General features: G+C 64.3%; 103 protein-coding genes and 2 pseudogenes. 64 read left to right on the top strand and 41 right to left on the bottom strand.

Translation table 11 applies throughout. The annotated features are described in order from the left end of the window. Positions 1-242: 242 nt before the first annotated feature. The 5 genes from TV39_RS16585 to TV39_RS16565 all read left to right on the top strand — a co-directional run bounded on the left by TV39_RS16585 (position 243) and on the right by TV39_RS16565 (position 7,104). A complete protein-coding gene (locus TV39_RS16585; protein ID WP_043483601.1) occupies positions 243-1,964 on the top strand; it encodes an ABC-F family ATP-binding cassette domain-containing protein in 1,722 nt (573 codons plus the stop codon). A 193-nt stretch (positions 1,965-2,157) separates the two neighbouring features. Beyond that, the gene (locus TV39_RS16580; RefSeq protein WP_043483598.1) at positions 2,158-2,505 is read left to right on the top strand and encodes a hypothetical protein; all 348 of its coding nucleotides are present in this window, start codon (positions 2,158-2,160) and stop codon (positions 2,503-2,505) included. Beyond that, the gene (gene nirB / locus TV39_RS16575; RefSeq protein ID WP_268747796.1) at positions 2,505-5,123 is read left to right on the top strand and encodes a nitrite reductase large subunit NirB; all 2,619 of its coding nucleotides are present in this window, start codon (positions 2,505-2,507) and stop codon (positions 5,121-5,123) included. The genes TV39_RS16580 and nirB overlap by 1 nt, the downstream gene beginning before the upstream one ends. After that, positions 5,120-5,437, top strand: a complete 318-nt coding sequence (locus TV39_RS16570) for a Rieske (2Fe-2S) protein (RefSeq protein ID WP_043483596.1) — start codon at positions 5,120-5,122, stop codon at positions 5,435-5,437. Before nirB ends, TV39_RS16570 begins: the two co-directional genes overlap by 4 nt. Positions 5,438-5,643: 206 nt before the next feature. Next, the gene (locus TV39_RS16565) at positions 5,644-7,104 is read left to right on the top strand and encodes an amino acid permease (protein ID WP_043483594.1); all 1,461 of its coding nucleotides are present in this window, start codon (positions 5,644-5,646) and stop codon (positions 7,102-7,104) included. 143 nt (positions 7,105-7,247) lie between these two features. Here TV39_RS16565 and TV39_RS16560 read toward each other — a convergent pair whose 3' ends face one another. Continuing rightward, positions 7,248-7,997: a dienelactone hydrolase family protein gene (locus tag TV39_RS16560; protein ID WP_052500601.1), complete on the bottom strand. Its 750-nt coding sequence runs from the start codon at positions 7,995-7,997 to the stop codon at positions 7,248-7,250. 123 nt (positions 7,998-8,120) lie between these two features. Continuing rightward, a complete protein-coding gene (locus TV39_RS16555) occupies positions 8,121-8,297 on the bottom strand; it encodes a CsbD family protein (protein WP_011693098.1) in 177 nt (58 codons plus the stop codon). A gap of 168 nt (positions 8,298-8,465) precedes the next feature. Here TV39_RS16555 and TV39_RS16550 point away from each other — a divergent pair, with 168 nt between their 5' ends. The 5 genes from TV39_RS16550 (at position 8,466) to TV39_RS16530 (ending at position 12,717) form a co-directional block, all read left to right on the top strand. After that, the gene (locus tag TV39_RS16550; protein WP_043483592.1) at positions 8,466-8,939 is read left to right on the top strand and encodes an SRPBCC family protein; all 474 of its coding nucleotides are present in this window, start codon (positions 8,466-8,468) and stop codon (positions 8,937-8,939) included. After that, a complete protein-coding gene (locus tag TV39_RS16545; RefSeq protein ID WP_043483590.1) occupies positions 8,939-9,625 on the top strand; it encodes a pentapeptide repeat-containing protein in 687 nt (228 codons plus the stop codon). Before TV39_RS16550 ends, TV39_RS16545 begins: the two co-directional genes overlap by 1 nt. A 139-nt stretch (positions 9,626-9,764) precedes the next feature. After that, positions 9,765-10,994: a thiolase family protein gene (locus tag TV39_RS16540; RefSeq protein ID WP_043483588.1), complete on the top strand. Its 1,230-nt coding sequence runs from the start codon at positions 9,765-9,767 to the stop codon at positions 10,992-10,994. After that, complete coding sequence (locus TV39_RS16535) at positions 10,994-11,842, top strand: enoyl-CoA hydratase/isomerase family protein (protein WP_043483586.1); 849 nt, start codon at positions 10,994-10,996, stop codon at positions 11,840-11,842. The genes TV39_RS16540 and TV39_RS16535 overlap by 1 nt, the downstream gene beginning before the upstream one ends. Positions 11,843-11,844: 2 nt before the next feature. Continuing rightward, complete coding sequence (locus TV39_RS16530; protein WP_043483584.1) at positions 11,845-12,717, top strand: 3-hydroxyacyl-CoA dehydrogenase family protein; 873 nt, start codon at positions 11,845-11,847, stop codon at positions 12,715-12,717. A 53-nt stretch (positions 12,718-12,770) separates the two neighbouring features. Here the strand turns inward: TV39_RS16530 and TV39_RS16525 are convergent, their stop codons facing one another. Further along, on the bottom strand, positions 12,771-13,211 hold the full coding sequence (locus TV39_RS16525) for an SRPBCC family protein (protein ID WP_043483909.1): 441 nt from the start codon (positions 13,209-13,211) through the stop codon (positions 12,771-12,773). 35 nt (positions 13,212-13,246) lie between these two features. Between TV39_RS16525 and TV39_RS16520 the strand changes: the two genes are divergently transcribed. Next, entirely contained in the window at positions 13,247-13,855 is a 609-nt protein-coding gene (locus tag TV39_RS16520) for a GNAT family N-acetyltransferase (protein ID WP_043483582.1), read from the top strand. Position 13,856: 1 nt separating this feature from the next. Here the strand turns inward: TV39_RS16520 and TV39_RS16515 are convergent, their stop codons facing one another. Then, positions 13,857-14,753, bottom strand: coding sequence for an SGNH/GDSL hydrolase family protein (locus TV39_RS16515; RefSeq protein WP_043483581.1), 897 nt, complete (start codon positions 14,751-14,753; stop codon positions 13,857-13,859). Positions 14,754-14,949: 196 nt separating this feature from the next. Between TV39_RS16515 and TV39_RS16510 the strand changes: the two genes are divergently transcribed. Next, entirely contained in the window at positions 14,950-15,663 is a 714-nt protein-coding gene (locus TV39_RS16510; protein ID WP_043483580.1) for a tyrosine-protein phosphatase, read from the top strand. 19 nt (positions 15,664-15,682) lie between these two features. Then, entirely contained in the window at positions 15,683-18,193 is a 2,511-nt protein-coding gene (locus TV39_RS16505; protein ID WP_043483907.1) for a trypsin-like serine protease, read from the top strand. 70 nt (positions 18,194-18,263) lie between these two features. On the opposite strand, the gene TV39_RS16500 is transcribed toward TV39_RS16505, so the two are convergent. From TV39_RS16500 to TV39_RS16480, 5 genes are all read right to left on the bottom strand, one after another. Beyond that, positions 18,264-19,466: a globin domain-containing protein gene (locus tag TV39_RS16500; protein WP_043483577.1), complete on the bottom strand. Its 1,203-nt coding sequence runs from the start codon at positions 19,464-19,466 to the stop codon at positions 18,264-18,266. Positions 19,467-19,612: 146 nt separating this feature from the next. After that, positions 19,613-20,632: an anti-sigma factor domain-containing protein gene (locus TV39_RS16495; RefSeq protein WP_043483574.1), complete on the bottom strand. Its 1,020-nt coding sequence runs from the start codon at positions 20,630-20,632 to the stop codon at positions 19,613-19,615. Further along, on the bottom strand, positions 20,629-21,198 hold the full coding sequence (locus TV39_RS16490; protein ID WP_043483571.1) for an RNA polymerase sigma factor: 570 nt from the start codon (positions 21,196-21,198) through the stop codon (positions 20,629-20,631). The genes TV39_RS16495 and TV39_RS16490 overlap by 4 nt, the downstream gene beginning before the upstream one ends. A gap of 248 nt (positions 21,199-21,446) precedes the next feature. Then, positions 21,447-22,154: a DUF4397 domain-containing protein gene (locus TV39_RS16485; RefSeq protein ID WP_043483568.1), complete on the bottom strand. Its 708-nt coding sequence runs from the start codon at positions 22,152-22,154 to the stop codon at positions 21,447-21,449. A gap of 109 nt (positions 22,155-22,263) precedes the next feature. Continuing rightward, a complete protein-coding gene (locus TV39_RS16480) occupies positions 22,264-22,680 on the bottom strand; it encodes a PaaI family thioesterase (protein ID WP_043483905.1) in 417 nt (138 codons plus the stop codon). Between the two features lie 135 nt (positions 22,681-22,815). On the opposite strand from TV39_RS16480, the gene paaZ reads away from it, so the two are divergent. The 3 genes from paaZ (at position 22,816) to TV39_RS16465 (ending at position 25,983) form a co-directional block, all read left to right on the top strand. Continuing rightward, positions 22,816-24,927: a phenylacetic acid degradation bifunctional protein PaaZ gene (paaZ, locus tag TV39_RS16475; protein WP_043483565.1), complete on the top strand. Its 2,112-nt coding sequence runs from the start codon at positions 22,816-22,818 to the stop codon at positions 24,925-24,927. A gap of 141 nt (positions 24,928-25,068) precedes the next feature. Then, on the top strand, positions 25,069-25,476 hold the full coding sequence (locus TV39_RS16470; RefSeq protein WP_043483562.1) for a VOC family protein: 408 nt from the start codon (positions 25,069-25,071) through the stop codon (positions 25,474-25,476). A gap of 114 nt (positions 25,477-25,590) precedes the next feature. Continuing rightward, positions 25,591-25,983, top strand: coding sequence for a hypothetical protein (locus TV39_RS16465; RefSeq protein ID WP_043483559.1), 393 nt, complete (start codon positions 25,591-25,593; stop codon positions 25,981-25,983). A gap of 29 nt (positions 25,984-26,012) precedes the next feature. On the opposite strand, the gene TV39_RS16460 is transcribed toward TV39_RS16465, so the two are convergent. From TV39_RS16460 to TV39_RS16440, 5 genes are all read right to left on the bottom strand, one after another. After that, positions 26,013-26,864 (bottom strand): DUF427 domain-containing protein, encoded by an 852-nt coding sequence (locus tag TV39_RS16460; RefSeq protein WP_043483556.1) that lies wholly within the window; start codon positions 26,862-26,864, stop codon positions 26,013-26,015. A 90-nt stretch (positions 26,865-26,954) separates the two neighbouring features. Further along, complete coding sequence (locus tag TV39_RS16455; protein WP_043483553.1) at positions 26,955-27,560, bottom strand: TetR/AcrR family transcriptional regulator; 606 nt, start codon at positions 27,558-27,560, stop codon at positions 26,955-26,957. Positions 27,561-27,897: 337 nt separating this feature from the next. After that, positions 27,898-29,250: an MFS transporter gene (locus TV39_RS16450; protein WP_082049823.1), complete on the bottom strand. Its 1,353-nt coding sequence runs from the start codon at positions 29,248-29,250 to the stop codon at positions 27,898-27,900. Positions 29,251-29,485: 235 nt separating this feature from the next. Then, positions 29,486-30,820: a phenylacetate--CoA ligase PaaK gene (paaK, locus tag TV39_RS16445; protein ID WP_043483550.1), complete on the bottom strand. Its 1,335-nt coding sequence runs from the start codon at positions 30,818-30,820 to the stop codon at positions 29,486-29,488. Between the two features lie 16 nt (positions 30,821-30,836). Further along, positions 30,837-31,355 carry a hotdog fold thioesterase gene (locus TV39_RS16440; protein ID WP_043483547.1) on the bottom strand — a complete coding sequence of 173 codons (519 nt, stop codon included), beginning with the start codon at positions 31,353-31,355 and terminating at the stop codon, positions 30,837-30,839. Between the two features lie 242 nt (positions 31,356-31,597). On the opposite strand from TV39_RS16440, the gene TV39_RS16435 reads away from it, so the two are divergent. After that, entirely contained in the window at positions 31,598-32,158 is a 561-nt protein-coding gene (locus tag TV39_RS16435) for a flavodoxin domain-containing protein (RefSeq protein WP_235347424.1), read from the top strand. Continuing rightward, positions 32,155-32,847 (top strand): PAS and ANTAR domain-containing protein, encoded by a 693-nt coding sequence (locus TV39_RS16430; protein WP_043483542.1) that lies wholly within the window; start codon positions 32,155-32,157, stop codon positions 32,845-32,847. The genes TV39_RS16435 and TV39_RS16430 overlap by 4 nt, the downstream gene beginning before the upstream one ends. A gap of 33 nt (positions 32,848-32,880) precedes the next feature. On the opposite strand, the gene TV39_RS16425 is transcribed toward TV39_RS16430, so the two are convergent. Continuing rightward, complete coding sequence (locus tag TV39_RS16425) at positions 32,881-34,140, bottom strand: multidrug effflux MFS transporter (protein WP_043483901.1); 1,260 nt, start codon at positions 34,138-34,140, stop codon at positions 32,881-32,883. Between the two features lie 135 nt (positions 34,141-34,275). Between TV39_RS16425 and TV39_RS16420 the strand changes: the two genes are divergently transcribed. Beyond that, positions 34,276-35,187 carry a helix-turn-helix transcriptional regulator gene (locus TV39_RS16420; protein ID WP_043483539.1) on the top strand — a complete coding sequence of 304 codons (912 nt, stop codon included), beginning with the start codon at positions 34,276-34,278 and terminating at the stop codon, positions 35,185-35,187. A gap of 48 nt (positions 35,188-35,235) precedes the next feature. Continuing rightward, complete coding sequence (pta, locus tag TV39_RS16415; RefSeq protein ID WP_043483536.1) at positions 35,236-37,347, top strand: phosphate acetyltransferase; 2,112 nt, start codon at positions 35,236-35,238, stop codon at positions 37,345-37,347. Positions 37,348-37,377: 30 nt separating this feature from the next. Here the strand turns inward: pta and TV39_RS16410 are convergent, their stop codons facing one another. Continuing rightward, positions 37,378-37,656: a hypothetical protein gene (locus TV39_RS16410; protein WP_043483534.1), complete on the bottom strand. Its 279-nt coding sequence runs from the start codon at positions 37,654-37,656 to the stop codon at positions 37,378-37,380. 123 nt (positions 37,657-37,779) lie between these two features. On the opposite strand from TV39_RS16410, the gene TV39_RS16405 reads away from it, so the two are divergent. After that, on the top strand, positions 37,780-38,940 hold the full coding sequence (locus tag TV39_RS16405) for an acetate kinase (RefSeq protein WP_043483532.1): 1,161 nt from the start codon (positions 37,780-37,782) through the stop codon (positions 38,938-38,940). Positions 38,941-39,020: 80 nt separating this feature from the next. Here TV39_RS16405 and TV39_RS16400 read toward each other — a convergent pair whose 3' ends face one another. Both TV39_RS16400 and TV39_RS16395 read right to left on the bottom strand, forming a co-directional pair. Continuing rightward, on the bottom strand, positions 39,021-40,223 hold the full coding sequence (locus TV39_RS16400; RefSeq protein WP_043483529.1) for an NAD(P)/FAD-dependent oxidoreductase: 1,203 nt from the start codon (positions 40,221-40,223) through the stop codon (positions 39,021-39,023). Between the two features lie 4 nt (positions 40,224-40,227). After that, the gene (locus TV39_RS16395; protein WP_043483527.1) at positions 40,228-40,434 is read right to left on the bottom strand and encodes a DUF2945 domain-containing protein; all 207 of its coding nucleotides are present in this window, start codon (positions 40,432-40,434) and stop codon (positions 40,228-40,230) included. A 193-nt stretch (positions 40,435-40,627) separates the two neighbouring features. Here TV39_RS16395 and TV39_RS16390 point away from each other — a divergent pair, with 193 nt between their 5' ends. The 6 genes and pseudogenes from TV39_RS16390 to TV39_RS16370 all read left to right on the top strand — a co-directional run bounded on the left by TV39_RS16390 (position 40,628) and on the right by TV39_RS16370 (position 43,458). Continuing rightward, entirely contained in the window at positions 40,628-40,978 is a 351-nt protein-coding gene (locus TV39_RS16390; protein WP_043483522.1) for a hypothetical protein, read from the top strand. A 72-nt stretch (positions 40,979-41,050) separates the two neighbouring features. Next, positions 41,051-41,602, top strand: coding sequence for a GNAT family N-acetyltransferase (locus tag TV39_RS16385; RefSeq protein ID WP_043483520.1), 552 nt, complete (start codon positions 41,051-41,053; stop codon positions 41,600-41,602). A gap of 118 nt (positions 41,603-41,720) precedes the next feature. Then, on the top strand, positions 41,721-42,071 hold the full coding sequence (locus TV39_RS16380) for an ArsR/SmtB family transcription factor (protein WP_200891045.1): 351 nt from the start codon (positions 41,721-41,723) through the stop codon (positions 42,069-42,071). Further along, positions 42,068-42,532: pseudogene (locus TV39_RS22630) on the top strand (SRPBCC family protein); the annotation flags it as partial. The gene TV39_RS16380 and the pseudogene TV39_RS22630, both read left to right, overlap by 4 nt. Before the next feature lie 24 nt (positions 42,533-42,556). Beyond that, a complete protein-coding gene (locus TV39_RS22625; protein WP_043483898.1) occupies positions 42,557-42,982 on the top strand; it encodes a VOC family protein in 426 nt (141 codons plus the stop codon). Beyond that, complete coding sequence (locus TV39_RS16370) at positions 42,979-43,458, top strand: mycothiol transferase (protein WP_043483514.1); 480 nt, start codon at positions 42,979-42,981, stop codon at positions 43,456-43,458. Before TV39_RS22625 ends, TV39_RS16370 begins: the two co-directional genes overlap by 4 nt. Positions 43,459-43,694: 236 nt before the next feature. Here the strand turns inward: TV39_RS16370 and TV39_RS16365 are convergent, their stop codons facing one another. Both TV39_RS16365 and TV39_RS16360 read right to left on the bottom strand, forming a co-directional pair. Continuing rightward, positions 43,695-46,145, bottom strand: coding sequence for a hypothetical protein (locus TV39_RS16365; RefSeq protein ID WP_052500599.1), 2,451 nt, complete (start codon positions 46,143-46,145; stop codon positions 43,695-43,697). Positions 46,146-46,180: 35 nt separating this feature from the next. Continuing rightward, positions 46,181-46,873 carry a peptidoglycan-binding protein gene (locus tag TV39_RS16360; protein ID WP_235347423.1) on the bottom strand — a complete coding sequence of 231 codons (693 nt, stop codon included), beginning with the start codon at positions 46,871-46,873 and terminating at the stop codon, positions 46,181-46,183. A 213-nt stretch (positions 46,874-47,086) separates the two neighbouring features. Between TV39_RS16360 and TV39_RS16355 the strand changes: the two genes are divergently transcribed. Further along, entirely contained in the window at positions 47,087-48,271 is a 1,185-nt protein-coding gene (locus TV39_RS16355; RefSeq protein WP_043483511.1) for a metallophosphoesterase family protein, read from the top strand. Positions 48,272-48,409: 138 nt separating this feature from the next. Here the strand turns inward: TV39_RS16355 and TV39_RS16350 are convergent, their stop codons facing one another. Continuing rightward, on the bottom strand, positions 48,410-50,629 hold the full coding sequence (locus tag TV39_RS16350) for a S9 family peptidase (RefSeq protein ID WP_043483508.1): 2,220 nt from the start codon (positions 50,627-50,629) through the stop codon (positions 48,410-48,412). A gap of 329 nt (positions 50,630-50,958) precedes the next feature. Continuing rightward, positions 50,959-51,342, bottom strand: coding sequence for a MerR family transcriptional regulator (locus TV39_RS16345; RefSeq protein ID WP_043483505.1), 384 nt, complete (start codon positions 51,340-51,342; stop codon positions 50,959-50,961). Between the two features lie 189 nt (positions 51,343-51,531). On the opposite strand from TV39_RS16345, the gene TV39_RS16340 reads away from it, so the two are divergent. Genes TV39_RS16340 through TV39_RS16330 form a run of 3 tightly spaced genes read left to right on the top strand, consistent with a single transcriptional unit; the run spans position 51,532 to position 54,594 of the window. Next, a complete protein-coding gene (locus TV39_RS16340) occupies positions 51,532-53,052 on the top strand; it encodes a SulP family inorganic anion transporter (protein WP_043483502.1) in 1,521 nt (506 codons plus the stop codon). Between the two features lie 37 nt (positions 53,053-53,089). After that, positions 53,090-53,467 (top strand): ArsR/SmtB family transcription factor, encoded by a 378-nt coding sequence (locus tag TV39_RS16335; protein ID WP_043483500.1) that lies wholly within the window; start codon positions 53,090-53,092, stop codon positions 53,465-53,467. Further along, complete coding sequence (locus tag TV39_RS16330) at positions 53,464-54,594, top strand: cation diffusion facilitator family transporter (RefSeq protein WP_082049817.1); 1,131 nt, start codon at positions 53,464-53,466, stop codon at positions 54,592-54,594. Before TV39_RS16335 ends, TV39_RS16330 begins: the two co-directional genes overlap by 4 nt. Here the strand turns inward: TV39_RS16330 and TV39_RS16325 are convergent. Then, on the bottom strand, positions 54,575-55,612 hold the full coding sequence (locus TV39_RS16325; protein WP_082049813.1) for an arsenic resistance protein: 1,038 nt from the start codon (positions 55,610-55,612) through the stop codon (positions 54,575-54,577). The two genes, TV39_RS16330 and TV39_RS16325, sit on opposite strands and share 20 nt — an antisense overlap. A gap of 198 nt (positions 55,613-55,810) precedes the next feature. Here TV39_RS16325 and TV39_RS16320 point away from each other — a divergent pair, with 198 nt between their 5' ends. Next, positions 55,811-56,170, top strand: a complete 360-nt coding sequence (locus tag TV39_RS16320; protein WP_043483495.1) for a hypothetical protein — start codon at positions 55,811-55,813, stop codon at positions 56,168-56,170. 234 nt (positions 56,171-56,404) lie between these two features. Beyond that, positions 56,405-59,131: a cation-translocating P-type ATPase gene (locus TV39_RS16315; protein ID WP_052500598.1), complete on the top strand. Its 2,727-nt coding sequence runs from the start codon at positions 56,405-56,407 to the stop codon at positions 59,129-59,131. Between the two features lie 38 nt (positions 59,132-59,169). On the opposite strand, the gene TV39_RS16310 is transcribed toward TV39_RS16315, so the two are convergent. From TV39_RS16310 to TV39_RS16295, 4 genes are all read right to left on the bottom strand, one after another. Further along, positions 59,170-60,297 carry an LCP family protein gene (locus TV39_RS16310; RefSeq protein WP_043483492.1) on the bottom strand — a complete coding sequence of 376 codons (1,128 nt, stop codon included), beginning with the start codon at positions 60,295-60,297 and terminating at the stop codon, positions 59,170-59,172. Positions 60,298-60,349: 52 nt separating this feature from the next. Continuing rightward, a complete protein-coding gene (locus tag TV39_RS16305) occupies positions 60,350-60,988 on the bottom strand; it encodes an arsenate reductase/protein-tyrosine-phosphatase family protein (protein ID WP_043483489.1) in 639 nt (212 codons plus the stop codon). Between the two features lie 201 nt (positions 60,989-61,189). Continuing rightward, positions 61,190-62,050: an alpha/beta fold hydrolase gene (locus TV39_RS16300; protein WP_043483486.1), complete on the bottom strand. Its 861-nt coding sequence runs from the start codon at positions 62,048-62,050 to the stop codon at positions 61,190-61,192. A 57-nt stretch (positions 62,051-62,107) separates the two neighbouring features. Next, positions 62,108-63,505: an amino acid permease gene (locus TV39_RS16295; RefSeq protein ID WP_082049811.1), complete on the bottom strand. Its 1,398-nt coding sequence runs from the start codon at positions 63,503-63,505 to the stop codon at positions 62,108-62,110. Between the two features lie 458 nt (positions 63,506-63,963). On the opposite strand from TV39_RS16295, the gene TV39_RS22165 reads away from it, so the two are divergent. Further along, complete coding sequence (locus TV39_RS22165) at positions 63,964-64,521, top strand: hypothetical protein (RefSeq protein ID WP_144406447.1); 558 nt, start codon at positions 63,964-63,966, stop codon at positions 64,519-64,521. A 7-nt stretch (positions 64,522-64,528) separates the two neighbouring features. Here TV39_RS22165 and TV39_RS16285 read toward each other — a convergent pair whose 3' ends face one another. Beyond that, positions 64,529-66,316, bottom strand: coding sequence for an HNH endonuclease signature motif containing protein (locus TV39_RS16285; protein ID WP_043483479.1), 1,788 nt, complete (start codon positions 66,314-66,316; stop codon positions 64,529-64,531). A 251-nt stretch (positions 66,317-66,567) separates the two neighbouring features. Between TV39_RS16285 and TV39_RS21820 the strand changes: the two genes are divergently transcribed. The 5 genes from TV39_RS21820 (at position 66,568) to TV39_RS16260 (ending at position 71,431) form a co-directional block, all read left to right on the top strand. After that, complete coding sequence (locus tag TV39_RS21820; RefSeq protein WP_082049810.1) at positions 66,568-67,140, top strand: hypothetical protein; 573 nt, start codon at positions 66,568-66,570, stop codon at positions 67,138-67,140. Beyond that, positions 67,137-67,442: a PqqD family protein gene (locus TV39_RS16275; protein WP_043483472.1), complete on the top strand. Its 306-nt coding sequence runs from the start codon at positions 67,137-67,139 to the stop codon at positions 67,440-67,442. The genes TV39_RS21820 and TV39_RS16275 overlap by 4 nt, the downstream gene beginning before the upstream one ends. A 51-nt stretch (positions 67,443-67,493) precedes the next feature. After that, positions 67,494-68,777, top strand: coding sequence for an ATP-binding protein (locus TV39_RS16270; protein WP_043483471.1), 1,284 nt, complete (start codon positions 67,494-67,496; stop codon positions 68,775-68,777). A gap of 138 nt (positions 68,778-68,915) precedes the next feature. Beyond that, positions 68,916-70,505, top strand: coding sequence for a polysaccharide biosynthesis tyrosine autokinase (locus TV39_RS16265; protein WP_043483469.1), 1,590 nt, complete (start codon positions 68,916-68,918; stop codon positions 70,503-70,505). 8 nt (positions 70,506-70,513) lie between these two features. Continuing rightward, the gene (locus TV39_RS16260) at positions 70,514-71,431 is read left to right on the top strand and encodes a nucleotidyltransferase family protein (protein WP_043483468.1); all 918 of its coding nucleotides are present in this window, start codon (positions 70,514-70,516) and stop codon (positions 71,429-71,431) included. Here the strand turns inward: TV39_RS16260 and TV39_RS16255 are convergent. After that, positions 71,400-71,807 (bottom strand): VOC family protein, encoded by a 408-nt coding sequence (locus TV39_RS16255; RefSeq protein ID WP_043483467.1) that lies wholly within the window; start codon positions 71,805-71,807, stop codon positions 71,400-71,402. The two genes, TV39_RS16260 and TV39_RS16255, sit on opposite strands and share 32 nt — an antisense overlap. Before the next feature lie 214 nt (positions 71,808-72,021). Between TV39_RS16255 and paaA the strand changes: the two genes are divergently transcribed. From paaA to TV39_RS16225, 6 genes are read left to right on the top strand one after another with little or no spacing between them, the layout of a single operon-like run. Beyond that, positions 72,022-73,041, top strand: a complete 1,020-nt coding sequence (gene paaA / locus TV39_RS16250) for a 1,2-phenylacetyl-CoA epoxidase subunit PaaA (RefSeq protein WP_043483465.1) — start codon at positions 72,022-72,024, stop codon at positions 73,039-73,041. Beyond that, complete coding sequence (paaB, locus tag TV39_RS16245) at positions 73,038-73,340, top strand: 1,2-phenylacetyl-CoA epoxidase subunit PaaB (protein ID WP_144406446.1); 303 nt, start codon at positions 73,038-73,040, stop codon at positions 73,338-73,340. The genes paaA and paaB overlap by 4 nt, the downstream gene beginning before the upstream one ends. Beyond that, entirely contained in the window at positions 73,337-74,272 is a 936-nt protein-coding gene (paaC, locus tag TV39_RS16240) for a 1,2-phenylacetyl-CoA epoxidase subunit PaaC (protein WP_043483459.1), read from the top strand. Before paaB ends, paaC begins: the two co-directional genes overlap by 4 nt. Before the next feature lie 11 nt (positions 74,273-74,283). Further along, the gene (gene paaD / locus TV39_RS16235; RefSeq protein WP_043483886.1) at positions 74,284-74,844 is read left to right on the top strand and encodes a 1,2-phenylacetyl-CoA epoxidase subunit PaaD; all 561 of its coding nucleotides are present in this window, start codon (positions 74,284-74,286) and stop codon (positions 74,842-74,844) included. Between the two features lie 15 nt (positions 74,845-74,859). After that, entirely contained in the window at positions 74,860-76,086 is a 1,227-nt protein-coding gene (gene paaE, locus TV39_RS16230; RefSeq protein WP_043483457.1) for a 1,2-phenylacetyl-CoA epoxidase subunit PaaE, read from the top strand. 41 nt (positions 76,087-76,127) lie between these two features. Then, positions 76,128-76,910: an enoyl-CoA hydratase/isomerase family protein gene (locus TV39_RS16225; RefSeq protein ID WP_043483454.1), complete on the top strand. Its 783-nt coding sequence runs from the start codon at positions 76,128-76,130 to the stop codon at positions 76,908-76,910. A 15-nt stretch (positions 76,911-76,925) separates the two neighbouring features. On the opposite strand, the gene TV39_RS16220 is transcribed toward TV39_RS16225, so the two are convergent. Further along, positions 76,926-77,810 carry a hypothetical protein gene (locus TV39_RS16220; RefSeq protein WP_043483451.1) on the bottom strand — a complete coding sequence of 295 codons (885 nt, stop codon included), beginning with the start codon at positions 77,808-77,810 and terminating at the stop codon, positions 76,926-76,928. A gap of 165 nt (positions 77,811-77,975) precedes the next feature. Between TV39_RS16220 and galU the strand changes: the two genes are divergently transcribed. Further along, positions 77,976-78,869, top strand: a complete 894-nt coding sequence (gene galU / locus TV39_RS16215; protein ID WP_043483449.1) for a UTP--glucose-1-phosphate uridylyltransferase GalU — start codon at positions 77,976-77,978, stop codon at positions 78,867-78,869. A 6-nt stretch (positions 78,870-78,875) separates the two neighbouring features. Here galU and TV39_RS16210 read toward each other — a convergent pair whose 3' ends face one another. From TV39_RS16210 to TV39_RS16195, 4 genes are all read right to left on the bottom strand, one after another. Beyond that, positions 78,876-79,298: a VanZ family protein gene (locus TV39_RS16210; RefSeq protein ID WP_043483883.1), complete on the bottom strand. Its 423-nt coding sequence runs from the start codon at positions 79,296-79,298 to the stop codon at positions 78,876-78,878. Positions 79,299-79,618: 320 nt separating this feature from the next. After that, on the bottom strand, positions 79,619-80,224 hold the full coding sequence (locus tag TV39_RS16205; RefSeq protein WP_043483448.1) for an LPXTG cell wall anchor domain-containing protein: 606 nt from the start codon (positions 80,222-80,224) through the stop codon (positions 79,619-79,621). Between the two features lie 172 nt (positions 80,225-80,396). Continuing rightward, entirely contained in the window at positions 80,397-82,280 is a 1,884-nt protein-coding gene (locus tag TV39_RS16200; protein WP_043483446.1) for a DUF4012 domain-containing protein, read from the bottom strand. 42 nt (positions 82,281-82,322) lie between these two features. After that, on the bottom strand, positions 82,323-83,705 hold the full coding sequence (locus TV39_RS16195) for a sugar transferase (protein WP_442853506.1): 1,383 nt from the start codon (positions 83,703-83,705) through the stop codon (positions 82,323-82,325). Positions 83,706-84,181: 476 nt separating this feature from the next. Here TV39_RS16195 and TV39_RS22750 point away from each other — a divergent pair, with 476 nt between their 5' ends. The 9 genes and pseudogenes from TV39_RS22750 to TV39_RS16170 all read left to right on the top strand — a co-directional run bounded on the left by TV39_RS22750 (position 84,182) and on the right by TV39_RS16170 (position 94,494). Continuing rightward, positions 84,182-85,357, top strand: a complete 1,176-nt coding sequence (locus TV39_RS22750; protein ID WP_200891044.1) for a glycosyltransferase — start codon at positions 84,182-84,184, stop codon at positions 85,355-85,357. Beyond that, positions 85,354-86,457, top strand: a complete 1,104-nt coding sequence (locus TV39_RS21815; RefSeq protein ID WP_082049806.1) for a glycosyltransferase — start codon at positions 85,354-85,356, stop codon at positions 86,455-86,457. Before TV39_RS22750 ends, TV39_RS21815 begins: the two co-directional genes overlap by 4 nt. Further along, positions 86,454-87,527 (top strand): glycosyltransferase, encoded by a 1,074-nt coding sequence (locus TV39_RS22285; RefSeq protein WP_082049804.1) that lies wholly within the window; start codon positions 86,454-86,456, stop codon positions 87,525-87,527. The genes TV39_RS21815 and TV39_RS22285 overlap by 4 nt, the downstream gene beginning before the upstream one ends. Next, positions 87,524-88,678: a glycosyltransferase family 4 protein gene (locus TV39_RS21805; protein ID WP_082049802.1), complete on the top strand. Its 1,155-nt coding sequence runs from the start codon at positions 87,524-87,526 to the stop codon at positions 88,676-88,678. The genes TV39_RS22285 and TV39_RS21805 overlap by 4 nt, the downstream gene beginning before the upstream one ends. 392 nt (positions 88,679-89,070) lie before the next feature. Continuing rightward, a complete protein-coding gene (locus TV39_RS22160; protein WP_144406445.1) occupies positions 89,071-89,838 on the top strand; it encodes a glycosyltransferase family 1 protein in 768 nt (255 codons plus the stop codon). Between the two features lie 72 nt (positions 89,839-89,910). Then, positions 89,911-91,224, top strand: coding sequence for an O-antigen ligase family protein (locus tag TV39_RS21800; protein ID WP_082049800.1), 1,314 nt, complete (start codon positions 89,911-89,913; stop codon positions 91,222-91,224). Further along, a complete protein-coding gene (locus TV39_RS16180; RefSeq protein WP_043483440.1) occupies positions 91,214-92,482 on the top strand; it encodes an oligosaccharide flippase family protein in 1,269 nt (422 codons plus the stop codon). Before TV39_RS21800 ends, TV39_RS16180 begins: the two co-directional genes overlap by 11 nt. Positions 92,483-92,631: 149 nt before the next feature. Further along, positions 92,632-93,054: a transposase family protein gene (locus TV39_RS16175; RefSeq protein WP_052500597.1), complete on the top strand. Its 423-nt coding sequence runs from the start codon at positions 92,632-92,634 to the stop codon at positions 93,052-93,054. Between the two features lie 116 nt (positions 93,055-93,170). After that, positions 93,171-94,494 (top strand): annotated as a pseudogene (locus TV39_RS16170) (ISL3 family transposase). A 585-nt stretch (positions 94,495-95,079) separates the two neighbouring features. Here TV39_RS16170 and TV39_RS22280 read toward each other — a convergent pair. From TV39_RS22280 to TV39_RS16160, 3 genes are all read right to left on the bottom strand, one after another. Beyond that, on the bottom strand, positions 95,080-95,229 hold the full coding sequence (locus TV39_RS22280; RefSeq protein ID WP_160292508.1) for a hypothetical protein: 150 nt from the start codon (positions 95,227-95,229) through the stop codon (positions 95,080-95,082). Between the two features lie 153 nt (positions 95,230-95,382). Beyond that, positions 95,383-96,885, bottom strand: a complete 1,503-nt coding sequence (locus TV39_RS21795; RefSeq protein ID WP_082049798.1) for a polysaccharide biosynthesis tyrosine autokinase — start codon at positions 96,883-96,885, stop codon at positions 95,383-95,385. A gap of 252 nt (positions 96,886-97,137) precedes the next feature. Continuing rightward, positions 97,138-97,497, bottom strand: a complete 360-nt coding sequence (locus tag TV39_RS16160; protein WP_052500596.1) for a hypothetical protein — start codon at positions 97,495-97,497, stop codon at positions 97,138-97,140. Positions 97,498-97,718: 221 nt separating this feature from the next. Here TV39_RS16160 and TV39_RS16155 point away from each other — a divergent pair, with 221 nt between their 5' ends. Next, on the top strand, positions 97,719-98,831 hold the full coding sequence (locus TV39_RS16155; protein ID WP_052500595.1) for an acyltransferase family protein: 1,113 nt from the start codon (positions 97,719-97,721) through the stop codon (positions 98,829-98,831). Between the two features lie 10 nt (positions 98,832-98,841). On the opposite strand, the gene TV39_RS16150 is transcribed toward TV39_RS16155, so the two are convergent. Then, a complete protein-coding gene (locus TV39_RS16150) occupies positions 98,842-100,446 on the bottom strand; it encodes an SGNH/GDSL hydrolase family protein (protein ID WP_160292507.1) in 1,605 nt (534 codons plus the stop codon). A gap of 165 nt (positions 100,447-100,611) precedes the next feature. On the opposite strand from TV39_RS16150, the gene TV39_RS16145 reads away from it, so the two are divergent. Continuing rightward, a complete protein-coding gene (locus tag TV39_RS16145) occupies positions 100,612-101,733 on the top strand; it encodes an acyltransferase family protein (protein WP_043483432.1) in 1,122 nt (373 codons plus the stop codon). A gap of 725 nt (positions 101,734-102,458) precedes the next feature. On the opposite strand, the gene TV39_RS22155 is transcribed toward TV39_RS16145, so the two are convergent. Together TV39_RS22155 and TV39_RS16135 are read right to left on the bottom strand one after the other, a co-directional pair. Beyond that, positions 102,459-104,006 carry a hypothetical protein gene (locus TV39_RS22155; protein WP_144406443.1) on the bottom strand — a complete coding sequence of 516 codons (1,548 nt, stop codon included), beginning with the start codon at positions 104,004-104,006 and terminating at the stop codon, positions 102,459-102,461. 831 nt (positions 104,007-104,837) lie between these two features. After that, positions 104,838-105,302: an Lrp/AsnC family transcriptional regulator gene (locus TV39_RS16135; RefSeq protein ID WP_043483427.1), complete on the bottom strand. Its 465-nt coding sequence runs from the start codon at positions 105,300-105,302 to the stop codon at positions 104,838-104,840. Positions 105,303-105,461: 159 nt separating this feature from the next. On the opposite strand from TV39_RS16135, the gene pdhA reads away from it, so the two are divergent. From pdhA to glmS, 4 genes are all read left to right on the top strand, one after another. Then, positions 105,462-106,685 carry a pyruvate dehydrogenase (acetyl-transferring) E1 component subunit alpha gene (gene pdhA, locus TV39_RS16130; protein WP_043483425.1) on the top strand — a complete coding sequence of 408 codons (1,224 nt, stop codon included), beginning with the start codon at positions 105,462-105,464 and terminating at the stop codon, positions 106,683-106,685. Continuing rightward, positions 106,682-107,794: an alpha-ketoacid dehydrogenase subunit beta gene (locus TV39_RS16125; protein WP_043483422.1), complete on the top strand. Its 1,113-nt coding sequence runs from the start codon at positions 106,682-106,684 to the stop codon at positions 107,792-107,794. Before pdhA ends, TV39_RS16125 begins: the two co-directional genes overlap by 4 nt. A 4-nt stretch (positions 107,795-107,798) precedes the next feature. Then, positions 107,799-109,289 carry a dihydrolipoamide acetyltransferase family protein gene (locus TV39_RS16120; protein WP_043483419.1) on the top strand — a complete coding sequence of 497 codons (1,491 nt, stop codon included), beginning with the start codon at positions 107,799-107,801 and terminating at the stop codon, positions 109,287-109,289. 540 nt (positions 109,290-109,829) lie between these two features. Next, on the top strand, positions 109,830-111,722 hold the full coding sequence (gene glmS, locus TV39_RS16115) for a glutamine--fructose-6-phosphate transaminase (isomerizing) (protein ID WP_043483416.1): 1,893 nt from the start codon (positions 109,830-109,832) through the stop codon (positions 111,720-111,722). A 929-nt stretch (positions 111,723-112,651) separates the two neighbouring features. On the opposite strand, the gene TV39_RS22610 is transcribed toward glmS, so the two are convergent. Next, positions 112,652-112,810 carry a hypothetical protein gene (locus TV39_RS22610; protein ID WP_235347421.1) on the bottom strand — a complete coding sequence of 53 codons (159 nt, stop codon included), beginning with the start codon at positions 112,808-112,810 and terminating at the stop codon, positions 112,652-112,654. 212 nt (positions 112,811-113,022) lie between these two features. Between TV39_RS22610 and TV39_RS16110 the strand changes: the two genes are divergently transcribed. From TV39_RS16110 to TV39_RS16100, 3 genes are all read left to right on the top strand, one after another. Beyond that, positions 113,023-113,838, top strand: coding sequence for an MBL fold metallo-hydrolase (locus tag TV39_RS16110; RefSeq protein ID WP_200891043.1), 816 nt, complete (start codon positions 113,023-113,025; stop codon positions 113,836-113,838). 456 nt (positions 113,839-114,294) lie between these two features. After that, the gene (locus tag TV39_RS16105; RefSeq protein WP_043483871.1) at positions 114,295-114,522 is read left to right on the top strand and encodes a hypothetical protein; all 228 of its coding nucleotides are present in this window, start codon (positions 114,295-114,297) and stop codon (positions 114,520-114,522) included. 252 nt (positions 114,523-114,774) lie between these two features. Then, the coding region (locus TV39_RS16100) for a hypothetical protein (RefSeq protein WP_043483411.1) at positions 114,775-115,343 on the top strand (569 nt) is incomplete at its 3' end.

Genomic DNA, 115,343 nt, shown 5'->3' with positions numbered 1-115,343 from the left:
GCGCTACTACCTTCCGCGCGCATTTGGGGTGGACCCCCGCCGGACACCGGCCGTCCGACGGCGGTGCTTGACGTTGGGGGCCCGGCCGGGCAGGCTGGACGGATGAAGTCCTAAGAAGCAGCGCCGGCACGCTGTGCAGCAGCACGGCCGGGCTGTGCACCGGTACCAAGGCCCCGCAGAGACCACCGACCCCCGTTCGGCACAGTCTCCGGCGCCACACTTCGGACCCGCGAGGACTTCCCTTGACTGAACACCTTTCCCTGGCCGGCGTCACCCATGGCTACGGTGACCGCCAACTCTTTGCCGCCGTCCACCTCGCCATCGGCGCCGGCGAGCACGTGGCCGTGGTCGGCGAGAACGGCGCCGGAAAATCAACCCTGCTGCGGATCCTGGCCGGGCTCGAGGCGCCAGACGAGGGCGCCGCCGTCAGCCACGGCCGCGTCGGCTACCTTGCCCAGACCACCGGGCTGCCGGCAACGTTCACCGTGGGCAACGCCGTCGACGACGCGCTGGCATCACTCCGCGCCCTCGAAGCCGAGCTGGACCGGCTGGAAGCCGGACTTGCGGATGCCGATGAGGAGCAGCTGGACCGCTACGGCAACCTGCAGACCGAATACCAGCTCCGGGAAGGCTACGCCGCGGAGTCGCGGGTGGAGGCGGCGCTGGACCGTCTGGGCCTGGGCGGGCTGGACCGGCAGCGGACGCTGGGTTCGCTCTCCGGCGGTGAGCAGCACCGGGTGGCGCTGGCCTGCGTGCTGGCCGATCCTGCGGACATCCTCCTCCTGGACGAGCCCACCAACCATCTGGACGCCAGCGGCACGGCGTGGCTCGAGGCGCGGCTGGCCGCCCACCGGGGGACCGTCGTCGTGGTCTCCCACGACCGGGCGCTGCTGCGCACGGTAGCCTCCTCCATCATCGAAGTGGACGCCGAACGCTGCGCCGTCCACCGCTACGGGGACGGCTACGAGGGGTACCTGCGGGAGAAGGCGGCCGAGCGTGAACGCTGGGTGCAGCAATACCGCGGCTGGCTGGACGCGATGGCCGCCGAACGCCTTCAGGCGGACACCGTGGCCGGCAAGATGGGCTACGCCCGCCGGCGCGACGGCGACAAAATGGGCTTCGACTTCAAGGCCGGCACCTGGCAGCAGGCGGCCAGCAGCAAGGTCCGCAACGCCCAGGAGCGGCTGCGCCGGCTCGAAGCCAACCCGGTGGACCGTCCGCCCGTTCCCTTGAAACTGGCAGCGGACCTCCAGCCAGCCGGGGCGTCCGGCATCGGTGAAGGAGCTGACCCCGGTGCGCGCGGCGCCGACGGCGCCGGCCCCGGTGAGAGCCAAGACCCTGCCCTGGAAGCCTGCGGCGTCGTGGTTCGCGGCCGCCTGGAACGGACGGATTTCCGGGTGGAAGCCGGCCGCAAGATCCTGATCACGGGGCCCAACGGCGCCGGGAAATCCACGCTGCTGTCCGTCCTTGCGGGGACACTGGAACCGGACGCCGGCACGGTGGTGCGGCACGGCAGGGTCGGTTATCTGCAACAGGAACTGGAGCCGCCGCTCCGCCCCGGGCAGCGGCTTCTTCCGGCCTTCGTGTCCGGCCTGGGCGGCAACATCGACGAACATGCCGAGGCCCTGCTGCGGCTGGGCCTCTTCCGGACCACCGAATTCCATGTGCCCGTCGGCAGCCTGTCCGCCGGTCAACAGCGCCGGCTTGCCCTGGCCCGGCTCCTGCTGGGCGGCTTCGGCACGATGCTTGTTGATGAACCCACCAACCACCTGGCGCCCGTACTGGTGGAACAGCTGGAGGCGGCACTGGCGGACTTCGGCGGAACCCTGGTCATGGTGAGCCACGACCGCGCACTGGGGGAGTGGTTCAGCAAATGCGCCGCACGTGAGGGCACGGGATCGGGTGCCGGCGCAGGGGCAGGGAACTGGCTGCGGTACACCATGCGGGACGGTGCGCTGGTGTAGCTCCGGGGCACCTGCGGGGTCCGCAGGACGGCCGGAAAAACGGTGAGGTTTGCGTTAAAGGATCGTTACTCCCCGCGCGCCGGGCCGAAACATCAGCGGAGCAGGATGGAAGGGAGTCAGTGATTCCCACGCTCAAGTAGCACCCGCGCGCTCCGCCGCCGGGCCTACCCAGCCGGCCGAAAGGATCCGTCCCGTGATCACCAAGAACCTTTTCCTGCAGGGCGTCTTCCCCTTTCAGGGAGCCGGACTTGAGAAGCCCGTTCCCATCCACCGGGAGCTCGCGCACTTCGTTCCGGACGGAATCATCAACCAGACCCTCTACTTCCGGGGCGGCAACTCCAGTTCCGAGCTGATCACCGCCGTCCTGATGCGCGACGGCGTCCCCATGCGGTATTTCCCCATCGGCGCCAAGAGCGACGTCCACGTGCCGCTGCGCGTGGTGGAGGACATCGAGGGCGGCTCGGTGATCGAGGTGTTCCTCCTGGCGGCCGACGGCGTCACAGGCTACCTGGTGGTTGACCTGGGCATGGTGGAACACTGATGACCACTGTCGCAGACAAGACTCAGGACAAGGCCCAGCACAAGACCCGGCCCACCCTGCCGGGGCCCCTCGGAAAGGGCAGGCTCCAGCCCAAGCACCAGGCACGGCAGGGCAGGCAGGACGCCCGCCGCCGTCTGGTGGTGATCGGCAACGGCATGGCCGGCGCCCGGGCAGTGGAGGAGATCCTGGCCCGCGGCGGCGCCGAGCAGTTCACCATCACCATGTTCGGCGACGAACCGTACGGAAACTACAACCGGATCATGCTCAGCCACGTCCTCTCCGGCGAGGAAAGCGACGCGGACATCTTCCTGAACGCCCTGCACTGGTACCAGGACAACAACATCACACTGCACGCCGGGGTCCGGGTGGAACGGATCGACCGCTTCACCAAGTACGTCTTCGCGAACAACGGCCACGTGGTGCCGTACGACGTGCTGATCATCGCCACCGGCAGCCAGTCGTTCATGCCGCCGATGGACGGACTGTACACGCCCAGCGGCTCCATCAAACCCGGCGTCTTTACGTTCCGCACCATCGACGACACCCGCAACATGGTCCAGCACGCACGGTACGGGGATGACCCAAACAGCCACCCCTCGGACAGGCAACGCAGGGCGGTGGTCATCGGCGGCGGCCTGCTGGGGCTGGAAGCGGCGCGCGGGCTCCAAAGCCACGGTATCGACGTCGACGTGGTCCACTCCGGCGGGCACCTCATGAACGCCCAGATGGGGCCCGACGGCGGAGCCATCCTCCGCCGGAGCGTGGAAGCGCTGGGAATCCGGGTTCACACCGAAAGCCGCACCACCGCGGTCCTGGGAACGGACAAGGTCACCGGCCTCCGGCTGCGGGACCAGCCGGACATCGCCTGCGACATGGTGGTGGTGGCCGCGGGAATCCGGCCCAACGTGGACCTCGCCGTGCTCAGCGGACTGCACGTGGAACGCGCCATCGTGGTGGATGACCAGCTGCGCGTGGTGGACGAGGACGACATCTACGCGGTGGGCGAATGCGTCCAGCACCGCGGCGAGGTCTACGGGCTGGTGGCCCCGCTGTGGGAGCAGGCCGTGGTGCTCGCCGATCACGTCACCGGCACGGACACGTCCTCGGCCTACCTCGGCTCCCGGATCGCCACGAAACTCAAGGTTGCCGGCGTCGAGGTCGCATCCATGGGCCTGCACGGACCGGAGCGGGACACGGATGAACATATCGTCTTCTCCGAGCCCAGCCGCGGCGTGTTCAAATCCATCGTCATCCGGGACAACAAGATGGTGGGCGCCACCCTGCTCGGCGACAGCCGCAAGGTGGCCTACCTGACCCAGGCCTTCGACAAGGGGCTGCCACTGCCCGAGGAGCGGATCTCGCTGATGTTCGATCTGGGCGGCCCTGCGGAGGAACAGGGCGTGGCCGAACTCGACGACGACGCCCAGGTCTGCAACTGCAACGGCGTCAGCAAGAAGTCACTCGTGGATGTGGTCAAGGGCGGGTGCAACACCCTGGCCGGAGCCATGGACGCCACCCGGGCAGGCAAGGGCTGCGGTTCCTGCAAGCTGCTGGTGAAGCAGGTGGTGGAGTGGGCGGCCGACGGCGCCGTGGCCGAGGACCCGGCCGCCAGCTACTACGTGCCGGGAATTCCGCTGGACAAGGCCTCGCTGATGGCGGCCATCCGCAAACAAGGACTCCGCTCGGTCTCTTCGGTGTTCGCCGCGCTGGCGCCGGGCAGCGCCGAGGACGCGAAATCGAAGATGGGCCTCGCCTCGCTGATGAAGATGATGCTCGCTGACCAGTACATCGACGAGCGGGACGCCCGGTTCATCAACGACCGTGTGCATGCCAACATCCAGCGCGACGGCACATTCTCCGTGGTTCCCCAGATGAAGGGCGGCGTGACGTCGGTGCAGCAGCTGCGCCGGATTGCCGACGTCGCCGAGAAGCACAACATTCCGCTGATCAAGCTGACCGGCGGCCAGCGCATCGACCTGCTGGGCGTGCCCAAAGAGGACCTGCCGCAGGTCTGGGCGGACCTGGACATGCCCTCCGGCTACGCGTACGGAAAGAGCTTCCGCACCGTCAAAACCTGCGTGGGCAAGGACTTCTGCCGCTACGGCACGGGCGACTCCACCAAGCTGGGCATCGAGATCGAAACCCGGTTCCAGGGCATCGAGGCGCCGGCCAAGCTGAAGCTGGCGGTCTCGGGCTGCCCGCGGAACTGCGCCGAGTCGCTGGTCAAGGACGTGGGCGTGGTGGCGGTGGAAGGCGGCCGCTGGGAAATCTACGTCGGGGGAGCGGCCGGCGCCCACATCCGCAAGGGTGACCTGCTGGCCACCGTCGACAATCCTGAAGAGGTCAAGGTGCTCTCAGGCCGGTTCATGCAGTACTACCGCGAAAACGCCAACTGGCTGGAACGCACCTACTCCTTCGTGCCGCGGGTGGGCATTGACCGCGTCCGTGCCGTGGTGGTGGAGGATGCGGAGGGCCTCGCGGCCGGGCTGGACGCCGCCATGCAGGCTTCCGTGGACAGCTATGTGGATCCCTGGACCGAGCGCGATGATCCGCTCACGCCCGGGCAGTTCCGCACCTCGCTGCCGCTCACGGTGCTTCCCCGGGTGCCGGTCCGATGAATGCCGGCCGCAACCTCGGGCCCGTCGGCCAGATTCCCTTCGGGGAGGGGCGGGCGTTCGGCGTCGACGGCGAGCAGGTGGCGGTGTTCCGGCTCCGCGACGGCACCCTGCGGGCGCTGTCCGCCGTCTGCCCGCACAAGGGCGGTCCGATCGCGGACGGCACCATCGACCAGGACGTGGTCCTGTGCCCGCTGCACCAGAACGCCTTCAGGCTGGATACCGGATGCTCCACCACCGGCGCCGAACCTTTGACCAGCTATGACGTCCAAATCGACAACCATCAGAATATTATTCTGCGAACCTCCGCGAGGTAGCCGAATTTATTCGGCATAACTCCTTGCTGCTGTTGTCTGCGTCACTGACGGTTCCGCGGGCCTTGTAAACTGGGGAGGCCGCGCGAACTTCGACGCCTTGCGAGTTTTCCTCCGGATAATTGCCCAGACGAGGGATAAGCCCGAATTATCCGGAGAATTGCTCTGCGTTCCTGAGCCGGCCATACCCCGACCCACAAGGAACAGTTGTGCCACAAAGTACCCCAACAGAACTTAAGAGCCCGACGGTGCAATCCGCCGTCGTCGACTCCACCCTCAGTGCCGAGGGCTACAAGAAGTCCCTGAGCGGCCGCCAGGTCACCATGATCGCCATGGGCGGCGCCATCGGCGTCGGCCTCTTCATGGGTGCCGGCGGACGCCTGGCCTCCACCGGCCCTGCGCTGATTTTCTCCTACGCCCTTGCCGGCGTCATCGCCTACCTGCTGATGCGCGCCCTGGGCGAGCTCATCATGTACCGCCAGACGTCCGGCTCGTTCGTCAGCTACGCCGGCGAAATGTTCGGCAAAAAGGGCGCCTACGTGTCCGGCTGGATGTACTTCATCAACTGGGCCATGACGGGCATCGCCGAGCTCATCGCGATCGGACTGTACTTCCAGTTCTTCTTCCCCAACGTGCCGGTTGAACTGACCGCCATCGCTGCCCTGCTGCTGCTCGTGGGCGTCAACCTCATGAGCGTCAAGGCGTTCGGCGAATTCGAATTCTGGGCGTCCTGCCTCAAGGTCGGCGCCATCCTCATCTTCCTGGCCGTGGGCACCTTCATGGTGGTCACCAACGCCCAGGTGGGCGACGGCCATGCCTCGGTCAACAACCTCTTCGCAGCCGAAGGCGGAATGTTCCCCAAGGGTGCCCTGGTCATGATCCTGGTCCTGAACGCCGTGATCTTCGCCTACAACGGGATTGAGCTCGTCGGCATCACGGCCGGCGAAATGCAGGACCCTGCCAAGGAAGTACCCAAGGCGATCCGGGCCGTGGTCTTCCGCATCGTGGTGTTCTACGTCGGTTCGGTGACACTGCTGGCCATGTTGCTGCCCTCGGACCAGTACGTGGCAGGCACCTCGCCGTTCGTCACCGTCTTTGGCCAGATGGGCCTGGGCTGGATGGGCGACGTCATGAACATGATCGTCATCACCGCCGCGCTGTCCTCCTGCAACTCGGGCCTGTACTCGATCGGCCGGATCTTCCGCACCATGGCCAACAACGGGCACGCCCCGGAGTGGCTGACCCGGATGTCCAAGAGCCACGTGCCGTACGCGGCCATCCTGGCCATCGGCGCCGTCTACCTCGTCGGCATCCTGCTGAACATCTGGCTGGGCGGCTCGCACGCCTTCGACCTCGCGCTCAACTCCGCGTCCATCGGCGTGATCTTCACGTGGGGTGCCATCTTCGCCAGCCAGATCGCGCTGCGCAAGACGAAGGGCAAGGTCTCCTCCCTGCCCGCGCCCGGCGGAACCTGGAGCAGCTGGGCCGGCCTGGTTGCCCTGCTGGCCATCACCGTGCTGATCGGCTTCGACACCATGACCAGCAAGACCGGTGAGGTCTTCCACCTCGGCCTCTGGACCCTCGCCACCATTCCGTTCTTTGTCCTGGTGCTGTGGCTCGGCTGGAAGAAGGTCAGGAACAACGAACCGAAGAGCGAGCTCTTCAGCTAACGCTGTTCACCCAAGCAGTACGACGACGGCGGCGGTCACCTCACGAGGTGGCCGCCGCCGTCGTCCGCCATTTCCCTCATCGGTTGCTCCGTAAACGCCGTTACGGGGCCGCAAAAAGGCCGTTGCGGAGCAATCGATGGGGACTAGTCCTTCAGGTGGCGGGCGAAGTGGTCCTCGATCCGCTGCCATGCTTCCGCCGCCGCCTCCGGGTCCGGCTTGATGCCCATCACCCGGAAGAGCGGGCGCAGGATCCGCGGTCCCTCTTCGGCGTCATTCATGAAGGCATGGCCGGCGCCGTTGAACTCCTTGATGTCGTGCTCGACGCCCAGCGTGTCCAGCACAGCTTCGAGTTCCGCTGCAGCGCCGGCCAGCGTGCGGTCCGCCTTGCCGAAGTTGCCCACGATGGGGCACGCGCCCGCCAGGGCCTCCTCCGGGTCTTTCGGCAGCCTGCCGTAGTTGACGGCGGCTGCGTCGAAGCCTTTGTTGGCGAGCAGCAGTGCGAAGCCGCCGCCCATGCAAAAGCCGATCACGCCGATCTTGCCGTTGGTCCGGCCGGAGTTCTCCAGCCAGGCCTGCGCGATGGCCAGGTCCGTGAAGGCCCGGCCGGATCCGGACGCCATCGCCCTCATGGTGGAGACTATGCAGCGCCGCATGCCGCCGTCACTGAACAGGTCCACCGCCAGGGTCAGGTAGCCGGCGGCCGCCAGCCGGTCCGCCTGGCGGCGTGAAATGTCGTTGAGGCCGAACGCTTCGTGGATCATCAGGACGGCGGGAAACGGGCCCTGTCCCGCGGGTTCAGCCAGGTACCCGCGCAGGTTGGGGGAGCCGGTCCCGGCAGTGTCTGCGGGCGTGGCCGCGTTACTTCCGGCACCGCCCAGGTCGATGATCGTCATGGTGCGGACCTTCCGTTGGCGGTTGCTGTCCACCCGAGAATCTCACAAAAACGGCGGGCATCCCCCAAAGGAATGCCCGCCGTTTTTTCCTAGGCAGTGGCCGTGGCCCCCGCCCGGGATGCTTTAGTCTCTTTTGAACTCGTCCTTCACGTTTTCGCCAACTTTCTTGGCGTCAGCAACAACCTGGTCCTTCTGACCCTCTGCGCGCAGACGGTCATTGTCCGTGGCGTTGCCGGCCGCTTCCTTGGCCTTGCCGCCAAGGTGCTCTGCTTCGTTCTGAATTTTGTCGCCGATACCCATGGTGTATTCCACCTCTCGTTGCCGGTTAAAAACTAAGCACTTTTACCCTAACACAAAGCATGCTTACTAAATCAAGGACGCCGATTCAGGCGTGCTTTCGCCACTTTGGGCCGCCCTGCCGGGCGTCTCCTGTGACGCCTGCCCGCGCTCGCGGATAGGCTCGAGGTCATGGACCACAAGACCACGCTCACGCATCACGTCAATGCCAGTCCGGACAAGGTATGGGTCGTGATTTCGGACATCCCGGGCTCCGCCGCCACCCTCTCCGGAGTCGAGTCCGTCCAGATGCTCAGCGAGGGCGCATACGGTGAAGGTACCCGGTGGAAGGAAACCCGGGCCATGATGGGCCAGGCGGAAACCGTCGAGATGTGGGTGTCCCAGGCTGAGCCGCCGTCGCCAACGCGGGCCGGAACCACCACGGTCAAGGCGCTCCAGGGCGGTGCCCACTACACCACGCGGTTCATCCTTGCCGGACGGGACGGCGGGACTGACCTCACGCTGACCTTCGGCGCCCAAGTCGTCAGGCCCACCCTCCTCAGCAAGGTCATGCTGGCACTTTTCGGCAGGATCGGCATGGGCATTACCCGGAAGGCGCTGGCCAAGGACGTCGCCGACATCGCAGCGAAGGCCGAGTCCCTCTGATGGCGGACGGTCGCGCGGCAGGCAAGGCACCCAAAGCGCCCAAGGTGACGGCCCCCAGGCTTTCCCCGGTCAGGCTGGAAGAGATACGCGATGAGCCCGCACCGGATTTCCAGCGGGGCGAACGGTATGACGGCCTCAGGTTCAGCCGCGCCGATGCGGACGGCCTCGAGCTCAGCGGCACGGACTTCGCCGAGTGTGCCTTCGAAGGGGTCTCCTTCAACGAGACGCAGCTGCGCGGCGCGACGTTCCGGGATTGCATACTGGCCGAAATGTACGCCCCGGTACTGACCGCGGCGCGGGCCACGTTGCGGGATGTGGAGATCGCCAATCCCCGGTGGGGTTCGGCGGAGCTGTACGAGAGCGGCTGGACGTCGGTGCGGATTGACGGCGGGAAGCTGGACTATGTGAACTTGCGCGGCTCCAGGTTGACGGATGTGCAGATCAGCGACTGCATCATCAATGAGCTGGACCTGGGGTCGGTGACGGGAACCCGGGTGGCGTTGAAGAACTGCACCATCGGCACGCTCGACCTCGCCGGCGCCAAACTCAAGGATTTCGACCTCCGCGGCACGGACTTCCGCACCATCAGCGGACTCGGAAGCCTGTCCGGCGTGGTGATCGACGACTATCAGCTGACCCTGCTGGCCCCGCTGCTGGCAGCCCACCTCGGCGTCACGGTTCTGTAAGTACCGGGAAGTTGGTTGACCCCTTGCGGCCGCAGTGTAATCTTTATAGAACGAACGGTCGGTAAATTAGCGGTTGTTGATTCAAACGCTGTTTGGCGCCGCAGATGACATTGCCGTTAATCGCGTGAAGGGTGTTTCCATGGCCTCAGCAGTAGCAGGACCGCAGGCATTTTTGGTGGGCGGTGCCCGCACACCAGTGGGCCGCTACGGAGGCGCGCTCTCCGCTGTCCGTCCCGACGACCTTGCCGCCCTCGTGGTCGGCGAGGCCGTCTCCCGCGCAGGCCTTGACCCCGATTCCATCGACGAAGTGATCCTCGGCAACGCCAACGGCGCCGGCGAGGAAAACCGCAACGTGGCCCGCATGGCCACCCTGCTGGCCGGGCTTCCGCTCCATATTTCCGGCATTACGGTCAACCGCCTGTGCGCCTCCGGCCTGAGCGCCATCATCATGGCCAGCCACATGATCAAGTCGGGAGCCGCGGACATCGTGATTGCCGGCGGCGTTGAATCCATGAGCCGGGCGCCCTGGGTGCAGGAAAAGCCACAGACGGCCTTCGCGAAGCCCGGCGCCATCTTCGACACCTCCATCGGCTGGCGGTTCGCCAACCCGCTGTTCCAGCAGGGGGAGCTCTCCCGGGACGGCAAAATGACCTACTCCATGCCGGAAACCGCCGAGGAAGTGGGCCGCGTGGACGGTATCTCCCGCGAAGACGCGGACGCCTTTGCGGTCCGTTCCCACGAACGCTCACTCGAGGCCATCGCCGCCGGCCGGTTCAAGGACGAAATCGTCCCGGTGACGGTCAAGACCCGCAAGGGCGAAACAGTGGTGGACACCGACGAAGGCCCCCGCGCCGGGACCACCATGGACGTGCTCGCCGGGCTCCGCCCCGTGGTCAAGGGCGGCTCGATCGTCACGGCCGGCAACTCCTCCACGCTGAACGACGGCGCCTCCGCCATCATCGTGGCGTCCGAAGCGGCCATCCAGAAGCTGGGCCTCACCCCGCGGGCCCGCATCGTTGACGGCGCCTCAGCCGGCTGCGAACCCGAAATTATGGGCATCGGCCCCGTCCCCGCCACCCAGAAAGTGCTGGGCCGGAGCGGCTACAGCGTGGGTGACCTTGGCGCCGTCGAACTTAACGAAGCCTTTGCCACGCAGTCGCTGGCCAGCATGCGCCGGCTCGGGCTGGACCCGGAGATTGTGAACCGCGACGGCGGCGCCATCAGTTTGGGGCATCCGCTCGGTTCCAGCGGCTCCCGGATCGCCATCACCCTGCTGGGCCGGATGGAACGCGAAGACGCCAAAATGGGCCTCGCCACCATGTGCATCGGCGTCGGCCAGGGCACCGCGATGCTGCTGGAGCGCGTCTAATGGCGGCCCCGGAAAGCGCGAACGGACACTTGGGCACCCCGGACCTGACCGACAGGGACTTCCGCACCCTCCTGGTCGAGGAGCGTGAGGACCGGGTGGTGGTGCAACTGAACCGCCCCGAGGTCCGGAACGCCATCGACCAGCAGATGGTGGACGAGCTCCACGTCGTGTGCGCCGCGCTGGAGCAGAACCCCAAGGTGCTCATCATCGCGGGCGTGGACGGCGTCTTCGCCTCAGGTGCGGACATTGCCCAGCTGCGTGAACGGCGCCGGGACGACGCCCTGCAGGGCATCAACTCGACGATCTTCGTCCGGATCGCGAAGCTGCCGATGCCCGTGATTGCGGCCCTGGACGGCTACTGCCTGGGCGGCGGCGCGGAACTCGCGTACGCAGCGGACTTCCGGATCGGAACACCCAGCGTCCGCATCGGCAACCCCGAGACCGGCCTGGGCATCCTGGCCGCGGCCGGCGCCAGCTGGCGGCTAAAGGAGCTGGTGGGCGAACCCGTTGCCAAGCAGATCCTGCTGGCCGGACTGGTGCTGCGCGCCGAACAGGCCCTCGCCGTCAACCTCATCACAGAAATCCACGAGGCCCCCGTGTTGATGGACGGCGCCCACAGCCTCGCGGACCGCATTGCACGGCAGGACCCGCTGGCCGTGCGGATCACCAAGTCCGTATTCCACGCCCCCGCAGAGGCGCACCCGCTGATCGACCAGCTGGCGCAGGGGATCCTTTTCGAATCCCAGGCGAAGTTCGACCGGATGCAGACCTTCTTGGATAAAAAAGCGGCCAAGAAATCGGCCAACACCACAGACAAGAATTCCAACCAGCAAGACGGGACGAAGTAACCATGGGCAATTCCGTACTTCCGGCGGGCCTTCCCGCCACTGTAGGCGTCCTCGGCGGCGGCCGGATGGGGGCGGGCATCGCCCACGCCTTCCTGATCAACGGTGCCAACGTCCTGGTGGTGGAGCGGGACGAGGCTTCGGCCGAAGCGGCCCGGGAACGCGTGGAGTCCGCAGCCGCCAAGAGCATCGAACGCGGCGCCACGGACGGCAACCTGGACGAAATGGTCTCCCGGCTTTCCGTGACGGTGGACTACGACGACTTCAAGGACCGCCAGCTGGTGGTGGAGGCCGTTCCCGAAGACTGGGACCTGAAGGTCTCCTCACTCCGCGGAATCGAGGAGCGCCTCTCCCGCGACGCCTACCTTGCCTCCAACACGTCCTCGCTGTCCGTCAACGGCCTGGCCCGCGAACTCAAGCGCCCGGGACACTTCCTGGGCCTGCACTTCTTCAACCCGGTCCCCGCGTCCACGCTCATCGAGGTGGTGCTCGGCGAGCAGACGTCACCGGACCTGGCCGCCGCAGCGAAAAGGTGGGTGGAGGCGCTCGGCAAGACCGCCGTCGTCGTCAATGACGCCCCCGGCTTTGCCTCCTCGCGCCTGGGCGTGGCCATTGCCCTGGAGGCGATGCGCATGGTGGAGGAAGGCGTCGCGTCCGCCGAGGACATCGACAACGCCATGGTACTGGGCTACAAGCACCCCACCGGTCCGCTGCGGACCACTGACATTGTGGGCCTGGATGTCCGTCTGGGCATCGCGGAGTACCTGCAGTCGACCCTGGGGGAGCGCTTCGCGCCGCCGCAGATCCTGCGCGACAAGGTGGCCCGCGGCGAACTGGGGCGCAAGACCGGCAAGGGGTTCTTCGATTGGCCGGCGTAGGGCCCGCTGCCTAGCGCCCGGGCTTAGCGCCCGGCCCTAAGCGCCCGGAGAGCTTAGCGCCCGGCCCGCGTGTCGAGGGCGGACTTTAGTCCGTTCATTGCGGGGTCCCGGAGCGACGTGAACGCCGGCTTCATAATGGGTTCAATGAGTTTGAGTGCACCCTTGAGTTGGAACTCGGCCGTGTACTTCACCGTGCAGCCGGTGCCGTCCGGGGAGACGTCGATGGAGTCCTCGGATATGACGGTTTTGTTTTCGCCCCGGAGCTTGATGTGGTTTCTGGTCAGCTCCACCACCTCGTAGATGAGGGTCTGCCGTTTGCCCCGGAACTCCGCTTCGGCGTGGTACCGGTGGCCCACGGCAACGGGACCTTCGGAGAGCTTCTTCACCACGGGGGTGCCGGGGTCCCATTCCGCGGTGTGCTCGAAGGCTGACAGGTAGGTGAAGGCTTCCTCTGCCCCGAGGGGAGAGCTGACGGTTCCCGCTACTGTGATCATCCCCACAGCCTAGCCGCTGCCCCTAGGATGGTCCGGTGACTTCCATCGAAACCATCACGCTGACCGGTCAATACGTTGTGCTGGAGCCCCTGAGCCATGCGCACCACGACGGCCTGGTGGAGGCTGTCCGCGACGGTGAACTCTGGAAGCTTTGGTACACCAGCGTGCCTACGCCTGAAGGCATGGCGGCCGAGATCGACCGCCGGCTCCGGCTGCAGGAAGCCGGCTCCATGCTCCCGTTCACCACACGCCTGGTTGACGCCGCCACTGGCGGTCCCGGCCGGGTGATCGGGATGACCACGTACATGAACATCGACGCCGCCACTCCCCGCCTGGAGATAGGCTCCACGTGGAATGCGGCTTCTTCGCACGGCAGCGGCAGCAACCCGGATTCGAAGCTGCTGCTGCTGCGGCACGCCTTTGAAACGCTGGGGTGCCCGGCCGTGGAGTTCCGGACGCACTGGTTCAACCACCAGTCCCGGGAGGCGATTGCGAGGCTGGGCGCCAAGCAGGACGGCGTGCTGCGCAGCCACACCCGGACGGCGGACGGGCAGCTCCGGGACACTGTGGTGTTCTCGATCCTTGAGCACGAGTGGCCCCAGGTCCGTGCCGGCCTGGAGTTCAGGCTGGCGAAGCAGCGCTGAGCTACCTCGCCAACGTGCCCGGCTTGACCTCGCTCATCACGGCCGTTGCATAGGCCCGGTGCCCGGTGGGCGTCGGGTGGAAGTTGGAATCCGCCAGAGGATTCCCGCCGTCGTAGGCGATCCACGGATCGGCGGAGTTCACGGCATGCCCGGCAAACCTCGCTGTGACGTCGACAAACTGCGCGTTCGCCCCGAAAGCATTGGCGTTGGAGACTGCCGTGGCGATGGCGGCATTGAGTTTGTCCGTGGCCTGGTTGATCAGCCTTTGCTCGTCCGCGGAGAAGTACGGATTCCCGTCCGCCGGCTCGAACAGCCTCGGATAGCCCAGGACGGCGACCTTCGCGGACGGAGCCGCCGCGTGAATCTGCCCGTAGATGTAGGCGAGCGCCTCACCTACCTGACTCATCCCGCCTTCGGAGGACGCCACAGCACCGGCGCACACTTCAACGCCGTAGGCGGCGCAGGCGCCCAGCACCTGGCTCACTCCGGCGTCGTTGGCTCCGGCGGTGATGGTGACGATGCCGGTGGACGGATTCAGTTTCTGCGCGGCGACGAGACCCGTGAGCTGGGTTTCGACGCTAATTTGTTTTTGGAGCGGGTCGTCGCCCGAAAAAAGGAGTGCCCCATGGCAGGCGGCATTGACCACCAGGGACACTCGGCCTGTTTTGTCGACGTCGCCGACATACCCCGGGCTGCTTTGCCAGCATGTTGTCCCGGCGGGTTTGGTGGCTGCTCCCGCGCCGGTTCCCGCGGTGTAGGAGTCACCTACTGCTATGTAATCAAGTTCCCCCGCAGGTGCCGCTCCCGCCGGCCCCGCCGAGGTTCCCATAGCGAGGGCCAGCGTTGCCAGGCCGGCAGCGAACGCCGCCTGCCGCCGTCGTAATGTCCGGTCACTCATCAGTTTCCCCTTTGTTCTGAACTGTGGGCCGGGCTGTTCGGCCGCGGGCCGGCGGCCAAGCCGCAAGTATGCCCAACGGTACCCGGCCGCCCGGCCGCCGGATACGGGCCGGAATACCCGTTTATTTGCCGGCCGCCACCCTATTTATCGGCCGGTACCCGTGCCGGATGTCAGGGGTCTGTGATTAGCTGTCTGGATGGAACAGCCTGGACAGCCCGTGAACTGGGACGGAGCCGTGAATGCGTGGCGCATTTCCGGCCGCGTGTTCCGGATGGGACGCCGGGAATGGGTCACCGAGACGGGCTGGAAACAGGCGTACGACGACGGCGTCCGCACCGTGATCGACCTCCGGAACCCCTCGGAACGCGGGCTGAGGGACACCGACCCCGCCGTGGACGCGGAGGTGCTGGCGGCGTTCGACGTCGTGCATGCCCCCACCGAGGATCCGGACCACCCGGAGTTCAGGGAGCTGTGTTCCCCGTACCTGAACGACCCCGCCTGCTACGCGGCCAATGCCCGGCTGTTTCCGGAAAAGCTCGTGGCTGTCTTCAAGGCGGTGGCTGCGGCCCCCGCCGGTGTGGTGATCCATTGCTCGGCGGGCCGGGACCGCAGCGGAATGGTGGCTGCCATGCTCCAGGACCTCTCCGGCGCCGGCGACCATGAGATTGTCTCCGGTTACCAGGCGGCCATGCGGGGCATCAACGAGCGCCACCGGCTCGTCGGGCCGCCGCATAAACATGAGCGCTATCTGGAGGAGGGCGCGCTGGTGCCCCTCCTGGAGAAACGCGGCGGCGGAACCCTGGAATTTGTCCGCGGCCTGGATACCCGGGACTATCTCTTGCGGCACGGGGTCACCGTGGCCGAACTGGCTGCCATCCGTTCCCGGCTGGCAACCAGGGTGACGACGTAAACACACTATGGGGGACACCTTGACGCATCACTCCGGCCGGAACCCGTTCCACCGCGCCCTGGGGCTCGCCGCCTGTGCCGCCCTCACGTTCGGCGGCACCTTCCTGGCGGTCCCCGCCGTCGCAGAGTCCGGTGCGCCAATTCCCGATCCTTCCGTGTCGGCGCCCGCCGGATCCACCCCGGCGCCCGCGACGACGTCATCCCCGGCACCCGCCGGATCCACCCCGGCATCCCCGGCGGGCGATTCCGCGCCTGGCATCAGCGACGCCGGCCTGGCGGAGGCCGTCCTCCGCGACCTCGGAATGACGCTGGAGCAGTTCAACGCCGCCGGTGAGCAGGGCAAACGCGCGGCCGACGCCGTTGCCTCCTTGCGCGGGTTGCCCGGCTATGTGGGAATCAGCTTGAAAGACGGCCGGATTGTGGTGGAGGGCACCGGACCGGAGCTCGAAGACCGGGTAGCTGAACTCAACGCCGCGGGGCCCGGTGACTTTGTGCTGGTAGCGTCCAGTGCCACGCTGGAGCCACCATCACAGCCGGCGCCTTCAACGTCCACGCCGGCTACGACGCCGGCAGCATCCGCGCAGGCCGAACCTTCCGCGCCGGAACGGGTGGCAGCCAGCACGGACCAGCTGTTCAAGGATTACGTCCGCGAGGTGGGCGCCGAAGGCCTTCAGGCTGTGGCGTATGCCAACGGCAGCTTCGTGATCCGCACCGGCGGCACCAACCAGCCGGAGGCCGAAGGTGCCCCGGCCAACCCTGCATCCCCCGGAGTGTCAGCGGCGTCGCCCTCGCCGTCCGAATTCGTGGCGCGGTATTCCAACGTCCGCCTGGAAGAAGGCGCCCCGATTGCGCCGGAGGAGGACTTCTTCGGCGGGCAGGGCTACGTCTTCAATACCGGCATCATCTGTTCCGCCGGTTACGGCGCGTACAGCCCCGACGGAAAACCGCTGGTGCTCACTGCCGGCCATTGCACCGAAGACGGCACGGCCACAACGGCCAACGTGGAGCGCCCCGAATCACCCGCGAACAGGCTGCTCGGCACCCTGGGCTTCAGCCAGTTCGGCGGCCCGGGCAACTCCCGGATCACCGGCGACGAAGCCAATCCCGGAAACGTCGGCACGGACATCGCGGTGATCAGGGATATTCGGCCGGGCCTCGAAGTCCAGCCCGCAACCACGCGCTGGGATGCGCCCACGGACCCGGGATCCACGGCAGTGAAGATTATCGGAACCGCATTGCCGTCGCCCGGGCAGGCCGTCTGCCGGTCCGGCCGGACTGCCGGCTGGTCCTGCGGCACGGTGGATGAGGTGGGCATCTACGTCGTGGGCGGCTTCACCGCGGACCCGGCCGACCTCCGGGCCTTCCGCGGCTTCCTGTCCACCTCCGTCCAGTCCAGCGGCGGCGACTCCGGCGGCCCCTGGATCAGCGGGAACTTCGCCGTGGGCACCCATTCCGCGGGAGACCAGGTGGTTCCCGGGCAGCCGGTCAACAACTTCGCCGTGGCCACCACGCTGGAGGACGCCATGACCCGGCTTCCCGGCGTCCAGCTTCAGCTGTTCCTCAACAAGCCCCTGCTCACCGAACCGGCCGACGGTGGCGGCGTGGCACTCGGCCAGACCATCACCGGACAGGTCCCGGCGGCCCCGGCCTCCGCCGTCGCCGCGGGTTCGAAAGTCCGCATCACGGTCACCGGGCAGGAGCCCGTGGAAGTACCCGTGGACTCCGCCGGGCAATGGCAGTTCACTGCACCGTCCCCGGCCGGCCGGCTGCGGTTTACCGCCGAGACCATCAACGGCTTCAGCCATTCGGGGGCCGGCAGCTTCGACGTCACCGTGCTGCCGTCCGAGCTCCCGGCACCTGTCATTGGCAGCCCGGCGGAGGGCGCCTCCCTCACGACGCTTGAGGGAATCGAGGGGACCGGAACGCCCGGTGCCACGGTGGAACTCTCCGGCGACGCCACCGGGCAGGCCGTGGTGGGGCTCGACGGCACGTGGAAAGTGCCGGTGACCGGCGATGTGAAGTTCGGAACCTTCACCGTCACGGCGGTGCAGACCGCCCGGGGCGCCGCTGACGGCCCGGCGGCGAGCCGGACCTTCACAGTGGTGCCGCCGTCGCCCGTTGTTGCCAACATCCAGGACGGCCAGCATTTCGCCCACGACGCCGTTCCGCAGCGGATCACCGGATCAGCGCTGAAAGGCGCGGCCGTGACCGTCACGGTTGACGGCACCGCGGTGCGGGCCGGCTCGGACGGGACCTGGAGCGTGCCGGTTCCGGCCGGGCTCGCCGCCGGAACCCATACGGTGACAGCCAACCAGGGGGTCGACGGCGTGGCCTCGGCGCCGGTGCACCTCACCTTCGTGGTTGACCCCGCACCGGTGATTGTTCCCGCCGGTATCACTCCGGCCGGCGTCTCAGGCCAGTTGCCGGCCACCGGCGCCGACGGCCTGCTGACCGCGGCCGGGGTCGGAGCCGGTGTGCTGCTGCTCGGCGGTGCCGCGCTGCTCATTGCCAGGCGGCGCTCCCGCCCGTGACGAGAGTTTTTGTCCACTTATCGCGCCCAAGAGGGGCTGTAGCTCGCGATAAGTGGACAAAAACTCCACGCTACTGGAAGTCGGCCAGCCAGAGGTCCGGGCCGAACACTTCGTACTGGATGTCCCTGGCGAGCACGCCCCGTGCGACCAGCGCGCTCCGGACGGACTTCAGGAAGGGCAGCGGGCCGCAGAGGTAGTATTCGGCGTCGTCCGGCAGCTCCATCGCGTTGACGTCCATGAACCCCTTGAATGAGGACGCACTGTCCGAGCCATTCGGCTCCAGGAACCACGTATTCAACGAGCCGTCTGCCAGTGACGCGAGGTCCTCGGTGACCTGGGCCCGGAGCGGGAACGACGCCGGTGTGTCATCCGCGTGGAGCAGCATGACCTTGCGCTGGGAACCGGACTTCACCAGGTGTGAAAGCATGCCGGCCATCGGGGTGATGCCGATGCCCGCACTGGCCAGCACCACCGGCCGGTCCGTGTACTCCAGCACCACATCACCGAAAGGTGCCGAGAGCACCACTTCGTCGCCCTCCTGGACCTCATTGTGGAGCAGGTTGGACATCTCGCCGTCGGGCGTCGGGAGCCCATGGACCCGCTTCACCGCGAACTGCCGGTGGTGGCCGTCGTCGGCCTTGGTGAGGCTGTACTGCCTGGGCTGGTGCACGCCGTCGTGCATCTTCATCTTGATGGTGACGTACTGTCCGGGCAGGGAGGGCTTGACGTCGCGTTCGTCGGTGCGTTCAACGATGAACGTGACCACGTCGTCGGTCTCCTGGATGCGCCGGGCCACACGCCAGGTCCGCCAGATCGTCTCGGGTGAGAGGTGCACGGCGTTGTAGAGCCCGCGTTCCTTGTTGATGAGCATGTTGGCCATGAGCCAGTAGACCTCGTCCCAGGCAGCGGCCACTTCGGGGGTGACGGCATCGCCGAGCACGTCCACGATGGACCACATCAGGTGGTCGTGGACCACCTGGTACTGGTCCGGCGCCAGGCCCAGCGAGACGTGCTTGTGGGCTATCCGGGACAGCAGATGGTCCGGAAGCTGATCGGGTTTGTCCACCAGGAACCCGGCGAACGCGGCGATGGACCCTGCCAACGCCTGCTGCTGGCGCCCGTCCGCCTGGTTGCCCCGGTTGAAGAGCCCGTCCTGGAGGTCCGGACGCGCTTCGAACATGTGCTTGTAAAACCGTTTTGCAATCTCCTCGATGTGTTCGCCAACTACAGGCAGCGTTGCCTTGATGACAGGAGAAGAGGTGTCTGAGAGCATGATTGATCCCTTCCGGTCTTGCCGGTTAGTGCAGGCGGTGGTTCGTCGCTCGGCACAGCAAACCTAACAGCCGGGGCCGGTCCACTTCCGGGCCGATCGGCACTTCACCGGACCGGAAAATGGGTGTAGGGCCGGCGGATAGCGGCTCAGCCTTCCGCGGCCAGCTCACCGCGCGCGATGCTGTCCGAGGAATGCGCCGGGTTGCCGTCAAAGGGCTCGTTGGACACGTCCACGATGGGATACTGGGCCAGGTCGAGCCCCTCGGGGATGGCGAAGACGCCCGGCTCGCCATCGAGCATGCCAAGGCTGACGAGCTTGGAGAGGTCCGGCGAGATCACCCAGACCTCCCGGAACCCGCTGATCGGGGCGTCGGAGAGCTGCACCACCAGCTGGCGGGTGCCGTCGGGAAGCTTCTCCACGAGGGCCTTGCCGCTGGCCGTATAGGACGCCAGGGGCTGCAGCGGAGCCTCGGCAACCACCACGGCCTGGGGAGCGGTCTGCGTGGGTGAGGGCCCCGCTTCCGGGCCCTGCCCGAGGACGTTGTAGCCGGCCCACACTGCGGCCGCGCCCACCATGATCCCCGCCGCTGCGGCCATGGCCACCCAGCGCCGGGCACCCGAACCCGTCCCGGAGGACCCGTTCCTCCGTGCCGAACCTGGCCTCACGCCACCGGCGCGCGGCCGCAGCAGCGTCGGCGCGGTAGCCTGCGCCGGAGATGCGCCCGGCGGCGGCGCGCTTGGCTGCTCGGTAGCGGGAGGCGCGCTTGGCTCCTCAGCAGCGGGCGGCGCGTTTGGCTCCTCAGTAGCGGGCGGCGCGGCGGCGAGCGAAGTGGCGGGGGGCGCGGTGGCGACAGGCGACGCGGAGCCGGCGCCCGCCGTCGTGCTTTCCGCCGTCGTGCTTTCCCAAGGGGCCAGCCGGCTCAACGGGTCCTGCGCCTGTTCGGGGGAGAGGCCCAGCGCCTGGTGGATGGCTGCCCAGTTGTGCGGTCCGGGCGTGGCAAGCTCCACCTCGGCGGGATCGACTGTCGCGGCGCGGACGGTGCGTTCGAGGGCTTTCAGAGTGCCTGAACATTCCCGGCAGAACGCCAGATGGTCCGCTTCGGCCGGCGTCAGGGCGGGTTCACCAAGGGCCATCAGGCTCAGCAGCTCGTCGTCAAGATGCTTCATGGCCCGCCCACCTCCAACCGGGTCCGCATCCGGGTGAGGCTGCGCCGGATGTGGCTCTTGACGGTGCCGAGGGGCAATTGCAGGCGCGACGAAATCTGATCGTGCGTGAGGTCCTCGTAGAACGCCAGCTTCATGATCGCCTTCTGTGGATCGCCCAACCGCTCCAGCTCTTCCTCCAAGGTTATGCGGTCCGCCACGGCTTCCACGTCAGCTGCCAGCGGTCCGGCGGTGCGCTCATCGCCGACAAACTGACCCGCAGCATGTTCCAGCTCCTGCCGGCGCATCCGGGCGGACAGCGCGTCGGAGATGGCGTTACGGGTGATCCCCACCAGCCACGCAGGCAGCCGGGCAGCCTCCGGCCGGTAGCTGAGGCGTGACTTCCAGGCGCGGATGAACACTTCCTGGGTGACGTCGTCGGCCGCTGCCCGTTCCCCGAGCGACCTGAGCGCCAGTGTGTACACGAGCGGGCTCAGCCGCCGGTAGGCCTCGGCGAGCGCAGCTTCCTCGCCGGCCGCGAACGCATGATCGAGAGCGGCGTCCCAATCATGCGGGCCGGGAGGCGTCATCAATGGCTCCTTCGAGCGGCAGTGAGACCTGTGGAACCACATTATGCCGTGCCCGCCGGTGCACCGCCAGAGAGCGGGGTCTTTGGACAGCCGCGGATGGTCGCCGGAGACGACGGCGGGACGGGCGCCGGACACGGCGGGACCGGCGCCTGACAAGACGGCGGGGCCGCCCGTCAGGCGGCCCCGCCGGCAATGGCGGTCAGTGATGGCGCACGTCGTTTCTGCGTCCCTCGTTCCCGCGAGCCGCGTCAGTGACGGCCGTGCCACCGGGGCTCGGAGTCAACAACCTGGACGGCCACGGCAAGGTTGCCGTCGGCCAGGCTTCCCCAGGCGTAGACGATTGTGTTCTTGCCGGCCTCGACGGTGATGTCAGCCGGCCCGATCACCGGATCGGTGGTCCCGGCCGCGGCTACCGACGCCGAAATGGTTCCGGCCTTGAGCTTCAGGGTCGCCTCGTCCGGATTGCTGAGTCCCTCGATCACTGCCGACCCGCCGGCCAGGACGTCGACGGCGGGAGCTGCGGCTACGTGCCTGACCGTCAGTTTGCCCTTGTTGTCGTTGCGGGGAGCCTTGGTGTTGTTAGTGAAGAGCGTGGCCGTGGGGGCGCCGTCGGCGTCAAGGTGTGCCACGGCGGTGTAGTCCCCGCCCTCGTCGAGTTCAACGGTCACCGGCCCGATCACCGGGTTGTCGGCGCTGGTGGCGTCCGAGGCGGTGATGGCGATGTCGTAGTCGCCGGCATCCAGCTCCAGCGGGCCGGCCAGGGTCCCGGGCGTGAAGTCATCCAGGGTGAGCTTGCCGTCCACCCACACGTCCACGGTCAGGCCGGGCACTCCGTGCAGGACCGAGAGCTTGGCGGGGTCGTCGTCGTGGTGCCAGCCGCCGGCCTGGGCCGGGGTCGCGAAGGCCAGTGCGGCCGCGAGCGACAGTGCTCCGGCGGCATACGTTGTTTTGCGCATTTTCAAACTCCTCAGAGGGATGCCCGGTGACGGGCTGTGTTTGTGCTTACGCCCTTACTACCTGCGGGACGTCCTCTGTGGATGCAATGTCATGGATCTTTTTTTGGCGTCAGTTTTTCCGGTCCATCAGGAGGTTGGTGATCCGGAGCGTGCAGAGACGCTGGCCCGCCTCGTTGGTGAGCAGGACCTCATGGGTGGTCAGTGTTCCGCCCAGGTGGATGGGGGTGGCCGTGATGGTGATCCGGCCCTCGCGCGCCGACCTGTGGTGGGTGGCGGACACGTCCACGCCCACGGCGGTCTTGCCCATGGTGCTGGCGTGGATCACCGCCGCCCAGGAACCCACGGCCTCGCCCACGGCCAGCGAGGCTCCGCCGTGCAGCAGCCCGAACGACTGCCGGTTGCCCTCCACTGGCATCGTGGCAACAACGCGTTCCACCGATTCCTCGACGATCTTCACGCCCATCTTCTCGTCGAGTTCCCCGAGGGTGATCTTCCACAGTTCGGCGCTGCCGGTTTCTGGCTGCATGGCCACTTCTCTTTCGTTGGGGTTCCTCTAGTGTGCAGCAAGGCACATTCATGTACTGTAGACATATTACCGAACGGACGGTCAGTAATGCACTGGCCGTGATGATCTTGCCCCCGCTGGAAGGACCCGTCAACGATGACCACCACTGCAACTGCTCCGAAATCCTCGCTGGACACTGTGGAGACCGTTCCCAGTTTTGTCCGGGACGCCTGGTGGACGCCCGACGCCGATGCCGCGGCTTCCGCTGTCCCCGTCCTGGATGCCAGCACCGGCGAGCTCCTCGCCAAGGTGAGCACGGAGGGACTGGACCTTGCCGACGTCGTGGAGTACGGACGCACCACCGGCCAGAAGGAACTCGGCACGCTGACCTTCCACCAGCGCGCCCTGAAGCTCAAGGAGCTGGCGCAGTACCTCAACGCCCGCCGCGATCACTTCTATGAGCTGTCCGCCCAGACCGGCGCCACCAAGATCGACTCCATGGTGGACATCGACGGCGGCATCGGCGTGCTCTTCACGTTCGGCTCCAAGGGCCGCCGCGAACTGCCCAACTCGCAGGTTGTGGTGGACGGCCCCATGGAGGTCCTGTCCCGCGACGGTTCCTTCGCCGGCGAGCACATCTACACCCGCATCCCTGGCGTCGCCGTGCAGATCAACGCCTTCAACTTCCCGGTGTGGGGCATGCTGGAGAAGTTCGCGCCCGCGTTCATCGCCGGCGTTCCCACCATCGTCAAGCCCGCCACTCCCACCGGGTATGTGGCGGCGGCCGTGGTCAAGGCCATCGTGGAGTCCAACATCCTGCCCAAGGGCTCGCTGCAGCTCATCTCCGGCTCGGCCCGCACCATCCTCGACAACCTCGACTACCGCGACCTCGTGTCCTTCACCGGCTCCGCCTCCACGGCCAACTCGCTGAAGTCGCACCCGAACGTGGTGCAGGGCGGCGTCCGGTTCACGTCGGAGACTGACTCGCTCAACGCGGCCATCCTGGGCCCGGACGCGGTCAAAGGCACGCCGGAGTTCGATGCCTTCATCAAGTCCGTGGTCACGGAGATGACCGTCAAGGCCGGGCAGAAGTGCACCTCCATCCGGCGCACCATCGTGCCCCGGGAGATGGTGTCCGACGTCGTTGCCGCCGTGGGTGCCCGCATCGAGGAACGCGTGGTGCTGGGTGATCCCCGTGCCGAGGGCGTCACCATGGGTGCGCTCGCGTCCCTTGAGCAGCTGGCCGACGTCCGCGCCGCCGTTCAGTCAATGCTCGATGCCGGCGGCGAGCTTGCGTACGGCACGCTCGATTCGCCCAAGGTGACCAAAGCTGACGGGGGAGTGGCCGTCGTCGAAGACGGTGCCTTTATGTCCCCGGTGCTGCTCAGCTGGGCGGACGCCGAAGCCGAGGAAGTCCACTCCCTGGAAGCCTTCGGTCCGGTGTCCTCGGTGATCGGCTACACCGACCTTGCAGACGCCGTGCGCCTCGCCGCCCGCGGTGGCGGCTCACTGGTGGCTTCGGTGTGTACCAATGATCCCGAGGTTGCCCGCGAACTGGTCACCGGGATTGCCGCGCACCACGGCCGCGTCCTGATGCTCAACCGCGAGGACGCCCGCAGCTCCACCGGGCACGGTTCGCCGGTCCCGCACCTGGTCCACGGAGGGCCGGGACGTGCCGGCGGCGGCGAAGAACTGGGCGGCATCCGTTCGGTGATGCACCACATGCAGCGCACCGCCATCCAGGGTTCGCCCAACATGCTCACCGCCGTCACGGGGATCTGGCACACCGGCGCCGACCGGAACTTCACGCTCGAGACCGAAGGCCAGCACCCGTTCCGGAAGCACCTGAGCACGCTGCACATCGGCGACGCGATCCGCTCCGAGCTGCGTGAAGTGAGCCTGGAGGAGATCAGCAAGTTCGCCGACTCCACGGGCGACACGTTCTACGCCCACACCAACCAGGAGGCTGCGGAGGCCAACCCGTTCTTCCCCGGCATCGTGGCGCACGGCTACCTGCTGCTTGCATGGGGCGCCGGGCTGTTCGTGGAGCCCGCTCCGGGCCCCGTGCTGGCCAACTACGGCCTGGAGAGCCTGCGCTTCATCACTCCGGTGGCCGCGGGCGATTCCATCCGTGTGACGCTGACCGCCAAGAAGATCACACCGCGTGAAACCGACGAGTACGGCGAAGTGGCCTGGGACGCCGTCCTGACCAACCAGAACGACGAAATCGTAGCCACGTACGACGTCCTCACCCTCGTCGAAAAGTAACCCTCCCCCCTGCCCTATCACTTGTGGCTGCTAAAACGCCGAAATGGCCGCCACAAGTGGTAGCGCAACCAGTCAGCGAGGGTTTCGTAAGATCTTTCCGGGCCGCCCCGGCGTAAGATTTTCAGCGTAGGAGGTGGCGAAATGTCCCTAGTACTCAACAAAGCCACAACAGTCCTGCCAGTCGATGATGTAGAGCGTGCCCGGCATTTCTACGCGGACACTTTGGGGCTCCCGCACCGGGGCGTGGCAGATGACGGAAGCGAATTGTTTGGCTCAGAAGGCGGCCCCATGCTGCAGCTGATGCCGGTCAAGGACGGTATGCATTCAGAGCACACCACCCTGAGTTTCGAAGTCAGCGAGATCGAACGCACGGTCCGGGAAATGGAAGCCAAGGGCGTCGCATTCCAGGACTACGATCTCCCGGACATCAAGACCGAGAACCACATTTGTACAACTGACTCCGAGAAGTGCGCCTGGTTTATGGACTCCGAGCACAACATCCTCTGCTTGCACGAGAACATCGGCTCAGTAGCGGATTACCAGCTTTGACCCGCAACCCCTGGCACCCTGCCTGAGGAACAGCGCCCCGGTCCGTCGGGGCGCTGTTCTCCGTTAACTCTCCCTTTCAGCCGCCCCGATTGAGCCGATGCGAGGAGCCACACCATGACCCACCCGCAGCCGGGGCAAGCGCACCCGGTCCGGATCCGCCGCAGGTTCGGGTGGCTGCCGCGCACCAGGATCGGCAAGGCGGCGGGGATCCTGGACCTGGCCATGCTGGCTTTCCCGGTCTGGGTCCTGCCGTCCTGGTATCTCATCACGTTCCTCATCGGTGCCGGCGGCATGTTCGAGTCGCCTCGGGCCATTGCAGCGAACAGCGTCTTCCAGGCACTGGTGGTTGTGGGCGTCCTGGTGGTCAACCTGGTAGCTCTGCTCCTCAAGAAGGACCATGCGATCCTGCTCGGCCTGGCCGTTCTGCTGCTGTCCGCGGTGTTGGCCTACATGGGCTGGTACACCAATGTGCACGGTTTTCCCGGCCTTGACTACGCGGGCCGGTAACCGCGGACCGGTCACCCGCCGGGAACCCCTCAGGGTGAGCCGGCCGGCGTCGTGGACCACGGCGTGACCGGCCGCTCCTGCCTGACGCCGTCCACGGTGATGTCCACGCGTTCATTGAAGAAGCACACCAGCCCGTGGATCTGCGCGGCGTCCCGGAAGCGCTGGTCGTACATCCACGCGACGTTCCGGCCGTTCTCGGCCGGCGGGTAGCTCAGGTAGCTCGCAGTGCCCTTGTAGGGGCAGACCGTCTTCTTGTCGCCGGCGTCCATGAGGTCCAGCCGGACGTCCGCCGGAGGAATGTAGTAGCGCACCGGCAGCATGGTCTCGTACAGCAGCTGCGCGCCGTTGGTCGCGGCCAGCGTGACGTCGTCGAGCCTCACCTCAACGGTGACCGACGACGCCCGGATGTCCACGCGGTGGAACGGATCGCGGGGGTGGCCGATGATCTCCTCGTCGTCCTCCAGCCAGTCGAAGGCGTTGAAATCCAGGACAACGTGCCCGGCGAGGTCGGGGTCAGCCGGCCGGAAGGCCGCGCGGGGCAGCCTCGCGTCGGAGGTCACGACGTCGAACTCCTCACCGGCCGCCGTGTGCCGGCCGAAACCGGTGCGGGGATCCAGCGACGGCGGCGCGTCCAGCATGATTTTCACCCCGTATTCGGGGACCTCGCCCGCCTGTTGCCCGGGCGGCGCCAGCTCGGCCCGGAGATCCACTTCGGGGACGGCGAAGACGGGGGTGACGCGTCTGGGCTCCCACACCAGGATCGCGTAGGAGGTGTCGACGACGGTGTTCCCGCCCGTCATCGCCCGGACCCTTTTGGGGGTGGGCTGGTACCGCAAATCGGGGAACGTGCCGAAGATGACTTCGGATAACTTCGTGGCCATGACTACAGGGTGATCGCCACTTTTCCCGCCGTCAATGACTGTCCCGGCAGCTCTCCGGTCCCGGTGTGGAACAGGTGGTGAGGGAGGGTGTCAGCGTGCCGCGTGGAGGCCGTTGAACGCCATTGTGATGACGTCGTCGGCCAGCTTTTCGGGGGACAGCGAGCCGCCCGGCTTGTACCATTCGACGATCGAGTTGATGGTGCCGAACAGGAGGCGCGTGACCGTGCGGGGATCGATGTCCGCGCGGAGGGAGCCCTCGTCGCGGGCGGCGGAGATCAGGGCCGCAACCTTGTGGTCGAAGGTGCGGCGGCGTTCCATGGCGTCGCGCTCAATGTCCGTGTTGCCGCGCAGGCGCAGCAGCAGGGTGACGAACGGCAGCCGTTCCACCAGTACGGAGATCGTCTCGCGCAGCACGAACTCCAGCCGGGCTTCGGCACTTCCGGACTGGGCCTGCGGCTGCTCCAGGATGGCCTCCAGGCCGCCCAGCGCTTCTTCCAGTGCGAGCTTGAGGAGGTCGCCCTTGGACGGCACGTGGTGGTAGATGGCCGACTTGGAAATACCCAGGTTTTCGGCAACGATGCCCATGGACGTGGCGTCGTAGCCGTGACGGTTGAAGACCTCGACGGCGATCTGCAGCACCGACTGCTGGTCGTATCCCGGGCGGCCGCGCTTGGTGGGTGCATCAGTAGTGGACATACCGGCCATTTTCTCATGAACGTTCGGTCGATAGGCGCATCGGGTGTCATGGTTCAGAAATGCCTTGCCTGCGCGGTGCCCCGGTGCTAGAAAACTTATAGGAGTAACCACCGGCCTGGCGGCCGGTACGCGCTCCAACAGTTTCATAGACCGGGACGGGATCAGGCACATTGGGCTGCCCGGCTGGCGGTTAGCCATCGGCACGTCACAGCGCTGTCGCGCATTGGCAGCAGTGCACTGAAAGCCTCCCGTAAAAGGATGGTCCCCGGCTGCAGCAGCCGGGGACCATCCCCATGTCGGTGACTTTCCGACGTCGTGCGTTGCCAGGAAGGCCCGCTTAGCTGGCGTTCTCTTCCAGCGTGAGGTCGCGGTCCCTGGTTTCCGGGGCTTTGATCGCCTGGACCAGCGAGATGCCCACGATGACCATCATGTACACGGCGATGGGCCAGTAGGAGCCGGTGGCCCAGGCGAGCAGCCCGGAGCAGATGATGGGGGCGATGCCGCCGCCGAAGATGGCTGAGAACTCGCGGGCAATTGCCACCCCGGCGTACCGGAACTTGGAACCGAACAGCTCCGCGTACATGGCTGATTGCGCCGCGATGCCGCCCTCCACGGCGAAGGTGAAGCCCACGGCGTAGACCAGGGCGATCAGCCAGACGTTGCCCGTGCTGCTGAGCCAGAATGCCGGGAAGGAGAACAGGAAGAGGAACGCGAGGATGAAGACGTTCACGGGCTTGCGGCCCCAGCGGTCCGTGGCGCGTCCGGCGATCAGCGCGGCGGGGATGGCGAAGAGGCCGCCCATGGCCAGCATCTGGGGGATGAGTGCCTTGTCGATGTTGACCACGGAGATCAGGAACGTGCCCAGGAACGCCTGGTAGATGTAGGAGTGGGCGTGCGTGCCCATGTTGATGAGGAACACCTGGCGGAGCGGACGGCGGCCCTTCTTGAGAACTTCGGAGACCGGGGAGGCTGCCTCGACGTGTTCCTTCTTGAGCTCGGCGAAGACCGGCGATTCCTTCATGTTGCGGCGGATCAGGTACGCGGCCACGGTCACGAGGGCGCTGGAAAGGAACACCAGGCGCCAGCCCCAGGATTCGAGGTCTTCGCGCGGCAGCAGCTGCACCAGGATCCAGGCGCCGGATCCGAAGACGGAGCCGACGGCGGCGCCGGCCCACACCAGCGACGTCATGGCGCCGCGCTTGCCCTTGGGTGCGAATTCCGCCAGCAGCACCACGGCGCTGGCCATTTCCGCGCCGGCGCCGAAGCCCTGGATGAACCGGAGGACGGTCAGCAGAATGGGGGCCAGGATGCCCACGGATTCGTAGGTGGGCAGCAGGCCCATGGCGAAGGTGGCCGTGCCCATCAGGGCCAGGGTGGCCACGAGCACGAACTTCCGGCCGATCTTGTCGCCGTAGCGGGAGAAGAACAGTCCGCCCATGGGCCGGGCAACGAAGCCGACGGCGTAGGCGCCGAAGCTGGCGATGAAACCTACCGCGGGGGAGACGTTGGGGAAGAACAGCGTGTTGAAGATGATGGCCGTGCCTACGCCGTAGACAACCATGTCGTAATTTTCCAGAACGGTTCCGATGAACCCTGCCCAGCCGGCGCGGCGGAGCTCGGACTTGTTGACGGCGGCCGGATGTAGTGCGCCGTGGTGCTGGGTTCCCGTAGGCAAGGGAGTATGCGTCATTGCTGTTCCTATTCTGGAGAAAGCGCCCACCACTGCGTGGGTGCTGTTACAGACTAGGGGTAAAAAGCGCAGTTTGGCAACCGATTGCCTAAATTGTGGCAACAAAAGGCAATACGGGTGCGGGCGGAGCGCTCCGGGAAAGCTTTCCCGGCACGCCGGAAGGGCCCGGGAGTAATCCCGGACCCTTCCAGTGGCGGCCCGTGCGGGGCCGCCGGGTGCTGTTTTTGTAGGCCTGCTACGCCTTGGGGCGCATGTCGTAGATCCGGCGGAGCTTGCCATTTGAACGCTCCAGCGAGCCGGGCTCGACGACGCTGACGGTGCAGGAGGACCCGACGTGGATCTTGATCTGCTGCTGCAGGACCTTTGCGGCCGACGCCACACCTTCAACCGTGACGGATTCGCGGCGTTCAATCTTCACCGTGAGCTGGTCCATCCGCTGGCCCTCGGGGCGGGTGAGTTCCAGCTGGAAGTGCGGGCTCAGCTCGGGGATCCGCAGCGCGATTTCCTCGATCTGAGAGGGGAAGAGGTTCACGCCGCGCAGGATGATCATGTCATCGCTGCGGCCGGTGATGCGGCCCATGCGGCGGTGCGCGGGGCGGGCGGTGCCGGGCAGCAGGCGGGTGAGGTCCTTGGTGCGGTAGCGGATGATGGGCAGCGCTTCCTTGGTGAGCGAGGTGAACACCAGTTCGCCGTGTTCGCCGTCGCCCAGGACCTTCGTGGGGTCGAACGCGTCAATGATCTCGGGGCGGAAGTGGTCCTCCCAGATGTGGCTGCCGTCCTGGGTTTCCACGGCTTCGCCGGCCACGCCGGGGCCCATGACCTCGGAGAGCCCGTAGATGTCGCAGGCCTTGATGTTCATGGTCACTTCGAGCTCGTGGCGCATTTCCTCGGTCCACGGCTCGGCGCCCAGCACGGCGTACTTGAGCGAGGTGGAGGCCGGGTCGATGCCCTGCTTCATCATGGCGTCGGCGATGGTCAGCAGGTAGGTCGGGGTGGCCAGGATGGCGTCGGGCTTGAAGTCCTGGATCAGGGTGATCTGGCGTTCGGTCTGGCCGCCTGAGATCGGGATGACCGTGCAGCCCAGGGCCTCGGCGCCGGCATGGGCGCCCATGCCGCCGGTGAACAGGCCGTAGCCGTAGGCGTTGTGGACCTTCATGCCGGGGCGGACGCCGGACGCGCGGAGGGAGCGCGCCACCAGCTTGGCCCAGTCGGCGAGGTCCTTCTTGGTGTAGCCCACCACCGTGGCGCGTCCGGTGGTGCCGGAGCTCGCATGGATGCGGGCCACCTCGTGCTGCGGCACGGCGAACATGCCGAAGGGGTACTCCAGCCGGAGGTCCTCCTTGGTGGTGAAGGGGAACTTGCCCAGGTCGGCGAGCTCGCGGAGGTCCGTGGGGTGGACGCCGTGCTCGTCGAACTTGCGCTTGTACAGGGGAACGCGGTCGTAGGCGTATGCGACCGTGTGCTGGAGGCGGCTCAGCTGCAGTGCCTCCAGTTCGTCGCGGGATATGGTTTCTTCGCGGTCCAGCACGGCGTCGGTGGCAGCTGCTGGTTCAGTGGCGTGGAGGGTCATCTGGGGGTCCCTGTTTCTATTTCTTGGAGATGGTGCGGCTGCGGCCGCGGAACTCGGCGATGAGCTCGCCCGGGGTTTCATCTGAGCCGGCACCGGCGGATGGTCCCGCGGGGGAGCCGGCGGGGTGGGGATCTGCGGCGTAGATCTGGACGTCGTAGAGACCGCTGCGGCCGGCATGGGCGCGTCGGTTGGCGACGGCGGTGATCACCTGGCCGGTGAAGGCCGGCTTGAGGAAATTGATGTCGACGCCGGAGGCTACGGTGATCGTGTCGCTGCCGGCGCTGGCTGCGCCGGCTCCCGCTGAGCCGGGAGGCGGGCCTGCCGGGTTGCAGGCCAGGGCGAACGCGGTATCGCCGAAGGCGAAGATCATTCCGCCGTGGGCCATGCCGAAGCCGTTGAGCATTTCCTGCCGGAGGGTCATGCGGATGGTGGCGTAGCCCTCGCTGACGGCAAGGACTTCAATGCCCATCCATTCGGAGGCATAGTCGTTTTCGAGGATGGGGTGGGTGGCCCCGGAGAGTGTTACTTCAGCCATGCGTCATTGCCTCCAGCTTTATTTACCGAATGTTCATTAGGTAATCCCATTTTGGGGCATGCTGTCAAGAGGTGGGGCTGATTTCGGTCTCCGGGCCAGCTTCCTGACACCTGCCCAGACCGGAGTCCTGGCCGGCGCCGAGGCCCCGGCCCCTGCCCGGGTCCGGGCCGGAAGCCCCTACCTGCCTGCAGCCGTCTCCGGAGATCATGGGACAACACCAGTTGCTGAAAGGACGCTGCCGCGTGGAGGTTGAGAGGGGAACTCCGATGAAGGTGCTTGTGGCCTATGCGAGCCGGCACGGAGCAACAGCCGGGATTGCCGAACGGATTGCTGCCGGCCTCGGGGCTGCCGGACTGGCGGCCGAGGCCCGTTCAATCAGCGAGTACTTCGACCCCGCCCCGTACGACGCCTTTGTGATTGGCGGGGCAACCTACATGGCCCATGTCATGAAGGATGTCACGGCCTTTATCAAGAGCCACGAGGTCCTCTTGTCCGAACGGCCGGTCTGGCTGTTCAGCAGCGGGCCGCTGGGCACGGACCGCGTGGATGCCGAGGGCCATGATGTTCTTGAGTCCGCCAGGCCCAAGGAATTCGAGAAGCTGTCCGGCCTTGTGCACACCCGCGGGGAACAGGTGTTTTTTGGTGCCTGGGATCCGGATGCGCCGCCCGGCGGGTTGGCCGAACGGCTGATGAAGCTCGTGCCCGCCGCAAAGGATGCGCTGCCGGCCGGCGATTTCCGGGACTGGGATGCGGTGGATGCCTGGGCGGCGGAAATCGCGGCGGCCCTAGGCGGGGTCCGATGAACGGAATTTTTGGGCGGGCGGAGACATACTCCAGCGCCTTGGGCCCGTCAGCCCTGCTGGCCGGCACGTTTGTCCTGGACGCCAAGACCCGGGCCATGGACTGGTCGGATGAGGTCTACGCCATCCACGGCTACAGCCGGGGGGACGTGGTTCCAACGCTGGAGCTGACGATGGCGCACAAGCACCCTGACGACCTGGCGCGCATTCAGGAGATCACCCGCGGGGTGTATGCCCACGGCGGGCATGTGGCCATCTACCATCGCCTGGTTGATGCCCGGCGCCGCGAGCGCAAGGTGCTGACGGCGGGGGAAGCGGTGCTGGACGAGGCCGGGAACCTGGTCACGGTTTCGGGGATCATGCTGGACCTGACTTCCACGATCCAGCGGGAAACAGAGCTTGCCGCGCGCGAAGCCGTCCGGGGCGCGGTGGGTACGCGGAGCACCATCGCGAAGGCCGAAGGCATCCTCATCGGGCGGCTCGGCATTGGATCGGATGACGCCTTCAAATTGCTGATCAACTACAGCAACAACAGGAACATCAAACTCGCGTCCGTGGCGTGCGGCCTCGTGGCCCTGGCCGACAACCCGGCGGACGCGGGCGCGCTGGGGTGTGTCATTCAGGAACTGGTGCATGCCCGCCACCGCCGGCCGGCCCGCCAGCGCACCCGCCAGGATGAAGCGTCGGCCTAAGCCTCCCCAGCGCCTCACCGCGGACGCTGCCCGTCAGCCCCGCTGACCCTCGCCACCAGGGTTTCGACGCCGGCGGACCAGTCCCAGGCAGAGCGCGGCTGCCGCTGCAGCGGCGGCCGCCACGATGCCGAACGGGACCGGATCGTTGGCACCGCCGATGCCCACCAGGGGAGCGGCCAGGCCGCCGAAGGCGAACCGGGCCAGACCCAGGAGCGACGAGGCTGTGCCGGCGATGTCCGGATACTCCTTGAGCGCCAGCGAGGTGGCCGGCGGACTGGTGGCGGCCACGCCGCTGACCATGGTGAACAGGGACAGGATGATGGCGATCAGGGGCAGGTGCAGGAGTGCGGTGGCCAGCAGGCCCAGGGCGCCGGCGAGGGCCATGGCCAGGCCCGCGGCAAGGGTTCCGCGTTCGGACCAGCGCTCGGCCAGGCGGCCGGCGATGAACCCGAAGATTACAAAGCCCACGGAGTTCAGCCCGAATGCGAACGAGTACTCCTGCGGGGAGAGCCCGTACATGCCCTGGAGGATATAGGTCGCCCCGCTCAGGTAGGCGAAGATGGCGGAGTAGGTGAAGCCGGTGATCAGGACTGCTCCCACGAACATCCTGTCGGCGACGAGCCGGCGGAAGTCGTTGAGCGTGTGGGGGAGGCCTCCGGTGACTCTCCGGTCTGCCGGCAGCGTCTCGCGGAAGACCACCAGGCACGCCACGAGGATGGCCACACCCACTGCTGCGAGGAACAGGAAGACTCCGCGCCAGTCGGTGACCGCCGCGAGCTGCCCGCCGATCACCGGGCCGATGATGGCGGCCAACCCGCCGAGCACGGTGAGGCGGCCGTAGTAGCGGATCAGCTTCCCGCCCGAGTACACGTCCCGGCCCGCAGCCTGCGCGATCACGATGCCCACTGCGCCCGCGAGGCCCTGGACGAACCGGGCGAGGATGAGGGTTTCCACCGTGGGGCTGAGGGCGCACAGGACCGACGTGACGGTGTAGGCGACCACGCCGATGAGCAGCGGCGTGCGGCGGCCGAAACGGTCCGAGAGGGGGCCGGCAACCACCTGGCCGATGGCCAGGCCGAGCAGGCAGGCGGTGATAGTCAGCTGCGCCACGGACGTGGTGCTCTGGAGCTCGGCGGTGAGGGCCGGGAGGACCGGCAGGTAGAGGTCCATCGAGATCGGACCGAAGATGGTCAGCAGGCCGAGGACAACCGCCAGCGGCCGCCCGACGGACGGTGCAGATGCGGGCGCGGGGCCGGGTGCGGTGGCGTGCGCAGGGGCGCCGGTGGCGGTCATGCTGGCTCCGTTCCAGTTGATGATGCGGGGTGGTTTCCCATTCAACCGGGCCGCGCCGTTCCTACCGACGGTTCTCCTTATCCGGGTTCTGGCAGTACCTCCCTCAGCGGGTGCGCCCCGGTGTAGCGTGAACGGGTGGATAACAGGATGGCGGTGCGCGAATTCCTCGCCTCAAGACGCGCCAAGATCACCCCCGAAATGGCCGGACTGACGCTTTACGGCGGACGACGCCGGGTCCCCGGCTTGCGCCGCGAAGAGGTCGCCATGCTCGCGGGGGTCAGCGTGGACTACTACACCAAGCTTGAGCGCGGAAACCTGGCCGGCACCTCCGAAAGCGTCCTAGACGCCATCGCCGGGGCCCTCAAACTGGACGAGGCCGAGCGGGACCACCTCTACAACCTGGCACGGGCGGCCAGCCCTTCCGGCAGGACCAGGCAGCGGCCCCTGCAGAGCGGGACCGTCCGGCCCGCCCTCCAGTTCATGCTGGACTCCATCACGGCAGCGCCGGCGTTCATCGGCAACCAGCACATGGACATCGTGGCGGCCAACCAGCTCGCGTACGCCCTGTATTCGGAGATGTACCGCGGGCCCGCCCGGCCGGCCAACCACTCCCGGTTCATCTTCCTCGACCCCCGGGCCCGGGACTTCTACCCCAACTGGGACCTGGCGGCCAACACCAACGTGGCAATCCTCCGAACCTACAGCGGCCAGAACCCGTTCGACAAACGCCTGGCGGACCTCGTCGGGGAACTGTCCACGCGCAGCGAGGAATTCCGGACCCGCTGGGCAGCCCACAACGTGCGGCGCCACTACGCCGGAACCAAGGTGTTCCACCACCCGGTAGTGGGGGAGCTCGAGCTCGCTTACGAAGCCATGGATCTTGCCGAGGACCCCGGTTTCCGGCTCACGGTCTATCCGGCAGTGCCGGGATCACCGTCGGATGAACGCCTCCGGCTGCTCGCCAGCTGGGCCGCCACCGAACGGATCAACGACCTGGCGGCGGGGCCGGCCCCGCAAGCCTCGTGGAGAAACCCGGCCAACAAGTGAAAGTATGGAGGGACGGAGCACCACCACGTCACTACCTAAGGGCGGATCATGGCCAAGGGGATTTACGTCAGCGCGACCACACCGGGATCCGGTAAGTCGCTCATAGCACTGGGGCTGGCGGACACGCTGCACCGGCATGCGGACCGCATCGGCTTCTTCAAGCCTGTGGTCCACGGACCCGACGCCGCGTCGGACCCCATGGTGGCCCTGATGAAGTCCCGCTTCGATCTCGACGACGACCGCTGCCGCGGCGGCCTGACGTATGCCGAGGTCCGCGCCCTGCTGGCCGACGGAAACCGGGCGGAGATAGACGCCCGCTGCGTGGAGATCTTCGCCGAAATGTCGCGCCACTGCGATGTGGTGATCGTGGAGGGCACCGACCTCACCGGCCAGGACGCCGCCGTCGAATTCGACCTCAACGCACGCCTCGCGAACAACCTGGCCGCGTCCATCGTTGCCGTGGTGGGCGCGAAGGGGCGCACCGTCGAGGAGGCGGCTGACGCCGTCGAGGTTGCCCGCAAGGAACTGGCGGCGGAACGCTGCAGCCTGCTGGCCATCATGGTGAACCGTGCGGACCCGGAGGACGTGGACGGGATCGTGGCCGCCGTGAAGCCCGGCGCGTCCGGCCGGCCCGTGTATGTCTTCCCGGAGCTGGAGGACATCGCCCGGCCCACCACCGGCGAGGTGGCCACTGCGCTGGGGGTCGGCCAGGTGGCCGGCCGGCAGGACATGGAACGCGACGTCCACTCCATCAAGGTGGCGGCCATGAGCGTGGCCAACTTCCTGCACGTGCTCGACGACGGCGCGCTGGTGATCGTCCCGGGTGACCGTGCGGACGTGATGGTCGCGTGTTTGGCGTCGTCATTCTCGCCGGAGTTCCCGGTGCCGTCAGCGCTGATCCTCACCGGCGGCCTGGCCCCGGAACCGAACATCTACTCGATGCTGGCGCAGGCGCCGTTCCCCGTGTTCGCCAGCCCGGACGACACCTACACCACGGCCAAGCGGGTGTCCGAGGTCCGCAGTGAAATCTGGTCCGGGCACCGCCGCAAGGTGGCCTCGGCCCTGGGGCTGTGGGCCAAACGCGTGGACGACGCGGAGCTGGTGGAGCGCCTGCACCTGCCGCGGCTCGATCGGATGACGCCGCTGCGGTTCCTGCACGACCTGATTGAACGGGCCAGGCTGCAGCGCCGGCACATCGTGCTGCCTGAGGGCAACGACGTGCGGATCCTGCGGGCCGCGGAGATCCTGCACCGGCGGGACGTCTGCGACCTCACCATCCTCGGCAACGAGTCGGACGTGCGTGAGCTGGCGTCCACCCAGGGCATCGACCTCTCCGGCATGACCATCGTGGATCCCGCCACGTCCGAGCTGCGCCAGCAGTTTGCCGAGAAGTACGCGGAGCTCCGCGCGCACAAGGGCGTGGACCTGGCCCGGGCCCTGGAAGTCATGCTGGACGGCAGCTACTTCGGCACCATGATGGTGCAGCTGGGCGTGGTGGACGGCATGGTGTCCGGCGCCGCGCACACCACCGCCCACACCATCCGCCCGGCGCTGGAGTTCGTGAAGACTCGCGACGGCGTGAAGATCGTCTCCTCGGTGTTCCTGATGCTGATGCCGGACCGGGTGCTGGTGTACGGCGACTGCGCGGTCAACCCGGACCCCAACGCGGAGCAGCTGGCGGACATTGCGCTGGCCTCGGCCGAGACCGCCTTGCAGTTCGGCGTGGAGCCGCGCGTGGCCATGCTGTCCTACTCCACCGGCGGGTCCGGAACCGGCGAGGCCGTGGACAAAGTCCGGCAGGCCACCGAACTCGTGAAGGGGCGCCGGCCGGACCTCGCCGTCGAAGGTCCCATCCAGTACGACGCCGCCGTCGACGCCGCGATCGCGCAGTCCAAGATGCCCGGCTCGTCCGTGGCCGGGCAGGCCACCGTGTTCATCTTCCCGGACCTCAACACCGGCAACAACACCTACAAGGCGGTGCAGCAGTCCTCGGGGGCGGTCGCCGTCGGGCCCGTCCTGCAGGGGCTCCGCAAGCCGGTGAACGACCTCTCCCGCGGCTGCACCGTGGAGGACATCGTGAACACCGTGGCCATCACCGCCGTGCAGGCGCAGTCCGTGGGACCGGCCGTGGAACCGGCAGCCGCGGCCGCGCACGCGTAGCTAGCTGTTCTCCGGCTAGCTGTTTTCCGGCTAGCTGTTTTCCGGCTCCGCCGGGCTGTCCGGGTCCTCCTGCTTGGCGGGTTCGTCGGAGAGGCCCTCCGGGGTGAGGTCCAGGTCCTCCACGTTTTCGGGCGGTTCGGGGGACTCGCCCACCTCGGCGGCCTTGACCTTCCCCGTGTCGTCCAGGGCAGGGTTGGCGCCTTCGACGCCGGTGGGATCCTGCTTCTTCGCCCCGGTGTCAGGTTCTGTGCTCTCCGGCGCAGTGGTGTCCGGATCGGTGCTGACCGGCTCGCTGGCGTTGTCAGTCATGGAAAGGCCCTCCTCGCGTAGTCCAATTTGTCCGCCGACTCTAAGCGCCCGCGGAACCTTTCGCAATGGCGCTACGATCGAACTTCCACCGACCACCGCAGCAGCCAAGGCTTAGGAGGCCCAGTGCTCGTCCTCGTCATCAACTCCGGTTCGTCCTCGCTCAAGTACCAGGTGCGGGATGTGGCATCGCACAGCGTCCTCACCGAGGGACTGATCGAAAAGATCGGCATGGGCAACGGCGGTGAAGGTGACGGCGAGATCGAGGGCCCGCGGGACCACGCGGAGGCGCTGGAACAGGTGGACGCCGCCATCCACGAAGTGCTGGGGGACCGGACGCTGGATGCCGTGGGCCACCGCGTGGTGCACGGCGGCGAGCGCTTCGGCGAGCCGGTGCTGATCGACAACGAGATCACCCGCGCCATCGAGCGGCTCAACCCGCTGGCGCCACTCCACAACCCGGCCAACGTGCTGGGCATCCGCGCCATCGCCAAGAAGTGGCCGGACATGCCGCAGGTTGCCGTGTTCGACACCGCCTTCCACCGCACCCTGCCCGAGCACGCCTGGCGGTACGCGGTGCCGGACTCGCTGTACACCAACCACGGCATCCGCCGCTACGGCTTCCACGGCACCTCGCACGAGTACGTGTCGCACCAGGCGGCGGCGCTGCTGGACCTTCCGGTGGACGAGTTCGACGGCGTGATCGCCCACCTGGGGAACGGCGCCTCCGTCACGGCCATCCGGGGCGGGAAGTCCGTGGACACGTCCATGGGCTTCACCCCGCTGGAGGGCCTGGTGATGGGCACCCGCTCGGGCGACCTCGATCCCTCCATCCTGGTGTTCCTGGGCCGGGCCGGCTGGTCCACCGAGGACATCGACTCGCTGCTCAACCGCGAATCCGGGCTCAAGGGCCTCGCCGGCAGCAACGACATGCGCTCCGTGGTGGAAGCCTCCGAGGCCGGCGACGCCCGCGCGTCGATGGCGCTCGCCGTGGCCTCCTACCGGCTGGCCAAGTACATCGGCGGGTACCACGTTGCCGTTGGCGGTGCCAAGGCCCTGGTGTTCACCGCCGGCATCGGCGAGAACTCGCACCAGTTCCGCACGCTGGTGGGGGAGAAGCTGGGTGCGCTGGGCATAGAGATCGACGCCGGGCTGAACAGTCGGCGGTCCAAGGAACCCCGCGTGATTTCCACCGCCGAATCGCTGATCCCCGTCCTGGTGGTGCCCACGGACGAGGAGCGCGCCATCGCGGAGGCGACCGCCGCCGTCGTGCATTCCGCCTCCTAACCCCCGGTGGCTCTGCCCGTTTGCCGAAAATGGCCGCTATCGAACTCCTATAGCGGCCATTTGTGGCAAACCGCTGTAGCTCAGGCGCGGCCTTTGAGGATGAGGTTCCAGTAGACCTGCGGGAAGATGTCGCGGTCCACCACCCAGGAAGCCCGGCTTTCTTTCCAGGTGGGGACCCTCGGGATGGTGGGCATCGGCTGGTACCGGTCGTCGAATTCGGCGAAGATCACGGTGGAGCGGGACGCCGTGAACGGGCACACCGCGTAGCCGTTGTATTTCGCCTTCAGCGGTTTGCCTTTGCGGGCCGCCACCAGGTTCTTGGCCAGCACCTTGGCTTGCTTGCGTAGTGCGCCGCCGCACTTGGAGTTGGTGGTGCCGGCCGCATCGCCCAGGGACCAGACGTTGGGGTAGCGGACATGTTGCAGGGTTTCCGCGTCCACCTGCACGAAACCGCCGGAATCTCCGGGCGCGGGCAAGTCGGTGCGCTTGAGCCAGTCCGGCGCCGACTGCGGCGGGACCGCGTTCAGGACGTCGTAACCGAGGTCCTCGGTGCCGCCGTCGGAATTGTTCCGGATCCGCGCCGTCCGCGCCGCCGGGTCCACGGACACCAGTTCGCTGTTGAGCCGCAGCTCAATCCCGTATTCGGCCACCTTCCGGTCCAGTTCCTCATCCACGCCCGGGACGCCGAAAACAGTGGGGTAGGGCTGGACCATCACCACGCGGATGTCATCGAGGACACCCTGTTCGCGCCAGTAGTCGCAGGCAAGGTACATCGGCTTTTGGGCGGCACCCCCGCACTTGATGGGTCCGGCAGGCATGGTGAACACCGCGGTGCCGGCCTTGAGGCTGCTGAGCAGCGTCCAGGCTTTCGGTGCCAGCTCGAACTCGTAGTGGGAGGCGCCGTGCGGCGAGTGGACTGCGTCGGCCAGCCCGGGCACCTGGTCCCAGTCCAGGTGGAGTCCGGGGCACACCACCAGCTGGCCGTACGTGACCCTGGCACCGGAGGCCAGCGTCACGGTGTTGGCGGCGGCGTCGATGCCGGTGGCGGCATCCCGCAGCCATATCACTCCCCGCGGGGTGACGGAAGCCTGCGGCCGGATGGCTTCGGAGGCGGTGGCCAGGCCGCCGGCAATGTGGGAGAACAGCGGCTGGTAGAGGTGGTGGTCTTTGGGTTCAGCCACGGCCACATCGGTGACGCCGTAGCGGTGCAGCCGGGCAGCCAGGGAGATCCCGGCATTTCCGCCGCCAATGATCAGGACGTCATGGTGCTCCTGGCCGGCCACGGCCCTACCCCTTCTCCGTCAGGGCGGATGCCTTGTGGGCCGCGCGGGCACCGGTCTTGGCGGACTCCACCACGTACTGGGGTTCCTCCTCGCTGGCCCGGTGCTGGTTTCCGTCCAGCTCGAAGTCGCTGGTCTTCTTCTCCACGATCTTGCCGTGGGTGGGCCCCTGGGGCGTGTTCCACTCCACGGACGTTCCCTTGCTTAGCGCCATGACTGCTCCTTCGGTGTGGTCCCGACAGTTGAACCCTCGGCTGGAAATGAGGTGCACACAATAGTAAGCATGATTAGTTTCTGGGGTCACGGGTACGGGGCACGGGACCGCCACGGGCGGGGTGTCGGGCCAAGACAACCGGGAGCTCAGAGGACTCTGGTCCCGGAGGCTTGCGCAGGCGTACAGTCCGTTCATGGCGAACGATCCTGTTGAAACGAATCCGGAAAATTACCGGGTGGCTTTTGAAAACGAGCGGGTCCGGGTGCTGGAGTACACGGACTCGCCGGGGCACACGACGACCGAGCACAACCACCCTGACAGCGTGATGATCACGCTCAGTGCCTTCCGGCGTCGTATTTCCTCCAACGGGAACTCCGTGGAAGTGGAGCTGCCCGCCGGAGCGGCCCGGTGGTTGCCGGCGCAGCACCATTCCGGCGAAAACATCGGAGAAACCGATACCCACACGTTCTTTGTCGAGCTTAAGGATTCTGCCCGGCCATCGGACAGTGAGGCGGAGGAACCGCTCGGCCCCAGCGAAACGTAGAAGCAGGGCCGTGCTGCCGGCCTGGCGCTCCCGCCCCCAGCCGGGCGAAGTGCAGGAGGGTACGCTCAAGCCATGCCGGACATCAGACTGCCCATCCGTACTGACCGACTGATCCTGCGGCGCTTTGAGGCCGCGGACCTCGATGCCTTCCATGCCTACCATTCACTGCCAGGCACCGCACGGTTCCTGCCCGGGGAGGCCAAGAGCTACACGCAGTGCATGGAACGGGTGGGGCAGTACGCCAATTTCGTCTTCGACAAGGAGGGCGACTGGGTGGCGTTGGCCATCGAGGCCGCGGATTCGCCCGGACTGATCGGAGAAGTGGTACTGAAGTGGCTGCCGGGTTTCGGGCAGGCGGAGGTGGGCTGGAGCCTGGCGCCCGGCGCGCGCGGCCACGGTTACGCCACCGAGGCCGCAGAGGCTGTGCTCAAGCTCGGCTTCGAGGGCCTGAACTTCCACCGGATCGACGCCAAGCTGGATGCGCTGAACACGGCCTCGGCAGCCATTTGCGAACGGCTGGGCATGCGCCTTGAGGCCACGCACGTGGACAAGTGGCGCTACAAGGGCGAATGGGCCACGGAAGTTGTCTATGCCATGCTCCGTGACGAATGGGCTGCCCGGTAAGAACGTCAATCTGAGGTGGGTCTCCAGGCCTTGGGATTGCAGTCCCATCGGTGCCGGCTAGGAAAGGCGACCCCAAAGTCTCGTATTTGCACCAGTGCGTAATTAGGCTGAAGTGCAAATGGGCGAACTGAGTGAGATCTTCTTTGCCCTGGCGGATCCAACGCGCCGTGCTCTGCTGGGCCAACTCCGGCAGGGTGAGGCGACGGTTACCGAATTAGCCGGCCCGCACTCGATTAGCGTGCCCTCGGTGTCACGCCACCTGAAAGTGCTCGAGCAGGCCGGGCTGATCACTAAGTCCAGATCTGCCCAGTGGAGGAACTGCCGCCTCCAACCGGCGTCGCTACAGAAGGTTGAGGAATGGATGCGCCCGTACCGCGATTTCTTGGACGCGCGGTTGGATCGCCTTGACGCTCAGCTCGCCACAACACCCGATCGACCCGATGAGTTCCCAGAACCGGAGGATAGATGATGGCCGACTACCCGACACAGGATCGAAGCTTCACCCTTACCCGAATTTTGGCTGCATCGCGGCATGCCGTGTTCACAGCGTGGACCGATCCTGAGCACCTGGCCTGGTTCTACAACCCGGACATGCCCACGCCCACCACACCGATTGAGGTCGACCTCCGTGTTGGGGGAACGTGGAAACAGCAGATGATCGTCGATGATGACCTTAGCTACCCAACTGGGGGGATCTACCTGGAGATTGTTCCCGACGAACGACTCGTCTTCCGCTGGGGAGCAGTGGGAGGCTGGCCTGCACTCGATGGCGATAACGAGCTGAGTGCCCCCGTTGTCACGGTGCAGCTAAACGAGCTCGGCACGGAAACGGAGCTCGTCTTCACGGTTCAGTTCTCAGAGCTTCTCGACATCGAGGAGGTGCGAAAACTCATGCTCGGTGGCATCCATGAGGGCTGGGGTGCCACCATCGACCGGGTCAAGGACGGCGCCGCCATGACCGCCGTGACCAATGGGCGCACGGCGGGGCCTCAGATGTATGTCTTTTTTCCTGGAACGGCGCGGGATGCACTGAACTTTTACGCGGATATTTTCGGCGGCAATATTTCCCTGCACACGTACGAGGACTTCGGCAGGACCGACGGCCCGCCAGAAGCCGTAGCCCATGGAGTGCTCAGCGGCGTCGTTGCCCTGGCAGGATCGGATGCAGCCGAAGGCCAAACAACGGTCCGGCTCGAAGGCATCATGCTCTCGTTGCTGGGAACCGCCGAACCGGCAGTCCTTCATGAGTGGTTCGATAAGCTCTCCGTCGACGGGTCGGTGCTCGATCCACTTTCGCCCAAGCCTTGGGGCGCTTTCGATGGCCAGGTCATTGATCGTCATGGACTTCACTGGCTTGTCGGATACGAGCCTGCAGCGTGAGCGACGCACAGTTGCTTGCTCAACTGGCGGGGGAGCGAGGACATGTTCTTCGAACAGTCGACGGACTCGAAGACGATGAGATGCGACGGGCATTGGTCCCTTCAGGCTGGACCATAACGCAGTTGCTCAATCACCTGGCCTTCGATGACGAGATGTTCTGGATTTCGGCTGTTCTCGGTGGTGATGACAGGGCAATCGCCGGACTTCACAATGGTTGGGCGTCCAAATCGATGACCGGGGCCGAGGCCATCAACATCTACAAACGTGAGATCGCTCGAAGTGATGAGGTCCTTGCGGAGCTAGATTTTGATGCCCCTCCACGCTGGTGGCCTCCAGCCGGCGTGTTCGACGCGCCACCGATGTCCGATGGGCGTGAGGTCCTGTTTCGCGTGCTTGCTGAAACGTCCGTCCACGCGGGCCACCTGGACATTGTTCGGGAGCTGATCGACGGACACCAGAATCTCGTAGTGGAATAATCCCGACTTTTGGGCGGCTCAGGCGGCAGCCCTATTGGACAAGACCGGCGCCCAACTTCCGCCTACTCATCCATTTGACGAAAATGGCCGCCACGCATGTCGCATAGCGGCCAAAATCGGCAAATCGTGCGCACCCGGGGGTTTCGACAGCCTCAACCGCCGGACAGCCTCAACCGCCGGACAGCCTCAACCGCCGGACAGGCTCACCCATCGGCGGACTTGACCACCGCCCATCCTTATCCGCCGGTTGACGTGGGTACCGGAGCGGCCGGCGCCGATTCCGTCGGTATGAGAGTCGGCGCGACGGTCGGCTCCGCAGTCGCAGCTGGGGTCTCCGTTGCCGCACCTCCGGTGGAGGGAGCCGCGGGCGCCGGATCCGCCGTCGTCGTTCCTGCGGGTGCCGAGGCCGTGCCGGTGGCGCCGGGGGAGGGAGCCTGGCTAGTGCCGGACGTCGGGGTAGCGGTGGTGCCCGGCGTTGGCGAAGTCCGGGTGCCCTTGGTGGCGCTCGGGTCGTTCTGGACGATGTCCACGACCTGCTCCTTGAACGCGTTGAGGCGTTCCTGGATTTCGGACAGCGGAACGTTTTGCAGGTTCCGCCCGAACTCGGCAATCTCGGCCCACAGCGCATTCAGCCGGTTCATGCCGGCCTCGCTCAGCGGCCCGTCAAGGGTGAGCACCAGCTGGTTGGCCAGCGCATACGTGAGGCACCGGACGCAGTTGTAATTCGCGGCTGCGGAAAGATTCTCCGGAACGATCACGTCCGCCTGGCCCACAATGAGCACCACCTGGAAGCCCACTGCAACGGCTGCGCAGTCGGAGCAGCTGGCGAAGGCGTAGGCCTCGTTGGTGGTGTCTACCGTGTCGCCGTCCTCGGCCCATACCAGCGCGAACGCGACGTCGTACACCACGGTCCCGTCCTGCGTGTTGACCGCCAGCGCCTGGTTGTCGCCCTCTTCGGGCGCGGCCGGCTGGTCGAACGGGAACACCCACGACGGTGGCGCGGCAGCACCGCCGTCGGCAGCCGGGCCGCTGGTGGCAGCAGAATCCGTACGGGGCACCATCACCATGCTCAGCTGTGGCTGTTCCCGCGTGGGCTTGGCTGCGCCCGCGGGCCACAACGCGAGTGTCTTCCCGGCCCGGCCTTCCCGAAGCGTCGAGGACGACGACGTGGGGAACACCGCCGTCGTAACGTCCGCCAGGGTGCCGCGCTCGTACGGCTGCACCGGCCGGTATGTCTCTGCGCCGGGCCACCACGCCCAGGCCAGGCCGGCGGTCACAGCAGCGACGGCGGCCATCGCGGCCCCGCGCTGGATGGCCTTGCCGCGGGTCTTCTGCCAGAGCCCCGTGGTCAGCTGACGGACCAGGCGCAGCAGGACGTAGAAGATGCCCGCCACGGGAAGCGCGACGGCGGCGATCGCCAGGGCGCGCACCGCGGCGCCGGCGATGTCCCCGGCAGCGAGGCTTTCGGTCAGCTGGGACTGCTGTTTCAGCACGCTGGCCCACGCCGTGCCCAGGAGCCGTGGCAGCGAGATCACCATCATTGCCAGGCTGAACAGCAGCAGCGGTACGGTGACCAGCACCCAGGTGGTCACCACGGCCCGGGCCCATGGCCTGAGTACCTGGGCCTCCGGGGCCGTCCGGCGCCAGGGCAGCAGCCCCAGCAGGGTCGGCTTGATGCGCTGGAAGAGGTCCGGGACGCCGGTGGCATCGGCCAGGATGTGGTAGCCGTCGAACCGGACCAGGGGGAGGAGCTGCCGGACCATCTGCAGGATCTGGGTGACCACTACCAGCAGCAGCGCGTCAAAGCCGGTGGCCCACCAGACACCCATGATGGCCACGGCTACGATCGCATTGAAGTACAGTCCGCCCAGGTCAGTGCGTATCCTGCCCCCGCGGCCCAGCCGGTAGGAGTCGGTGACGTCGGTGAAGAAGGCGGGCCAGATCAGGTAGAGGCCGGTACCCATCGCTCCCGGCGTGGCACCGCCGCGGCGTGCGGCGGCGGCATGTCCGAACTCGTGGAAACCGGCGGACAGGACGGTTACGGCCAGGACCAGCAGCACCATGGCCGGGTTGGCGAAGGCATCGTGTGTGGCGGAACCGAGTCCCTTGACCATCAGCACCCACCAGCAGGCGGCCAGGAACGCAGCGCACACGGCCACAACGATGAGGGGATTGAAGAGCACTGCAAACGGAGCAGTAAGTTTCCGCGTGCGGTCCGGATCGGTCACGGTATACCGGAAGCGCATGCCCAGGAGCGGGTCGGCTTTTTTGACCTCCGGCTGGGAACCGTCGGCCAGCCTCAGGAGGCCCAGGGGGAGCAGCTGCGAGCTGATCAACGTGCGGACGTTGTCCGGGCTGACCAGCCTGCCGAAGCTGGAACTGGCGTGCTCTGCAACCTCCTCGACGCTGCGGCTGCCGTCGATTGCCTCGAGTACCAGGTACAGCAGGCGGGTGAGCTGGATGGCCTGCCCGTCGGCACGCCTGACCAGTGAGGGCGGCTCGCGGTAGCCGGAGCCCTGTGTTTCGCCGATCAGCTCTATGCCGTCGGCACGGACGGGAACCCCGGGCAGGGAGACGCCCGGCGCGGTAACAGCGGGCCCGGAGTCTTCCGGCTGGCCTCCGGCGCTGGGCACGGAAGAAGCGGGCGGGCCGTCCAGCCGGGACGGCCCGCCGTGCACTGAACTCATTAAGGAGTGCTCATCGTTGACGTCGGATTCCGGCGTTACTGGCGGAGATCGGACTGCTGATCGGCGGTGGCGGTGGCTTCGCCGTCGATGTGCTGGCTGATGATGGCGTCCTGCTGGGCCACAGCGAACGCGTCGCTGTCGATGGATCCGATGTTGGCGGCCACGGCTGCGTCGATCGGTGCGGCCACGTTGGCGTTGGCTGCAACCGCGCCATTGATCGGAGCCGCGATGTCCGCGTCGGCGGCCAGGTCCACGTTGACATTCAGGAGGTCCCCGTCCAGGGCGGTGGAGGGATCCACCGGCAAGGCGCCGACGTCGGGCGTTGTGTCCTCGGGCAGCAGGCCGCCGTCGGTGGTTCCGTCCGCTGTGGTTCCGTCAGTGGCGCCGGCGCCCGTGCTTTCGGCCGCCTGGTCAATGGTGCTGTCCTGGGTGGAATCCGCCGTGGCGTCAGCGTTGATCCCCTGATCGATGATCACGCCCTGGTCTGCGAGGGCTTGGGACTCGGACCCGTAGGAGAGGATGTTTGCGGAGGCTGCCGCGTCGATCGGGGCCGCCACGTTGGCGTTGGCTGCCACGGCAAGGTCGATGGGTGCTGCAGCGTTGATGCCCAGGTCAAGGTCGGCGTTCAGGTCCAGGACGGAGGCTACTTCCTTGTCCGGAAGCGCGGTGCCGCCCTGTGCCATCAGTTCTTCATCGGAAAGCGGGGTCAAACCCTGTTCAGTGCTCACGAATAACTCCAGTTCCGGCACGGTTTCTGCTGCCCCCAGTGAGCAGTTTCTACACCGATGTGCCTAATGCCAGTCAATAGTAAGCATGGTGATCATCTTTTGGGTATGCACCCGCTATTCACCGCCTGTTTCAGGGCGGGATGCTTCTCCCTCCTACTGTCTGGGCATAACAGCGGCCCGGAATAGGGGCCGCGTCTGCGACGAGAGGTAGCGATGAACATCAGTATCAGCCAGCCCCAGCTCAGCAGGAGGGCGGCACTGGCTGCTGCCGGAACGCTTGGGGCGCTGGGAATCACAGCGGCCGCAGCGGCGGGCAGCCATGCGGCGCCGGGAGCGAAGGTGCCCAAGCCGAGCCTGATCTTCCGCCCGGACGGCACGTTCAGGGTTGTCCAGTTCAACGACACCCAGGATGACGAGCAGACGGACCGCCGCACGATCGAACTCATGAACCGCACCCTGGATGCTGAGAAGCCGGACTTCGTGGTGATCAACGGAGATGTGATCAACGGCGGCTGCGACTCCGAACTTGAGGTCAAGCAGGCACTCAACCACGTAGTCCAGCCCATGGAAACCCGGCAGATCCCGTGGGCTGTGACATTCGGCAACCACGACGAAGATTCAGTGCAGCGAACGGGCATGACCGAGGCCAAAATGCTCCGGTTCCTGCAGAGCTACGAATTCAACATGAACGCCGATTCCGCCCCGGAACTCACCGGCACCTCCAACTCGCAGCTGCTGGTGCAGTCCTCGCGGTCCAAGGCCCCGGCCTTTGGGTTGTGGCTCATCGACACCGGCCGCTACGCCCCGGGCACCATCAACGGCCAGGACTTCGAGGGCTACCCGGACTGGGACTGGGTGCGTATGGACCAGGTGAGCTGGTACCGGAATTTGTCCATCGCAACCGAGCAGAAATACGGCAAGAAAGTACCGTCCCTCATGTGGGGCCACATCGCGCTTCATGAGCACCGCAATATGTGGTTCTCCAGCCTTGATTCACGAACGGACGCCGATCACGCCCGGGCACTCACGAAGCACAATATCGTCGGGGAACGGAATGAAGATGAATGCCCCGGCCCCATCAACTCCGGCCTCTTCAACGCCTTCCTGGAACGTGGGGATGTGCTCGGTTACTTCGTGGGGCACGACCACGTCAACACCTACGTCGGTAACTACTACGGAGTGCAGCTGGGCTACGCACCCGGGACGGGATTCGGCGCCTATGGACTGCCCGGCGCTGACCGGAACCGTCTGCGGGGTGCGCGCGTCTTTGAACTGGACGAAAACCACCCGGGAATCTACAAGGACACCCGGCTCGTCTTTGCCAAGGATTTCGGCATCGATCTGACAGCCAATGACCAGCCCATCGTTCCGCTCCCGCTGGATCCGGCCCAGCGGTAACCCCGTGGTTGGGCCCTCGCGCTCATCCATTTGACGAAAATGGCCGCTATGCACCTCGCATAGCGGCCAAAATCGGCACATCGCCGAGGCTGCGCGCCCGGGGTTTCGGCAGGCGCGCCCAGCCACCCCAGCAACCCCCTACTTAACCCCGGCCCCCGGCAGCAGTTCCACCGCGCCCACGGAGTCGGCCACGAAGGCGTAGTCCCAGGCCCGTTCGCGCCACTGGACGTACCGGCCTGACGCTCCGCCGTGGCCGCCGTCCATCTCGATCTTCATCACGATCGGCTGCGCCCCGGTGGACGCAGAACGCAGGGCCTGTACCCACTTGGCCGGCTCCACGTACAGCACGCGCGTGTCGTTGAACGAGGTCACGGCGGCGATCTTCGGATATGGCAGGGGGCCAACGTTCTCGTAGGGCGTGTAGGACTTCATGTACTCGTACACCTCGGGGTCCGTGATCGGGTTGCCCCATTCCTCCCACTCCAGGGCGGACAGCGGCAGCTCCGGATCCAGGATGGTGGTGAGCGCGTCCACGAACGGCACGGCCGCCACGATGGCCGCGTACTTCTCCGGCGCAAGGTTGGCCACGGCACCCATCAGCAGCCCGCCGGCGGATCCGCCCATCGCCGCAATCCGGTCAGGTGACACCCAGCCAGATGAAGCCAGCCAGTCCGTGGCCGCGATGAAGTCCGTGAAGGTGTTCTTCTTGTGGAGCTTCTTGCCGTCCTCGTACCAGTGCCGGCCCAGCTCGCCGCCGCCGCGGATGTGCGCGATCACGAACACGATCCCGCGGTCCAGCAGCGACAGCCGCGGGATGCCGAAGCCCGGATCCATGCTCATCTCGTAGGAGCCGTACCCGTACACCAGGCCGGCCGCGGAGGAATCGCGGGCAACCGAGGCGTGCCGCAGCACCGAAAGGGGAACGCGGGTGCCGTCGGCCGCCGTCGCCCATTCACGGGTGGCCACGTAGTCGGCCGGGGAGTAGCCGCCCAGCACCGGGCTCTCCTTGCGGAGCAGCAGCTCACCCGCCGGCCGCTCGGGCGTGGGGAGTACAAAGTCGTACACGCGCGACGGCGTGAAGTAGGACGTGTAGCCCATCCGGATCACCGGGGCCTCGTAGTCGGAGCCCGCCACGCCGGCGGTGTACAGCTCCTCGTCGAACGCCGGCTCCACCGGGTCGCCCTGCGCGGGCGTGCCCAGCCCGGCCAGGGGCAGCACCTGGACGCGTTCGATGGTGTCCTTGCGGACGGACACAATCAGGTGCGTGGAGGTGACGCCCGCGCCGTTGACGCGCACCTGGTCGGAATGTTCGACGACGGTGGTCCACTGCTGCTCGGCCAGCGGCTTTGCGAGCTCGGCCGCGTCCACCACCGACACCATGGAGTTGATGGCGTCCCGGTTGTGCGTCACCAGGATCTTCTCTGCACCGTCAAGGAGGAACGGCTCGGCCTCGTAGAGGACGCGTTCGTCGCGGGAAATCACGGTGCTGAGGCCGGCGTCGGAATCGTCAAAGCGGAGCAGCCGCGTCTCGCTGTACTCGGAGCAGCCGATGCTCAGCACGAGGTGGCGGCGGTCGGAGGAGAGGTCGAAGCCCAGCCACATGGCGACGTCGTCCTCCTGGTAAATCACCTCATCGTCGGTGACCGGCGTGCCCAGCACGTGGGACTTCACCTGGTAGGGGCGCCAGGCGTCGTCCACCACGGTGTAGAACAGGCGCGTGCCGTCGGGGGAGAAGGAGACGCCGTAGAAGATGTTCTCGATGACGTCCGGCAGCATCTCACCCGTGCGCAGGTCCTTGAAGCGCAGGGTGAAACGCTCGTCGCCCGCGTTGTCCACGGCGTAGGCGTAGAGGTTGCCGTCCACGGTCACGGCCGTGCCGCCCACCGCGAAGAACGGCTTGCCTTCAGCTTCGACGTTGCAGTCCAGCAGGACTTCTTCACCGGAAAGTTCGACGCCGGCCTCCACCGCCGGGGGCGTCCAGTCGGCCACCGGGTCCCCGGTGTTCTGCGCCTTGACGCGGCACTGGATGCCGTATTCCTTGCCCTCCGCGGAGCGGGTGTAGTACCACCAGCCGTCCTTGCGGTTCGGTACGGACAAGTCCGTCTCCTGGGTGCGTCCCTTGATTTCCTGGAAGATGGCTTCGCGGAGCGGCTCCTGGTGGGCAGTGACCGCTTCCTGGTAGGCGTTCTCCGCCTTGAGGTGCTCCACCACGTCCGCGGAGTCCTTGGCCCGCAGCCATTCGTAGTTGTCCACGAACGTGTCGCCGTGGTGGGTCCGTTCGAACGGGACCTTCCTGGCTACGGGGGCGGCGGCCGCAGGGGTGTTGTCGGCTGGGTGCTGCACTGGAGTCTGGGTCATTGACTCAATATATAAAGCTATTCCGCCGCAGGCACACGCGTTCGCTACCGGGGGATAGAGTGGTCCGCTTTAGCCCTGCGTAGCGCCCTGCACAGCGCGTTACTTGAGCAACATAAAGACAAGTAGTGGCCACTCACGCACAGGATGTGGGCGGTAAATAGTCTTGAGGAGTCGGTCGGCGGAGGACCTGGTCCCCCTGGGAACTCCCGCCAGTCCGATAACTGGCCCGGACAACGATCCGGATCACGTTGAGCTGGGCCGGCGGTGACAAGCCTTCTGAGACCGAGGCTTCCCCAGGCGCCGCCGGCCCTTAGCTCAGAGTTTGCAGCTCAGAGTCCGCGGAGCCTCTGGATAAACTCGTCCGCCTGCGCCAGGTTGCGCGCCATCTTCGTCCTCTGATGGACGGCTTTCTCCAGGATCTCGGTCAGCTTGGCCGCGCTGCCGGCCTTTCCGTCGTTAGCCTCGGCGGCGTCCTGTGATGCCAGGATGTCCAGGATCTCAGCCATCTCCTCGAGCGAGAACCCCAGGGGTTTCATCTGCTTGATGACGGTGAGACGCTCAAAGTCGTCCTCGGAGTACACGCGGAAACCGCCGTCCGTTCGGGACGTTGCCGGCAGCAGCCCCACGTCGTCGTAGTGGCGGATGGTCCGCAGGGACAGCCCCGTCCTTTCTGCCAGTTCACCGATGTGCATGGTGCTGGTGCGCGCTGTCATCAGAGACCTCCGTCCTGTCGTCGGCTTAACTCTACCCTCACGTTAGGGTAGAGTTTGAAATGAGCGGTGTGACCTTCAAGGGTAGAGCCCTTTCCTCCGCCGCCACTCACCGCGCAACGCTGCGCCCCTCATTCATTTGCACAACGAAGGCGCTGCCCTGTGCCTTCTTGACTACGAACGGAGCCAGCAATGGCCGTCAAAACTGCCGGGGATGCCCCGGCCTTCACTCCTGAACAGCTGCAATCGGTCCGCGGCACCCTGATGTCGCCGCGCCGGCTCAAGACCGAGGTCCTCGCCGGCCTGGTGGTTGCGCTGGCACTCATTCCGGAGGCGATCGCGTTCTCGATCATCGCCGGGGTGGACCCGCGGATCGGCCTGTTCGCCTCGTTCACCATGGCCGTCACGATCGCCTTTGTGGGCGGTCGCCCGGCCATGATCTCCGCCGCCACCGGTGCGATTGCCCTGGTGATTGCGCCGCTGGTGAATTCCCACGGGGTGGACTACTTCGTTGCCGCGGTGATCCTGGCCGGTGTCTTCCAAATCGTCCTGGGTCTCTCAGGGGTCGCCAAGCTCATGCGGTTCATCCCGCGCTCGGTGATGGTGGGCTTCGTCAACGCCCTGGCCATCCTGATCTTCATGTCCCAGGTCCCCGAACTCCTCGGCGTTCCGTGGCTGGTGTACCCCCTCGTCGTTCTTGGCCTGGTCATCGTCTTCGGCCTGCCGAAGCTGACCAAGGCCGTCCCGGCCCCGCTCGTCGCGATCGTGGTGCTGACCCTGATTACTGTCCTGGCCGCCGTCGTCGTTCCCACCGTGGGTGACAAAGGCGAGTTGCCCGATTCGCTGCCCACACTGTTCATCCCGAACGTGCCGTTCAGCCTTGAGACGCTGCAGATCATTTTCCCGTTTGCCCTGGCCATGGCCTTCGTCGGCCTGCTCGAGTCGCTCATGACTGCCAAGCTGGTGGATGACGTCACCGACACCCGCTCCCACAAGACCCGCGAAGCCTGGGGGCAGGGTGTGGCCAACGTTGTCACCGGGTTCTTCGGCGGCATGGGCGGCTGCGCGATGATCGGCCAGACCATGATCAACGTCAAGGCCTCCGGCGCCCGCACACGGATCTCCACCTTCCTGGCCGGCGTCTTCCTTCTCATCCTGGTGGTGGTGTTGGGTGACATTGTCTCGCTGATCCCGATGGCCGCACTGGTGGCCGTGATGATCTTCGTTTCCTGGGCCACCTTCGACTGGCACAGCATCCACCCCCGGACGCTGAAGATGATGCCCAAGAGCGAAACCCTGGTGATGGTGGCCACTGTCATCGGCACGGTAACAACGCACAACCTGGCTATCGGCGTGGGAGTCGGCGTGCTCGTGGCGATGGTGCTGTTCGCCCGCCGCGTGGCACACTTCGTCACCGTTGAACGGAGCGTCGGCACTGTAGGCGGCCACGAAACCGCCACCTACGTGGTGGACGGGGAGTTGTTCTTCGCCTCCTCGAACGACCTCTACACCCAGTTTGAATACGCCTTGGATCCCGAGCATGTGGTCATCGACATGCACGCCAGCCACCTGTGGGATGCGTCCACTATCGCGGCATTGGACGCCATCACCGAGAAATACCACCACCACGGCAAGGACGTGCAGATCGTCGGCCTTAACGACGCCAGCACCCTCATGCGCGAGCGCCTTGGCGGCAAACTCAGCGGCCACTGAGCTTGTAGTCGGGCAGCCGCTATGAAAGTATCTGCGTATGAATGCAGATAATAGTGCTCGCACCCTGGGCCCCGACAGCCAGTACGTGGAGCTCGCCGTGGAGGTCTTTGCCATGTTGGCGGACGCAACCCGGGTCAGGCTGATTCTGGCGCTTCGCAATGGAGAGCTTCCGGTCAACGCCCTCGCGGAGAAGGCCGGGAAGTCCGCAGCCGCCGTCTCCCAGCATCTTGCCAAGATGCGGCTCGCCAGGATGGTGGCCACCCGCCAGGAAGGCACCAAGGTCTATTACCGGCTTCAGGACGGCCACGCGTGGGAGCTCGTGGCCGACGCCATCCACCAGGCTGAGCACGCACTCGGCACTGCACCCCACCACGGACTCGCGCCGCACGGAACCAGCGTAGAGGCCGCGTCATGAGCCGCCCTATCCCGCCGGCCGGCCGTGACGTCGGTTCGCACACGCACGCGCATGACGGCGAGCACGAGCACGACCACGAGCACGACCATGGCGACCACGCCCACGGCGCCGGCGAGCACGGTCATGGCCACGCCCACGCCCACGGCGACCACGCCCATGAGCACGGCGACCATGAGCACGCCCATGACCACGACCACCCCACGGGCCTGAAGGGGTGGCTGCACGAGCTGTTTGTTCCGCACTCGCACGACTCCGCCGATTCGATCGACACGGCGCTGGAAACCAGCGCCCAGGGCATCCGCGCCGTGAAGGTCTCCCTGCTGGGCCTTGGCGCCACGTCGGTTTTCCAGCTGATTATCGTCCTGGTCAGCGGGTCGGTGGCGCTGCTGGCGGATACCGTCCATAACTTCTCCGATGCGCTGACGGCCGTGCCGCTGTGGATCGCCTTCCTGCTCGGGCGCCGCCCGGGCACCCGCACCTACACGCACGGCTTCGGCCGCGCCGAGGACCTGGCGGGCCTCTTCATCGTGGCCATGATCGCGCTCTCCGCGGTGGTTGCCGCCGTCGAATCCGTCCGCCGTTTCTTCGAACCCCAGCCTGTCCACAACCTGGGGTGGGTGCTGGCTGCCGGGCTGGTGGGCTTCGCCGGAAATGAACTCGTCGCCATTTACCGCATCCGGGTGGGCCGCAGGATCGGCTCCGCTGCGCTGGTTGCTGACGGCATCCACGCGCGGACCGACGGGTTCACATCCCTGGCAGTCGTTGCGGGCGTCGTGGGCATCTGGCTTGGGTTCCCGCTTGCCGATCCGATCGTGGGGCTGCTGATCTCCGCGGCCATTGCTGTGCTGCTGTGGGGGACCGTCAGGGACGTGGGCCGCCGCCTGATGGATGGCGTGGACCCCAAGCTGACCGACAAGCTCAGCGCCGTCACACAAGACTCGGCCCCTGCAGGAACAACGTCGCGCCTGCGCTGGTCCGGGCACAGGCTCCACGTGGAAATCAGCGTGCCGTTCACCCCGGCAGGCGACCTGGGCGAGCTGAATCAGCTCACCAGCAGCCTCGACCACGCCGTGCGCCACGCCCTGCCCAACGTGGGATCGGTGACGGTCACACCGCGGTTTTCCTAGCCGGAACCAGCAGCGGCAGGAAGCGCACGTAGGCCACCATGCCCACGAGCTCCACCAGGGTCTGCGTGACCACCACCAGCGCGGCGAGGGCCAGCGGCTCCGGAAGCGCAAGGGCCAGCGGCAGCACCACCAGCGAATTGCGAGTGGCGCCGCTGAACACCACGGCCAGGGTTGAAGGCGCGTCAAGGCGGGCCGGCCTGGCCGCGAGCAGGCCCAGCGGAACCATGACCACCAGGAACGCGGCGTAAAGCGGCACCACGGCCATCAGCGCGCCCAGCTCCTGGCGCACGCCCACAATCTGCGAACCCACCACCACGGCCAGCGTTGCCATCATCAGCGGGACCATCAGCGCCTGCATCGCCGTCACTACTTTGCGGCCGACGCCGGAACGCCCGACGCCGGTGCGGCCGACGCCTTTGCGCCCGACGCCGGAACGCCCGACGGCGGATGGGTCGCCTTCCCTGCCGCCCTCCCGCCGGGCAAACCACTGCGTCAGCGTCGCCAGGGCCAGCGGGGCCATAATGAGCCCCACCAGGGCCTGCACGAACGGTGCAGGGTCGATCACGGACACCAGTTCCGGGCCCACGAACACCAGGAGATACAGCGGTAGCAGGATCATCTGGCCGAGCATCAGCACCGGGGACGCGGCAAGCAGCCGATCGCTGGCACCGCCGGCCAGGCCACTGAACACCATCACGTAGTCGATGCACGGGGTCAGGAGCACCAGCAGCACGCCCACCAGAAGCGCCTGGTCCCCGGCGACGAAGCGGCTCAGCCCGAACACCACCAGCGGCACCACGGCGAAGTTGAGCACCAGCACGGTGGCCATGAACCGCACGTCGCGCACAGCCCGCCCCAGTGAGGCGAACGGGATGCCCAGGAACGTGGCGTAGAGCAGCAGCCCCAGCACCGGATTGATGGCCAGTTCCATGGCTGCAGCCGTCCCGGGCGCCAGGAATCCCGCGGCGCCGCCAGCCACAATCGCGGCAAGATACAGGCCGATCTGGCGGCGTTCCATCCATGCCACTAACGTCCTGATCCTCACTGGCACCATCGTAGGCGACCCATTACCCCAGGGCGCGGCAGGGTTCAACGACCCGCGCCGTTCATAACGTCACTCGGTCCACATGTGACGCCCAGTGTTGCGTAGGTCACATTCGCTCCCTAGGCTGATGGAGGTCGCAGCGTCGCGGCCATGCAGGAATAGGGGAAACACTTGAACCACAAACTCAAGGTTTTAGTACGGCTCGACCTCGATTGCGGAGAGGCTGAAGTAGCAGCCCAGGGGCATGTGACGGCGAAAAGCCTCCAGGCACTGTATGTGGTTGTGAAGAGGGCAAATCATTTGAAGGAAGGACTCCACCTGGTGGTGGATGTGAGCCACGCACGTGTTGAGCCGGCTGCAATGGAGCAGCTGCAGGCATGTTCGGAATCCCACCACCTGCCGGAATCCATTGATCCGCTCCAGTCGGAATGCAACATCAGCGTTTTGGCTCCGACGGACTTGGCACCGGCGCGGCTGGGCACGCACGCTGCAACCCGGATCAGGAACCGGGCCATGAGCCTCGCCGCCTAAGCGGCAGGCATACAGCGGTAGAAGTACGACGGCGGACCCCGCCACACTGCCCCGCCCAGCGGCGGTCCCGCCTCCTAACCACCAGCTGTGTAGGTCCTCAATCGCCTGCAGTTGGTAGTTGGGCGGAGAGCCCCTGGTACGGGCGCTGGATGCGCGGGTCCAGTACACTGGCCGAAGGTGAGCCGGGAAGTCTGGTCGGCGTAGTTTCCGTCGACCCCACCGTAGGGACACCTTATGGCCCACAAGCCAGCGCCTGCCTCGCCACCAGCTCAGTCCAGGACCACGGCGGGGGATTCCGCGCCGGCGGGGCCAATTGCCTGGCACGCCCTCACCGCGGATGCCGTATTTGCGGCGTTATCTTCCGGGCCGGAAGGGCTCAACTCCGCTGAGGCTTCGCGCCGGCTGGCCGACGCCGGGCCCAACGAGCTGAGCTTCGCGGGCGCCACGCCGTGGTGGCGGGTCCTGTTGCGGCAGTTCATCAGTCCGCTGATCGGCATCCTGCTGGCGGCCGCCGTCGTTACCCTCGTCCAGCAGCACTGGGTGGACTCGGGGGCCATCTTCCTGGTCCTGTCCATCAACGCCGCCTTGGGGTTTGTCCAGGAGCGCAAGGCCGAGGCGGACGTGCGCGCCCTCCAGTCGCTTTCGACGCCGACGTGCCGGGTGCTGCGTGACGGCACCGAGCAGGTGGTGGCCGGGCGGGAGGTGGTCCCCGGGGATGTGGTCCTGCTGGAGAGCGGCGAACGGGTGCCCGCCGATCTGCGGCTCTTCGACGCGAACGGCCTCCAGGTGGACGAGTCGATGCTGACGGGCGAATCGTTCGCCGCCACCAAGCACACGGAGCCGCTGCCGGAGGATGTCGGCGATGCCGATAAGGCGAACGTGGCGTTCAGCGGTACCTTCGTGGGCAGTGGCCGCGGCCGGGGTGTTGTCACAGCCACCGGGGCCGGGACCGCCCTGGGTGAGATCAACGCGCTCGTTCAGGGGCCCCCGGGCAAGTCGCCGCTACAGTTGCTCACCCATAGCCTGGAACGCCGCATCGGCCTGATCGTGCTTGCCGCGCTGGTGTTCATCATCATCGCGGGGCTGGTGCTCGGCAACGACGTGTCCACAATGTTCCGCACCGCCGTCGGGCTGGCAGTGGCCACCATCCCCGAATCGCTGCCCATCGTCCTGACCGTGGCGCTGAGCCTCGGAGTGTCGCGGATGGCCAGGCGAAACGCGATCGTCCGCACGCTGCCCGCCGTCGAAACGCTCGGCTCAACCGACGTCATCGGCTCGGACAAGACCGGCACGCTCACCGAAAACCGGCTTACCGTGGAAAGGATCTGGACCACCGCCGGGATCCTAAATATTTCAGACGGGGACGACGACGGCGGCGCCGCGGACCCGCTGCCCACCCGCTCGGTGCTTCGCGCCGGTGCGCTGACCAACGAGGCAACGCTCTCGGCAGAGGACGAGGAGGACCTTGAGTACTCCGGCGACGCCGTGGACGCCGCCATGGCGAAGACCGCCGTCGTCCGCGGCGCCATCACGGAACGGGAGCGCACCGCAGAACCGCTGGCCCACCAGCCCTACGAACCGCACCTGCGGTATTCCCAGACCGTCCACCGGGACGCCGCCGGCAAGCTGACGTTGTACGTCAAAGGCTCGCCCGAGGCCCTGCTGCACGCCGCCGTCGACATGGCGGGGGCGCGCGGCAACCTGCCCCTGGATGCGGCCCGGATCCATGCGGCCAACGAGGAAATGGGCCGGGAAGGACTGCGCGTCATTGCCACCGGCTCCCGCATGATCTCCGACGACGAGGACGTCACCGTGCCGCTGCCGCCTCCGTCCGGACTGACATTCCTGGGGATGGAAGGGATGACCGACCCGCCGCGGGCCGGGGTGGCCGCTGCCGTGGAGAAGTGCCGGCGCGCGGGCATCAAGGTCATGATGATCACCGGAGACCACCCCGTCACCGCGGTGGCCATCGCCGCCCGGCTGGGCCTGCCAACGGAAAAGCCCGCCCTGACCGGCGCCGAGATGGCGGACCTGGATGACCACATGCTCGCAGCCCGCCTTGAGCAGACCAGCGTGGCCGCCAGGGTGTCCCCGGTGGACAAGCTGCGGATTGTTGATGTACTGACGGGGGCGGGCAGGGTGGTCGCAGTGACGGGCGACGGCGTCAACGACGCCCCTGCGCTCAAAGCCGCGGCCATCGGCGTCGCGATGGGTAGGTCCGGAACGGACGTGGCGCGCGAAGCGGCGGACATCGTCCTGACGGACGACAACTTCGTCACTATCGTGCACGCCGTGGAGGAAGGCAGGGTCACCTTCGCCGCCATCCGCAAGACCACCTACTTCCTGCTGTCTACCGGGGCCGCCGCCCTGGTGGCCGTGACCCTGAGCGTTTTCGCGGACACGCCGCTGCTGTTCCTGCCGGTGCAGATGCTGTGGATGAACGTGGTGACCAACGGCGTGCAGGACATCGCCCTGGCCTTTGAACCGGGGGAGGGCGATGAACTCAGCCGCCCGCCGCGCGCCCCCTCCGAGGGCATTCTCTCGCGCACGCTGTGGTTCCGTGCCGGCATCACCGGAGCCTGGATGGCGTTGGCTGTCATCCTGACCTTCATCGTGGAACTGCATGCCGGCTACCCGGAAGTCCACGCAAGGACCATGGCGCTGACCATGTTCGTGATGCTGAGTTTCTTCCAGGTGTTCAGCTCACGGGCCGAGAACAAGTCCCTCTTCCAGCTCAGGCTGCTGGCCAACAAGCCGCTTCTCTACACCTCCCTCGGAGCTTTGGCGCTGCACTGGGCGGTGATGAACTGGCCGGTCAGCGCGGGCGTGCTGGAACTTACCCCGCTGAACGCGTGGGAATGGTTGCTGTGCGTTGCCGTGGGGTCCACCGTGCTGGTCATCGTGGAGGCTGAAAAGGCTGTGCGGCGTTGGTCCCACCGGCATGACGCGGCAGCGGCCTGATCACGGCTGCCTGATTCCCCGCCCCTCAGTTCCCGCCCTCAGTTCCCTCCTTGGAAGCCGTTGGCCGCCACGTAGTCGGCCAGGGTTCCGCTGGCGAGTGCTGCGGACACGGCGGCTACCGCGCCCGGGTTCTGAAGAACAATCGATTGCCCGTCGCTGCTGGTGCCGAACCCGCCGTCGGGCAGCCGGAAGAAGTACGCATCCTCGGGACCCACCTCGCGAAGGCTGAAGCCGAGCCGCACCAGGGCCTCGGGGGTGAGCGCGGCGTCCACCATCACGTGCGGCAGTACCGCGTTCACCACATTCATCACGGTTGCCGGGTTGGTGAGGGTGCCGGTGCTCATGAACTTGCCGATGAACGCCTTCAGGAACGTCTGCTGGTTGCGGACCCGCTGGAAGTCGCCGTCGGCAAAGGCGTAGCGCTCGCGGACGAACTGCAGGGCTTCCGCGCCGCCGATGCGGTTGACTCCGGGCGGGAAGTAGTGCCGGGAGTCCGTGCTTGAGGTGAACGGAACGGTGACGTTCACGTCCACCCCGCCGAGGGCGTCCGTCGCGTCCCAGAGGCCCTTGAAGTCCACCAGCACCGTGTGGTCGATGTGCGTGTTGAACAAAGTCTCCACGGTTCGGGTCATCAGGGGGATCCCGCCGAGTTCCAGCCCCGCGTTGATTTTGGCCTGTCCGTAGCCCGGGATATCCGCCCAGGTGTCGCGAAGGATGGAGATGCCGTAGATCTTCTGCCGGTCCGCCGGGATATGGACGAGCATGAGGACGTCGGCGCGCTGGTCGGCCGGCGTTCCGGCGGCGGCCTGGGCTTCTTCGGCCCGGAAGTCTCCGCGGCTGTCGCTGCCCATGATCAGGATGTTCATGGCAACGGCCGGCGGTTCGGGTGCCGGAGGCGGCACGGGCGCGGGAGCCGGCTCGGACGGTGACGGGGTAGCGGTGGCGCCTTCCGCCGTCGTGATTCCGCTGGCGGTGGGGGCGGGCTGTCCGCCGCGTCCCAACTGCGAGAAGGCGTATGCCGTGCTGCCCAGGGCGATCACCAATACCATCGCCAGGACCGCTTTGAGCCAGGTGGGCTGCCGGCGCAGCCAGGCAGGGAGCCATGCGAAGTTTCCCTGCGGCGGCTTGCTTTCAGCCGCTCCTTCCGGATCAGACTGGTTGTCCATAACCGGACGCTACCACCGCCGGGGCGTTAAAGAACGACGCCGAAAGTCCTGTCTATGCGGGCGTGTTGAGCCGGGCGTAGCGGAGGATGGTGAGGATGGCGGGGGCCAGTTCGTCTTCCATCTGGCGGTACACCTCTGGGCCCCGCTTGTAGGGGTCGATTACTTCGTTGTCGCCGCTGTCCGCGGCCAGGGCTAGGTGCCGCACCGAGGCGAGGCGGGCGGGCAGCCCGCGCCACATCGCACCGGCGTCGGACGCTTGTTCGGCGGGTGACTTTTCGGCGGGTGCTGTGCCGGCGGCATCGGCCGCAGCGTCGCGTTCCTCGAGGGCTTCCAGCATCCGCGCGAATTCGCGGATGGTGAAGGTGCGCTTGAGCAGGGAGGCGTCCAGCTGGAGCACCTCGCCGCGGTGCTTGGAAGTCATGGTCAGCACGATGTCCGTGTCCCGGAGGATCTTCGGCGTCAGCTGCCGGGCAGCAAAACCCTTGTCCGTGCCGCCGTACATGTTCACGATCTCGGCGGACAGCGGCTGGATGGGGCTGCCCACCATGGCGCGGGTGCCGGCGCTGCGCACTTCGAAGCCGCCGGGCAGGACCTGGTCCAGGCCGGCCTGCAGCAGTCGTTCGGCCACGGGGGAGCGGCAGATGTTTCCCGTGCAGACGGTGAGGATCCGAACGGGCGTTGGCGATTCCACGGTGAGGGCTCTTTCCGGAGGGGCTGTCAGATCGGTGCGATCCCTGGTCTTCAACTTAACACGCAGGGCCCTTCCGCCCCGGGTCGAATCGCCCGGTGCGCAGCCCGCTCCGCGAAACCGCGGTTCGTCACGTTTCCGTTCGTCACCTGTCCCTTGGCAGCCGCCTGGCCGGGTGGTGGCCGCCTACCGGGTGGCAGCGGCTTAGCGGGCGGCTTGTGCGGCCGCTTCGGCCACGAGGGACACCACGTCCTCGAGGCGGGACGGGATGGTCAGGTGGCCCGCGTCGGGGAAGACCCGAAGATCGGAGTTCATGGTTCGCCGCACGGCCGGGCCCAGCCGGCGCGGTGGCAGGAACCTGTCGTATGCTCCAACCCCGACGACGCACGGCTGCTCGGCGCGGCGGCCCAGCAGTTCGGGGGCCAGGGGCGGAGGGGCCAGCGTGGTGCGGCAGTGCGTGGCCATGAGGGTCATCCACTCCACTTCGGTCTCCGGCGGCTTCGCGCCGGGCGGGACGAAGAACCGGAGCAAGCGGCGGGTGTGGCGCGGAGTGGGACGCAGCAGCCAGACGGCCGACGCCAGCGCCACTTCCGGCTCCACGCTGAGACGCATGAAGCCTGCAGGTGCGACCAGCGCCCGGGCAGCGATCCTTGGTGAGCCGGCTGCCAGGGCCACGGCTCCGCCCAGTGAGTTGCCCACCAGCACCACCCCGTCGGCGTCCATGGCGGCCAGGATCTCATCCAGCGCCCGGCCGTACCAGGCCAGCCGTGCCCGGCGCGGCCGGTGCGGATCGCTGAGGCCGGGCTGGCCCGGCAGGTCCACCACCGTGGTGGGCCAGCGGGCGGACAACGCCCGCAGCCATGGCAGGGCCATCGCGGCGTTGTAGCCGGTCCCGGGCACCAGGACGATCCGCGCCCGTCCGGTTCCGGCGGACGTGAGATGCACCCGGCCCGCGCTGGTGTCCAACGTGGTGCTGGTCAAGGGAAGATCGGCATGCGCCAGCGTCTCTGAACACCACTGCCGCACAGCATGTTGACCGCGCGGGTTCTTATACACGCTGGGCATGGCACCAGCGTTTCCTGCGGACCCGGGTTCGTCCAGCCGCACCGCTGCCGCCGGAGCTCACTCGGACTCTTCTTCGGCTTCGGCCGCGACGTTGCGGATCCCGCGCGGCCGCCCGGCGCTGACCCATGCAACGTACAGCACGGCCGCAATGACCAGGGCTGCGGCCAGGCTGATGATCGGCAGGCCGCGGGACAGGTTGGCGATCAGGGTGAAGGCCACCACCGCGGCGCCTGCGATGTTCATGATGAGGTACCCGCGGCGGCCGTCCCGGTGCGAGAAAAGCGCCATGGAGAGCAAGCCGGCCAGGAAGCTCAGGAAGACCGATACGGCGTAGAAGAGCACAAGTTCCTGGTCGTTGCCGCCGGCAGCAGCGGTGACAGCGCATGCCAGAGCGATGAACAGTGCCACGCCCCAGTAGGGGGTGTGGTGGGTGTTCGTGTGGCCCAGCGCGGGAGGAAGGATCCCTACGGTGTCGCCTTGTTTATTGGAGTGGCGGGCCAGGGCTTTGAGCAGGCCGGGTCCCGCCTGGAACGACGAGCTGGCGGCCGAAAGAAGCAGCAGGGCGGTCACAAGTTGGAAGGCGGCAAAGACCGGTTCGGGGGCGGCGAGCCGGGCCAGTTCGGCGATCTGGGTGCTGTCCTCAGGCGGGATGCCCACCTGCAGGTGGGCGGCTTCCAGTGTCAGGCCCAGGGTTATGGTTCCGACGATCGCGAGGGTCAGCCAGAGGGTCACCCGCCCGAAGCGGCTCCGGCCGGCGTCGTCCAGTTGGCCCAGCTGGGCAATCGCGGAGGACGGGGCTTCCACGCCGGTGGCCAGGGCCATGGCCACGGGGAAGGCGAGGACCACCGCGATGAGCGGGGCGTGTCCTGGTGTGTCCGTGATGGTTCCCACCGGGTGGGGTGTGGCGCCCAGGCCGTAGAACAGGACGAGGGCGGAGACGATGATGAATGCCACGGTCATGGCGGCAAACACCAGACGTCCCAGGTGCCCGAACCACGTCCCGGCACCGACAAGGATGACCAGCGCCAGCGCCAGCAGCAACCGCCACGGCGCCAGGACGGGGAAGTAGGCGATGGCTGCCGACGCTCCCGCCGAGACGCTGATGGCAATCGTGAGGACGAAATCCACTACCAGCGCCCCGATCGGGATGAAGGACCAGCGGTCCCCGAAGGCCTCGCCTACTGCGGCCGAGGCGCCGCCGCCCTGCGGGTAGCGCATCACCAGTTGCCGGTAGTTCAGGATGACCAGCGCGATGATCGCGACGACGAGGACCATGGTGGGCACCAGCAAGGCCAGATCACCGTTCAACGCCCGGAGGGCGGCTTCAATCGCGTAGGCCACCGAAGACACGGGGTCGGCCATGACCGCAAACGAGAACGCCAGCAGCAGGGCCGTGCGTGAACGCAAAGCTCCGCCAAAGCCGGGCCGGGGAGCAGCCCTGTCAGGTGCCCGCATCGGGTGGTCCTTTCCGTCCGGTATGCCGTCCCGGTCCGGTCCTGGATCCGTGGTCCCGCCGGGAACTTCTCGGAGCGTAACACCGCGGATTCAGCCCACCGCCGGGTGCGGAACGGTCTTAACGAATCCTTAACGCCGACGCTCTCTGGCAGTAACTGCAACCTACCAAGTGCACCCTACGTAGACCGGGCGACGCCGATTCCACGGAGAGAGGCCTTCCAGGGTGGCTCTCCACCGGCAGATCTTGATCGAATATTGCGGGTCGTTTGCAGGAAATTAGAGTTCCAACAGGCACAGTGGGCTCAACCGGTGAAGGATACGGCGAAAGTACCTGGGCGGCCCGGCGGGGGAGGCCCAAACGAATGCTACGGGGGACGAAGATGTCAGAGCTTGCCTATCGAACAAAGCAACGTGCCGGAGTCAACCGCCGGACGCCAGTGTGGGGAACCGCGCGGCCCATGCCGGCCCTCGTCACCCCCGTACCGGCCGGGCGGACGCCGGCAACACTGACTCCCACGCCGGGTCCGGTGCCTGCTGCGGCCACGGCTACGGTCACGGAGGCGTCGGCTGTGTTCCATTCGGGTATTCGGTCGCTTCCTTCGGCGTCGCATCGTCATGGGACAGCCCACCTTCGCCCTGCCGTCAAAGTCCCCGTCCGGCTCAGCCTGGCTGGCCTCGGCTGCGTCACCGGTTCCGTGAACGTTCAGGTGACCATCAGCCCGGTCACGCCGATCGCGCCGGTCCCGGGTGACGTGTCGGTGTCGTTTTCATGCGTGGACGTCGGGACGGTGTCCCTTACACCGACGCTGAAGCGCGCGGGTAACACGTTCACTGCAGCCTTCACCTGGCTTGCGTCAGCCGGTTCATCCGAGCTGGAGTTCGACTTCGGCGGCCATAGCTACCGTGGCAGGCATAGCGACAGCGGCGACTTCTCGGTGACCACCGAGGTCACTTTCCAAGAGCATGGCAAGCAGGAGCAGACAGTTCTGGTTTCCGGCGCCCTGATCCACCTCTAGGGCGGGGTCACTCGAGTCTGAAGTAGTTGTTTCGTTGGGGTTTTTGTTGTGGGTCGATGTGGGGTGGCGGGATGAACCAGGGGATCCCGGTTTTGACCTGGATCTGCCACTGCTCTTTGTGGATCAGGTGGTGGTGATGGGAGCAGAGCAGGGTGCCGTTTTCTGTGCTGGTGGTTCCGCCGTGTGACCAGTAGCTGATGTGGTGGGCTTCGCACCACGGGGCCGGAATGGTGCAGTTCGGGAACGCGCAGCCCTGGTCGCGGGCGGTGATGGCTTTGCGGATGTGGGGCGGGAAGATCCGTGTGGTGCGGCCGATGTCCAGGATGCGGCCCTCGCTGCCGAGGAGGACGGGAATGATGTCAGCGTCGCAGGAGATCTTCCGGACCGTGGACGCAGTGACCGGCCCCGTGAACGTGAATGAGCCCGTGCCCGGGATGCCAGGAATGCCTCGGGCGCCTGTGCCGGGGGTGCCTGGGGTGCCGGTGCCGGGAGTGCCGCCTGCTGCATCACTCGAGTGGTCGAGGCGGTCGAGTCGTTCGAGGATGTCGCGGTAGTCGATGGTGACCATGACCTGGGGCCGGAGCCCGCCCGCAGCGGGGAGGTTCCCGCTGGCGAGGGCGACTTTGGCGGCGCCGACCAGGCCGTCCAGGAGTTGCTGGGGCCGGGTCCGCAGGTCCAGATCACCGCTATTAACGGTTCCGTCGTTGCCTTCAGCTGCACCGGCGCGGGTGCGGGGGTTGGCGGCGGTGTTCATCACGGTCAGGAGGGGTTCGTACTGGTCCTGGGTGGCGAAGATTTCCACGTGGTACAAACCCCGCCGGGGCTTCCGGATGAAGGCGCCCTGCCGGTGCCGCAGTTCTTCCTCGGAGGGTTCTGTGCCGTCCTGGTCGATCGCGTCAACCAGTTGCCGGGCGATCCTGGCGACGAAATCGGTGTCGTTCTCCGCCGCGGTGCGGGTCAGGGTGTGTTCCACCCGGGCCATGGTCTCTTCGGGGGCGTGGTGCCGGACCCGGTCCAGGGCGAGGGTGATGAGGGTCGCGGAACGGGAGCCCACCGACCCGGACGCCACCGCGGCGGCCAGCACGGGCCTTTCCGGAGGTTCGGCGTGGCCGGTGATCCCGGTCCGTGGCAACACCGCTTCGGCCAGCGCGAGGCGGCGGCGCGCTTCCGCGGCACCGATCCGCAGCCGGGCGCGGAGGAACTCGGTGGTGTTCCGGCACCCGTCATCCGCCGGATCCGGTTCCCCGGCGTTGATCACCTCGGAGTTCGTTCCGGGAACCGTGGCCTCTGTGCCTCGATCGCTGCCGCCCGGGCCGCCATCGGCCCGATCACTCTCGCCCATGCCGCTATCCGCTTGATGGGGAGCGCCGGTAGCCCAGCCGATAGGACCGTGGACAGCAGTTGCGTCGCCCCATCCGGTGGTCCAGCCCACCGCCGCCCCCGAGCCCGAGCCGGCCCGCGCAGCATCAGAAGCCTCCCGCCGCGCCCGGTCCACCTCCCCGGCAGCAACCACCTGCAGATATTCAAGGGTCCGGGAAATCTCCTCAACCTTGGCGGCGAAGTCAGCCGCCTCCCGGAAGCGCATCACCGCAGCGTTCGCCACCGCCGTCGAAGCGGCACGTTTGAGTAGCTCAAGGCTCCATGCCAGATCACCGGCACCACCGCCGTCGGCCACTACAGAATCCGGCGGCACGGCCCGCAGGGTCCGTTTTGGAGTCTCCGGCTCGAAAGGCGCGTTGGAAAACCGCCCAAGGCGCAGGGCCTGGTTCGGGGCGAGTTCTCCAACGGCTTCCATGGGATAACTCTGCCAAGGGGGTCCGACATTTAAGCTCGCTGCCTGCGGCAAACCTCAACGCCGCGACCCGTCTTGAGCACGGTGGTTGCTCAATATCTCCATGCACAGGAAACCTTGACCGAATCTTGCAAAACGGTTGCGTGAACCTTTCGCGTCGTTGGGGAAAGTGGGTGCAACCGGCGGAAACGCGGTGAAAGCATCTGGCCGGTCCATGAGGGCTGGCCCCAGTCGAAATCCATGTGGGGGCGCAATTGTCTGAGGTTCTGAACGCAGAGGTCACGAGCGGCGAAGAGGGCGGTTTCAGCCGCCGCAGGGTAGTCAAAGGTGTGGCCTGGTCAGTGCCCGTTATCGTCACAGCCATCGCGGCTCCGGCTGCAGCGGCGTCACCGACTCCGACGCCGACGCCAACGCCAACTCCCGCATCGGTTACGGTCCTCGGCGCTGGTTCAGCAATTAACTTCGTCGGAGGGGGCAAGGGCGGCAACGGTCCCACAGGCTTCCAAGTCGATAATGCGGTTGGAACCATTAGCGGAAGCGTGACAATCACGCCTGTGGGTACGGTTCACGCCAAGATCGGCATACAGCAGCCCGCATCCGGGGAATTCCAGGCCACGACCTTCAACGGGTACGAGTCCACGACTTTGTTCACCCATGCGGCAGGATCGCAGGTGGTTTTTCCTGTCACCTTCACCGCCGCAGAGGATACTTCGCCGACGACAAAACCCAAGCCCAACGACGTATACAACTACGTGGCGACAATTGCGGTTACCGTCTCGGGCGTAACCGTGCAAACGCAGACAAACCTGTCCATCAAGTTCAAATGATCTACCACCACTCCACCGACGTCGCCGAAGTCCGCACCGAATCCGCCGGCCGGGTTGCGTTGCTCCACCTGGACGCAACCCAGCCGGTGGTTCTGGACGGCACTGCGGCGGCCATTTGGGAACTGCTCGACGGCCGCCGCGACCAGTCGGACGTCATTGCCGAGCTGGAAGCGGCGTTTGAAGACGCGTCGGGTGAGCTGGGGCCCCAGGTGGAGGCCTTCCTGGCCAGCCTGGAGGCCCAGCGGCTCATCGAAACCGCGGCCAGCGCGGACGCAGCCACCGCCGCCGGCGCGGACCAGTAACCAGCGCAGACAAGTAACCAAGCACCAACCGGCAAGACTGATGGGGGAGCCATGAAGGGCCAGGACAAAGAGCGCGGAGCCAATTCGCAGCTCGAATGGGACTTCCCCGGCGAGTGGCTTGTTGAAGACCTCCGGGGCGGCGGGGAAATCCTGAGCCTCGACGTCCTGGGCACGCAATTCGCCATCCGCTGGGGCCGCTCGGTCACGCTGGAGCAGAAGCAAAGCATGCGCTCGGCCTGGTCGCGCTGTGCCGGCACCGAGGCGCCGTTGGTTCCCCCGCTCGCGAAGGAACCCACGGAATCCCTCCCGTTCTCGGCCTCCGTTTCGTATATGTCACTGATGCACGACGGCGGTACGTTCGCCCTGCAGGCAGCCTCCTTTGAGGAGCTGGCTGAGCACCTCACCTCCCGACTTACGGTCGCGGCCATCCTGGAGAACGCCGGCGAGTTCATGATGCTCCACGCCTGCGGAGTGGCGGACCCGGCTACCGGGGCAGTGGTGGCGCTTGTGGCCAAGTCCGGCACAGGCAAAACCACCGCGGCGTCGGTGCTGGCCGGAACGTACGGGTACGTCACGGACGAAACTGTCGCCATCGCACCGGACGGATCCGTTCTGCCGTACCCCAAGCCGCTGTCCGTGAAGCAGGGACCGGGCGCACCCAAGCACCAGGTGGGTCCGGATGAACTCGGGCTCCAGCCGGCACCCGCGAAGCCGTTCATCCAGTCCATCGTCCTGCTGGACCGGACTGAATCGGACAAAGCCACAAACCAACAACCAACCCTCCGCCAAGTCCCACTGGCGGACGCGCTGCTCGCGCTCATCCCGGACTCGTCCTCTCAGGCCGAGATCGACGAGCCGCTGCAGTCGCTGTGCCGCCTGATCGACCGTGTGGGCGGAGTGTGGCAGGTGACGTACTCCGAGGCCGCGGACTTGCCCCAAGCCCTGGAACCGCTCTTCAAAAAGCAGCGCCGCTCCAAGCCAACGTGGGAAGCCCGCCCGGCCGCAGGAGCGGCCGCAGCAGCAGGAGGAGCAGCAACAGCGGCAACAGCAGTAACCGAAACAACACAAATCCCCGAAGGCTGGATCCGCCGGGTGGAACCGAAGGACGCCGTGGCCATCGACGGCGACCTGCTGGTGATGCTGGAGTCGGAGATCGTGCGGCTGAGCGGCATCGGACCGGCCATCTGGGAGACCACGGCAAGCGCCGTAACGCTGGACCAACTGGCCGAGGAAGTCGCACAAGTGCACGGCCGGCCGGACGACTACCGGGCCGCCGTCGCCGCAGCCGCGGGCCAGCTCATCGCGAAATCAGTCTTGGAACAGGGCGGCGAATAAAGCAGGGCGGCACTAGCCGCCCACCGCGTGCGGGACCGCCCGAACGTGCGGGACCACCCGAACGTGGGTGACCACTCGAAGCAGTAACCCGGCAACGAAGACCGGGCAGGAAAACACACAAACTTGGAAGGAACCACCATGAGCGTCAACATCGCGCCCGGCGCCGAAGCACCTGCCGGCCTGGACCTGGCCGACTACCTTCGGGTGGTGCGGGTGTACTGGAAGGCAATCGTCGCCTTCACCCTGCTGGCCACGTTGACGGCGTTCGGCTGGACGGTCCTGCAGCCGAAGATCTACTCGTCCGATTCCAGCGGCATCGTGGTCACGCCGGGCTCGGACAACGTGAGCCTTTCCCTTGCCGGGGACAGCCTGGCCAAGGCAAAGGTCAAGAACTACGAGTCCGTGGCCAAGTCCCGCCTCGTCGCTGACCGAGTCATCGCGTCCCTGGAACTAAAAACAACCGCAGACGCCCTGCTCGGCACCATCAGCGTAAAGGTTCCGCTGGATACCGCCGAGATCCGGGTGACGGCCCAGTCGCCCGATCCGGCAACCGCCCAGCGCGTCGCGGACGCCTGGGTGAACGGCCTCGCCGCCCAGGTCGAAGCCATCGAAACAGCCACCCCAGAAACAGCAGCGCCCGACGCCGGCACCTCGCCGGACGCTGCCACCGCACCAGCGGCGACGGCCTCCGCCGTCAGGATCCTCCCGTTGGGCAAGGCAGTGCTTCCCACCAGCCCGGTTTCCCCGAACGTCAACCTGGCGCTTTCCCTCGGTGCACTCACAGGCTTGGCCCTGGGCGCGGCCTACGCGCTGGTCCGCCGGCACCTGGACCGGCGCATCCGTAACGCCGCGGAAGTCGAGCGCCTCTTTGAGGTCCCGGTGATCGGCACCCTTCCCGTGGACCACCGCCTGGACGAAAAGAGCACCATCCTGGATGCCGGCACCGCAGCGCAACTTGACGACGCCGGCGGGGCGATGGCGGAGGCACTTCGGGAACTGCGCACCAACCTCAGCTTCCTGGACGTGGACCAGCCGCCGCGGATCATCGTGGTCACCAGCTCCCTGCAGGCCGAAGGCAAGTCCACAGTAACGGCCAACCTGGCAGTCACCATGGCGGCCGCCGGCGAGAACGTTGTGGTGGTTGACGGCGACCTCCGGCGCCCCACTTTGGTGGACGTTTTCAATCTGGTTCCGGGTGTGGGGGTCACAGATGTGCTCACCGGCACTGCGGAACTGGAGGACGTTCTCCAGCCGTGGGGTGCCCTGCCGAACCTGTCCGTGCTCGGCTCCGGCCGCGTTCCGCCGAATCCCAGCGAACTGCTCGGGTCCCGCGCCATGAAGAACATGCTCAACGCGCTGGCCGAGAATGCAATCGTCCTGATCGACGCCCCGCCGCTGCTGCCGGTCACCGACGCTGCAGTCCTGTCCCGCGTGGCTGACGGCGCCATCGTGGTGATCCGGACCGGCAGGACCACGCAGGAGCAGCTGGCGCAGTCGCTGGGCAACTTGGAAAAGGTGAAGGGTCGCATCCTGGGCGCCGTTCTCAACTACGTGCCCACCAAGGGCACCGACGCGCACTCCTACTACGGGACGTACGCATCCGCGCCCGAAACCACGGACGTGCCGGACTTCGCGCAGCCCGATGCCTCTGTGCAAGCAGGCCGCCGGGACACCGAAGCTGAAGAGGTCCTGGAACCTCTGTCAGCCGGACGCCGCGTCAGGAACTAGGTGCCGCCATGCCGAACCCGGCCGATGAAACCCAGCTGAGCATCCCCGAAGCCGTGCTCCTTGGCCATGCCATGGTGCAACGGGTGGCGGATAGCTTAGGCATCCGGGCCTTCTTCATCAAGGGGCCGGCCAGCGTGATTCAGGGGCTGCGCCTGCCCCGGACCTCCGTGGACGTGGACGTTTTCGTGGCTCCGGCCGATCTGGACACGATGCTGCAAGGCCTGCGGGAGCGGGGCTGGCGGGAACGTCCGGTGGAAACGGATACGAGGACATTACCTAAGCATTCCATCACCATCGACCACCCCTCCTGGCCTTGCTGCATCGACGTCCACTTCCGGTTCCCCGGCATGGAAATGGACCCTGATGACTGCTTCGAGACGATGTGGGCGCACACGGGGGCCCTTGAACTTGCAGGGCAGGAGGTGCGGGTCCCGTCAAAGGCGCTGGGAATCCTCATTCTTGCCCTGCATGCTCTTCGCTCGCCCCACCTGCCGGCGTGCCGGCAGGAGCTCGAGTTCCTGGCGGACCTCACGGACCGGGAGTCGATCACCCACACCATTCTGGAGACCTCCACGGCCACCGGATCCGTGGCAGCCGTGCGCCCCTTCCTCGAGCGCGTGCTTGAAGAGGCGACGGCGGTTGCCTGGCCGGAGGCGTCCACGGAATGGCGCAACCGCCTGATGGCCAAGGAGCCGGGCAGCGCCCGGATCATTGCGATTGCCCAGGCCCCGTCGCGGGACAAGCCAAAGATGCTGTTTCGCGCGGTGTTCCCGGCCCCGGAAGTGCACCTGTCACGGAACGTCTACGCGGACATGTCATTAAAAGGCCGCCTCCGGCTACACCGGGCCCGGTGGGCCCGGTTCCTTCGCGGGCTGCCGAGGATGCTCAAAGACCTCAGCCAGCTCCGTCGGGTTCGTAGCCGATAAGCCAGTGAAGTCCGTGCCGGTCAATCACCTGGCCATCGGATGCACCCCACGGCTTGGCGGCGAGGGGGTCCACCACCTGGCCGCCGACGGCGAGCTTATCGAACCACTCATGGAGGGTCTCGGGTTCGGCGGTCCCCAGCAACGAGAGCATGAGGCCTTCGAACCGGACCGTCTTCCCGCCGGCCGGCGCATCCGATCCGGCCAGGGCCACAGTGCCGCTGAGGACTCCGTGGGCGATGTGGTCCGGCGGCCCGTCGCTGCTGCCGAAGTCCTCCTTGGTGTAGAGGGCTAGCTCTCCACCGAAGACGTCGCGGTAAAAGGTGAGTGCTTCGCGCGCCGTGCCGGGGAAACTGACATAGATCTGCGGTGCCGTCATGCCCACAGCCTACACACTCGGATTTTCGTGACCGGCGCCCTGCCGGCGCCCCGCTGTCGCCCCACCGGCGCTCCGGCGGCGCTCCGGCGGGCGGCTGCGTCACGCCCCGAAGCTACCCCAACCAAACACCGCGGGTGCTTGACGCATCTCACGGCTTCCGCATATCCTGAACGAACGGTCGGTAATTATTTATCGGATATGCATAGGAGCAACCATGGCATCGCAGACCCTGCAGTCAGTGCCCGCTGAGTTCACGCCGGGACGGCAAGAAATCAGCGCGGAAGAGGCAGCCCGGCACGAGGCAGAAGGTCAGGCGTACTTTGACCGCGTCATGGCGGAGGACTCGCGCATCGAGCCCCGCGACTGGATGCCGGCGGGCTACCGCAAGACCCTCATCCGCCAGGTCTCGCAGCACGCCCACTCGGAGATCATCGGCATGCAGCCGGAAGCCAACTGGATTTCCCGCGCCCCCAGCCTGAAGCGCAAGGCCATCCTGATGGCCAAGGTCCAGGACGAGGCCGGCCACGGCCTGTACCTGTACTCCGCCGCCGAGACCCTGGGCCAGCCGCGCGATCAGATGATGCAGGACCTGATGGACGGCAAGGCCAAGTACTCCTCCATCTTCAACTACCCGGCACGCACCTGGGCGGACATGGGAGCCATCGGCTGGATGGTGGACGGCGCCGCGATCGCCAACCAGGTTCCGCTGTGCCGCGCCTCCTTCGGCCCCTACGGCCGGGCCATGGTCCGCGTCTGCAAGGAAGAGTCCTTCCACCAGCGCCAGGGCTTCGAGATCTTGCTGGAACTCTCGCACGGCACCCCCGAGCAGAAGCAGATGGCCCAGGAAGCCGTGAACCGCTGGTACGCCCCGGCCCTGATGATGTTCGGCCCGCCGGATGACGATTCACCCAACTCCAAGCAGTCCATGGCCTGGAACATCAAGCGCTTCAGCAACGACGAGCTCCGCAACCGCTTCGTCGGCATGATGATGGAGCAGGTCAAGGTCCTGGAGCTCACCCTCCCGGACAAGGACATCCGTTTCAACGAAGAAACCAAGAAGTGGGAGCACGGCCCGCTTGACTGGGACGAGTTCCATGAAGTCCTGAAGGGCCGCGGCCCCTGCAACGCCCAGCGCCTGGAACGGCGCCGCGAAGCACACGAGAACGGTACCTGGGTGCGCGAAGCCGCAGCCGCCTACGCACGCAAGCAAGCAGAGAAGGAATCCGCAGCATGAGCCCCGAAACCCCCGCCGGCAACGTCTGGCCGATCTGGGAAGTCTTTGTCCGCTCCAGCCGCGGCCTGTCCCACGTTCACGCCGGTTCCTTGCACGCGCCGGACGCAGCGATGGCGCTGCGCAACGCCCGTGACCTGTACACCCGCCGCAACGAGGGCGTGTCCATCTGGGTTGTCCCCGCGGAGGCCATCGCCTCCAGCGATCCGGACTCCAAGGGCGCCTTCTTCGAATCGCCCCAGGGCAAGGACTACCGGCACGCGACGTACTACACCAAGAGCGAGGGCGTGAAGCACCTGTGAGCACCTCACCCGAAACAACAACAGAAGCAGGCGGCCACGGGGACATCTCCGTGGGCGTCGCCACCGCCGGTACCAGCGGAGACGCCACCGCCAGCGCCACGCGCATCACGCCGGGTAACGCCCTCCGCCCGGAGGACATCGCGCTCGCCGTCAGCCGCGGCACCGCCAAGCCCACCGAGGACGTGGCCGAGTTCGCACTGCGCCTGGGCGACGACGCCCTGATCCTGGCGCAGCGCCTGGGCCACTGGATCTCCCGCGCCCCCGAGCTGGAGGAGGACATCGCCCTGGGCAACATCGCCCTGGACCAGCTGGGCCACGCCCGCTCCTTCCTCAGCTACGCCGGCGGAGCCCTCGGAGAGGACGGAACAGCCAAGAGCGAGGACGATCTTGCGTACTTCCGCTCCGAGGACGAATTCCGCTCCATCGAACTCTTTGAGCAGCCCAACGGCGACTTCGCCGTCACCATCGCCCGGCAGTTCGTGGTGAGCTACTACCAGTTCGAGCTCTACAGCCGGCTGACGAAGTCGACGGACGCCACCCTGGCCGGCATCGCCGCCAAGGCCGTCAAGGAAGTGGATTACCACCGGGACCACAGCGCCCAGTGGGTGCTGCGCCTGGCCCTCGGCACGGACGAATCGCGCCGCAAGATGATCCACGGCTTCAAAGTCATCTGGCCCTACGTGGACGAACTGTTCCGCGACGACGAACTCACCGCCCGCCTCGCGGCGGCGGGTGCCGCCGTCGAACCTTCCAGCCTGCGCGCGGACTTTGACCGGCTCACCGGCGAGGTCCTGGCCGAGGCGGAACTCGACGTCCCGCAGGTTCCTGCCGCCCTCGGCGGCGGACGCCGGGGCAAGCACTCCGAGCACCTTGGCTACATGCTGGCAGAGATGCAGGTGCTGGCCCGCCAGCACCCCGGAGCGAGCTGGTAGCCATGCCGGACATGTACGTCAGCCACCCCACCGCGGACGCCGAAAGCGCGGGCACCGCGGACAACAGGTCCGCGGAGCAGAAGGCCTGGGACCTCGCCGCCACGGTGTGCGATCCGGAAATCCCGGTGCTCACCATTGCGGATCTGGGCATCCTGAGGGATGTGAAGCTGTTCGACGACGGCCGCATGGTTCCCGCCGTACAGGTCACCATCACGCCCACGTACTCGGGCTGCCCGGCCATGGACGCCATCCGAGACGACCTCAGCGCGGCGTTCGCCAAGGCGGGCTACCCCAACGTGCACGTGGAGCTGGTGCTCAGCCCCGCGTGGACCACTGACTGGATGACCGAGTCCGGCAGGGCCAAGCTGAAGGAATACGGCATTGCGCCGCCCACCGGCCGCTCGGATGCGGCCCGCCACGCAGGCCCGATCCGCCTGCAAATGGCTGTGAAGTGTCCTCAATGCTCCAGCCTGAACACCAAAGAACTCACCCGCTTCGGTTCCACCTCCTGCAAGGCGCTGTACGTCTGCCAGGACTGCAAGGAACCGTTCGACTACTTCAAAGTTTTGTAAGGAACAGGTGCTCCCATGACTGTTGTCCGCCAGACTGCCGCCGAACAGGCCACGGCCACCGGCCGCCGTCGTGCGTCCTTCCACACGCTGACGGTGGCGGAAGTCCGCCGGCTCACGGACGATGCTATCGAGGTGACGTTCGGGGTCCCGGCGGAGCTTGCCGGCCAGTACGACTACCTGCCCGGGCAGTACGTGGCCCTGCGCACCACCATGCCGGATGAGAACGGCCAGCCGCACGAGGTGCGCCGAAGCTACTCTATCTGCGCCGAGCCGCGCAGCTTCGCGGACGGCAGCAGCGAGATCCGCGTGGCCATCAAGAAGGACCTGGGCGGGCTGTTCTCCACGTGGGCCAATGCCGAGTTGAAGCCCGGCGACCAGCTGGACGTGATGAGCCCCATGGGCGCGTTCGTCTCCAAGCACGGCCGCGACGGCAAGGCCGTGGAGCAGAACGTCATGAACTCCATGAACCACCCGGAGGACCTGGTGGGGGAGCCCGGCAGCTTCGTGGCCATCGCCGCCGGTTCCGGTATCACCCCGGTGATCGCCATTGCCCGCACGCTGCTGGCGGCGAACCCGGAGACCCGCTTCGACCTGATCTACGCCAACAAGGCCGCCATGGACGTGATGTTCCTGGAGGAGCTGGCGGACCTGAAGGACAAATACCCCAGCCGCCTGGCCCTGCACCACGTGCTGTCCCGCGAGCAGCGCATCGCGCCGCTGCTGAGCGGACGGATCGACTCCGAGAAGCTCCAGGCGCTGCTGGGCACCGCCATCCACGCGGACGATGTGGACGAGTGGTTCCTGTGCGGGCCGTTCGAGCTGGTGCAGCTATGCCGCGACACCCTGGCAGCCCGCGGCGTGGAGCCGGAGCATGTGCGCTTTGAGCTGTTCACTTCCGGGAAGCCGGACCGCCCCGAGGGCAACATCGGCCGGCCGGTGATCGCGGACGAGTCCAAGGAAACGTACAAGATCACGTTCAAGCTGGACGGCCTTGAGGGCAAGGTGGAGAGCCCCACCCATGCCCGCGAATCGCTGCTCAACGCCGCCCTGCGGGTGCGCCCGGACGTGCCGTTCGCCTGCGCCGGAGGAGTGTGCGGCACCTGCCGCGCCAAGGTGGTCACGGGTGCTGTCACCATGGACGAGAACTACGCCCTGGAGCAGGATGAACTGGACAAGGGCTACGTGCTCACCTGCCAGTCCCACCCCACCACCCCGGAAGTCACCGTCGACTTCGACGTCTAAGCCTTTCCACCCCGGCTGTCATGGCCACGAACAGGAGCCCCATGATCTCCCTCTCCATCGCCAGCGGTATTGCCGAGGTTGTGCTGAACGCCCCGCACAAGCTGAACTCACTGGACGAGCAGGCGCTGAGGGATTTAACACAGGCGTACGACGACGCCGCTGACGCCGCCTCGCGCGGTGAGGTGCGGGCGCTGCTGCTCAGGGGAGAGGGACGCGCCTTCTGCGCCGGCCGGGACATTGCCGGCGTGACGCCGGAGACGGACGACGTGCAGGGGTACCTGGGCGGGCTGCTGCAGCCGCTGCTGAAGAAGATGACTGAGTTTCCGGCCCCCACGTTCGCGGCGGCGCAGGGCGCCTGCCTGGGCGTGGGGCTGGGCCTGCTGCTGGCTACGGACGTGGTGTATGTGGCGGAGGACGCCAAGTTCGGTTCGCCGTTCGCCAAGCTGGGCGCCACGCTGGATTCCGGCGGGCACTGGTACTTCACCGAGCGGCTGGGCATGCACCGGACGCTGGACCTGATCTACACGGCGGAGCTGATGACCGGCGCCGAGGCCGTGGCGCAGGGCATGTTCAGCCGCGCCATGCCCAAGGACGAGCTGCTGGAAAACACCCGCGGCATCGTGGCGAAGGTTGCCACGGGCGCCACGGGTGCGTTCAACGCCAGCAAGGACCTTGTGGCCCACATCCGCGACCAGCGCCTTGGCCTCTGGGAGGCCATGGAGGAGGAGAACGCGGAGCAGGCCCGGCTGTGCAAGTCCGAGGACTACTCGGAGGGTTTCAAGGCGTTCCAGGAGAAGCGGACCCCGGAGTTCAAAGGCCGGTGATTGAGCCCGTCGAAATCAGGCTGCCGGATCGTCAACCATAGTCACGCTGCCTGTCAGTTCCGTCCACAGGTCTGATTCCGTGGGCAGGTTGGCCGGGCAGGCCAGGATCAGTTCCATCAGGCCGTCGCCGGCCGGCATGGACCGCAAGGCGATGCGGTACACCACGTCCACGTCGCTCTTGTTCTTGAACCGAAGTTCGGCTTCCTGCATTTCGATGACGCGGCCATCGGCGTTCCGCAGCTTGGTGTAGAGGGAGTCCGCGTCCGTCACAACGGTGACCGGCTTTCCCACCGTTGATTTGATGCCGTCGATTTCGAGCTGCATCGAGGCATTGGTGGCTTCTTCGTCGGTGGTTTCGGCGCGGGGCGGCAGGATGGCCTGGTGCGTAGTGAAGTTGCAGGGGCTTTCTTTGCTGCGGTACTGAATGGTGCCGCCTTTGACCTCTGACGTGGTCCAACCTTCCGGCATTTTGGTGGACCAGACAGGTGCCGAGGTGAAGTCGGCGTCCTGGAAGATGTAAAAGTCTTCTTCGCCGGAGGCTGCGGCCGAGGACCCGTCCGTCGTAGATTCCTCGGTGGCCCCGGCCGACTCCGAACTGCCCGCGGTCTCCGTGGGGCCGGGAGCCGCTTCTTGTTGTTTATTTGAGCCGAGGCCGCCCAGCACCATTACGCCGGCCACTGCCAGGACTGCCACGCCGCCCACGCCGCTTGCCACCCAGCCCCAGACGGGGAAACCGCGCTTGGGCGGGGCCTGGCCGAAATGTCCCGGCCCGGGCTGGCCGTACGGAGGCTGGTTGAAGTTGTACTGGTCCGCGCGCGGCGGATAGGGCGGCTGGCCGGGCTGCTGCCATCCGTTGTGCCCCGGTTGCGGCGGTACGCCAGGCTGCTGGTCGTTATTCATGATTTCCCCCAATATTCGTGAAAGTTGCACCCGAAGTATGTCCGAATATGCGTCGCCCTGCGATGGGCAGGCCTCCCCATCGACCCCGGTGATTGAGCCTGTCGAAATCGTCGAAATCTCGGCAACGAATTGCCAGTTTCCACAATCGATTTGTATGGTTCAGCTATGACTTTGGGGAAATCAGTAAGAAAAGCCGTCATTCCTGCTGCCGGTTTGGGAACTCGCTTCCTGCCCGCCACCAAGGCAATGCCGAAGGAAATGTTGCCGGTTGTTGACCAGCCCGCAATCCAGTACGTGGTGGAGGAAGCAGTTAGAGCCGGCTTGGATGATCTCCTGATGATCACCGGGCGCCAGAAGCGGGCCCTGGAGGACCACTTCGACAGGGCGCCTGCTCTGGAGCGGACGTTGGAGCTCAAGGGCGACATGGACCGTCTGGAGGCCGTTCAGCACGCGTCCAGCCTGGCCCCGCTGCACTATCTGCGCCAGGGCGACCCGAAGGGGCTTGGGCACGCGGTTTTGTGCGCCCGCCAGCACGTGGGGGACGAGCCGTTTGCGGTCCTGCTGGGCGACGACCTCATCGATGCCCGCGACGAGCTGCTCAGCACCATGATCGAAGTGCAGGCGAAGACCGGCGGCTCTGTTATCGCCCTGATCGAAGTGGATCCGTCGCAGATCAGTGCTTACGGCTGCGCGGACATTACTCCTGTGGACGGCGAGAACTACTTCCAGGTGAACCGTCTGGTGGAGAAGCCCTCCGTGGACGAGGCTCCGTCCAACCTCGCCGTCATCGGCCGGTACGTGCTGCATCCGGCTGTGTTTGATGTCCTCGAAGAGACCGAGCCGGGCCGGGGTGGCGAAATCCAGCTGACGGATGCCTTGCAGACACTGGCAACGTCTGATGGCGAGGGCGGCGGTGTTTATGGCGTGGTGTTCCGTGGGCGCCGCTATGACACCGGGGACAAGCTCAGCTACATCAAGGCGGTCATTTCCATTGCCTCGGAGCGCGTCGACTTTGGCGAAGACCTCAAGGCGTGGATGAAGGAATTCGTGATCGAATAGGCAAGATCACAAATTGCTTTTCGACGGGCTCAACGCCGGCTGGCGTTGAGCCCGTCGGCGTTTTAGCTCCCAGATACCCACCCGTGCTGCCACAGCCCCTATGACACAGCCGGCTGTGTTTGTGACAAGGTCCAGCGGGCTCGCGAATCGGTCGTGGAGAAAGAGCTGCTGGCCCAGCTCCATACAGCCGGAGATCACCAGCCCAAAGGCGCCCAGCTGCCAAATGCGCTTGCTCGGAAAGGCTTGGGAAGCAACTACGCCCACGGGCACGAAAAGTACCACGTTTGCTGTGGCCTCAATGAAGGAGTAATTAAGCCAACGTGGAATTCCCAGGGCGTGGATAAGGACGAGGAAGCCTGCTAGTTCGCCCTGCACGGGTTTGTCTACAGGGCTGGGCCAGAAGGCCACCAGCGCAAGCGGGACCAACATGGCAAGAAGGATTGCCCGCCAGACAGACGGCTGCTCCCAGTGCTTCAAGCGGGCCTCAGGACGTCCGGAGAAGTGCCAGGGTGGCTACTCCCAGCGCAGCAATGGCAAGGAGCCCCAGCAGAAGGTGGGGGAGTACCTGTGGAGGCGGAAGCGGCACGGCGAAGTCGAACTGCCAGCGTGGTCTGCGCCAATGTCTCCCCATAACTCTTATGAATACCACACTGCGGTGGTTGAGCTTGTCGAACCTTAAAAGCAGAGGGTGGGCGGTTCTCCGGTTTCCCGGAGAACCGCCCACCCTCTTTGTGCTTGTTGGTTAAGCCTTAGGCTGCGGCCTCAGCCTTGGCGCGGCGGCGAACCACAACTACCGAGGTTGCGCCGGCAGCCAGTGCGCCTGCGCCCACCAGGGACCACAGAACCAGGCTGGCGTCTGCACCGGTGTTGGCGAGGGCTGCGCCGCTGTTAGCCAGCGGTGCGCCACCCGCGTTCCCACGGCCGGCGCCTTGAACGGTGACCACCGCGGTTGCAGTCTTGCCCGAGGTGAGGCCGGTTGCGGTGAGCCTGTATGTACCGGTCTCGCTGATGCTGAGCGGAAAGGCGAAGCTGCCGTCGGCTGCAGTCTTGGTGGAGAACGTCTGGGGTGCCAGCGGAAGGGTGATCTTGCCGGTCACGGTCCGGCTACCGTTGGATGCTCCGGCGCCGGCGGCAGCCGGGCCGCCAACCGGGGTTACCGTGATGGACAGCGGCTCGTTGTTGAAGAAGAAGGCTGCGCGGCCACGGAAGGTGAATGTTTCCCCGGGGCCCGGTGAAGCAGTGCTTACTGCAACGACTGCCCGGTCGGCCGGGTATCGGTCTGTTGCCATCGCCGGAACGGCGCCGAGAAGTGCGATGGAACCTGCGAGTGCGATTGCTGTGAGTGTTTTCTTCATGAGTCCCCCTGAGACCGTAAAAACGATGTGTCACGTGATGTGGTGGAGATTTCCGAGTCCCCCGAGTGACCGTAGGTTGAAATCTCAATTGTGTGCCCAGAAAGACATTAGCACCCTGTGGCCGGTGTTACCAAAGTGCATCAAGTCGCTTTACTTAGTGTTAACGCGATGTCTATGTCGCCGGAACGCATTCTGCTGCTTGCGTGGCGAGAACTACGTCGTTGACCGGCTGAACAGTGGGCGTAACAACCAAATTAGGTACTGCGTGCTGGACAATTTTCCCGAATGTCAGTTCCACGGTGCTGCTTTGCCCTGGTGCCAGCGTCGTAGTCACGGATCCAACGGGCCGGAAGCTATGCATATGCGCAGCGAAGTCGGATTTCTCACCGTCGACAATTGCGTTTTCTACGTTGGATTGGACAGGACCATAAGCAATGACGTTGGTCTGGACCGTTCCCGGAGGCACACCGAAGGCGCCATCGCCAGTTACATAGGCTGGCAGGGAGCTTGCAGCGTCCGCGGGAGCGGTGTTGGTGCTGGTTATGCGCACTTTCACCTGCCCGTATTCATCACCAGTGCATTCCTCGACCAGCTGGACAGTTCGCTTGACGTAGTAGTCCATCTTGGCGCCCGTGCCATCGTTGAAGTAGACGCCGAACTGGGCTGGGGCGACGCTGGGTCCAGCAATCGAGCCGCTCAAAGGGTACTCGGCAATTGCTTTCTGCTCGTCCGGTCGACTAGACCAAAGAAGGACACGGCTCTCGGCTGTTCCACGCGTGAGGCCCTCGATGAGTCCCTTCGCGTCGCCTTTACCACTGGAGAGGGCTGCGAAGACTTCCTGCGCCACCCCGGCAAAGTAAGCATCCTGGAGTTTCGGCTGTTCGATTTTTGAATAGACATCAGAAAGTAAGGTCGACACAACGTTTTTACCGTTAAGTTCAGTTGGCAAACCGCCACTCGCCAAGGCAACAAGCTCTGGACTGCTGAGTTTGACCGGGCCCGTTGCGTCCAACATGTAGCCGAGCGTGACGGGGTCGATGGAGACCACGCCATCAACGTGCTGCCCTGTCTTTTTCTCCCACATAGCCTGGGCGGTGCGGGCTGCGGTGGGGAAGTCCGGCGTCAGGTTTATGTCTTGCATAAATTTTCCCAAACGCACCGAGTAGATCTCTTGCTGTTCTGTGTCAACGGGCAGGGCGGGTTGCATGACGCCCACATCCCCGGCGGTGCTTTGTTCCTCTAGGGATAGCTTGCCGTTGTCGAGGGACATTACCGCCAGAGCCCCGGGGATACCTCCGGACGCGCGAACTTCAGCATTATTTTGGATCATGAGCAAGTAATTCCGGGGACCGTCGGCGCCCAACATGCTAGGTGCGAGTTTCGAGGCACTGGCCGATGCGTCAAGGGCTCCGGTTACGCCCCGTAACTGTTCGCGGGCCCGCGTTAGAGGCTCAGCAACTTGCGGCACCAGGCTTGTTTCATCTATTGTTTCGAGCCGCTCAACCGACACCCGGACCGCGTGGGCTGCAGACATTATGCTCGGTGAGGCCTTCTGCAGTGGGGTCAAGTCCCTCCCTGCGCTGCTCGGTAGCAGGTTGTCCCAGTTCAACGAACCGAAAACGTTGACTAATGGTGCAATTCCCAGTGCTGTGACGTCCTCAGTTGAACGTGCAATCTCCGCTACGGCACTGAAATTTGGCCCAACAATCGGGGTCGCGGAGGCCAGCGTCCACAAGGGATCTTCAGCAGCACTACGTGCGCTTGCTGCGTGAGAGCGTAACTGTTTGACCGTTGCGGCAGCTTCCTCCGGCTTGTCAGAAGTGACGTTGTCCTTGAGCTGTGGAATTAGCTGTGCCACGGCATTGAGTTCAGCCTTGATGATAGACGCCCGGGTCCCGAGCCATCCTATGGTAGCTGCCAGAAGGACGGCAGCGCCCAATCCCAAAGTGGCGGCAAGTAAGGCACGGCGGCCAAACCGCCGACGTCTAATCTTGCGGCCGCCCGATTGGTTCGAACCTTTCTCCTTTTCAGGAGTAGGTTGTCTTTCATCCGTCATGACGAGCGGCATCCTTTCGGATTGGGGAGAGAAGAGAAACGATCAGTAGGCGCCAGTACTGTGGAAAACAGCCCGGACTGTTCTGAGGATGATGACGAGATCGCCGGCAAGGGACCAGTTCTCTACGTAATATAGGTCAAGCCGTACAGAGTCCTGCCAAGACAAGTTGGATCTTCCGCTAACTTGCCACAGTCCGGTCAGACCAGGTTTAACCAAAAGCCGGCGGCGGACATCGTGTTCATATGCCTCAACTTCTCGGGGCAATGGCGGACGAGGACCGACCAAACTCATTGAACCGGAGAATATGTTAAACAGTTGAGGGAGCTCATCGAGGCTGTACTTGCGCAGGAATCGTCCAACTCGAGTGACACGTGGATCATTCTTCATCTTGAAGAGGACGCCGTTGCCCTCATTTTTCTCAGCAAGATCGGTGAGTCTCGACTCGGCGTCAACCACCATGGAGCGAAATTTGAGCATCGGGAAGTGGACGCCTTCAATGCCAACCCTTTCCTGTCTGAAGAAAATGGGGCCGCGGCTGTCGATCTTCACCAACGCGGCTATGACTGCCATGACTGGCAGCGACCCTAGGATCAGCACTGCGGACACTATGACGTCGAATAACCGTTTCGCGACCCTCTGACCGCCTTCCAGTGTTGGAGTGGTGACGTGGATTAGTGGTAGACCAGCAACTTGTTGAGTATGAATTCGGGGGCCAGCGATGTCCGTTAAAGCCGGTGCCATTATCAAACCGACGTTTCGGGCTGCCAACTCCCAGCCCAGATGGCGCAATGTCTGCGGGTGCAATTGGACCCCGGCAGATACGGCGACGGCATCAGCTTTACACCGGTCGATTGCGTCCAATATCGAAGGCACGTCCGTCCCGCATCCAAGGACGGGCAGGCCATCATGCTGCTCGGTTGAAGTAGCCGACACGCCCGGTGTGTAGGCGGCCACTGGAAGGTAACCCGCATGCTGAGCACGTTCCAGCGACGTTGCAAGGTGCGCCACCGCGCTTGGACCGCCGAGAAGGAGCAGCCGGGACATACTGTCGCCTCGCGTTCTGTCCACACTCAGATGCTGACGTAGCAACCATCTACCGAGAAGCAAACCTGCCAGTCCCACTGGGAGCGCGATGCCGACATATCCTCGAGCCGTGTCTATTCGGAAAACGTAAGAGAAAATTGCGATGAGGCCGAAGAGCCATAGTGATGCCGCAGCGACTCTCTTGTATTCGTCCGGGCCAGCACCAAGAATGCGGCTTTGACGGCTGTTCCACGCCCCAAGCATGAACCACCAGAGTATAGCCAAGACTATGGACAACCACACATATGTCGATTCCTGGCCGGAAACGACGAAGCTCGGTTCGAGCCCAAACCGTACTATGAAGGCTCCCGCGACGGCCCAAACTACGACGCATGCGTCCACCAAGCCTAGAACCCGCGAAGTCCGGGCTCGCCAATTAGACACAGCGGTCACTTGATTCCCCAAAATGTAGATTCGCTCTCAACGGGACATTCCCGTCGACAGAATACAGTCGGCCTATCCATTCGTCGTAATTTCGGAGCGAAGCAAGTCGGTGCCCGACGCAACCAGGCTATAGCGCCCAGGTGCGGCATCAGGCGGCTCTCGGCAGCGCAATTCGCTGCTGGTTGCAGCAGGCGCACTGCGAAAGAAATCCGAGTACTCGTCTCACTTGCGCCGTCATATTTCGACACTGAGGCAGAGCGTGGATTGTCAGCATGACCAGCGGCAGGGGCGCGTCGGCTCCGGCGCGGCGACTGCGCGATACGGTCTCGGCTGCGCCCCGCTCCCGATTAGCAGGTCGAGCACCCAATGGTAGTCTTCAGTGCGAACGCCCGTGTCGTGGTATTTCTGGGTTAGACAAGAATTAGTGAAAGACCATGGGGGTTGGCATGCAGAGATCTGTTGCGATTATTGGAACTCGAGGGTATCCGAGTTTTTATGGTGGGTTTGAGACGGCGGTCCGCAAACTTGCTCCCTATCTCGCTGATCAGGGTTGGGGAGTGACTGTCTATGGCCGCCCGGGCGCAGTCAGGCCGGAAGACCCGGGGACTGATGCCCGCGTTGAGTCACGGATAACCGCTGGGCTGGACACCAAATCATTGAGCACACTGTCCTTCGGGCTAACGGCTGTCCTGGACGCTGTCGTGCGAAAGCCGGACGTCGTTCTCGTGATGAACGTGGCCAACGGATTCTGGCTCCCCCTGCTGAAGCTCCGGGGAATCCCAACTCTTGTCAATGTGGACGGGATCGAATGGGAGCGCGCCAAGTGGGGCCGGCTCGCTAAGACCATATTCCGCGCGGGCGCGCGGGCAACTGCCCGATGGGGAACGAGTATGGTATACGATGCACGGGCCATCGCCGAGCGTTGGCGCCAGGAGTTCGGACTCGAGGGCTTCGTGATTTCCTACGGGGGCGACGAACCCGGGACCCTACCAGCGCCGGAAGGTGTCACTTCTGGACGCTACGTACTTTTGGTCGCAAGGTTTGTCCCAGAGAACTCAATTTGGGAGTTCATAGAAGCTGTGAAACTGCTCCCCAAGTCCACGCCGGTGGTGATTGTGGGGTCGTCAGGGAATGGCGGCGAAATGGATAACGCAGTGAAGACCTTGGCGGAGGAGCGGCCCAATGTACAGTGGCTGGGTCATGTGCATGATCACGACCATTTGTTGGCGCTTTGGCAGCATTCCGGTGTCTATTTTCACGGTCACAGTGTCGGTGGCACCAACCCGGCTTTAGTACAAGCAATGGCCTGCGGTGCTCCCGTTGTGGCGAGGGATACAGTTTATAATCGCGAGGTCCTCCAATCGGCCGGCATATTCGTTCAGCCAACAGCACCGGAAATTGCATTTGCCCTTCAACAGGTCCTGAAGGACCCGGCGCGTCAAGAAGAGCTGTCGGTTCAGGCCAAGGTTCGGGCCGCTACAGCATATACGTGGGATGGGGTTTGCCGAGCCTACGAGCAAGCGCTCGAAGAAACGCTGGACGCGCAGGTAAGTAAGAAGCTTCATCCCCTGCATGGCCGGCTTGCCGGTAGAGAGCGACTGCGCAGATGACAAAAACTGTGTTGATAGATCAGTATGCTCTGAGCAAACTGGGCGCGGATAGAGGCCTCGGCCGCTACACCTCTCTCCTCACGACGGGCGTCGAGGCCCTAGAGCACCTATCAGTTAGGAAGCTATCACCCACCAGTTCCTCGGCGTCTGTTCCGGAAGTGGTTCGTATTCAGCTAGACATTATGAGATCGAAGCTTCAAAAAAGCGTCTCTTACCATGCAACTTCTGTTTATCACTTGCCGTTGATTAAAACTCGACCTTGGATCTGCTCCATCCAAGATGTGATAGCCCTGGATTTGGCTAACTATCGAAATCTTGGCGTCAAGTCCAAGCTTCTTTTCGCAAACGCCCGAAGGTCGAACCTCATCGTGGCAAATTCCGAATATACCAAGCAGCGAATTGTTGCAAAACTTCGGATCGCGCCCGAGAGAGTATTGACCTGTCCTCTACCGATCTCGGAGACGTTTCATGCCTTTCCGTCGGACAAGGACATGACTCGGGTCACGGCCCTACTCGAACAGCACGGCGTGAATATGTCCGGTCACTATGTAGTTGCGCTGGCCGATTTGAGAACCCCCGACCCTCGGAAGCGGTACCACTGGATCGACGAAGTGGCTGCGTCCTTAAAGGCTGTCAACCTCCCCATGGTCGTGACCGGCAGGGGTCTCTCACAGGAGAATTTTCCCAATTCTGTCGTCATCCCCGCCTTGTCTGATTCTGAGCTCTCAGCCCTTTATTCAAGAAGCACGGCAATGTATTATCCGACCGCATATGAAGGGCAAGGCCTTCCGCCCCAAGAAGCCATGGCGTCTGGTTGCCCTGTGATCGCATACAGGAATACGTCTGTTCAAGAGGTCGTCGGCTCAGCCAACTTCCTCCTCCAGGACCCCATACCTTGGGAGAACCAGTCGTTGGGGCTATCACTGCCCAAAAATGCAATCAATGAGATACTCGCCAGAATAGAGCACTGGACCATGTCCGCGTCTGCTCTAGCAGAGGCTCGACTTGAGGCGCGCGATCTGGCCGCCCAATATTCTTTCGATAGATTTCACCGCGATCTCGCCAAGATTTACGAACACGCACCTGGAGTCCCAGCATGAAGGCCGTCCTAAATGACTTTATCGGTGTACGCGGGAGGAGCGGCTCAAGCCGAGGTGCCAATCTCATATCTGAAGTTCTGGAATTGAATGCAGAATCTGTAAAGATTCTGCGCCCTACACGGGAGCCCAAAGGTCGGTTTTTTCGCTTATGTAACATGATTTCGTGGGACTTTTTGGTTGTCCCTTTTAGAGCCCGATTGCTCGGCGCCAACGTCGTTATTCATGCGACTAATACTGGGATCGGATTTGGGAAGACAAAATCGGTGGTCGTACTTCACGACACAATGGTTTTAGACCACCCTCGCCTTTTCAATCGGTTCTTTGTGGCATATGCAAGTGTTTGCATGGCGATTTCGGTCCGGTGTTCGGACCTGGTGGTGACTCCATCCCATCACAGCAAACGCAGGATTTTATCGAGATGGCCGGGCGCACGCGTGCGGGTAGTGCCTTGGCCGGCCTACTCGAATTCGGGGCAAGAGGCAGACTCCGTAGAGTACGTCGCGCCACAGCGTGCGCTGTCGCTAGACATTCTGGTCGTCTCGTCTATGGATAAGCATAAGAGATTGCCACTTGCTATTCGGGCAGTGGAAACTGCCCGCGCGGAGTCAGGCATCGACTTTCGACTCATTTTCGTTACACGCGACGGGAATGACAGCGAGGCATTCGAACATACGCGTGCGAAGGCCGATCCAAACGGTGAATGGATTGTCCTTCGGTCGGGGCTTGATGACTCCGAACTGACTGCTCTTTACCGGAACGCATTTTGCGTGCTGGTTTCGTCCCTAGATGAAGGCTTCTGTTTGCCGGCGCTGGAAGGCTGCGAAAATGGGGTCCCAGTTGTCCACGCAAACAGAGGAGCTCTGCCGGAAGTTATACCACGTCATGACAGCGCAAAGAGTGATCCTGACGAAGACCTAGGAGATCTGAAAGACCAGGTGCTGGCGCTCCTGTCAGAGGATCACTGGCGAGCCGTTCGTGATAAGGCACGCGCACACGCTGCCCGTTTTACGAAGTCCGAGTTTTCGAAGAACTGGTCGGCGGCACTGTCTGACCTAAGGCAGGACGCGTGAAGATCACCATAGCTCATGGGAGTAACGACACGTATGGTGCCAGCCGTGTACTGCTGCAGGAGATAGATAGCCTGTTGTCGTTGGGTCATTCCGTGCAGCTCCTGGTTCCCAATGGTGGTCCGCTCTGTGGGGAGATAGCCAAGCGGGGTGCAAGCGCGCAAATTACCATCGTTCCGCAGTTGCTTGTCCTACGTCGTTCAAATATAAAGGATGCATTGCGAGCTCCTCGGCTTCCCGACGAGATGGCATCCGCAGACATTGTGGTGGTGTGGACATTGGGCTTAGCTGGCTACATCCCTTTGCTCCGTTTGGCGCGCAAGAAGTTCTATGTTTCAGTCCACGAATTATTGGAAGACCGCCGAGCACGAGTCGTCTTTCGCATCCTCCTACGGGGAGCTTTTCCAATAACGGCATGTAGCTTCGCGGCGGCCGCATGGCTGAGGTCTCTGGGCGTTCGCGATGACCGAATCGTGGTGACGTACCCGGTGCTCAGTGCTTCGGAGGCCAGTAGCGCAGCAACTGGGCGCAAAGTCCAGAATGGGTCCGAACTGTTTACGGTTGCAGTTTATGGCAGGGTGAACGGCAGCAAGGGCCACCGCGAGGTAGCTCAGGCCTTCCAACATTCAGGGATGACAGATCCGACTTGGCGGCTGGTCCTAGCCGGCGCACCATTTCCAGGCCAGGAAGCCGCGTTGGATGAAGTTATGCCCATAGTAGACTCCGATTCCCGGATCACATACGCGGGAGAGGTCGCATCATTGCGAGAACTTCACCCGAAGGTTGATCTCGTTGCTGTCTTCCCGACGAAGCCCGAGTCTTTTGGTCTGGTTCCTGTAGAGGCTTGGGACTGCGGTATTCGCAGTATTGGTTACGCTGAAGGAGGGGCTGCGGAAGTGCTACAGCTCGTTGGCGGCATAGTCATAAAAAGAACCACATCGGACGTCGAAACAATCGCGGAGGCCCTGGCCGCCACTCGAGCAGACTGGGACGCGTTGGAAAAGTTGCCGAAGAGCGAAGGCGTTCGATCTGTGCTTTCATTTCAAAACCGTGCCGATAAGTTGTCCGCAGTCTTAACCTCCTTGTCAAACCCGAAAGTCTCCTCTAGGGGTTGCGCGGATCCTTTATTGTCGACCGACAAGGGCGAAGGATGATGGGCGACGTGACAGAATCGCTGCCGCACGGTCCATATGTTGTCCTGGGCGGCCCGCCCTTTGAGCCCTCGGCAAATCAGACTTCTCTGCAGATGTTCGACGCAATAGGTACTCAACACCCCGTTCTTTACGTATGCAGAAGGTACCAGGGGTCGATTATCAGACGCATATTCAAGGGCGCTCTAGGCAGGACCTCCACAAAGCTTGGCCCGGGGCTAAGTCGCTTGGACTCGAATCGCTTCTTGCTCGTCCTACCCCGGATAGTAGACCTACTTCCGCTAATTCATCCTGAGGCGTCAAGAAGACTGGTCTCCCAGGTTATCCAGTGCAGTGTCCGAAGAACGATTTCAAGGCTCCGGTGGGAAAGGCCCGTCCTCGTTAGTTACTGGTGGATGTTTCCAGAGCTCGTCAGTATGAAAATTTGGCGGCGCCGCGTGTTCGACGTCATCGACCGTCACTGGGGTTACGCATACGAGCCAAACTCGAAAGTGCGCCAACGGAACTTCGATTTGGCAGCAGAAACCGCTCGTGTCTCTGACAAGGTCGTGTGCGTCTCCGAGGGCCTTGTGACGGAACTAAGCGGCAACGTCGCACCCCAGTTATTACCCAACGCCATCGACCTCGAACGGGTGAAGCGTTCAGCTGTGAATGGTCCTGGCGTCCGCTCGAATACGGCAGTCTATGCCGGCGGCTGGAACGAAAGGTTGGACCACGAGCTTTTAGCCGAACTCGTTCGAAGAAATCCGGAGTGGCAATTTGCTTTTGTCGGGGCTGATCCCGATGAAAGATTCTCGCATTTCAGTAATGTCAAGTTCTTCGGGGATGTTCCCTACGACACCGTCCTGCGTGAGCTGTCGCAGGCTCGAATCGGTCTCATTCCGTTTGTCTCCAACTCATTCACCGAGTCTAGTAATTTCCTCAAGATATTGGATTATCTTGCTTCTGGCGTCACGATAGGTGCTACCGATCTTGCTAGCCTGCGCGAATGGAATGAAAGATATCCGGACACATTCAAGATTCTGGAGAATCTCGAAGAATGGGATGAGCTCTTTAGTTGCGCCGGTGATGCTGATTTACGAACAAGTGACTTGCTTGAGGGTGGAGATATGATTCGCTATGGAACAATGACACGAGCGCTTTCACTTGTCTCGACAGCCTGATGTACTGTGGTCGTTCTCCACATGCGGATTTTTTCTAGCTGGGCCACATCGAACTGAAATGAGCAGAATTAGATGGATTTAGCCGGTGCGCTGGTTGTCATAATCGGCGTCGTGTTGGCTGCATTTTTCGTGTCTTCCACCAGACGGCTGTCTTTCCTAGTCATCCTTGCTGCTTTTGTTACTCGGCCTGCATTTGACGTTGGAGGACTCAACATCCGGTTGGAGCTCATCGTAGGCGGCTTGTGCTTACTGCGCATCATACATGACGTTCTATCTCGTTCCGGACGACCCCTCTCCGCCGCTGTCAGATGGTCTGTTAGCTGTGTGGCAGCCTGGTTAATGTTTGCTGCCGTCACGTCGCTAAACATTCCGCCGATGCCGCAGAAGTCTTTGTCCGTACTGATTTGGTGTGTGCTCAACGTCCTTACTGCTGTATGGATTGCTCGCACTCCGAATTCTTGGTACTGGATAATTCGTTGGGGATCCATGGCTGCCTTAGTCTGTTCAGCATTGGCGATAGCCTTTTGGATAGCAGCTACGTTTTCACTCTTCAATTTTGGTGTGCAGGCAGATCCCGCATATGGAGGTTTTGCCGCTTATGTCTTTTCTATAGAAGCCAATATTCTCGGCGGACTGCTTTGCCTGTGGGCATTGATTGCCGTCTATAATCCGCTGAGTGCCGTTCCGCCCTTGGTTAGGTTGGTGTTGGCCGTCTTGGTGCCCGTAGCTATTGTGGCTACACATACGCGGGCAGCCTTGGTCGCCTATGTCCTCGGTCTTCTGGCGTGTCTTATTTTGAGGCCGGACGCACGGAAAGTTGCGGCCGCATCCGTGATTGTTGGTGGCATCTCGGCCACGATCTTGTTATTCAGCGGCACGGACAAGGGACTAGGTAAGTTTGCTGACGTCTTTGATATCGATGGGGGGACGGGCGGGCTCAGATATCGCGTGAATAATGTGGCGTTAGAAGAATGGTGGTCATCGCCCAACCGACTAGTCGGCTTGGGATGGAATAGTTTTGGTCAACGCCACATCGACGAAACCCAGCCGGCGCTCCTTGTGCCTGGATATATCGGTAACTTGCCAGTACAGATTGCCTACGATGCTGGATTAATTGGTATTTTGTGGGTCGGCTTGGCAGTTGCGGCGGTCGTGCTGTGTGTCGTTAGAAATAGGCGTGTTGGTTTGTTGCTTGCTTTTGCTGTCCCTTACCTCTCATTCTCGATTGCAACGAGTGCATTATGGCTGCTGGAGACGTGGATTTTTGTGGGGCTTGCGTGGGGTTGGAGTTCTGCGGTTGGGAGTAAGTTCAATACGATTAGTTCTCGACGCGATAGCTCTCGTATGCAGTTGAAGTTGTCGGGTGATTCCCTGAATGCGCACTAAATTCTTCAAGGACGGAGCGTTACTCCTTGCAGCAGAACTGGTTTCTCGGCTCCTGGCTTTCTCTGTCTCTTTCGTGCTTGCGCGACAGATCGGTTTGGAGGCACTGGCTGTTCTGGCTCTGGCGCAGTCCATCATTGCGTACGCCACGGTCGCCGGTGACGCTGGTCTAGGAACTGAAGCTGTTCGGCGAATCGCCAGCGGTGAGCGGTCGGATGCTGTCGTGCGCGAGACCGCCAGGCTGCAGATATTTTTCGCCCTCTTGGCTAGCGCGCTCGTCGTTCCAATTGCTTTCGCACAAACTAGCTCGCTTGTGGCCATTGGCCTAGCTCTCGGTCCGCTGTTAGTGGCGGCGTCAGCCACATATGTGCTGCAGGGTCGTCTGGACGCTAAAAGCCTGGCAGTATCCCGCGTGCTTGGCAACACAGTCGTTGGTGCGATGGGTATTGTGACGAGTCTTATGGGCCTGCCCCTTTGGGTTATTGCAAGTTCATATAGCGTGGGGGCATTGGTCACAATGCTGTACGTGAATCATCGGGCGGGGGTTGGTCCCACTCAGATATTTGGCCGGATTCCTTGGCGGTCTCTTAGCGTCGGCCGTTCGAAATACTTGGCGCTGGCTTCTTACACCGTGATCCTCCACGGTTACTCTTCGTGTCTGATAATCATGGCTCAGAACTTCGGTGGCGGTTCGCAGCTTGTTGACGTGGCTCTGGCGACGCGTATATTGCTGCTGCTTGTGATTCCGGCACAGCTCTTAGGTTCCCTACTGCTTCCCCGATATTCGAGGGTGGCTATATCTATGAGATCCCTATGTCTTCATATCGTGTCTGTTTTGATACTTGGTGGCTTCATATCACTCGTGGTTCATCTGACCGCGAAATGGTTTGTTCCTCTTATGTTTGGTCCGGAATCCGTCGACAGTGTGAGGGCAGTTGAGACGATTTCTCTGCAGGTGCCGCTGTCACTGGCGAGCACAGTGCTCATTGCCTTCTTCCTGGCCGCGGGACGCTTTTCGACACTAGCGGGTATTTACGCTGCTGTCTTGGTTGTGCAGATAGGCTTGGGCTTTTTTCTTAGGAATTTTGAGTCTTCAGAGTTCGTGATGGCACTGGTTCTGAGTGAGTGGATCTTTGTGCTCTTGCTACTGACCGCGCTCTTGCTGAACCCGGGCGCAGGTCGTCGAAGGGCCACTAAGAGACGAACGGCTACGTCACCAGGCACCCCACCGCTGAGGGCAAGCTCTACCTCTGTACGTTGAAGAACGTCTATTCCGGCAGGGTCGTCGAGTACTAATGGGGCGCTTCACGGTTGGTGGGGAATTGATTTCGTGTCGTAGCTAAAAAGGGGGCCCGTGGCCCTGCTGGGATGAGTGTGTCTAGCATTCAACCAGGAACAGGACCACGAGCCTTGAATGAGCCTACCGGGGCGGCGGTCGACGCTGCCACCAGCATCTTCAACCTGCCCGACTACCGCGTCATCTCGGCCACCGTGCTGGCTGACGGCCGGCGCCAGATCATCGTTGAAACAGACCAGCCACCGGGCTGCCCGAGCTGCGGTGTTGTCGCGACGCGGCGGAAGGAACGGCGCTTCCAGCGGATCCGGGACATCCCTGTCGCCGGCGCCGTGGAGGTCCTCTGGTCAAAGTACCGCTGGCACTGCGAGGAACGGGCCTGCCCGCGGCTTTCGTTCTTTGAATCCACCGCCCAGGTCCCGCGCCGCGCCCGGTCCACGTCCCGGCTCCGGGACCACGTCGTGGACGCGGTCATCACTTCCGGGCGGCCCGTCTCCGAAACCGGCCCTTCGCAGATGAGCATGGTTAGGGCCGGCTGAGCCCCCGCGGCCCGGCGTTCGACGTTTTCGGTGCGGCGTGTTGCGGTGAGAAAGAGGTCAGGGCCTCTTTGAATTGGTTGCGACCAAGCAAACCAATACCCAAAAGAGACCCTGACATGAATAACTCTATGTCTTGTTCTGGTGGCCGCTGGTGCACACGCGCGGATGCTCTGCTCGGTGTCGAGGGCCTCCACATCAGGTCCGTCACGGCAAGCGCGAACGGCCTGGTTCTGCGCGTCGAAACCGGCCGAAACCCTCAGCGGCTGCCCGGACTGCGGCGTCATCGCGATCGGCCACGGACGCCGCCAGGTCCGGCTTCATGACATTCCCTGTTTCGGCAGGCCGGTGCAGCTGCTGTGGGCCAAGCGCGTCTGGCGCTGCCCGGACCCGGACTGTCCGGGGAACACCTTCACCGAGGAACACCCGCTGGCAGGGCCGGGGGCGAAACTCACGGCCCGAGCAGTGGCATGGGCGACCGACGCGCTGCAGCGTTTCGACACCTCGGTCTCAGCCTTGGCCCACCAGCTCGGCGTCTCCTGGCACACCGTCTGGGACGCCATCAAGGCAGAGGCCACCAGGCGCATCGGCATCACGGACCGGCTGGCCGGCGTGAACGCGCTCGGCGTCGACGAGCATGTCTGGTCACACACGGGCCCGCCGGGATCCGGCATGGTCACCGGGATCGTGGACCACACCCGTGACGCCAACGGGATGGTGCATGCCCGGTTGCTGGACCTGGTTCCGGGACGGTCCGGGAAGGCCTACGCCGACTGGCTCAAAGACCGCGGTGCCGGCTTCACCGCCGGGATCAAAACAGCCGCCCTGGATCCGTTCCGCGGCTACGCCAACGCGATCCGCGACGAACTACCCGAAGCCATCACCGTGCTGGACGCGTTCCACGTCGTGAAGCTCGGCTCAGCCATGGTCGATGAAGTCCGCCGCAGGGTCCAGCAGGACACCCTGGGCCACCGGGGCCGTAAGGGCGATCCGCTCTACGGGATCCGCAGGACCCTGCAGATCGGCGCTGAACACCTCACCGACAAACAGGCCGCCCGCCTCGATGCGAAACTCGCCGCCGGGGACCCCGACCACGAAGTCACTCTGGCCTGGCAGTGCTACCAAAAGCTCCGGGCGATCTATCACGCCAGACCGGAACGGGGCAGGGAACTCGTCAACGAGGTCATCACATCATTCCCCACCTGCCCGATTCCGGAAGTCGCCCGCCTCGGCCGGACCCTCAAACAATGGAAGACCGCGATCCTCGCCTACTTCGACACCAACGGCGCCTCCAACGGGCCCACCGAAGCAATCAACGGCGTCATTGAAACCACCCGCAGAATCGCCCGCGGCTTCCGCAACTTCACCAACTACAGAATCAGATGCCTACTCGCAGCCGGCGGCCACCGCCCCTACCGGATCAAATCGACCAACCATGCCTAAATGCGAAGGGCCGGGAATTGATTGCGTGCCGCAGCTGAAAGAGGGACCCGTGGTCCTGCTGGGATGAGTGTGTCTACCGTAGAAACATGAACAGGACCACGAACGTGAAGGAGGCTACCGGGGCGGCCGACGCTGCACCATCATCTTCAACCTGCCCGACTACCGCGTCATCTCGGCCACCGTGCTGGCTGATGGCCGGGGCAGATCATAGTCAAAACAGACCAGCCACCGGAATGTCCCTTCTGCGGTGGCGTCGCGACGCGGCGGAAGAAACGGCGCTTCCAGCGGATCCGGGACATCCTTGTCGGTGCCGGCGCCGGCGAGGTCCCCTGGTCCAATCACTGCTGGTACTACGAGGAATTCAAATGTGCCCGGCCTTCTTTCTTCGAATCCACCGCCCAGGTGCCGCGCCGTGCCCGCTCCGCCGGACGGCGCCGGGGCCACGCCGTTGACGCGGTCATCAGCTCAGGTGATCAATGAACATCGGTTCCGGTCCGTGCGGAGGGCAAGGGCAACTGCCGTTTTGAAGCCAGGAAGCGGCGAAAGCGCCGCCCGGCCCCCAGAAGCCGCATTAGGAACGGGTAGTTACACATCGGTGACGGCGAAGTCGGATCTGCCGGCGCCGTGGCGGGGTCGCCACGGCGCCCCAACTGGATCGGAGCGGACGTGGATGCCGATACCGAGCAGCGCATCGGCAGCGTGCACCAGCGGCCACCGGACCAGATGCAGAGTCATTCATGCCGGGGTCCGTCATGACATTGGTTTGATTGGTTACTGCCAATTCAAAGAGCCCTGCCCTCTCTATTCGCGCCTGGCCCCAACGACGAGCACTCCGACGCAGGCACTCTCAGACCGCCCAACCAAGCTTATTTGCGGAGTAGCTCCTTTTCAGCGGACCTTTGATCCGGGAAAAATACTAGGTAGCCGGCCGTCTGACATTTCCGAGCCTGTCTCGGAATCAGACCAGTTGCTTTCTTCGCCACTTCGCCCTGCGCTGGGGAAGTTCTTGGTGGAGCGTTTGGGACGCCGCGCTGAAGGGGTTTCTTCCGTTGTGTAATAGGAGTATGAATATGCGTCGGGTCCTTTCAACGGTAGCCGATTCAGAATCACGCCCAAAACGTTGGCCTTAACCAGCTGGAGGGTCTGGAGCGCTTTCTCCAGATCCTGTCGTTTGACCTTTTGGGAACCGACGACAAGCAAGACACCACCGACGTACTGTGCCAGGACCGCAGCATCGGTGACCGGCAATAGCGGCGGGGCGTCAATCACGATTGTGTCAAATGATTCTTCGAGCTCCTGTAGGAGTGACTGCATCTTTTCCGATCCAAGGAGTTCGCTCGGATTGGGTGGGATTTGTCCCGAAGCCAACACAAAAAGTTGGTCGGTACCCCAAGGCTGAAGTAGATCATGCACATCAGCTTGACCGACGAGCGCTGTAGTCAACCCGGCGTTTCGATCCAGACCCAGGTAATCACTGACAGCGGGTCGACGAAGGTCGGCGTCTATTATGCACACGGTCTGTCCAGCTTGAGCTAACGCTATCGCGAGGTTCGTCGCCGAGGTGCTCTTGCCCTCACCGGGTAGAGAAGACGTAACCAAGACCGTCTTTGCGGCTCCCGAAACGTTGGCGAATTGAAGGTTGGTCCGTAGCTGCCGGAAGGACTCAGCACGCGGGCTTTGCGGCGCCGTTTGTGTCAGAAGGGGCTTCTTTGTTGCATCTTGATCGAAAGCAATCGCACCTAGGATGGGTGAATTCGACACCTTCCGGAAGTCTGCCTCTCCTCGTATGCGATTATCAAGGGTGGTTCGTAGGACAGCGAGGCCTATTCCAGAGATCAGGCCAACCAAGATACCGAGGACCAGATTCAGACGCGTGTTGGGTGCGGACGGTGAGGTTGGCGCTGTAGCGGGAGTGATGACTGACGCGCTTACCGGTGAGATCCCGCCAGCTTTAGGACGCTCCAGAGAGTCGATCCCCTTTATGAGGCTATCGGCCACGGCTTGAGCTATCGCAGCAGCTTGGACGGGCGAACTATCGTCAACCTCTATATTGATTAGCACAGTACTCGGTTCGGATGTCGCCCGGACCTTGCTGGCAAGGAGGCCTGCAGGTACGTCCAGTCCTAGCGAGTCGATGGCCGGCTGAAGGATGACCGGCGTGGTGACAGTCTTCACATACGACTGGACTCGAGCCTGGCTAAACGTGTTGCCCTGTTGAAGTTCGCTGACGCTGCCTGAGCTCTGTATCGCCACAAAGAGTTGTGTTGCGGCCGTGTAAGTCGGTTTGACCGCCAGCGAAGCAGCGCCCGCTAGGACAAGCCCGATCAGAGTTGATGCAACTATCAAATGCCAGTTGCGACGCGCCAAGCGCAGATAGTCATGCAGATCCAATCCAGTTCCCCCTGAGAGATAGCTCGCGTCCTGGCTCCGTGCGCGTAGGCGCATCGGTCTTAATAGTGCGGTCCACGATATTCTACCGGTCAAACTCGGTCGGGACTGCCGGGGATTTCGTTGACTCGCGGGGTTCAGTGGTGCTAGAGGGTCTTGGGGTGGGCTATTGATTGACTCAAAGCCGATCGGCTTCTTCGCTGATACGTTTTCTCGATCCAGCCACGATGGCCAAGGCGCTGATCTCATCTCGCGTTAGCTCTCCAGCGCGTTGTTCTGCAGGAGTGAAAAGAACGATTCCACGGTGACATTGTCTGCACACGCGTCGATCCGTTGCATTGATTCTTTGAGCCCCGTGCCCTTCGACGTCCGCACGAAAGCGTTCGAGTGGAATGGGACCTCCAATCTCGGAATTCGAAGAGCGCTCGCGTGTGGGAGGGCCGAGACGGCCAGTGACGCTTTCATCCCGGATTCGCTGGAGTAGCCCACAACCCCGGTTCGGGTAGAGGTCTTGGGGTCCACAGGTATGTCGGACATGCTGGGCAACAGCCCCCAGTGCTCGACGTTATGCTCCCCGTTGGGGACGTAGCAGGATTTGAGGAAGGTGGTCTCCACGGCGGTCCCCCGACCGTTTGATCGTGATCGCACCGAGTGAGCAACCGGTGTTCTACGCCGGTGCTGTTCGTCCTAGGGGTGAACCGGGCTGCCCCCACCGTCGGTATTGGCAGCCAACTCAGGTCACGGCGCTGGCCCGGCTGTTACTAGGAAGGCTACTTTTCTTGGAAGCTTAAACGGACTTTCGGAAACCTTGCGAGTGGTCCAGTACTATCAGCCTCATGTCTAAATTGGGGGTGCGGCTGGGATACATGCCGCAGTTGGATGGTTTGCGTGCACTGGCGATAGGACTTGTGGTGGGATACCATCTGGGCGTGCCATTGACTTGGGGTGGGTTCCTGGGTGTCGATGTGTTCCTGGTCCTGTCAGGGTTCCTCATCACGTCGATCCTCTTGGGGGAGCGACTGACGACTGGGCGGGTTCGTCTGGGCCGGTTCTGGTGGAGGCGGGTCCTACGCCTCTTCCCCGCGCTGCTACTGATGGTCACTGTCGCAGTCGTTGCTTCTCCCGTGATAGGTCGTCCAGGTGAAGGGGACTACCTGATGTCTGGCTTCGCCGCGGTCACTTACACGTCCAACCTGTTCGTTTCCTTCGGGGCGATTAAGCTTGGGGCGCTGGACCCGACGTGGAGTCTCGCGCTGGAGGAGCAGTTCTACCTTGTTTGGCCGATCGTGCTCATTGCTGTCTACAGGTTCCGGCGCAAGGTGAGCTTCACTGGCAGGCTGCTCGCGGGGCTCGGTGTGGCTGCTACAGGGTCGTTCTTCCTGATGTGGGCGCTGTTTGAGGTCCGTCCCGACGGGCTCACACCCCTGTCGTACTATCGTCCCGATGCCCGCGCTGGTGGACTCCTCCTCGGCTGCATGTTGGCAGTTGCGTTCGTGAATGAGGCTGGGCGTCGGCTGATGGAACGTTGGGGGCGGCCGGCGACATGGGTTGGGTTGGCTGTTCTGCTAGCACTAGTCGCGCTGATGCCGCATAACTGGCCTCAGCAGCCGGTTACGTTCGGCGTGCTGATCCCTTTGGCTTCCGTCGCGGCGGCTCTACTGATTGCCGGGCTCGCGTCCAGCAAGACCCTGGCGTCCACGGCGCTATCGTCCGCCCCTGCTGTGTGGGTGGGGCGCATTTCGTACTCGCTGTACTTGTGGCACACCCTGGTCTTCAGGGCTACTGACCCGTTCTTGGATGGTCCGGGGGGAAAGGTGCTTCAACTGGTTGCGGCGGTTGCGTTTGCCACAGCCAGCTACTATCTGGTGGAGCGTCCGTTCCTGCGGCTCAAGGACCGTTTTGAACCAGACGTTTCCGAGAGACGTGAGGCTCAGCGGGTCACGGTCTAGACGCCAGATATCACGTGACGGCGTCGACGGCCAGGTCGTCCAGACCGAAAGTGCGGAGGGCGGTGGTCCCGCTGATACCGACATGACCGATCGTCTGGATGGCAGTATCGGTGGCAACTAGGACGAGGACACCGTTCTTGCGGACTTCCAATGAGCCCTTGTAGCACCTGAAAGCCACCCGGTCTTGAGCAGCGGCTGTGGCGCCGGTGGCCAACGTTGTCTGTGCCCCGCTAAGGCGCCTGGCAATAGATAATGCCCCGCCTATTCCCACGACCATCCGGTACGTGTCCGGCGAGCCGGCCACTGTCGGGCGTTGGCGGTGGATGTCCACGAGCAGGTTGTCACCCACGGGTACGGATGTAAGTGTGAAGCTGATCTCCATGTTCATCGTCTGCTCCGGGATGTTGACCGAGAAATTGCTCAGCGGCCCAGCTCCCCTCGCGATTGCGTTGGCTACAACTGCGACTTGGTTGGCGCCGTCTTTGGCCCAGGTTCTAGTGGCTCCGCCCAGCATTGCGTCTGCGGCGCGGCCGCCGATGTCGGCTTCGTCTGGACCGGAAAACGTATCAGAAGTGATGCGTGAATTGACGACCGTGGGAACGGCCATGGGGACGGCTGCGCTCGTTGCCATCTTGGCTGGGGGTATGCGCAGGGCCCGCGTGAGGAGGTCAGCCATCATGCGGTGGCCAGAGTCGGTCTGGTGGACGAGGTCAGTGTCGATTAGTCCGTACGGATCATCGCCCGGAATGTTGGCTGCCGTGTAAAAGCCGGAAAGGTCCACGAACATTATGTTCTCTGACGTGGCGGCGATGTCCCGTAGCGCATCCCCGTAGTCGCTCCATAGGTACGTGCCCGTCACATCAAACCGGTGATATGAGTGCACCAGGATTTGCACGAAGGGCTTCTCGGAAAGTGCGGCGAGCTTGCTCACACGCCCCAACACGGCTGCTTTGTACGTGGTGGGTGGAAGGTTGGACGCGTAGTCGTTTGAACCGATCATGTGCAGAACCATGGCAGGGGAAAGGCTCATGATGCGTTCAGCTTCGGTGTCGCTCATGTAGGTTTCGCTAGAGGTGCCCCCTTGCGCGCCGTTGTATGAGTGAACACCGGGTGCCGCGCTAGGCGTGCCCCAGAGCGCTTCGGTGTGCACGACGACGCCGGCCTCAGTGCCCCCAGGGGCTGGGAACGCGGCTTGGATCGCGGCCGTCAGGATGTTGACGTATCGGCGGCTCTCCGCCGTGGCGTTGTTGCCGGCCGTGGTGGAGGATCCGGTGAACACGATGTTGCACGCGGTCACGCTGCTCGAGGCGAGGCCAGCGAACAGTAGGCCTACGGCTGCGTTTTCTTTCACTTCGTACGTTGCTGACAGGTCAGGTAGTTGGGCCGATGGCACCTTGGCGTGGTCGTCCAATGTTGCCACGCCGAACGCCTGACCCTTTTCCGCTTTGGGAACGTACGTGGCGGCCGCAAGGGCATCGCTGGTTTCCGCTTCGGCGGCCGGCGCTCCGGCAATGGAAATAGCAGAGGCGCCGGTCAACGCAGTTACCAGTGCCCCAATCCTGAGCAGCCCGCGGCGTTCTATCTCGCCACCCGTGTCCGCTGTTCCTAGAGTCAACATGTGAGCCTCTCAATTCTCCCGAACTGTCTTCTCTAGAAGGTATTAACTTTGGGCAAATCTAAACACCGTGGTGACTACGCGTTTATTTGAGTCACCAATACCTGCGTGGGCGGGCTCTACTCTTGCCGCAGGGATGTGACTTGCGTGTAACTCCTGTTACTGATGTTCTTTAAGTTGAAGCCGATCCGGCAAACTGGGGGTGTTGAGATGAACTTAATTGGCATGCAGAGCGGGCGAACCGCGCCAATCAAACGCACGACGGGGCATGAGGCCTGGGCGGATGTTGCTCGCGGTGCTGCAACAATCCTGGTTGTACTCCTGCACGTGCGGGAGTGGCACTACCTGTTCTTGGGGTGGCAGTTCCCGGGCCGCCCAGCATGGGACGCATTCATTGCAGTTTCCGGGACTATTCGGATGCCTCTGTTTTTCGCGATCTCCGGGATGCTCGCCCACGGCGCCGTCATGAGGCCCTGGCAGCAGGGTGGCAAGCGCCGGCTTGTGAACGGCGCTTTCCTCTACGTGGTGTGGCTCTCGATCTACGCGTTGTTCTACGCACCGCTTCCTGACATGCCAGAGGCTGTCCATGGAGTGGGCGATGCGCTGCTGCAGCTCGTCGCCCCGCATACTGCGCTCTGGTATCTATGGGCGCTAGCCATGTACTTCGCACTAACCAAGGCTCTCCGGAACATGAACAGGTGGCCGGTGCTTGCGGCTGCCGCAGCACTTTGCGTGGTCGGGTCTTCTATCGTGCTGCCTGACTCTTTCGGAATGTGGCAGTCCATCCTGAAGAACCTTGTGTATTTCATGGCCGGCGCCTACGGCCCATGGTTGCTCCGATCGATATCGGATGCCACGTCTTGGAAGACTCTGACAGTAGCGGGCGCGGCCTTCCTAGCTACCACGGCTGGACTGTTGGCGGCGCCCGACTTTGTACACTGGTTCGGCGCTGACCTTGTCGCCGGTTTGATTGCTATTGTCTTCGCCGTGCAGTTGGCAACCGTCGCCACGCGGTGGCAGGTGCTGCGGCGTCCGTTCGCTGCCGTGGGGCAGCGAGCCTTGTCGATATTCCTGATGCAGGCGCTGTTTATCGCCCTTCTGAACGCCCTTGCACTCGGCGTCATGGGCGATTCTTATGGGGCTGCAGTCAACGGCACAGCGCTTGGAGCAGCGTACCCAGGCATCGCCACTGTAACCGTAGTTGCCGCGTGCCTCGGAGCCCACAGGCTACTTCTGTTTGTACGCGCCAAATGGCTCCTAGAAGCGCCCGCAAAGTTGGCCAGCTAGCAGGCTGCGGTGATCCTCCATATGGGGCGTCGCACGCCGACTCGCTCGCTATCGTCACTTCCGGCCCTGCTGGTTGCCCGGGCTGCGGACATGAGGACATCGGTAAAGTCCCCGCTAGACACTCGCCTTCTCCGCAGTTCTATCGGGAGCGCCCGGCCAAATCCTCCCGCCCAGCCGATGAGGGCCTGGGTGGAGGTGCGATGCGCGTGCCCGAAACGAGTTCCATGCGTAGGCTTTACGTGATGGCATCCAGCGCGAGGGACTTAGCGGAGAAAGATGCCACGCTGCCGTGTCGGTCAGCCCCGCGAAGCCCGTGGCAGCGTGCCGGAATCCGCGCCGTGTTGCGAGCGTCAACCAGCAGAAGGCCGCACGAACTGAGAGATTAGTCGCTGCCTCAAACGCTACCTTGCCTTCCATCTCCCACCGCGCTTTGAACGCCCTCTACGCCCAAACCGCAACAACTTGACGACCTGGAGGAGTTACTGCCATTGGATCCCCGATGTGCCGACAGGCCAAGGGCACCGTCGATCGCATCCCACGGAAGCCCGTATGAAACACACGACCCGGCCCTCGTACCCTTTCGTTGGCACCTGCCCGTCCGGTAGAGGAAACCACCGCCGGGGTTCCGGTCCCTCCGCGCCGACGTCCCGGCAGGAGGCACAGAATTACGTAAAGCCGGCGCTCCAGGACCGGCCCGGCGATAATGGCCCGTTCGGAGATATCGGTCAGGCGCTCAACAGAGGCCATTTAAATTGGCCGTACCATCCGTAACCGTTAGCAATGTGTAGATCACCTTCAAACTTGGCGGGTAGGACCTTGAGCAGGTGCAGACGCCCATCGGGAGTGATTGCAAACAGACCTGGGGTATTGCCTACTGCGGAACCATCATTTGCTACGCAGTAGTAGATGTTTGTTCCGGGGTCTATCGCCCCGTAAAACGCCGCCCCGTAGAACATATCCCCCGTGACGGTTGCGGTGGTTGTCCCCGACTCTGCCACGGCCGGAGTTGATACCGTCACTGTCGTGGCGTTCGCAACCGCCACTATGTAGGTGTTATCTACTATCGCCGAATGCGCACCGCGGATTACTGCCCCCACGTCTGCCAAGGTGAAATTAGCGCTGTTGGAGGTCATCGTAATTGACCCGTCCGTGAATGCCAGGTCTGCAATGAACCGGCCCGCCCGTCCGCCGGGAACGGCCCTCATGTAATGCCAATCATGACTGAGAGATTCCATGCGGTTGTTTGCCTTGTCCCATCGGAACGCGGTCCACCCCGCCAGGTTAGAGTCCGATCCGTAGTAAACATGATCCTTCGTAAAGCTGATCTGTACAGCCTGCCAGGTAACGGAACTTGAGTTTGGCAGTTCAGACCAACTGCCGGGCGCGCCATAGTTTGTAGACCGCATGTGCTTCAGTTGCGATGCATCGCCGAAAGTGGCGTACACGTGTCCGGGCTGGTATGGGTCGGCGTTGATTCCGTGGCAGTGGTTGGTGGGGTTCGGTACGGTGAGGCAGGTTTCCCACGTCGTGCCGTCTATACTGCGGTACAGGCTCGGACCTCCTGTTGGAGAGCCATATTCGCCCCAGTAAAGGTACTCGCCATCTGTGTTGAATGCCGGTCCCATCACGGTGGATCCGCTGACTCCCTGCTTCAAGATGGCGGACCATGACCACGATTCCCCGTTGACGGGGTTCGGATCGGATACGCGCCAGATCGATGCACGGCCGGAAGACAGCGCGGAGAGGTAATACGTCCCTTTGAACCAAATTATTTTTGCGTTTCCCATATTGCTCTGACCCACACCACTCGGCATCCCTCGATTCTTCTGCAATGCGGCAAAACTAGGGGACATCAACTCCCACAGGGTATAGGAATTGATGAGTAAGTACCGACTGTTAGTGCCGTCAATACCGATTATCTGCCGGCCGCCGAATGCACGTTCGATAAATGTCCCCGCAGGGAACGTGTTTGGGTTGCGCGCTAGTCGCGCATAGATGGCAGAAATGTCAGGAAGTTGGGTGGAAGGTATCTTTGCATTCGCATCTAAGGTTGCGACGCCCAGCGGCGCCCCCTTTTCCGCAACGGGAATATATTGGGTCGGCGGGGTCTTATCGCCTGGGGCAGCTTGGGCACCCTCTGCGCCGATAGCCGAAATTGCGGAAGCACCAGTCAGCGTACCTATCAGGGTTCCCAGTCGGAGAAGGCCTCGGCGCTTTACGCCGGAATCGATTTCTGATTCCGGCTGATCCCCAACACCAATCACTTTAGTCATGTTTAGAAACTATTGGGTCATAAGTTGCCCAACCACCGTGGAGGTTACGCGTCTTATTGGCTAGCAAGTACTCCTTAGGTACGTGTGGTACTCAAATTTGGCTCTCAGGTGACTGGAAAGGGACTAAGTAGTGGAGCGACTAACTAACATAAAAGTTAAGCCGTTCAGTCCCAACAGGCGCGAAGATCACGCATCTGACAAGGGCGCCTTGAGCTACCTACCCGGGTGCGCCGCAAATGCTCGTTGAACTGACCACCATGGATGCAGGCAAAGTTTACGCTTGCCCGAATTTGACATTTGGGCACCGGGGACACATTTCGGGCAGAAAACGAACCGAACCCTTGAACTCACTTCTGCTCAGATTTTGACCTCACCCGCGGGCGAACCTTCGGCCAAACTTGACCCCCGGCTTCAGGTTCCTGCTGACCGGTGCAGGCTGGAACGGCCCGGTGCCGGGGCTCGCCCGGTGATGCCCTTTCCGATTCAAAGAACCGTCCACGCACGGCCTAGGGCTCGATACCTTCTGGGCTGCCGGCCCTATTGTCCTGGCGCTGTTTTTAGGGCCTGTCATAGGGGGTGCTGCTTACGGACCGCCGCGCCGCCCGGTTTCATGGCAATCCCCGGCCCGTTCCCCCCGTCCCGTCACTGGGCGCACCGCTTGCCGGGTACCGCCGACGGCGCCCCTGCCCATGCTGCTGGATTACGAGTCGTCCCTCGTGGAAACGCCTTTAGGCCGCTCGGGAGAATGTGGGAGGCCAACGTTGTCCGCTCGTCCTGGAGGCCGCTCGGGAGTTGGAGCGGGCCGGAGGCACGTCCTTAAGGGCAGTGTCCCTAACGCGTATCAACGTCCTCAAACACCAAAAACGTTTGCGTATCCAGCACGCCCGGCATGGACTGCAGCTGGTCGAAGATCACCCGCCGCAGGTCCACGTTGTCCACGGCCCGCACCAGCAGTATGACGTCAAAGTCCCCGCCCACCAGGGCGATGTGGTGCACCTCCGGAATCGCCCGCAGCAGTTCCCGAAGTTCGCGCCACGAATGCTGCCGCACTTTCAGCGTCACGTAGGCGGATGATTTGAGCCCCGCCTTAATAGGGTCAACCAGCGCCGTGAACTTGGTCAGCACGCCCTCGCCGGTCAGCCTGGCGATCCGCGTATACGCGTGCGCCCGTGAGATGTGGACGTTCTCGGCCACCTGCGTGACGGACATCCGCCCGTCCCGGGTCAGCTCCGCAATGATGTTCCGGTCCACGTCATCCAGCGGCACCGGCACCTGCTCCGCTTCTGTTTCCGCCATTTGTCCACAACTCCTACGGGTAACGCGGCCCACACTTACGATTCGTCTTTCAGACTATGGCAGAAATCCAAACTTCTCCACGATTCCGGCCGGGGCTGGATACGAAACTTCCTTCAGGACCATACTGGAAGCGAATAGTGGCTACAGAAGGACGGACCAATGACGATCTCCGCGGACCACACCGCCCTCGGGCAGGACTCGCCGGAACAGCCGGCGGAGACCCACGTGACCGAAGACGCCGCAGCCGAGGCTGTGCGCAAGTTCGGCATCACGGTGGAGGACTACATGCTGCCGGCCCGCCACCAGATCCAGATGGTGGACCAGGACGGCACCCTGAACCCCCACACCGAGCAGGGTGCCCAGCCCGGCCATGAATACGCGCTGCCCGGCGATGCCGAACTGATGGCTGCTTATGAACAGCTGGTGGTGGGCCGCCGCGTCAATGACCAGAACTCCGCCCTGGTCCGCCAGGGCCGCATGGCTGTTTACCCTTCCAGCCACGGCCAGGAGGCCTGCCAGGTGGCGGCCGCCCTCTGCCTCGCCGACGACGACTGGATCTTTCCCACCTACCGCGACTCCGTGGCCGTGATGGCCCGCGGCGTGGACCCGGTGCAGACCATGACCCTCTTCCGGGGCGACTGGCACAGCGGCTACGACCCCCTTAAGCACAAGGTGGGTATCCAGTGCACGCCTCTCACCACCCAGCTGCTTCACGCCGTCGGCGTTGCCCATGCCGCCAAACTCCGCGGCGAGGACACCGTAGTCCTGGCCATGTGTGGAGACGGCGCCACCAGCGAAGGCGACTTCCACGAGGCCCTCAACTTCGCGGCCGTCTTCCACCTTCCCGTCATCTTCTTTGTCCAGAACAACCAGTACGCCATCTCGGTGCCGCTGGCCCACCAGTCCGTGGCGCCATCGCTCGCCCATAAAGCGGTGGGCTACGGCATGGCCGGCGAACGCGTGGACGGCAACGACGTCGTTGCACTGCTCGCCGTACTTGGCCGCGCAGTCAAGCTCGCCCGCGAAGGCTCCGGCCCCCTCCTGGTGGAGGCCCACACCTACCGCATGCAGGCCCACACCAACGCCGATGACGCCACCCGCTACCGCCAGGACAGCGAAGTGGCCCAGTGGGTGGCCAAGGATCCGCTGAAGCGGATGCAGACCTACCTGACGGACCGAGGTCTGCTGGACGACGACGGCGCCGCCCGGATTGCGGAAAAAGCCGAGGCGGTTGCCACGCAGCTCCGCGAAGGCCTGGGCGAGGACGTCCCGGTCGATCCGCAGGACCTCTTCCGGTACGTCTTCTCCACACCCACCCCGCAGCTGAAGGAACAGTCCGCCATGCTCGCCAACGAAATCTCCCGGGACGAGGCCGCAAAATGAGCCCCACCGTCACCACATCCTCCGAGGTCAACGGCAACGTCAGCGCGGCAACCGCCCGCGCCGCCGCCAAGGCAGCAGCCTCTGCTGATGCAACCGGACCGCAGGCCATCACGATGGCCAAGGCGCTGAACACCGCCATGGCCGACGCCATGCATGCCGACTCCTCCGTTTTGGTCTTCGGCGAGGACGTCGGAATGCTCGGCGGCGTCTTCCGCATCACCGATGGCCTCACCAAGACCTTTGGCGAGTCCCGCTGCTTCGACACCCCGCTGGCCGAGTCCGGCATTGTCGGAATGGCAGTGGGGATGGCAATGAACGGCATGCGCCCCGTCATCGAAATGCAGTTCGATGCCTTTGCCTACCCGGCCTTCGAGCAGATCGTCAGCCACGTTGCCAAGATGCACAACCGGACCAAGGGCGCGGTCAAGCTGCCCATCGTCATCCGCGTCCCGTACGCCGGCGGCATCGGGGGAGTGGAGCACCACTGCGACTCCTCCGAGTCCTACTACGCCCACACCGCCGGCCTGAAGGTCTTCACCCCGGCAACCGTGGCCGACGGCTACCGCATGCTCCGCGAAGCCATCGACTCCGACGACCCCGTGATGTTCATGGAGCCCAAGAAGCTCTACTGGTCCAAGGACCTGGTGGACCTGGAAGGACTCCGCGCCGAGCACGCCGACAACACGGTGCGGGGAACGTCCTCGGAAGGCCGCGCCGCCATCGCCCGCCCCGGCACAGATGCCACGCTGATCGCCTACGGTCCGTCCGTGCCGACCGCGCTGGCCGCCGCTGCTGCAGCGGCAGAGGAAGGACGCTCGCTGGAAGTGATCGACGTCCGCTCCATCGTGCCGTTCGACGATGAGACCGTCTGCGCCTCCGTCCGGAAAACCGGCCGCGCCGTGGTCATCGCCGAAGCCCACGGTTTTGCGTCCGTTTCCTCGGAGATCGTGGCCCGGGTCCAGGAACGCTGCTTCCACTACCTGGCCGCACCGATCCGCCGCGTGACCGGCTTCGACGTGCCGTACCCGGCGCCGAAACTTGAGCACTACTACTTGCCCGGCGTGGACCGCATCCTCGACGCCGTTGACGACCTCCAGTGGGAAGACTGATCAGATGAGCGAAACGAAAGTATTCCTGCTGCCGGACCTGGGCGAAGGCCTCACGGAGGCCGAACTCGTGAACTGGCTCGTGGCCGTGGGCGACGAAATCCGGGTGGACCAGCCCATCGCCGAGGTTGAGACCGCGAAGTCCATGGTTGAAGTCCCGTCCCCGTACGCCGGCACCGTTGCCGTGCTGCACGGGGAACCGGGCCAGACTCTGGATGTGGGGAAGCCCCTAATCTCGGTGACGCCCGTTGGCGCCAAGCCGACGGTTGAGCCTGTCAAGACCAAGCCAGCTGAAACCGAGCCTGTAGAAACCGAGACCATCGAAACCTACCGAGAAGAGGAAAAAGCCGGCTCCGGCAACGTCCTCATCGGCTACGGAACACCCGGCGGCCACGGTGTAGCCCGCCGCACGCGCGCGCGGAAGCAGCCGGCGGTCGACTCTGTCGAGACCGGTGCTGTAGCAACTCGTGCCCTGGCAGTTGAGCCTGTCGAGACCACAAGTGCGCAGAAATCCGCCGATGATCTCCTTCTTATGCGCACCCGAGTACCTGGCAAACTCGGAGCTGTGATTTCTCCGCTCGTCCGCCGGATGGCCCGTGACCATGGAGTTGACTTGGGTGGTCTCCAAGGGTCAGGAGCAAGTGGCCTGATCATGCGCAAGGACGTCGAAGCAGCCATAGTTCCCGCACCGGTGGCTGAGTCTGTCGAAACCAGTCGCCCGCGCCCGGTGGTTGAGCCTGTCGAAACCCGCCGCCACGAAACCGACTCCCGCACGGGACTTGGCATCACAGGCCGAACGCCTGTCCGGGGCGTCCGTAAGGCAGTGGCCGCGAACATGACCCGCAGCCGCTCCGAGATTCCGGAAGCCACAGTGTGGGTCGACGTGGATGCCACGGCGCTTGTGGAAATGCGTGCAGCGCTGAAGAAGGCGGACCCGCACACCACTCCCGGCCTGCTGGCATTCATCGCGCGATTTGTCACCGCTGGGTTGAAGAAGTACCCGGAACTGAACACGCGGATTGTCACCATGGAGGACGCCGCGGGCGGGGAGAGCCAGGAGATTATTGCGTTTAGCGGCGTCAACCTCGGCTTCGCAGCTCAAACGGACCGCGGACTGATGGTTCCATCCATACGCAACGCAGACAAGATGAGCGCCCGTGAGTTGGATGCCGAAATCCGGCGGCTTACCGCAGTCGTACGCGAAGGCAAGGCGACACCGTCGGAGCTGGGCAGCGGCACCTTCACGTTGAACAACTATGGGGTGTTCGGGGTGGACGGCTCTGCCGCGATCATCAACCACCCTGAAGTTGGGATCCTTGGCGTTGGGCGGATCATCGACAAGCCGTGGGTGGTGAACGGGCAGCTTGCCGTCCGCAAGGTTAGCGAGCTGACACTGACGTTCGACCACAGAGTGTGCGACGGCGGAACGGCCGGAGGATTCCTCAGGTATGTGGCTGACGCAATTGAGAACCCGGGTGGCGTGTTGGCTGACATGTGACTGAGTTGGGTGTGCAGAGCAAGCTCTCAATATCTATCAAATAGATTGCGCTCGATGCTTCTGGCGTTTGTAGGCTACAGGGCCACTGGCTCATCGGACGTCCACCCTAAGCCTGCAATTCTCGCCGTAGGTAGGGGAAGCTGCGCCTAAAGACAGGTACCGGCTACTCTACTGCTCTGTTCCGTGACCGGAGGAACATGACCGTATGACCACGTACATTGTTGAAGCAAATGCTATAGAACACCGGTGTCAGTGTTGCGGGGATATTTCTGAGTCGTTGTTCTGTGCCGAGTGCAGTACCCATGCCACGGTTGTTGCAAAGAAATCGGAGTAGATGCGGGCACTCAACCTCTCCTGCGACGTGATTGTGGTCGAGCCCAGCGCGGAACAGGCAGGTGTCCAGAGCCCATCTCAATACCAGATGGACTTGTCATACTTGTTGGCGATCTAAACGCCAATCTTTACACCCGTGATGCGATATCTAAGCTCGATAACATCACGGACAATTCGAAGTAGCGGCCGCCATATAAGCTTGCCTCTATGTGTGGAATCGTAGGATACGTTGGCCATTCGTCAGGCCGGGTAAATGTTGGCCACGGCGCGTTGGACGTTGTCCTTGAGGGACTCCGCCGTCTGGAGTACCGGGGATATGACTCCGCCGGCGTCGCTGTGGTGGCGGACGGGACCATTTCGTCCCGCAAGAAATCCGGGAAACTGAGCAATCTGCTCACCGAACTGGAAGAGCGGCCGTTGCCGGATTCCGTCACCGGAATCGGCCACACCCGCTGGGCCACCCATGGCGGACCCACGGACCAGAACGCGCACCCGCACCTGGCCGACGGCGGCAAACTGGCCCTGATCCACAACGGCATCATCGAAAACTTCGCCGAGCTCAAGCTTGAACTTCTCGAAAAGGGCGCTGTGTTTGCGTCCGAGACGGACACCGAGGTGGCCGCCGCGCTGATCGGCGACATCTTCCGCAACCAGCTGAACGGCAACGCCGCCAACGGCGGGCTCACGAAAGCCATGCAGCTTGCCTGCCAGCGGCTCGAAGGCGCCTTCACGCTGCTGGCCGTGCACGCGGACCAGCCCGACGTCGTCGTGGCCGCCCGGCGCAACTCGCCGCTCGTGGTGGGCCTGGGGGAGGGGGAGAACTTCCTCGGCTCGGACGTCTCCGGCTTCATCGACTACACCCGCCGGGCCGTGGAACTGGGCCAGGACCAGATCGTGACCATCACCGCGGACACCGTGGAAATCACCGACTTCTTCGGCGCCCCGGCCCACGGCAAGGAATACCACGTGGACTGGGACCCGGCCTCGGCCGAAAAGGGCGGTTACCCGTCCTTCATGGAGAAGGAAATCCACGACCAGCCCGACGCCGTCGCCAACACCCTCCTGGGCCGTTCGGACCTGGACGGCAAGCTGACCCTCGATGAAATGCGCATCGACCCCGAGCACCTGAAAAAGATCAACAAGATCATCGTGCTCGCCTGCGGCACCTCCGCGTACTCGGGCCAGGTGGCCAAGTACGCGATCGAGCACTGGTGCCGGATCGCCACCGAGGTGGAGCTCTCCCACGAGTTCCGCTACCGGGACCCGATCGTGGACGAGAACACGCTGATTGTGTCCATCTCCCAGTCCGGCGAGACCATGGACACCCTAATGGCCGTCCGGTACGCCAAGGAACAGGGCGCCAAGACGCTCTCCATCTGCAACACCAACGGTTCCACCATCCCGCGTGAATCCGATGCCGTGCTCTACACCCACGCCGGTCCGGAAATCGCCGTCGCGTCCACCAAGGCGTTCCTGGCGCAGATCACCGCCGCCTACCTGCTGGGCCTGTATTTGGCACAGCTGCGCGGCAACAAGTTCCAAGGCGAGATCAAGGACATCCTGGCCGACCTCGCCAAGGTCCCGGCAAAGATCCAGGAAATCCTGGACCACGAAGGGGAAATCAAGGATCTGGCCCGCTCCATGGCCGGCGCCAAGTCCGTGCTGTTCCTGGGCCGCCACGTCGGCTTCCCGGTGGCCATGGAAGGCGCACTCAAGCTCAAGGAACTGGCCTACATCCACGCCGAGGGCTTCGCCGCCGGCGAGCTCAAGCACGGCCCCATCGCCCTGATCGAGGAAGGCCAGCCCGTCTTCGTGGTGGTCCCGTCCCCGCGCGGCCGGAACTCGCTGCACGCCAAGGTGGTCTCCAACATCCAGGAAGTCCGCGCCCGCGGCGCGAAGACCATCGTGATCGCGGAAGAGGGTGACGAGGCCGTCAAGGCCTACGCCGAGCACGTCTTCTACATCCCCGAGACGCCCACGCTCCTGGCGCCCCTGCTGGCCACCGTGCCGCTGCAGATCTTCGCCCTCGAACTTGCCACGGCCAAGGGATACGACGTGGACCAGCCACGCAACCTGGCCAAGAGCGTGACCGTAGAATAAGCCGCATGACAGGGCGCGGCAAGTGTGGTTTGGCTCAGGCCGCGAATGGGGTGCTATACATAATCCCATGAAAATTACGGTGTCCCTTGGGGAGGGCAACGATCCTTTGGACTGCCCGCATCAGTTTGTAGGTCTCTGCGCCGATTGTCAGAGCGAACCTGAAAATGTGGAGCGAACATTATGACTGCTCCGGTGGCACGCCCACCTTTTATCTACGCACGTCCGAGTGCTCCGCGCACCTGACACTGATCACTGAGGTGCCGCCACCGTCGGGGGATCCGTAGGACGTGACATGGTTCGTTGTGATGCCGCACGGGGCGCAGAATGTCTTGTGCTGTTTGGTGGCCATAGCCAGATCATAAGCATGACTTGGATTCACATTGGTTACAGCTATGAAAACAAGTGACACAACTGCAGGGCGGTATACCGGCCGAAATAAGTCATTGAGAACCCGCAATTTTATGACCGGTGCCAGTGCCGCGGCCACTTCCAAATCTTTGCTGTCCAACGGCCCAGGGACGCGAGCCCGCAAATTTGCCTTTAAGACCACCCACCCGAATGCCCGCTGTTCGGAACAGTGCCGCGGCGGTGTTGCTCTGCCTGGTCCTGGCCCGGCCGGGCCCGTCCACATCCCGCCGTTGCCGAGCTTGACGGCTGGAAAGGCTTTCGCTACACCGGAGGGATTGATAGTGTGCGTGATACCTGCGGGGTGATGGTGCCCTAGGAAGCGATTTGCGCCCGTGGGTAAGGCGGTCCGGTCGAGGCTCAGTTGCCTCCCGGACCGCCGGCCCAGGAATTCCCCCTGGGTGAAGGTTCAACTCCTTCGCAAGCCAATCCCTCTTCCAGGAATAGTGCCAGACTCCCGGAGCGGTCCACCGTCCAGACCACCTAGAAAGATAAGTCAAGCTCCGTGTTCGACCGGCAATGAATCAAAATTCGGGAGGGTTTGCGGCCATGCCCGTTCCAAAAACCCAACGGACATCCAATGGGATAAACACGCGGAACGGCAGGACAAGAGCCACAGCGTCGGAGAATTCCAGGGTCAGCAGGGGCAGTTCGATGGCAAAAACGGCGTCGCTGAATCCCACCAGTCGCTACAGGGACGTTCTGGGTACCATGCGGGCGCCTCCGCTTCTCGGCCGGGCAACTGAAGTTCGGCACAGGCCACTCGCCCGCGCCGAACGTGGTGATTACCGCTGTTTTGTTCCGCCTTGTCGGGCATTTCCTCAGGCTTCCACCGGCGACGCGTGGGTAGAATCGAGGCCTACGATCGCCGGAACGCATGAATACGGAGAACAGAATGTCGCGATGGATGGAGGTCGGCCTGGGCAACCATGTGCTGACCACCGAAGGCTGGAAGCTCAATACTGGACTCATAATCGGGGCCGAACGCGCCATGGTGATCGACACCGGCGGCGGACCCCGGCAAGGGCGGGAAATCCTGGCCGCCGTGCGCGAAAAGACCCAGCTGCCGCTGGTGGTGGTGAACACCCACGCCCACTTCGACCACTTCTTCGGCAACGCCATCTTCGCGGACGAGGGTGTCACGGAGTTCTATGCCCACGAGAACTGTGCACGGGAGATTGAGGAGAACGGGGACCGTCAGCGCCGCATGGTCGCCGCCCTGGAACCCGAAATGGCAGTCGGCGAAGGCGCCGACGCCGAACTGGTGGTTCCCAACGCCATCGTGAAGGACCAGCCAGTGCTGGTGGACCTCGGCGGCCAGACAGTCACCCTCTTCTACCTGGGCCGCGGCCATACCGACGGCGACTTGCTGGTTGGCACGTCAACCACGCTGTACGCCGGAGACCTCGTGGAGCAGGGTTCACACCCCTCCTTCGGGGACGCGTTTCCGGAAGAATGGGCCGATGCCCTGCGGCACATCTCGGCGCTGCGTCACCGCTACGAATTCCTGATCCCGGGCCACGGTGAACCCTGCAGCGACCAGTTCGTGAAGACCATGGCCAACACCATGTCCACCGCCGTTCGCCAGGCCATACAGTCCATCCGCGACACACCCAGTGACGCCACCAAGGCGATCCCTGTCCTGCCCTACGGGCCGGAGCAGTCCCGCTGGTTCATCAAGCGCCTACAGGAGACCCAGGCGCACCACTAGGGAACTCCAGTAGCAGCGAAGGCGGCTTGCCGCATACTCGCTTCAAGGTCCGTGCACATTCGTCGGGACGCCAGTATTGTCGCGTCAAAAACAGGTACCCACCACTCGGGCGCGGAGCAATCTGCGAACCTACCCTCGGTACATGATGACTCTGATGCACAACGATTCGTGGCGACGACCGCAGCCTGACCGACCCAACTTATGGGATGTGGCGTTGACAGGCTGTTCCATCGTCGGCGCCATAGTCCTCCTCTCAGCTATTGGGGTCAACACCGTGGCTCGGGCCATATTCCCAGTCCGGTGCTCAAGTGAGGAGTTGGACTACTCGTACTACGAATGAGTCCGGCAGAGCCGACTTCTTGATGTTCTCCCGCCATGAATTTCTGCTTGAATCCAGCGTGTGATCGTGGGCTTAGGCTGGTTCTCCTTAGCAGAGACGAGTTGGCGCTCGTAGGGTTGAACACGCGCGCCCACTTCGGCCACATCTTCGGCAGCACAGTGTTCGCGGACCACGGCGGCGTAGAGTTCTGTGCGCACGAGACTGAGGAAGACGGAGACCGACAGCGCCGCTTGGTCACCACTCTGGAACCCGAAATGGCGGCAGGCGAGAGCGCTGCCGCCGAGATGGTGGTTCCGAATGCGATCGTGAAGCACCAGCCGGTCCTGGTCTACCTCGGCGGTTAGACTGACACGACTTCTACCAGCCTCAAAACGGCGGCTTCATCGGGCCGTTGTTTGGCACACCCGCCGTGGATATTTCCGACAGGTATTGCGGGTAGCATCTTTCTCGAACGGGCTAATTCGACGGGCCCTGCAATTTTTCTGGGGACCACATTGACATTGCGTTATGTAGCGACACGACTTTTGGCGTTGGCAGCGATTCTTGCCCTTTTATTCACCGGCCTTGCTCGGCCCGCAGTAGCCCAGGAGTCTACTGTGGATTTGTCTGTGCCGTCGTCGTTGTTGAGCATCGAGCGTACGTCTCCTGACGTTGCGCGTCCGGGTGACACGGTGACGATTGATTGGACCGTTGAAGACGTTCCGGCATCGTTTGTGGCGGTCTACTTCGCGGACTCGCTCGGCAACAGCCACCAAGCCACCTTCAGTGGGGAGGCAGCTTACTCGGGGACGGCTGTAGCTGTTGTAGACGGTTCCCGATATGCCGCAGGCGCGCTGACTGTTCAGTCCGTTTATGTCCAGGCGGACAATCGCGTGATTGATTATCGTCCCAGCGGCTCGTTGTATAAGTACCCCTCGGGTCTGCAGGATCCGAAGACGACCACGTTCGACTTCAGCCAGCTAAACATCAACGTTGAAACGCCCGTGGATTTGTCTGTGCCGTCGTCGTTGTTGAGCATCGAGCGTACGTCTCCTGACGTTGCGCGTCCGGGTGACACGGTGACGATTGATTGGACCGTTGAAGACGTTCCGGCATCGTTTGTGGCGGTCTACTTCGCGGACTCGCTCGGCAACAGCCACCAAGCCACCTTCAGTGGGGAGGCAGC

This window comes from Arthrobacter sp. SPG23 (genome assembly GCF_000876655.1).
Classification (GTDB): Bacteria; Actinomycetota; Actinomycetes; order Actinomycetales; family Micrococcaceae; genus Arthrobacter.
Note: the sequence above shows the minus strand (reverse complement) of the source record. Positions and strands in the feature narration are given on the sequence as shown.

Coding starts and splice junctions, on each gene's coding strand:
- TV39_RS16500 (WP_043483577.1), bottom strand. CDS start 19,466: ATGCTCTCAGACACCTCTTCTCCTGTCATCAAGGCAACGCTGCCTGTA.
- TV39_RS16350 (WP_043483508.1), bottom strand. CDS start 50,629: ATGACCCAGACTCCAGTGCAGCACCCAGCCGACAACACCCCTGCGGCC.
- TV39_RS16490 (WP_043483571.1), bottom strand. CDS start 21,198: ATGACGCCTCCCGGCCCGCATGATTGGGACGCCGCTCTCGATCATGCG.
- TV39_RS22285 (WP_082049804.1), top strand. CDS start 86,454: ATGAAGGCCGTCCTAAATGACTTTATCGGTGTACGCGGGAGGAGCGGC.
- TV39_RS16555 (WP_011693098.1), bottom strand. CDS start 8,297: ATGGGTATCGGCGACAAAATTCAGAACGAAGCAGAGCACCTTGGCGGC.
- TV39_RS16220 (WP_043483451.1), bottom strand. CDS start 77,810: ATGAATAACGACCAGCAGCCTGGCGTACCGCCGCAACCGGGGCACAAC.
- paaK (WP_043483550.1), bottom strand. CDS start 30,820: ATGACCCTCCACGCCACTGAACCAGCAGCTGCCACCGACGCCGTGCTG.
- TV39_RS16525 (WP_043483909.1), bottom strand. CDS start 13,211: ATGATCACAGTAGCGGGAACCGTCAGCTCTCCCCTCGGGGCAGAGGAA.
- TV39_RS16275 (WP_043483472.1), top strand. CDS start 67,137: ATGATCTACCACCACTCCACCGACGTCGCCGAAGTCCGCACCGAATCC.
- TV39_RS16510 (WP_043483580.1), top strand. CDS start 14,950: ATGGAACAGCCTGGACAGCCCGTGAACTGGGACGGAGCCGTGAATGCG.
- TV39_RS16385 (WP_043483520.1), top strand. CDS start 41,051: ATGCCGGACATCAGACTGCCCATCCGTACTGACCGACTGATCCTGCGG.
- TV39_RS16180 (WP_043483440.1), top strand. CDS start 91,214: ATGCGCACTAAATTCTTCAAGGACGGAGCGTTACTCCTTGCAGCAGAA.
- TV39_RS16460 (WP_043483556.1), bottom strand. CDS start 26,864: ATGGCCACGAAGTTATCCGAAGTCATCTTCGGCACGTTCCCCGATTTG.
- TV39_RS16325 (WP_082049813.1), bottom strand. CDS start 55,612: ATGGAACGCCGCCAGATCGGCCTGTATCTTGCCGCGATTGTGGCTGGC.
- TV39_RS16480 (WP_043483905.1), bottom strand. CDS start 22,680: ATGCAGCCAGAAACCGGCAGCGCCGAACTGTGGAAGATCACCCTCGGG.
- pdhA (WP_043483425.1), top strand. CDS start 105,462: ATGACGATCTCCGCGGACCACACCGCCCTCGGGCAGGACTCGCCGGAA.
- TV39_RS16340 (WP_043483502.1), top strand. CDS start 51,532: ATGGCCGTCAAAACTGCCGGGGATGCCCCGGCCTTCACTCCTGAACAG.
- paaA (WP_043483465.1), top strand. CDS start 72,022: ATGGCATCGCAGACCCTGCAGTCAGTGCCCGCTGAGTTCACGCCGGGA.
- TV39_RS22750 (WP_200891044.1), top strand. CDS start 84,182: ATGGGGGTTGGCATGCAGAGATCTGTTGCGATTATTGGAACTCGAGGG.
- TV39_RS16430 (WP_043483542.1), top strand. CDS start 32,155: ATGAACGGAATTTTTGGGCGGGCGGAGACATACTCCAGCGCCTTGGGC.
- TV39_RS16495 (WP_043483574.1), bottom strand. CDS start 20,632: ATGAAGCATCTTGACGACGAGCTGCTGAGCCTGATGGCCCTTGGTGAA.
- TV39_RS16125 (WP_043483422.1), top strand. CDS start 106,682: ATGAGCCCCACCGTCACCACATCCTCCGAGGTCAACGGCAACGTCAGC.
- TV39_RS22155 (WP_144406443.1), bottom strand. CDS start 104,006: ATGACTAAAGTGATTGGTGTTGGGGATCAGCCGGAATCAGAAATCGAT.
- TV39_RS16205 (WP_043483448.1), bottom strand. CDS start 80,224: ATGAAGAAAACACTCACAGCAATCGCACTCGCAGGTTCCATCGCACTT.
- TV39_RS16485 (WP_043483568.1), bottom strand. CDS start 22,154: ATGCGCAAAACAACGTATGCCGCCGGAGCACTGTCGCTCGCGGCCGCA.
- TV39_RS16570 (WP_043483596.1), top strand. CDS start 5,120: ATGAATGCCGGCCGCAACCTCGGGCCCGTCGGCCAGATTCCCTTCGGG.
- TV39_RS16135 (WP_043483427.1), bottom strand. CDS start 105,302: ATGGCGGAAACAGAAGCGGAGCAGGTGCCGGTGCCGCTGGATGACGTG.
- galU (WP_043483449.1), top strand. CDS start 77,976: ATGACTTTGGGGAAATCAGTAAGAAAAGCCGTCATTCCTGCTGCCGGT.
- TV39_RS16225 (WP_043483454.1), top strand. CDS start 76,128: ATGATCTCCCTCTCCATCGCCAGCGGTATTGCCGAGGTTGTGCTGAAC.
- TV39_RS16120 (WP_043483419.1), top strand. CDS start 107,799: ATGAGCGAAACGAAAGTATTCCTGCTGCCGGACCTGGGCGAAGGCCTC.
- TV39_RS16200 (WP_043483446.1), bottom strand. CDS start 82,280: ATGACGGATGAAAGACAACCTACTCCTGAAAAGGAGAAAGGTTCGAAC.
- TV39_RS16515 (WP_043483581.1), bottom strand. CDS start 14,753: ATGAGTGACCGGACATTACGACGGCGGCAGGCGGCGTTCGCTGCCGGC.
- paaB (WP_144406446.1), top strand. CDS start 73,038: ATGAGCCCCGAAACCCCCGCCGGCAACGTCTGGCCGATCTGGGAAGTC.
- TV39_RS16410 (WP_043483534.1), bottom strand. CDS start 37,656: ATGACTGACAACGCCAGCGAGCCGGTCAGCACCGATCCGGACACCACT.
- TV39_RS16335 (WP_043483500.1), top strand. CDS start 53,090: ATGAATGCAGATAATAGTGCTCGCACCCTGGGCCCCGACAGCCAGTAC.
- TV39_RS21800 (WP_082049800.1), top strand. CDS start 89,911: ATGGATTTAGCCGGTGCGCTGGTTGTCATAATCGGCGTCGTGTTGGCT.
- nirB (WP_268747796.1), top strand. CDS start 2,505: ATGACCACTGTCGCAGACAAGACTCAGGACAAGGCCCAGCACAAGACC.
- TV39_RS16310 (WP_043483492.1), bottom strand. CDS start 60,297: ATGGACAACCAGTCTGATCCGGAAGGAGCGGCTGAAAGCAAGCCGCCG.
- TV39_RS16450 (WP_082049823.1), bottom strand. CDS start 29,250: ATGACGCATACTCCCTTGCCTACGGGAACCCAGCACCACGGCGCACTA.
- TV39_RS16295 (WP_082049811.1), bottom strand. CDS start 63,505: ATGCGGGCACCTGACAGGGCTGCTCCCCGGCCCGGCTTTGGCGGAGCT.
- TV39_RS16155 (WP_052500595.1), top strand. CDS start 97,719: ATGTCTAAATTGGGGGTGCGGCTGGGATACATGCCGCAGTTGGATGGT.
- TV39_RS16145 (WP_043483432.1), top strand. CDS start 100,612: ATGTTCTTTAAGTTGAAGCCGATCCGGCAAACTGGGGGTGTTGAGATG.
- TV39_RS16550 (WP_043483592.1), top strand. CDS start 8,466: ATGGACCACAAGACCACGCTCACGCATCACGTCAATGCCAGTCCGGAC.
- paaD (WP_043483886.1), top strand. CDS start 74,284: ATGTACGTCAGCCACCCCACCGCGGACGCCGAAAGCGCGGGCACCGCG.
- TV39_RS16265 (WP_043483469.1), top strand. CDS start 68,916: ATGAGCGTCAACATCGCGCCCGGCGCCGAAGCACCTGCCGGCCTGGAC.
- TV39_RS22625 (WP_043483898.1), top strand. CDS start 42,557: ATGACCGCCGTGACCAATGGGCGCACGGCGGGGCCTCAGATGTATGTC.
- TV39_RS16355 (WP_043483511.1), top strand. CDS start 47,087: ATGAACATCAGTATCAGCCAGCCCCAGCTCAGCAGGAGGGCGGCACTG.
- TV39_RS16260 (WP_043483468.1), top strand. CDS start 70,514: ATGCCGAACCCGGCCGATGAAACCCAGCTGAGCATCCCCGAAGCCGTG.
- paaZ (WP_043483565.1), top strand. CDS start 22,816: ATGACCACCACTGCAACTGCTCCGAAATCCTCGCTGGACACTGTGGAG.
- TV39_RS16540 (WP_043483588.1), top strand. CDS start 9,765: ATGGCCTCAGCAGTAGCAGGACCGCAGGCATTTTTGGTGGGCGGTGCC.
- TV39_RS22160 (WP_144406445.1), top strand. CDS start 89,071: ATGTTTCCAGAGCTCGTCAGTATGAAAATTTGGCGGCGCCGCGTGTTC.
- TV39_RS16560 (WP_052500601.1), bottom strand. CDS start 7,997: ATGACGATCATCGACCTGGGCGGTGCCGGAAGTAACGCGGCCACGCCC.
- TV39_RS16470 (WP_043483562.1), top strand. CDS start 25,069: ATGTCCCTAGTACTCAACAAAGCCACAACAGTCCTGCCAGTCGATGAT.
- TV39_RS16365 (WP_052500599.1), bottom strand. CDS start 46,145: ATGAGTTCAGTGCACGGCGGGCCGTCCCGGCTGGACGGCCCGCCCGCT.
- TV39_RS22280 (WP_160292508.1), bottom strand. CDS start 95,229: ATGACTCTGCATCTGGTCCGGTGGCCGCTGGTGCACGCTGCCGATGCG.
- TV39_RS16255 (WP_043483467.1), bottom strand. CDS start 71,807: ATGACGGCACCGCAGATCTATGTCAGTTTCCCCGGCACGGCGCGCGAA.
- TV39_RS16380 (WP_200891045.1), top strand. CDS start 41,721: ATGGGCGAACTGAGTGAGATCTTCTTTGCCCTGGCGGATCCAACGCGC.
- TV39_RS16465 (WP_043483559.1), top strand. CDS start 25,591: ATGACCCACCCGCAGCCGGGGCAAGCGCACCCGGTCCGGATCCGCCGC.
- TV39_RS16440 (WP_043483547.1), bottom strand. CDS start 31,355: ATGGCTGAAGTAACACTCTCCGGGGCCACCCACCCCATCCTCGAAAAC.
- glmS (WP_043483416.1), top strand. CDS start 109,830: ATGTGTGGAATCGTAGGATACGTTGGCCATTCGTCAGGCCGGGTAAAT.
- TV39_RS22165 (WP_144406447.1), top strand. CDS start 63,964: ATGCCGGCCCTCGTCACCCCCGTACCGGCCGGGCGGACGCCGGCAACA.
- TV39_RS16315 (WP_052500598.1), top strand. CDS start 56,405: ATGGCCCACAAGCCAGCGCCTGCCTCGCCACCAGCTCAGTCCAGGACC.
- TV39_RS16530 (WP_043483584.1), top strand. CDS start 11,845: ATGGGCAATTCCGTACTTCCGGCGGGCCTTCCCGCCACTGTAGGCGTC.
- TV39_RS16110 (WP_200891043.1), top strand. CDS start 113,023: ATGTCGCGATGGATGGAGGTCGGCCTGGGCAACCATGTGCTGACCACC.
- TV39_RS16535 (WP_043483586.1), top strand. CDS start 10,994: ATGGCGGCCCCGGAAAGCGCGAACGGACACTTGGGCACCCCGGACCTG.
- TV39_RS16300 (WP_043483486.1), bottom strand. CDS start 62,050: ATGCCCAGCGTGTATAAGAACCCGCGCGGTCAACATGCTGTGCGGCAG.
- TV39_RS16285 (WP_043483479.1), bottom strand. CDS start 66,316: ATGGAAGCCGTTGGAGAACTCGCCCCGAACCAGGCCCTGCGCCTTGGG.
- TV39_RS16270 (WP_043483471.1), top strand. CDS start 67,494: ATGAAGGGCCAGGACAAAGAGCGCGGAGCCAATTCGCAGCTCGAATGG.
- TV39_RS16210 (WP_043483883.1), bottom strand. CDS start 79,298: ATGTTGGTCCCGCTTGCGCTGGTGGCCTTCTGGCCCAGCCCTGTAGAC.
- TV39_RS16425 (WP_043483901.1), bottom strand. CDS start 34,140: ATGACCGCCACCGGCGCCCCTGCGCACGCCACCGCACCCGGCCCCGCG.
- paaE (WP_043483457.1), top strand. CDS start 74,860: ATGACTGTTGTCCGCCAGACTGCCGCCGAACAGGCCACGGCCACCGGC.
- TV39_RS16345 (WP_043483505.1), bottom strand. CDS start 51,342: ATGACAGCGCGCACCAGCACCATGCACATCGGTGAACTGGCAGAAAGG.
- TV39_RS16395 (WP_043483527.1), bottom strand. CDS start 40,434: ATGGCGCTAAGCAAGGGAACGTCCGTGGAGTGGAACACGCCCCAGGGG.
- TV39_RS16545 (WP_043483590.1), top strand. CDS start 8,939: ATGGCGGACGGTCGCGCGGCAGGCAAGGCACCCAAAGCGCCCAAGGTG.
- TV39_RS21815 (WP_082049806.1), top strand. CDS start 85,354: ATGACAAAAACTGTGTTGATAGATCAGTATGCTCTGAGCAAACTGGGC.
- TV39_RS16390 (WP_043483522.1), top strand. CDS start 40,628: ATGGCGAACGATCCTGTTGAAACGAATCCGGAAAATTACCGGGTGGCT.
- pta (WP_043483536.1), top strand. CDS start 35,236: ATGGCCAAGGGGATTTACGTCAGCGCGACCACACCGGGATCCGGTAAG.
- TV39_RS16455 (WP_043483553.1), bottom strand. CDS start 27,560: ATGTCCACTACTGATGCACCCACCAAGCGCGGCCGCCCGGGATACGAC.
- TV39_RS16330 (WP_082049817.1), top strand. CDS start 53,464: ATGAGCCGCCCTATCCCGCCGGCCGGCCGTGACGTCGGTTCGCACACG.